Annotated in this window: 85 protein-coding genes and 1 pseudogene (1 of these 86 running past the window's edge); 48 read left to right on the top strand and 38 right to left on the bottom strand. The window is 46.6% G+C overall.

What is annotated here, in order from left to right; translation table 11 throughout:
* Positions 1 to 135: 135 nt before the first annotated feature.
* Both ACXAH6_RS07580 and ACXAH6_RS07575 read right to left on the bottom strand, forming a co-directional pair.
* Positions 136 to 2,205: a S9 family peptidase gene (locus ACXAH6_RS07580; protein ID WP_474876039.1), complete on the bottom strand. Its 2,070-nt coding sequence runs from the start codon at positions 2,203 to 2,205 to the stop codon at positions 136 to 138.
* 24 nt (positions 2,206 to 2,229) lie between these two features.
* Positions 2,230 to 2,550, bottom strand: a complete 321-nt coding sequence (locus tag ACXAH6_RS07575; protein WP_474876038.1) for an Mpo1-like protein — start codon at positions 2,548 to 2,550, stop codon at positions 2,230 to 2,232.
* Positions 2,551 to 2,728: 178 nt separating this feature from the next.
* Here ACXAH6_RS07575 and trxA point away from each other — a divergent pair, with 178 nt between their 5' ends.
* Positions 2,729 to 3,589, top strand: coding sequence for a thioredoxin (trxA, locus tag ACXAH6_RS07570; RefSeq protein ID WP_474876037.1), 861 nt, complete (start codon positions 2,729 to 2,731; stop codon positions 3,587 to 3,589).
* A 69-nt stretch (positions 3,590 to 3,658) separates the two neighbouring features.
* Here trxA and ACXAH6_RS07565 read toward each other — a convergent pair whose 3' ends face one another.
* Positions 3,659 to 5,461 (bottom strand): HEAT repeat domain-containing protein, encoded by a 1,803-nt coding sequence (locus ACXAH6_RS07565; RefSeq protein WP_474876036.1) that lies wholly within the window; start codon positions 5,459 to 5,461, stop codon positions 3,659 to 3,661.
* 91 nt (positions 5,462 to 5,552) lie between these two features.
* On the opposite strand from ACXAH6_RS07565, the gene ACXAH6_RS07560 reads away from it, so the two are divergent.
* The 5 genes from ACXAH6_RS07560 (at position 5,553) to ACXAH6_RS07540 (ending at position 9,465) form a co-directional block, all read left to right on the top strand.
* On the top strand, positions 5,553 to 5,735 hold the full coding sequence (locus ACXAH6_RS07560) for a DUF2065 domain-containing protein (RefSeq protein ID WP_474876035.1): 183 nt from the start codon (positions 5,553 to 5,555) through the stop codon (positions 5,733 to 5,735).
* A gap of 88 nt (positions 5,736 to 5,823) precedes the next feature.
* The gene (locus tag ACXAH6_RS07555) at positions 5,824 to 7,122 is read left to right on the top strand and encodes an adenylosuccinate synthase (RefSeq protein WP_474876034.1); all 1,299 of its coding nucleotides are present in this window, start codon (positions 5,824 to 5,826) and stop codon (positions 7,120 to 7,122) included.
* Positions 7,123 to 7,260: 138 nt separating this feature from the next.
* Complete coding sequence (locus tag ACXAH6_RS07550; RefSeq protein WP_474876033.1) at positions 7,261 to 7,608, top strand: DUF3566 domain-containing protein; 348 nt, start codon at positions 7,261 to 7,263, stop codon at positions 7,606 to 7,608.
* Positions 7,609 to 7,643: 35 nt separating this feature from the next.
* A complete protein-coding gene (locus tag ACXAH6_RS07545; protein ID WP_474876032.1) occupies positions 7,644 to 9,017 on the top strand; it encodes an aldehyde dehydrogenase family protein in 1,374 nt (457 codons plus the stop codon).
* 28 nt (positions 9,018 to 9,045) lie between these two features.
* Positions 9,046 to 9,465 carry a VOC family protein gene (locus tag ACXAH6_RS07540; RefSeq protein ID WP_474876031.1) on the top strand — a complete coding sequence of 140 codons (420 nt, stop codon included), beginning with the start codon at positions 9,046 to 9,048 and terminating at the stop codon, positions 9,463 to 9,465.
* Between the two features lie 90 nt (positions 9,466 to 9,555).
* On the opposite strand, the gene ggt is transcribed toward ACXAH6_RS07540, so the two are convergent.
* From ggt to ACXAH6_RS07525, 3 genes are all read right to left on the bottom strand, one after another.
* Complete coding sequence (ggt, locus tag ACXAH6_RS07535; protein ID WP_474876030.1) at positions 9,556 to 11,232, bottom strand: gamma-glutamyltransferase; 1,677 nt, start codon at positions 11,230 to 11,232, stop codon at positions 9,556 to 9,558.
* Between the two features lie 19 nt (positions 11,233 to 11,251).
* Positions 11,252 to 12,622: a Na+/H+ antiporter NhaC family protein gene (locus ACXAH6_RS07530; protein WP_474876029.1), complete on the bottom strand. Its 1,371-nt coding sequence runs from the start codon at positions 12,620 to 12,622 to the stop codon at positions 11,252 to 11,254.
* 208 nt (positions 12,623 to 12,830) lie between these two features.
* Positions 12,831 to 13,823, bottom strand: coding sequence for an N-acetylmuramoyl-L-alanine amidase (locus ACXAH6_RS07525; RefSeq protein WP_474876028.1), 993 nt, complete (start codon positions 13,821 to 13,823; stop codon positions 12,831 to 12,833).
* 145 nt (positions 13,824 to 13,968) lie between these two features.
* Here ACXAH6_RS07525 and ACXAH6_RS07520 point away from each other — a divergent pair, with 145 nt between their 5' ends.
* Together ACXAH6_RS07520 and ACXAH6_RS07515 are read left to right on the top strand one after the other, a co-directional pair.
* Positions 13,969 to 15,819, top strand: a complete 1,851-nt coding sequence (locus ACXAH6_RS07520; RefSeq protein WP_474876027.1) for a glycoside hydrolase family 3 protein — start codon at positions 13,969 to 13,971, stop codon at positions 15,817 to 15,819.
* A gap of 114 nt (positions 15,820 to 15,933) precedes the next feature.
* Positions 15,934 to 16,929: a dioxygenase family protein gene (locus ACXAH6_RS07515; protein ID WP_474876026.1), complete on the top strand. Its 996-nt coding sequence runs from the start codon at positions 15,934 to 15,936 to the stop codon at positions 16,927 to 16,929.
* 20 nt (positions 16,930 to 16,949) lie between these two features.
* On the opposite strand, the gene ACXAH6_RS07510 is transcribed toward ACXAH6_RS07515, so the two are convergent.
* Positions 16,950 to 18,308 (bottom strand): M14 family zinc carboxypeptidase, encoded by a 1,359-nt coding sequence (locus ACXAH6_RS07510; RefSeq protein ID WP_474876025.1) that lies wholly within the window; start codon positions 18,306 to 18,308, stop codon positions 16,950 to 16,952.
* A 182-nt stretch (positions 18,309 to 18,490) separates the two neighbouring features.
* Here ACXAH6_RS07510 and lepB point away from each other — a divergent pair, with 182 nt between their 5' ends.
* The 9 genes and pseudogenes from lepB (at position 18,491) to ACXAH6_RS07465 (ending at position 24,403) form a co-directional block, all read left to right on the top strand.
* Complete coding sequence (gene lepB / locus ACXAH6_RS07505) at positions 18,491 to 19,429, top strand: signal peptidase I (RefSeq protein WP_474876024.1); 939 nt, start codon at positions 18,491 to 18,493, stop codon at positions 19,427 to 19,429.
* Between the two features lie 176 nt (positions 19,430 to 19,605).
* A pseudogene (locus ACXAH6_RS07500) lies at positions 19,606 to 19,842 on the top strand (DUF1294 domain-containing protein); the annotation flags it as partial.
* 31 nt (positions 19,843 to 19,873) lie between these two features.
* Entirely contained in the window at positions 19,874 to 20,338 is a 465-nt protein-coding gene (locus ACXAH6_RS07495; RefSeq protein ID WP_474876023.1) for a DUF6882 domain-containing protein, read from the top strand.
* An 18-nt stretch (positions 20,339 to 20,356) separates the two neighbouring features.
* Positions 20,357 to 20,806, top strand: a complete 450-nt coding sequence (locus ACXAH6_RS07490) for a hypothetical protein (protein WP_474876022.1) — start codon at positions 20,357 to 20,359, stop codon at positions 20,804 to 20,806.
* A complete protein-coding gene (locus ACXAH6_RS07485) occupies positions 20,803 to 21,186 on the top strand; it encodes a VOC family protein (protein ID WP_474876021.1) in 384 nt (127 codons plus the stop codon). Before ACXAH6_RS07490 ends, ACXAH6_RS07485 begins: the two co-directional genes overlap by 4 nt.
* Positions 21,187 to 21,271: 85 nt before the next feature.
* Complete coding sequence (locus ACXAH6_RS07480) at positions 21,272 to 21,682, top strand: VOC family protein (RefSeq protein WP_474876020.1); 411 nt, start codon at positions 21,272 to 21,274, stop codon at positions 21,680 to 21,682.
* A 13-nt stretch (positions 21,683 to 21,695) separates the two neighbouring features.
* Positions 21,696 to 22,529 (top strand): hypothetical protein, encoded by an 834-nt coding sequence (locus ACXAH6_RS07475; protein ID WP_474876019.1) that lies wholly within the window; start codon positions 21,696 to 21,698, stop codon positions 22,527 to 22,529.
* A 215-nt stretch (positions 22,530 to 22,744) separates the two neighbouring features.
* Entirely contained in the window at positions 22,745 to 23,359 is a 615-nt protein-coding gene (locus ACXAH6_RS07470) for a MarC family protein (RefSeq protein WP_474876018.1), read from the top strand.
* A 195-nt stretch (positions 23,360 to 23,554) separates the two neighbouring features.
* Positions 23,555 to 24,403: a MurR/RpiR family transcriptional regulator gene (locus ACXAH6_RS07465; RefSeq protein WP_474876017.1), complete on the top strand. Its 849-nt coding sequence runs from the start codon at positions 23,555 to 23,557 to the stop codon at positions 24,401 to 24,403.
* Here ACXAH6_RS07465 and ACXAH6_RS07460 read toward each other — a convergent pair.
* From ACXAH6_RS07460 to ACXAH6_RS07450, 3 genes are read right to left on the bottom strand one after another with little or no spacing between them, the layout of a single operon-like run.
* Complete coding sequence (locus tag ACXAH6_RS07460; protein WP_474876052.1) at positions 24,393 to 25,565, bottom strand: exo-beta-N-acetylmuramidase NamZ family protein; 1,173 nt, start codon at positions 25,563 to 25,565, stop codon at positions 24,393 to 24,395. The two genes, ACXAH6_RS07465 and ACXAH6_RS07460, sit on opposite strands and share 11 nt — an antisense overlap.
* Positions 25,558 to 26,478: an N-acetylmuramic acid 6-phosphate etherase gene (murQ, locus tag ACXAH6_RS07455; protein ID WP_474876016.1), complete on the bottom strand. Its 921-nt coding sequence runs from the start codon at positions 26,476 to 26,478 to the stop codon at positions 25,558 to 25,560. The genes ACXAH6_RS07460 and murQ overlap by 8 nt, the downstream gene beginning before the upstream one ends.
* A gap of 18 nt (positions 26,479 to 26,496) precedes the next feature.
* Complete coding sequence (locus ACXAH6_RS07450) at positions 26,497 to 28,080, bottom strand: sodium:solute symporter (protein WP_474876015.1); 1,584 nt, start codon at positions 28,078 to 28,080, stop codon at positions 26,497 to 26,499.
* A 122-nt stretch (positions 28,081 to 28,202) separates the two neighbouring features.
* On the opposite strand from ACXAH6_RS07450, the gene alr reads away from it, so the two are divergent.
* The 4 genes from alr (at position 28,203) to cynS (ending at position 32,765) form a co-directional block, all read left to right on the top strand.
* Positions 28,203 to 29,279, top strand: a complete 1,077-nt coding sequence (gene alr, locus ACXAH6_RS07445; protein WP_474876014.1) for an alanine racemase — start codon at positions 28,203 to 28,205, stop codon at positions 29,277 to 29,279.
* A gap of 377 nt (positions 29,280 to 29,656) precedes the next feature.
* Entirely contained in the window at positions 29,657 to 30,511 is an 855-nt protein-coding gene (locus tag ACXAH6_RS07440; protein ID WP_474876013.1) for a formate/nitrite transporter family protein, read from the top strand.
* Positions 30,512 to 30,560: 49 nt separating this feature from the next.
* Positions 30,561 to 32,297: a bifunctional protein-serine/threonine kinase/phosphatase gene (locus ACXAH6_RS07435; protein ID WP_474876012.1), complete on the top strand. Its 1,737-nt coding sequence runs from the start codon at positions 30,561 to 30,563 to the stop codon at positions 32,295 to 32,297.
* Between the two features lie 18 nt (positions 32,298 to 32,315).
* Positions 32,316 to 32,765 carry a cyanase gene (gene cynS / locus ACXAH6_RS07430; RefSeq protein WP_474876011.1) on the top strand — a complete coding sequence of 150 codons (450 nt, stop codon included), beginning with the start codon at positions 32,316 to 32,318 and terminating at the stop codon, positions 32,763 to 32,765.
* A 77-nt stretch (positions 32,766 to 32,842) separates the two neighbouring features.
* Here cynS and ACXAH6_RS07425 read toward each other — a convergent pair whose 3' ends face one another.
* Entirely contained in the window at positions 32,843 to 33,877 is a 1,035-nt protein-coding gene (locus ACXAH6_RS07425; protein ID WP_474876010.1) for a LacI family DNA-binding transcriptional regulator, read from the bottom strand.
* Positions 33,878 to 34,244: 367 nt separating this feature from the next.
* On the opposite strand from ACXAH6_RS07425, the gene ACXAH6_RS07420 reads away from it, so the two are divergent.
* Genes ACXAH6_RS07420 through ACXAH6_RS07400 form a run of 5 tightly spaced genes read left to right on the top strand, consistent with a single transcriptional unit; the run spans position 34,245 to position 41,186 of the window.
* The gene (locus ACXAH6_RS07420; RefSeq protein ID WP_474876009.1) at positions 34,245 to 36,830 is read left to right on the top strand and encodes a family 20 glycosylhydrolase; all 2,586 of its coding nucleotides are present in this window, start codon (positions 34,245 to 34,247) and stop codon (positions 36,828 to 36,830) included.
* An 18-nt stretch (positions 36,831 to 36,848) separates the two neighbouring features.
* On the top strand, positions 36,849 to 37,736 hold the full coding sequence (locus ACXAH6_RS07415) for a glucosamine kinase nucleotide-binding domain-containing protein (protein ID WP_474876008.1): 888 nt from the start codon (positions 36,849 to 36,851) through the stop codon (positions 37,734 to 37,736).
* Between the two features lie 11 nt (positions 37,737 to 37,747).
* Positions 37,748 to 38,746 carry a glucosamine-6-phosphate deaminase NagB-II gene (nagB-II, locus tag ACXAH6_RS07410; RefSeq protein WP_474876007.1) on the top strand — a complete coding sequence of 333 codons (999 nt, stop codon included), beginning with the start codon at positions 37,748 to 37,750 and terminating at the stop codon, positions 38,744 to 38,746.
* On the top strand, positions 38,743 to 39,870 hold the full coding sequence (gene nagA / locus ACXAH6_RS07405) for an N-acetylglucosamine-6-phosphate deacetylase (RefSeq protein ID WP_474876006.1): 1,128 nt from the start codon (positions 38,743 to 38,745) through the stop codon (positions 39,868 to 39,870). Before nagB-II ends, nagA begins: the two co-directional genes overlap by 4 nt.
* Before the next feature lie 2 nt (positions 39,871 to 39,872).
* Positions 39,873 to 41,186: a sugar MFS transporter gene (locus ACXAH6_RS07400; RefSeq protein ID WP_474876005.1), complete on the top strand. Its 1,314-nt coding sequence runs from the start codon at positions 39,873 to 39,875 to the stop codon at positions 41,184 to 41,186.
* A 51-nt stretch (positions 41,187 to 41,237) separates the two neighbouring features.
* On the opposite strand, the gene ACXAH6_RS07395 is transcribed toward ACXAH6_RS07400, so the two are convergent.
* From ACXAH6_RS07395 to ACXAH6_RS07380, 4 genes are all read right to left on the bottom strand, one after another.
* Positions 41,238 to 41,918 carry a YitT family protein gene (locus ACXAH6_RS07395; RefSeq protein ID WP_474876004.1) on the bottom strand — a complete coding sequence of 227 codons (681 nt, stop codon included), beginning with the start codon at positions 41,916 to 41,918 and terminating at the stop codon, positions 41,238 to 41,240.
* Between the two features lie 218 nt (positions 41,919 to 42,136).
* Positions 42,137 to 42,790: a CPBP family intramembrane glutamic endopeptidase gene (locus ACXAH6_RS07390; RefSeq protein WP_474876003.1), complete on the bottom strand. Its 654-nt coding sequence runs from the start codon at positions 42,788 to 42,790 to the stop codon at positions 42,137 to 42,139.
* Positions 42,791 to 42,932: 142 nt separating this feature from the next.
* Positions 42,933 to 44,486 carry a putative bifunctional diguanylate cyclase/phosphodiesterase gene (locus ACXAH6_RS07385; protein WP_474876002.1) on the bottom strand — a complete coding sequence of 518 codons (1,554 nt, stop codon included), beginning with the start codon at positions 44,484 to 44,486 and terminating at the stop codon, positions 42,933 to 42,935.
* Between the two features lie 211 nt (positions 44,487 to 44,697).
* A complete protein-coding gene (locus ACXAH6_RS07380; protein WP_474876001.1) occupies positions 44,698 to 45,636 on the bottom strand; it encodes a DMT family transporter in 939 nt (312 codons plus the stop codon).
* 116 nt (positions 45,637 to 45,752) lie between these two features.
* Here ACXAH6_RS07380 and ACXAH6_RS07375 point away from each other — a divergent pair, with 116 nt between their 5' ends.
* Together ACXAH6_RS07375 and ACXAH6_RS07370 are read left to right on the top strand one after the other, a co-directional pair.
* Positions 45,753 to 47,186, top strand: a complete 1,434-nt coding sequence (locus ACXAH6_RS07375) for an aminotransferase-like domain-containing protein (protein ID WP_474876000.1) — start codon at positions 45,753 to 45,755, stop codon at positions 47,184 to 47,186.
* Positions 47,187 to 47,315: 129 nt separating this feature from the next.
* Positions 47,316 to 48,719 (top strand): M20/M25/M40 family metallo-hydrolase, encoded by a 1,404-nt coding sequence (locus ACXAH6_RS07370; RefSeq protein ID WP_474875999.1) that lies wholly within the window; start codon positions 47,316 to 47,318, stop codon positions 48,717 to 48,719.
* A 52-nt stretch (positions 48,720 to 48,771) separates the two neighbouring features.
* Here the strand turns inward: ACXAH6_RS07370 and ACXAH6_RS07365 are convergent, their stop codons facing one another.
* Positions 48,772 to 49,944, bottom strand: coding sequence for a hypothetical protein (locus tag ACXAH6_RS07365; RefSeq protein WP_474875998.1), 1,173 nt, complete (start codon positions 49,942 to 49,944; stop codon positions 48,772 to 48,774).
* A gap of 397 nt (positions 49,945 to 50,341) precedes the next feature.
* Here ACXAH6_RS07365 and ACXAH6_RS07360 point away from each other — a divergent pair, with 397 nt between their 5' ends.
* A complete protein-coding gene (locus ACXAH6_RS07360; protein ID WP_474875997.1) occupies positions 50,342 to 51,079 on the top strand; it encodes a DUF1194 domain-containing protein in 738 nt (245 codons plus the stop codon).
* A 40-nt stretch (positions 51,080 to 51,119) separates the two neighbouring features.
* On the opposite strand, the gene ACXAH6_RS07355 is transcribed toward ACXAH6_RS07360, so the two are convergent.
* From ACXAH6_RS07355 to ACXAH6_RS07345, 3 genes are read right to left on the bottom strand one after another with little or no spacing between them, the layout of a single operon-like run.
* Entirely contained in the window at positions 51,120 to 51,470 is a 351-nt protein-coding gene (locus tag ACXAH6_RS07355; protein WP_474875996.1) for a hypothetical protein, read from the bottom strand.
* A gap of 9 nt (positions 51,471 to 51,479) precedes the next feature.
* Positions 51,480 to 51,983 (bottom strand): LURP-one-related/scramblase family protein, encoded by a 504-nt coding sequence (locus ACXAH6_RS07350; protein ID WP_474875995.1) that lies wholly within the window; start codon positions 51,981 to 51,983, stop codon positions 51,480 to 51,482.
* A gap of 31 nt (positions 51,984 to 52,014) precedes the next feature.
* Positions 52,015 to 52,389: a VOC family protein gene (locus tag ACXAH6_RS07345; protein ID WP_474875994.1), complete on the bottom strand. Its 375-nt coding sequence runs from the start codon at positions 52,387 to 52,389 to the stop codon at positions 52,015 to 52,017.
* Between the two features lie 256 nt (positions 52,390 to 52,645).
* Here ACXAH6_RS07345 and ACXAH6_RS07340 point away from each other — a divergent pair, with 256 nt between their 5' ends.
* Both ACXAH6_RS07340 and ACXAH6_RS07335 read left to right on the top strand, forming a co-directional pair.
* On the top strand, positions 52,646 to 53,401 hold the full coding sequence (locus tag ACXAH6_RS07340; protein WP_474875993.1) for a 5'-methylthioadenosine/S-adenosylhomocysteine nucleosidase: 756 nt from the start codon (positions 52,646 to 52,648) through the stop codon (positions 53,399 to 53,401).
* Between the two features lie 80 nt (positions 53,402 to 53,481).
* Positions 53,482 to 54,465 (top strand): integron integrase, encoded by a 984-nt coding sequence (locus ACXAH6_RS07335; protein WP_474876051.1) that lies wholly within the window; start codon positions 53,482 to 53,484, stop codon positions 54,463 to 54,465.
* Positions 54,466 to 54,521: 56 nt separating this feature from the next.
* On the opposite strand, the gene ACXAH6_RS07330 is transcribed toward ACXAH6_RS07335, so the two are convergent.
* Positions 54,522 to 56,162 (bottom strand): CocE/NonD family hydrolase, encoded by a 1,641-nt coding sequence (locus ACXAH6_RS07330; RefSeq protein ID WP_474875992.1) that lies wholly within the window; start codon positions 56,160 to 56,162, stop codon positions 54,522 to 54,524.
* A 628-nt stretch (positions 56,163 to 56,790) separates the two neighbouring features.
* Here ACXAH6_RS07330 and gmd point away from each other — a divergent pair.
* Both gmd and ACXAH6_RS07320 read left to right on the top strand, forming a co-directional pair.
* Positions 56,791 to 57,849: a GDP-mannose 4,6-dehydratase gene (gene gmd / locus ACXAH6_RS07325; protein ID WP_474875991.1), complete on the top strand. Its 1,059-nt coding sequence runs from the start codon at positions 56,791 to 56,793 to the stop codon at positions 57,847 to 57,849.
* A 1-nt stretch (position 57,850) separates the two neighbouring features.
* Positions 57,851 to 58,696, top strand: a complete 846-nt coding sequence (locus ACXAH6_RS07320; RefSeq protein WP_474875990.1) for a GDP-mannose 4,6-dehydratase — start codon at positions 57,851 to 57,853, stop codon at positions 58,694 to 58,696.
* Positions 58,697 to 58,790: 94 nt separating this feature from the next.
* Here ACXAH6_RS07320 and fadA read toward each other — a convergent pair whose 3' ends face one another.
* Both fadA and fadB read right to left on the bottom strand, forming a co-directional pair.
* Positions 58,791 to 59,954: an acetyl-CoA C-acyltransferase FadA gene (gene fadA / locus ACXAH6_RS07315; RefSeq protein WP_474875989.1), complete on the bottom strand. Its 1,164-nt coding sequence runs from the start codon at positions 59,952 to 59,954 to the stop codon at positions 58,791 to 58,793.
* A gap of 20 nt (positions 59,955 to 59,974) precedes the next feature.
* Positions 59,975 to 62,122 (bottom strand): fatty acid oxidation complex subunit alpha FadB, encoded by a 2,148-nt coding sequence (fadB, locus tag ACXAH6_RS07310; protein WP_474875988.1) that lies wholly within the window; start codon positions 62,120 to 62,122, stop codon positions 59,975 to 59,977.
* A gap of 419 nt (positions 62,123 to 62,541) precedes the next feature.
* Between fadB and ACXAH6_RS07305 the strand changes: the two genes are divergently transcribed.
* The 3 genes from ACXAH6_RS07305 to ACXAH6_RS07295 are packed head-to-tail and all read left to right on the top strand — an operon-like array spanning position 62,542 to position 66,612.
* Positions 62,542 to 64,488, top strand: coding sequence for a transglycosylase SLT domain-containing protein (locus tag ACXAH6_RS07305; RefSeq protein ID WP_474875987.1), 1,947 nt, complete (start codon positions 62,542 to 62,544; stop codon positions 64,486 to 64,488).
* Positions 64,489 to 64,542: 54 nt separating this feature from the next.
* Entirely contained in the window at positions 64,543 to 65,862 is a 1,320-nt protein-coding gene (pepQ, locus tag ACXAH6_RS07300; protein WP_474875986.1) for a Xaa-Pro dipeptidase, read from the top strand.
* Between the two features lie 21 nt (positions 65,863 to 65,883).
* Positions 65,884 to 66,612 carry a ZIP family metal transporter gene (locus ACXAH6_RS07295; protein WP_474875985.1) on the top strand — a complete coding sequence of 243 codons (729 nt, stop codon included), beginning with the start codon at positions 65,884 to 65,886 and terminating at the stop codon, positions 66,610 to 66,612.
* On the opposite strand, the gene ACXAH6_RS07290 is transcribed toward ACXAH6_RS07295, so the two are convergent.
* On the bottom strand, positions 66,609 to 67,583 hold the full coding sequence (locus ACXAH6_RS07290; protein ID WP_474875984.1) for a ChaN family lipoprotein: 975 nt from the start codon (positions 67,581 to 67,583) through the stop codon (positions 66,609 to 66,611). The genes ACXAH6_RS07295 and ACXAH6_RS07290 overlap by 4 nt on opposite strands.
* Before the next feature lie 71 nt (positions 67,584 to 67,654).
* Positions 67,655 to 69,259 carry an L-lactate permease gene (locus tag ACXAH6_RS07285; RefSeq protein WP_474875983.1) on the bottom strand — a complete coding sequence of 535 codons (1,605 nt, stop codon included), beginning with the start codon at positions 69,257 to 69,259 and terminating at the stop codon, positions 67,655 to 67,657.
* A gap of 238 nt (positions 69,260 to 69,497) precedes the next feature.
* On the opposite strand from ACXAH6_RS07285, the gene ACXAH6_RS07280 reads away from it, so the two are divergent.
* A complete protein-coding gene (locus ACXAH6_RS07280; RefSeq protein WP_474875982.1) occupies positions 69,498 to 71,507 on the top strand; it encodes a PAS domain-containing protein in 2,010 nt (669 codons plus the stop codon).
* A 98-nt stretch (positions 71,508 to 71,605) separates the two neighbouring features.
* On the opposite strand, the gene ispB is transcribed toward ACXAH6_RS07280, so the two are convergent.
* Complete coding sequence (ispB, locus tag ACXAH6_RS07275) at positions 71,606 to 72,577, bottom strand: octaprenyl diphosphate synthase (RefSeq protein WP_474875981.1); 972 nt, start codon at positions 72,575 to 72,577, stop codon at positions 71,606 to 71,608.
* Positions 72,578 to 72,936: 359 nt separating this feature from the next.
* On the opposite strand from ispB, the gene rplU reads away from it, so the two are divergent.
* The 8 genes from rplU to ACXAH6_RS07235 all read left to right on the top strand — a co-directional run bounded on the left by rplU (position 72,937) and on the right by ACXAH6_RS07235 (position 82,267).
* The gene (gene rplU / locus ACXAH6_RS07270) at positions 72,937 to 73,248 is read left to right on the top strand and encodes a 50S ribosomal protein L21 (protein WP_474875980.1); all 312 of its coding nucleotides are present in this window, start codon (positions 72,937 to 72,939) and stop codon (positions 73,246 to 73,248) included.
* A gap of 15 nt (positions 73,249 to 73,263) precedes the next feature.
* On the top strand, positions 73,264 to 73,521 hold the full coding sequence (gene rpmA / locus ACXAH6_RS07265) for a 50S ribosomal protein L27 (RefSeq protein WP_474875979.1): 258 nt from the start codon (positions 73,264 to 73,266) through the stop codon (positions 73,519 to 73,521).
* Between the two features lie 162 nt (positions 73,522 to 73,683).
* Positions 73,684 to 74,847, top strand: coding sequence for an Obg family GTPase CgtA (cgtA, locus tag ACXAH6_RS07260; protein WP_474875978.1), 1,164 nt, complete (start codon positions 73,684 to 73,686; stop codon positions 74,845 to 74,847).
* Positions 74,848 to 75,092: 245 nt separating this feature from the next.
* Entirely contained in the window at positions 75,093 to 76,340 is a 1,248-nt protein-coding gene (locus tag ACXAH6_RS07255; protein WP_474875977.1) for an efflux RND transporter periplasmic adaptor subunit, read from the top strand.
* 3 nt (positions 76,341 to 76,343) lie between these two features.
* On the top strand, positions 76,344 to 77,060 hold the full coding sequence (locus ACXAH6_RS07250; protein ID WP_474875976.1) for an ABC transporter ATP-binding protein: 717 nt from the start codon (positions 76,344 to 76,346) through the stop codon (positions 77,058 to 77,060).
* Positions 77,057 to 79,525 carry an FtsX-like permease family protein gene (locus ACXAH6_RS07245; RefSeq protein WP_474875975.1) on the top strand — a complete coding sequence of 823 codons (2,469 nt, stop codon included), beginning with the start codon at positions 77,057 to 77,059 and terminating at the stop codon, positions 79,523 to 79,525. The genes ACXAH6_RS07250 and ACXAH6_RS07245 overlap by 4 nt, the downstream gene beginning before the upstream one ends.
* 83 nt (positions 79,526 to 79,608) lie before the next feature.
* Positions 79,609 to 80,991, top strand: a complete 1,383-nt coding sequence (locus ACXAH6_RS07240; protein ID WP_474875974.1) for a sigma-54-dependent transcriptional regulator — start codon at positions 79,609 to 79,611, stop codon at positions 80,989 to 80,991.
* Positions 80,978 to 82,267: a sensor histidine kinase gene (locus ACXAH6_RS07235; protein ID WP_474875973.1), complete on the top strand. Its 1,290-nt coding sequence runs from the start codon at positions 80,978 to 80,980 to the stop codon at positions 82,265 to 82,267. The genes ACXAH6_RS07240 and ACXAH6_RS07235 overlap by 14 nt, the downstream gene beginning before the upstream one ends.
* Before the next feature lie 291 nt (positions 82,268 to 82,558).
* Here the strand turns inward: ACXAH6_RS07235 and ACXAH6_RS07230 are convergent, their stop codons facing one another.
* Entirely contained in the window at positions 82,559 to 83,188 is a 630-nt protein-coding gene (locus ACXAH6_RS07230; protein ID WP_474875972.1) for an IS5 family transposase, read from the bottom strand.
* Positions 83,189 to 83,392: 204 nt separating this feature from the next.
* Here ACXAH6_RS07230 and folA point away from each other — a divergent pair, with 204 nt between their 5' ends.
* On the top strand, positions 83,393 to 83,890 hold the full coding sequence (gene folA / locus ACXAH6_RS07225) for a type 3 dihydrofolate reductase (protein WP_474875971.1): 498 nt from the start codon (positions 83,393 to 83,395) through the stop codon (positions 83,888 to 83,890).
* 66 nt (positions 83,891 to 83,956) lie between these two features.
* On the opposite strand, the gene rpoS is transcribed toward folA, so the two are convergent.
* The 11 genes from rpoS to ACXAH6_RS07170 form a co-directional block, all read right to left on the bottom strand.
* Entirely contained in the window at positions 83,957 to 84,943 is a 987-nt protein-coding gene (rpoS, locus tag ACXAH6_RS07220; RefSeq protein ID WP_474875970.1) for an RNA polymerase sigma factor RpoS, read from the bottom strand.
* 67 nt (positions 84,944 to 85,010) lie between these two features.
* Positions 85,011 to 85,859, bottom strand: coding sequence for a peptidoglycan DD-metalloendopeptidase family protein (locus ACXAH6_RS07215; protein WP_474876050.1), 849 nt, complete (start codon positions 85,857 to 85,859; stop codon positions 85,011 to 85,013).
* Positions 85,860 to 85,871: 12 nt separating this feature from the next.
* On the bottom strand, positions 85,872 to 86,450 hold the full coding sequence (locus tag ACXAH6_RS07210; protein ID WP_474875969.1) for a YqaA family protein: 579 nt from the start codon (positions 86,448 to 86,450) through the stop codon (positions 85,872 to 85,874).
* Positions 86,447 to 87,085 carry a protein-L-isoaspartate(D-aspartate) O-methyltransferase gene (locus ACXAH6_RS07205; RefSeq protein WP_474875968.1) on the bottom strand — a complete coding sequence of 213 codons (639 nt, stop codon included), beginning with the start codon at positions 87,083 to 87,085 and terminating at the stop codon, positions 86,447 to 86,449. The genes ACXAH6_RS07210 and ACXAH6_RS07205 overlap by 4 nt, the downstream gene beginning before the upstream one ends.
* Positions 87,086 to 87,120: 35 nt before the next feature.
* Positions 87,121 to 87,864, bottom strand: a complete 744-nt coding sequence (surE, locus tag ACXAH6_RS07200; RefSeq protein WP_474875967.1) for a 5'/3'-nucleotidase SurE — start codon at positions 87,862 to 87,864, stop codon at positions 87,121 to 87,123.
* A 16-nt stretch (positions 87,865 to 87,880) separates the two neighbouring features.
* Positions 87,881 to 88,942: a tRNA pseudouridine(13) synthase TruD gene (truD, locus tag ACXAH6_RS07195; protein ID WP_474875966.1), complete on the bottom strand. Its 1,062-nt coding sequence runs from the start codon at positions 88,940 to 88,942 to the stop codon at positions 87,881 to 87,883.
* On the bottom strand, positions 88,939 to 89,412 hold the full coding sequence (gene ispF, locus ACXAH6_RS07190; protein ID WP_474875965.1) for a 2-C-methyl-D-erythritol 2,4-cyclodiphosphate synthase: 474 nt from the start codon (positions 89,410 to 89,412) through the stop codon (positions 88,939 to 88,941). The genes truD and ispF overlap by 4 nt, the downstream gene beginning before the upstream one ends.
* Positions 89,413 to 89,415: 3 nt before the next feature.
* Positions 89,416 to 90,108: a 2-C-methyl-D-erythritol 4-phosphate cytidylyltransferase gene (ispD, locus tag ACXAH6_RS07185; RefSeq protein ID WP_474875964.1), complete on the bottom strand. Its 693-nt coding sequence runs from the start codon at positions 90,106 to 90,108 to the stop codon at positions 89,416 to 89,418.
* A 2-nt stretch (positions 90,109 to 90,110) separates the two neighbouring features.
* Entirely contained in the window at positions 90,111 to 90,401 is a 291-nt protein-coding gene (gene ftsB, locus ACXAH6_RS07180; protein ID WP_474875963.1) for a cell division protein FtsB, read from the bottom strand.
* A gap of 87 nt (positions 90,402 to 90,488) precedes the next feature.
* Complete coding sequence (locus ACXAH6_RS07175) at positions 90,489 to 92,225, bottom strand: TIGR03545 family protein (RefSeq protein ID WP_474875962.1); 1,737 nt, start codon at positions 92,223 to 92,225, stop codon at positions 90,489 to 90,491.
* Between the two features lie 240 nt (positions 92,226 to 92,465).
* Positions 92,466 to 94,100: a methyl-accepting chemotaxis protein gene (locus tag ACXAH6_RS07170; RefSeq protein ID WP_474875961.1), complete on the bottom strand. Its 1,635-nt coding sequence runs from the start codon at positions 94,098 to 94,100 to the stop codon at positions 92,466 to 92,468.
* Positions 94,101 to 94,429: 329 nt separating this feature from the next.
* Between ACXAH6_RS07170 and putA the strand changes: the two genes are divergently transcribed.
* Positions 94,430 to 98,230: a bifunctional proline dehydrogenase/L-glutamate gamma-semialdehyde dehydrogenase PutA gene (gene putA / locus ACXAH6_RS07165; RefSeq protein WP_474875960.1), complete on the top strand. Its 3,801-nt coding sequence runs from the start codon at positions 94,430 to 94,432 to the stop codon at positions 98,228 to 98,230.
* A 90-nt stretch (positions 98,231 to 98,320) separates the two neighbouring features.
* On the opposite strand, the gene ACXAH6_RS07160 is transcribed toward putA, so the two are convergent.
* Positions 98,321 to 98,920 carry a TIGR04211 family SH3 domain-containing protein gene (locus ACXAH6_RS07160; protein WP_474875959.1) on the bottom strand — a complete coding sequence of 200 codons (600 nt, stop codon included), beginning with the start codon at positions 98,918 to 98,920 and terminating at the stop codon, positions 98,321 to 98,323.
* Between the two features lie 190 nt (positions 98,921 to 99,110).
* On the opposite strand from ACXAH6_RS07160, the gene ACXAH6_RS07155 reads away from it, so the two are divergent.
* Positions 99,111 to 99,801, top strand: the 5' end (the start) of a protein-coding gene (locus ACXAH6_RS07155) for a CYTH domain-containing protein (protein WP_474875958.1). The gene runs 815 nt beyond the window's last position; only the first 691 of its 1,506 coding nucleotides appear in the window; its start codon is at positions 99,111 to 99,113; the stop codon falls past the right edge of the window.

Raw genomic sequence — 99,801 nt, 5'->3', positions numbered from 1 at the left:
AGACGAGCACACAATACGGAACTACGTTGAGCATCAAGGTCGGAAGGATTCAGATCAGCTCCGAATGGAGCTGTAACCGATAGAACCCCGGGCATGCCCGGGGGAATCTATGTCGTATTAGCGCTTAGTGCGGCGTTATTTTGTATGCTCGGGTTGAGTTTTATAACGCTCGAACCAAGCGAGAATATTACCTACCTTTTGCACTAAACGAGACGGACGTGACGCAATACCATGTGATGCGCCCGGTAAGCGTACCATCGCAGCATCTACCCCATTGAGTTTCAAGGCTTGATAGAACTGCTCACTTTCGCTGATTGGCGTACGGTAATCTGATTCACCAGTAAGCAACAAGGTGGGGGTGGTCACATTGCCTACTAACGACAACGGTGAACGCTGCCATAGCTTGTCTGCGATTTCCCAAGGTTTGCCTTCCATCCAATACTGGGTAAAGAAGGGGTAGGCGTCGGCTGTTAACGCAAAGCTTACCCAGTTGATCACGGGCTTGGCCACCACAGCAGCGGCAAAGCGGTCGGTTTTCCCCACCGACCAAGCAGTGAGCACTCCACCACCTGAACCACCGGTGATAAACAGGTTGTCTTTGTCGACATTGCCTTTGGCGATCACTGCATCAACGGCATCCATTAGATCATTGTAATCTTGTGACGGGTAGTTGTGGTGGATCAGGTTGCCAAAGTCTTCGCCGTAGGATGACGACCCGCGAGGGTTAGACCATACAACAATATAGCCTTTGGCCGCCATCAACTGAATTTCCATGCTGAAGTGTGGGCCATAAGCGGCATGCGGTCCACCGTGAATTTCTAAAATCAGCGGGTATTGTTTGTTGGCGTCAAAGTTTGGCGGTAGCATCATCCACGCATCAATGTCTCGACCATCAACACTGGATTTCACAGCAACGTGACTGACTTGCCCCAACGTGAGGTGGCCAAGTACATCGTCGTTCAGGTGAGTGACCTGGGTGACTTTGCCTCGTTTACTTCTCAAAGCAAGGTCGGCGGGTTTCTGTGTGGAGGCTTGGGTGAACGCAACTGTGCCGTTATTACTCAGTGCAAATTGTCCTGAGGTGTAAGGGCGACCAAGAGATTGCCCGCCGAGGGCGATATCATAGTTTTCAATATCGCCGTCTAGTTCTACTTCGGCTAATTTGGTTTCGCCTTGATCATCATAAGCAAAGACCAAGCTGTCACTGTCGTTTTGCCAATACATGCTGCCGATAGCACGAGGGAAGTCTTCAGTGAGGTTATTGATTTCTCCCGAGCGTAAATCCATCACTAAAATATCATCGTTTTGATAAGCCAGTTTGCGATCATTCACATGGGTAAACGCCAGATATCGGCCATTCGGGCTGACCAACGGAGAAGATTCTGGGCCAGCAAGTGTGGTCACGGGTTTTACTTCAGTCGTACGAATATCGACAGAATAAATATCGGTAGACATAGGGTGCATATCGGCGTTGTCGTCGCGATTCGCCGAGAAGTAAATAGCACTGCTGTCTTTACTCCAGCTCAAATGGCCGCCATTAGAAAATTGACCTTGAGTGAGTTGTCGAGGCGTGCCCCCTTCAACTGGCAATAGGTAAATTTGAGTATGTCCGTCGGGTAAAAAGCCCGCGCCATCTGAACGGTACTGCACAGCATTAATATATCGTGCTGTGGGCGCCCAATCTGCACCAGTGGGCTTGGCTGGCATATCGGTAAATAACGATTCGCCTTTAACGGGCGTAAACTGAGTAAAAGCAATATATTTACCGTCGGGAGAAAAGCTGAGATTGCTAGGACCGTGTTGCAAGTTGCTGATACGGGCTTGTTGCCCGGTTTTCAAATAGTAGAGGTAAATTTGGCTGCTACCACTGCGGTCTGAAACAAATGCCACTTTACTGCCATCGGGTGAATAAATGGCCTGACGTACGTTGTCGTCACCGGCGATAAAAGGCATGTGTTCACCACTATTTACATTCACTTGCCACAAGGCAATATGCATGCGATCACGCATGATATCCATCGACCTGCGCTCGTAAATCAGTTGTTCGCCATTAGGCGAAAACTGTGGTGCGGCAGCATATTCCAAATTAAAAACATCGGCGTAATCGAGAGTGGAAGGAAAAGATTGTTGTTCTGCAAAGCTTGAGGTAGAAACCGCGAGTAAGCCCAGTGCGAGGGTTCGCTTGAAAGTGTGCGTTACTGTCATTGTTATTCCTAATTAAAAGGGAATTTAGTTATTTATCGTTATTCGACCAATCAAAATGTCTTTGAACATTACCCAGTCTCCCATCAGACTGTATAAGGGGTAACGAAAAGTTGCCGGTTTATTGCGTTCAAAGAAAAAGTGCCCCACCCAAGCAAATCCGTAGCCAATAATTGGGAGCAGCCATAACAGCATCCACACCTGTAAAATGATAGCAATAGCGGTTACGGCCAAAACCAGTGTAGAGCCGATGAAGTGGAGCAAGCGGCATGCAGGGTCGCTATGCTCGTTTAAGTAATAGGGATAGAAGTCGCTAAATCGTTTGAATTTCTCTTCTTTAACCGTCATAAACATCATCTTGGTAAGTAGTAACCCTCGTTACTTTATCAGTGTTTACAAATAATTCACAATTGTGAGGTATTATAGGTAACTGATGTGGCATCGAGCAGTTGGCAGGCGCTTGTTTTTCCCCGATACTTCCCCATATTAAATTGCAAACAGAATAGAATTAAACAGGTTTAGAACTATGGATAATCTGGCGGCCTCAAATAGCATTGAGTTAACCCTCGAAAACTTCCAACAAGTCATACTTGAGCTGTCACGCGAAAAGCTCATCATGGTCGACTTTTGGGCTGACTGGTGCGAGCCATGTAAAGACCTTATGCCAATTTTGGATAAATTGGCAGGCGAATATCGTGAGCATTTGGTGCTGGCAAAAGTAGATTGTGATGCACAGCAAGAAATTGCTGGGCAGTTTGGTATTCGCAGTTTGCCTACTGTTATGCTCGTAAAAGATGGTCAGCCGATTGATGGATTTGCGGGTGTACAAACCGAAAGTCAAATCCGCGAATTATTAGCGAAGCATTTGCCTAATCCAGAAGATGAATATATTCAGCAAGCGGCTGAGTTTGTCGGACAAGGTGATTATCAAGCGGCTTTCCCATTGGCGAAACAAGCTTACGACATCAACCCAGACAACATTGATGTAAAATACCTTTATATCGATTGTGCGATTGAGTGTGGCTCAGTGGAACAGGCAAAAGCCCTGCTCGCCACTATTACAATGGTGGATCAAGACAGCCGATACCAAGCTTTACAAGGTAAGATTGAACTGGCTGAACAGGCCGCTGAATCGCCAGAAATTAAAGCGCTGCAAGCACAGCTTGAAGCCAACCCTGATGATCTACAGTTAAAAATTGATTTGGCCGTGCAACTTCATCAGGCCAACAAAGCCGAAGACGCGCTTGAATTACTGTTATCAGTACTGCAAAAAGACCTAAATTTTGGCGATGGCAAAAAAATGATGTTAGATATCATCAATGCGCTGCCAGACGGCGAACCATTAAAGTCAACTTATCGCCGCAAAGTGTATAGCTTGTTGTATTAATATTTAGTGCAATACCACAATAGAACAGCGCAGCTCTCTAGCTGCGCTTTTTTGTATGATGCTGCCGGTTTAAGGGCAGTCAGGTATGTAGGCCGTGCCGCTCTCGGTTTGATAAATAAGAGGCCCCTGATTCGTGTTGATCAGAATGTCCTTATCATTGATAAGCCAAGACGAACTGGGCGAACCGGGTAATCGGAATACCGATGTTGGAGTTAGGTCATCAGTGCTATCAATTTGGTATACAACGCCATTGTTCCACGTTAAGTGGGCCAGCCCTGCTGTAATAAATAGGGCGCCATTAAGCAGATAGATATCTTCGATATTTTCTTTCATTAAGAGCGAATGGTCACCATTTTGGGTAAAACGCATCAATTCGCCGCCCCATTCGCCACGATCACTACCGGTAAACCATACGTTTTGCCATTCCACCGCAACAAATGGCTGTCGCAGACTGCGCTCTGATGCGCAATAGTCGCGGAAGTATTCACTGTCGTCGTTTGGGTTGTCGCAGGTAGGGTCGCGATAACTAAACTTTTCCGGCTCGTCCATATCCACCCGATAGACTCGGCTATTTGCTTGGGGAATATATTTGGGGAAATGGGCCATGCTGCACACTACCGGATTCTGAATCGGTTCTGGGAAGTCGTCTAATAGACGTCTGGCATTTGTTGCGGGCACATCGCCTTTCCACGTTACGGCCTGCTGTGCGTAGGTAGCGACGGGGGGATACCAATAATGTTCGGCAATTTCACGCAGGCGAATGGCCGCGATTGGTGAATATAAACGGGCTAAACCATGTACGGCGGCGTAAACCACTTTCCAATCTGTTTGGTGATGAGTGAGCTTGATTAGCGCTTCGGTCGCCGGCGTGTAATGAATATACCCAAGAGTCATTGCGGCATTAATGCGCGTATTGGGGTCATGGCTATTGAGCCGTTTTATGAGTTCTGGGCCCACTTCGTAGGCTCGCGGCCCCATTTCAGCAAGCCTGTTATAGGCATCGCTGCTGACATAACTATGAGGCGAGTCTAATTGTGCCATTAATGGCGGAAGCGCTCGAAGACTGCCCATCGTTTTAAATGCGTTGTTAGCGTCTTCTTGTAATTCAGGATATTGCACTGCGATTAGTGCGATTTGATCAGCGGTCGCTTCGTTACTGGCACACATCCCTGCAAACTCCAAGGCGCGGCCGCGAATGAGCGTGGGGAGCGAATCAGTTGATGCAATAGCAATGAGCTCAGGCGCTAAGTTTGACAAGTCTAATGCTAATCTATTAGCCATTCGATCGAAGTATGTATGGTACACCCATAATAGCTTTTTTTGTTCATCATGGGGCAAGGAGGCAAGTTCGGGAAGATGCGCGATCATTGCCGGCGCAGCGTCGGCGCCAAGTTTAGATAGTGCTGTACCCAATTGGTTGTCAATGGAGCCTTCTAGGTGTAGGTATTTGATGATCAACGGCATAACGGTGCTCGCATCAAATCGGCCCAATGCGCCGTAGCTCCAGCCACCGTCTCCATCTAATCGCGTATTGTTATCGATTGCTTTGACGATGAGTTGCCAATCGTCAGTGTCAAAGTGTGCAATGCGTGAAATCGCATAATCGGCCACAAGACGCTTGTTTTGATTTTTATCGCTGGTGGCCTGAACCAGAGCGGGAAGTGCATTGCGACCCAATTCACGTAATCGCTCACGGAGTGATTCATCCGCTTGGCCTGTTCCATAAGTTTTTTCTGCAGGAGTAGGGATCGCATCCACACAGGCTTTGGGTGTCTCACATACATTGGCAAATGAGGCGCTGCTGATAAAAAGGTAGCTTAACAATCCTAACAGTGGGTGCCGACTGAGTAATTTGTCCATTCTAAAATTCATTTCTTTACATCCTTAAATCAGTCAATGCCAGTATTGCTGACGGCTTCGATTATGATATAACGCAGGAAATTTGAAAATGAGGTGATAAAAAATGGATTGGATCTGGCCAGCATTAGCCTTGGTTTTAGTGATTGAAGGAATAGGGCCTTTGCTTTTCCCCACTCGGTGGCGTTTGTATCTTTTGGAGATAAGTCAAATGCCTAGCAGTAAAATTCGCCAGTATGGCGGTAGCCTCGTCGTAATTGGACTTGTCAGTCTGTTTTACCTAGTTTGAAGCGCTGGAATTTTGTTCGTAAAAGGGGTGCCCAGCGCGCTCAATTTTTGTTAGAATCCCCGCCTAATTTTTTTACGTTATTTGAACCATGGCTAAAAACGTAGTGGTACTTGGCACCCAATGGGGTGACGAAGGCAAAGGCAAAGTTGTTGATCTTCTAACTGACCGTGCAAAATATGTTGTCCGTTATCAAGGCGGGCACAACGCAGGTCATACTCTGGTAATCGACGGTGAAAAAACCGTTCTTCATTTGATTCCATCTGGCATTCTTCGTGACAATGTTACTTGTATTATTGGTAACGGCGTAGTGTTAAGCCCAGACGCATTAATGGCAGAAGTGACTATGCTCGAAGAGCGTGGTGTTCCTGTGCGCGAGCGCCTAAAAATTAGTGAGGCGTGCCCACTTATTCTGCCTTATCACATTGCGTTAGACGTAGCGCGTGAAAAAGCACGTGGCTCAAAAGCAATTGGTACTACCGGTCGTGGTATTGGCCCTGCTTATGAAGACAAAGTTGCACGTCGCGGTTTGCGTGTGGGCGACTTGTTCAATGCGGAAGATTTTGCCGCGAAATTGAAAGAAGTGCTCGACGTGCACAACTTCACGCTAACCCAGTATTATGGCGCAGAGCCAGTTAGCTACGAAGAAACCTTAAAAGGCGCAATGGCCGTTGCTGATATCTTAAAAGCAATGGTAGTTGACGTGACTGACGAACTCGATAAGGCCCATAAAGCAGGCTTGCCGATTATGTTTGAAGGTGCGCAAGGTACATTGTTGGATATCGACCACGGTACTTACCCTTACGTAACATCGTCAAACACCACAGTAGGTGGCGTAGCGACGGGAGCTGGTTTTGGTCCGCTTAAACTAGATTATGTGCTTGGTATCGTTAAAGCTTACACTACGCGTGTTGGCTCTGGCCCATTCCCCACTGAGCTTGATTGTAATGTGGGTGAGCACCTAGGTGTGAAAGGTCACGAGTTTGGCGCAACAACAGGCCGTAAACGCCGTACAGGTTGGTTTGATGCCGTTGCCATGAAGCGTGCAGTGCAAATTAACTCAATTACTGGGTTCTGCCTCACCAAGCTAGATGTATTGGACGGTTTGGAAACCCTGCAAATTTGTGTGGGTTACAAAGATGCCCAAGGTAACGTAAAAGACGTACCACCCATGGCGGCAGACGGCTATGACTTGGTTACGCCTGTGTATGAAGAAATGCCGGGTTGGTCAGACAATACCTTTGGTGTGACAGAGTACGACAAGTTGCCACAAGCAGCCCGTAACTACATCAGTCGCCTTGAAGCGATTACAGGTGTTCCTGTTGATATTATTTCTACAGGCCCTGACCGTAATGAAACCATCATTATGCGTCACCCTTACGACGCATAAGTTAGCGTTTATCCTTGAAAAGCCCGAACTTGTTTCGGGCTTTTTTGTATCTTGACCACCGATATACTCTCAGTCACACTGCGCGTCGGTAATTTTGCCAAAACAATAATAACTCAGTGAAAAAACAAGGATATCACGATGATCAGAATTAAACGCGTTGGCGCCCATTCATTTGCTTTAACTATGGGCATTATTAGCGCTTTAGGTTCATTGGTGTTTGTTATACCTATGTTCTTTATGTTTTCGCTAATGTCGAAGATGCAACACGATGCCGCTATGCCTATGATGATGCCTTTCTCTTTTGGTATGGTATTTTTTATGCCTGTGATCTACTTCATTTTGGGCTATATTTTTTCAGGTATCTTTGCTTTGGTGTACAACCTAATCGCTAAAATGACGGGCGGAATCAAAGTAGAATTCGAAGACGATTCACACAACTCAGAATCTGTGTCTTCAACGAATACTGAATCGCCAATGATGGAATAAAAAACCGTTATCGTAATTCAACAATCAGCCGGAGTGTGAATGTGTTTAACGAACAGTTTAACAAGCTAAAGCAGACGTATTCTCAGGAAGTAACGCGCGCTTTGTGTTGGCGCAAAGAACAGTTACTGGCACTAAAACGCTGTCTTGTAGAGCGTGAAAACGAGTTTGCTGAGGCACTCAACAAAGACCTAGGTAAGTCTTATGCAGAAGCCTATACCACTGAAATCGGCTTCTTATTGGCTGAAATTAGGCATACGCTCAAGCATCTCTCCGGCTGGTTAAAAGTAAAACGCGTATCAACTCCACTCGCCGCGTGGCCGGCCAAGAGCTTTATTCAGCCTGAACCACTGGGTACAGTGCTGATTATGGGAGCTTGGAATTACCCGCTGCAACTCACGGTTGGCCCTTATATTGCGGCGTTGGCTGCGGGTAACTGCGCCATTTTGAAACCTTCTGAATTGTCACCTCATACGTCAGCTGCGATGGCGAAGTATTTGCCCCAATACCTCGACAACGACGCTTTGGCAGTGATTGAGGGCGACAAAGAGGTGGCGTCAGCATTACTTGATTTACCATTTGACCATATCTTTTACACAGGAGGAGAGTTGGTTGGTAAGGTGGTGATGGCCGCGGCAGCTAAGCATCTTACGCCCGTAACCCTTGAACTGGGTGGGAAAAGCCCGTGTATTGTTGGTGAAGATACCAATATTGAAGTGACCGCAAGGCGAATAGTGTGGGGCAAGTGGCTCAATGCAGGGCAAACTTGTGTTGCGCCAGATTACGTACTGGTGAGTCACGCAAATGCGCAAGCACTTAAAACCGCATTAATAACAGAAATTAAGCAGCAGTTTGGTGATAACCCGCTAATGAGCCCAGATTTGGGCACTATAGTTAATGAACGCCATTTTCAACGCTTACGTCAGTACCTTATTGGAGAAGACGTGATTTGCGGGGGGGATGCCGATACTGAGGCTCTGAAACTGGCGCCAACGATTGTCTGGAACCCTTCTATTGATAGTCCAGTCATGACCGAAGAGATTTTTGGGCCTATTTTACCCATTATTGTGCGGGATGATTTAGATACCCAATTGCAGTTAGTTAAACGGCGAGCCAAACCCTTGGCATTGTATTTATTTAGTCATTCACAAGATATTGTCGATAAGGTTGTTCAGCACACCTCGTCAGGCAGTGTATGCGTGAACGATGTGATGATGTTTATGACCAATCCCGAGTTACCCTTTGGCGGCGTGGGAAATAGCGGAATGGGCCGATACCACGGTAAAGCAGGCTTTGATACCTTTAGTCATCACAAGCCAGTCATGCACCGCAGATTCGCTTTTGATGTGCCGTTTCGCTATGCCCCGATGAAAAAGTGGAAATTCTCGTTACTCAAACGGCTTCTAAAATAGTATTTTGCTGAAACCTAAAAGGACAAGTATGTTAAGACCTTTTCACCTCGCCATTCCCGTGCACGACCTTGCTGCCGCTGAGCATTTTTATGGCACAGTAATGGGCTTTAGCAAAGGCCGCCAAGATACACGCTGGATAGACTGGAACATGTATGGTCATCAAGTTGTGACACATTGGGTAGATACCATGCCCTCAGCGCCAGAGTTTAACAATGTGGATGCTCACGCTGTGCCTGTGCCGCATTTTGGCGTAGTGTTAACCATGGACGATTGGCAGGCGCTAGCTGACCGGTTAACCGCAGCAGATATTGAGTTTGTGATAGCGCCCTACATACGTTTTAAGGGCGAGCCGGGTGAGCAGGCAACACTCTTTTTTATGGACCCAAGCGGGAATGCATTAGAGTTTAAGGCATTTCGCTCGCTAGAAAGCTTATTCGCCACAGCCTAATCAACAACAGCGATACCCCTAAAAAAAAACGGCGGCACCAGATTGGTACCGCCGTTTTTTGTGTGAGGTATTAAGTTATAAAAACGCGTGCTAGTTCACTTTTTCCACAACGGCTTTTCCTCGGCCTCGGCTCTCAGAGCCAGCTTGTAGTACGCCATTTTGGTTGGTAATGATCTGCAAGTCGCCAAAGTTACTTTGTTTGATGATATAACCCATTGCTTCAAGCGCATCGCGGGTTTGCTGTGGTACTCCGTCGTGTACACTAATGGTATTTTCGGGCCACAATTGATGATGCACTCTAGGTGCGTCTGCCGCCTCTTGGGCTGTCATGCCATATAATTGGGTTTGAATTATTGACTCCAGCACCGAAGATATAATGGTAGTGCCGCCCGGTGACCCTGTAACTAACACGGCATTGGCGTCTTTAAACAAAATGGTGGGAGTCATCGACGAAAGCATACGCTTATAAGGCGCGATTGCATTGGCTTCTCCGCCTATTGCTCCAAAGAAGTTAGGTACGCCCGGTTTAGCACTAAAGTCGTCCATTTCATCATTGAGTAAGAACCCAGCGCCATCTACTACCACGCCGCTGCCAAAAGACAAGTTGATCGTAGTGGTGTTTGCGACCGCGTTACCCCATCTATCCATGATTGAAAAATGGGTGGTGTCGGGGCTTTCATAAAGTCCGGGTTTGACGTTATCGGTTGGTGAAATTGCCGTGAGATTTACTTCGCTGGCACGTTGGGCAATGTAATCGTCGTCGAGTAGCGCTTCAATAGGTACGTCGATTACATCAGGATCACCCAAGTACTCTGCGCGGTCGGCAAATATGCGCTTGCTCACTTCTGCCAACAAGTGCACATATTCAGGGCTGTTAAAGGCTGGTTTAGGTTTGCCTTTGAGAATGTCATCTATCATGCCGATAGCCTGTGCAACGGCGATACCTCCTGAGCTAGGCGGAGGCGGCGTAACAAGAATATAATCGCCCCAATAGGTTACGATAGGCGCGCGCCATTTTGCTTTGTATAGCGACAAATCTTTAAAGGTAATGACGCCATCATTTTGCGCGAAAAAGCTCACGATAGAACGGGCAACTTCACCTCGGTAAAATCCATCACGGCCATTGTCTCGAATGCGCTTTAACGTTTCAGCAAGCTCGGGTTGCACAAACTTTTCGCCCGTATAAGCCTGACCAAAGTAGTGACTGAAATTGGTTTCTATCCCTTTGCTGAGTAATTTATTTTGAAAACGTTGAATGCGTTGGTAGAGGTGTTCAGGCATGATGAACCCCTCTTCTGCGAGCGTAACTGCGGGTTGAACTAAGCGCTCCCATGGCAGCGAACCATAAGCTTTGTGGGCCTCCCACATACCTGCGACAGTACCGGGAACTCCCGCGGCCAAAGGTCCGTAAAGTGATTTGGTGGGGTGTACTTCGCCGTCTTCCGTCAGGTACATATCGCGATGTGCGCGGCCCGGTGCCATTTCTCGATAATCGATAATGTTGGCTTCGTTGTCGGCAAAGATGGTCATAAAACCGCCGCCGCCAATGTTACCGGCTTCGGGGTAGGTGACGGCAAGCGCAAATTGAGCGGCCACGGCAGCATCAACGGCATTACCGCCGTCATTCAATACGTCTAATGCTACCTGCGCGCTAAAACTATCAGGCATAGCAACGGCTTGTTGGCCGGTGTCTTCTCGCTCTGTTAGGTTTAAGTTGGCACAACCCTGCAGTAAACTGATCCCTAAAATTAAACCAATAACGCGCATGTGATTTTCCTATCAATCGTTAAATCAATACCAGGCTAGCAATAAAGTATGCCACTAAGGTTAAGCCGCCAGCAAACAAGGCATACGGCAACTGAGTTTTCACGTGTGTGAGCAAGTCACATCCTGAGGCAATCGACGAGACCGCCGAGGTATCTGAGATTGGTGAGCAGTGGTCACCGAATATCCCGCCGCCCAAAATAGCACCAAGTACCAACGACGGTGGTAAGCCTAATGTTTGAATAAGTGGCACACCAATGGGGATTAAAATGGCAAATGTGCCCCAACTGGTTCCAGTGGTAAACGACATGATCGCTCCCGCAACAAACAGCATGGGTACAATGAAAACTACAGGTAAATATTCGCCCACAATGCCCGCCACAAACACACCGGTTCCCAATACTTTTAAACTGCTGCCCAAGGTTAGCGAAAGCAACACAATCGTGACCAAGGGAAGGAGTTCGCCCATGCCTTTAAACCCGATGGTAACGGCTTGGTGGTGAGTGAATTGTTTGTGAATGAGCAACAAACCATAGGCGACAGCGGTAGCTAACACGGTGGCGTAAAGCACTGACTTACTACCAGAACCATCGGCAAGTACACCGTTACCTGTCCACAACATAAAGCCCACCATGCTGGCAACCATAGTTACTAACGGCACAATCATAAAGCGCGCTTTGGTGGCAGGGGCTGCCTCTAGCGTAGACGTGGTCTCGGAACGTTTTTGTTCCTCCACTGCCATTGGACCGTGTACTTTGTCTTTTACTATGGTGTAAGCGACAATAAGCAACGTAATGATGGCATAGAAATTAAATGGCACACTGCCCCACAAAATACTGGCGGCAGATTGTTCTAATTCGTAGCTTTGCAGCAAGCCAAGAATGAAAGCACCCCAACCATTCAACAAAATAAGAATGCAAACTGGTGCACTGGTGCTGTCGATGATGTAAGCCAATCGAGCGCGACTCATACCAAACTTGTCAAACAAACCACGCGCAAAAATACCTGCGGTGAGTACACTCAAGTTCGATTCAATAAATACCGCTACCCCGGTGAACATAGTAATACCGCCCACTTGGCGCTTGCTCTTGGCAACACCCTTGGCCGTTAGCCAATCGACGGTCGCGGTTACTCCGCCAGAATCACGAATGTAGGCAAGTAATGCTCCCACCAACACACTAAACAATAAAATGCGGGTGTTACCGGGGCTAGATGCGACATCAATCACACGCTCCATCGACGTGATAGGAGCCATGAATACACTGCCAGCGCCTTGTAAGAGTAATAAGGCTTCGGCACTTAATACGGCCAGCAATAGGGCCATAATGACTTCTTTTTTCCAGAATACGACAAAGATCGCGATAAGTGGCGGGATGACTGACAACCAGTCCATAAAATTCTTCCTGCATTTATTGTTGTTATCGTAACGGTATCGAGCATGCCTATGGCATGGGAAACATACCGTTTGGCAACCTAAAACAAGCGGGCCTCGTGAAACCAGCTTGGGCTGCGTGACGTCGATGGTTAGCCTACCTATTTTACGTGCAATTTACGAGTGTTGATTACTGCACTTTACGTGGCATTTTCTCATAGTCGCAGGATTACTCTGCGTCTATAACATCGCACATACACGGTGAGGCAGGAGTAAATAAATCTGGGTCGTTGAGATGACGATAGTAATCTGTGAGTAACGCGTTCGCTTGAGTGGGGAAGTAGCGTATTAACAACGCGAGTAACGTACCTTGTGTTTCTCCATCAGGTTGCGACAGTGCTACCGGCTTGTGCGGGAGAAAATGCAGGTTAAATGCACGAGCCGCGCGCAAGGTTTGTTCATCCCATTGTCCGGTGAGCTGAACACCATAGCCGTAGCCTTGTAACCCTTGCTGAAACAAGTAAGCAGGAAGTGGCGATGCATTAAATTGTAGCCAGTATTTTTGCTTTATATGCGGTTCAAACCAAGCGCCAATACCGGCTTGGTACAAACGAAACCAAGGGAATTTTGGGCCGGGGTCGGTTTTGCGCATAAACGCAATATCAGCATGACCCACAATAGCGGTGGGGGGAATATCGGGATAGCGTTGAGTGATGTCGCTAAGCAAGCCGATTAACAACGTGATTTGCGTGTTATCAAACGCTGGGAAGTCACACAATTGCACGCTATTGGGCTCTTGTACATACAAAGGCATATCGGGTTGCCAATGACATGTGGGTACGTTGACCAGTTCAATGCCAATCGATTGATCATTGAGGTTTTCTCGCCCTTGCCAGAAACTGCGCCCCGCGTGCCATGCTCGTTGGTGTTCACTTACTAACTGTAATACTTCTGGTGTGCCTGAGTATGTTGGGTCGGCAGATTCTGGAATGAGGTAATGTGAGCTGAGCCCGTCAGGTTCAACTAACACCTGTGTAGACTCTGCATAGTCGATCGCGGTGTAATGAATAACCACGGCTTTCACGCGTTCGCCAAAATTAGCTGAGGGTAATTGTTTGTAAGTAGTGTGCCGTGTTGAATAAGACGCAGAAGAGTGGCAGCCCATTAACAGCGCTAACACTAAACCGGAGAGTACCGACATGCGGCGGGTAATGGCTAGCATGATATTCTCTCCGTGAATGTGGTGATGGGAAGTTATCGCATATTTATACCAACCTTGTAGGTAAATGAACAATGATTTATCGGAGTGACTTGGTTATGCTAACCGCCTGATCTTTCGATTATTCAAAACCGAGTGACTATTTTTTATGGCGATAAAACGGGGCTTGTTGAGTGTATTTTTTGCGTGGTGTTTTAGTACCGCGGCCTTTTCTTCAGAGGATATCGCACAGGCCGTTGGGCAGAAGATTATGTTGGATCTTCGTTATTATTGCCAAGACGGTACGCCCGGTAATCGATGCCGCACCCCTGTTACGGCACTAACACCAGCAATAAAGTCGGTATTGGTAAAAGGCCACATTGGCGGCGTAGTGTTGTTTGCGGAGAATCTCGAGAATGTCGAGCAAATAGTGAGTCTGAATTACGAGTTACAGGCCCTTGCTAAGAATAACGGATTACCGCCTTTTTTCATCGCGATAGATCAAGAGGGAGGGCGTGTGGCGAGGCTTCCGGCCAGTATTGCTACGCGTTTTGTCGGTAATATGGCGATTGGGGCAACGTATCAGCAACATAAAACGCGCTATGCCACTGAAGTGAATACGTACATCGCCCAGCGCATCAAGCAATTAGGTTTTAACGTTAATTTCGCCCCCGTGCTTGATGTGAATAATAACCCCGATAACCCTGTGATTAATGTGCGCGCTTATTCTGAATCTCCACAAGTGGTCGCTGAACTCGGCGTTGCCGCGGTAAAAGCAACACAAGCACAAGGGGTGTTGAGTGCGGTAAAACACTTTCCAGGCCACGGTGATACTCACACCGACTCTCATACCGGATTACCCCGTGTTGAACATGACCTAGCCGATGTCACTCAAACCGAGTTAGTGCCCTTTATGGCCGCTATTGAAAGTGACTCTCCACCAGCAATGGTGATGACGGCCCATATCCAATACCCAGCACTTGATAGTGCAACTCGCATTGGTGTAGATGGAAAAGCGCGAATTCTCCCCGCTACTTTGTCTCACCGTATTTTAACCGGGCTATTGCGAGGCAAGTTAGGCTATCAAGGGCTTATAGTGACAGACGCTATGGATATGGCCGGGATCGCCCATTACTTTGATGCAACCACAGCAACCATTGAAGCGTTCAAAGCTGGAGTGGATATTGTGTTGATGCCCTACCGCATTCGCAACCCCGAAGAAATCCAAGGCTTTTGGCAGTGGCACGGGGAAGTAATTAAAGCGGTAGAGCAAGGGGCCATTTCTCGTGATCAGCTTCAGGCTTCGGCGTCGCGAATAGCCAGTGCAAAGGTGTCTTATCAACTCGCAGACTTTATTGCCAAGCCCATGGCGGTAAGACTCAGTGAAATTAACGGCGCCATAATGACGGATAACAGTAAAACAGTAGAGCTGCAATTAGCCCGTGATGCGCTCACAGTGGTGAAAGGGAAGAATACTTTGCCATTGGCACTGGGCAATTGGCGACTCGTGATGCCAGATCAGGCGCGTTGTGACGCCATGATACGTGCACTCAACAATGTGCAACGTGAGTTATCTAACATCTCGTCACGTGATTTTTCGCTCAATACACATTGCCTTTCATTGGCGACCGTTCCCACAAAGGTAGATTGGCAGGCTTGGCAACAAGCCGACGTGGTGGTGGTGGGTGACATTTCCCCTCAATACAGTGCTGTTGAAATGGGAGGGATGGACGATTTAGCCGTAATGCGCCATCGCGCTGATAAGAACGCGCAATATCAATTTATACGTACGATGCTGGCCAAACTCACTAAATCAAAAACCACAACAGTAACTGTGGCGCTTCGAGCACCCTATGTACTGGATAAGTTTTTGGCAGACACCAAAGTGGCTATTGCCACTCTTGGCTACAATGTAGAAGTGGAAAATGGCGAAGCAAAAGGGGCGGTTTATCAAGGGTTGGCTGAGGTGCTTTTAGGTCGCCAAAAAGCCCAAGGTCAGTTACCCGTCAGCATTCAATAATAGTTAGGCAAGCCAGCTAATAAGAGACATTTTTATTAGTTGACCGTGTATTGTATACAATGAAATCGTTTACTCTTTCAGCAAAGCGTTTGCCTGTGTAAAGATCGTTCAAAGGTGAGAACCCTTTCGGCGAATTATGCGTCAATAGCGGCATTGTTAACCCCCATTATTTACATGGGAAATAATGCTGGAGACGCAGTAATGAAAGACCAAGACACCCCACTTAATCATCGTAGAAAAGCGATGAAATCACTGGCTGCGTTTGCCGCTGCCGCCCCAGTACTTACCCTCATTGGCTGTGGTGGTACTAGCAGTAATTCGGTTACACCAACGACAAGCGATACGACGGGAAGTAGTTCGTCAGGTTCGGGCAGTAGCGGGAGCAGTTCCAGTGGCTCTAGCAGCTCTGGTTCGTCGGTAACCACTACCACAGATTGGGCTTCTGGTGGAACCTCGTCCATTACCGATAATTTCCCTGATGATAGCTTGTTTGAGACTGATTCAACGTGCAGTGTGGAACTGACGGAGGCGTTGACAGAAGGCCCGTGTTATTTTCAAACTGAAACCTTAGATGATATTTCCGAAGGGCAAACTGGCCTGCCCATGATGCTCTGTTTGCAGTTAGTTGATAGCGATTGTAATCCGCTTTCCGGCTACGAAATTGAAGTATGGCATTGTGATGTCGAAGGTATCTATTCAGGCGATACCAGTGACAGTGCAGACAGCAGCGGATTTAATTCTTCTTTCTGTACCGGCAATGATCAAACGGCGTTGCAAGCGAAGTGGTTTAGAGGCATTCAGGTGACCGATAGCAATGGACGGGTAAACTTTTACTCATGCTTTCCCGGCTGGTACTCAAGCCGCGTGATTCATATTCACATGCGTGTGAAGAACAACAATAACGATGAACTGATCACTCAGTTCGCTTTTCCTGATGACTTCTGTGAGGAGATTTGTACTTCGCATGAAGACTATGTCGACAACGGTGAGCCGGATACCTACCTAAACAGCGATACTGTATTTAGTAGTGACGATGACGAGTACGTATTTAATATTGAACAAAACAGCGATGGTTCACTATTGGCGTGGAAGCGTTTAGTGATCAGCTAATTTGGCTTTAGCAGCGTACTTTATTCACCACGTAAATCGATAACACGGCCATTTAAAATGGCCAATGCCGCGCTTTCGGGCGCTGCATTTTTTTCAGCTAGTAAGAAAAACGCATCGCCGTTAGGAAGGGGTAGTAAACCATCGTAAAACTGCGTGTCGACTTTAACGGGTAAAGACGTGGTTAACTCTGCGTTGTCAGGGTTGAGTACGTAATTGTAGCCCTGACGAAGCAGAGCAAAGTAATGAGCGTCGTCCAGCACATCTGCATGAGAGAGGGCGTAGCCTTTCGATGGCATGACGATGTATGCAGCGCCAGCAATTTCCTCAAAGCCTGCCACTACAGACAAATCACCCATTTGGTCAACCGACGCAATACCTGTTTTCCTATCAATATTAATGGCAATGTCAGCCACAAATTCAGTGGATGTGACGCCGAGTGTGACCTGATTAATTTTTAATTGAACAAGCCCATCTTCTTGATTGTCCGGAATGGCATAGTAGTCGGCCAGTGAACGCTGCCGGTATGTGCCAGAGAGTAGGCTTTCAAGCGCAGCTTGTAGAGCAACTACATTCATCACGCGGGCTGTTTGGCGGTGAGGATCACCTAGTGCCGCGCCTGACTCTATCAATATGGTACTGGCTCCTGAGGCCGCAATATTGTCGCCAAAAGAACGATACGAATAGGTATCGTCATAACGGCCTATTTGCTTAGGTAACCATGGGCGTAGCTGATGAGCCATTTCAGCAATGAGCTGTTTGGCGCGTAATCTAGCTCCATCCACGTGTTTGTCTTGGTGAAACGCAGGCGCTAGAAACGCAATAGTGGCTGGATGAGGAGTGCGGCCTGCCGTGTAATAATCGTTTTGATCATGAAGGTTAAATGCCACATCTGGGTTTAGCTCACGTACTTGAGCTTCCAGCAGACGGCCCTCGGGAGATTGTAAAACCTGTGCATCTCGATTTATATCAATACCTTGACCATTGACTCTGGTTCGCACTGTAGCACCGTCGGGGTTAAGCATAGGGATGATATGCACCGTAACCGAATTCAGCCAGTCGTGAGGCAAAGCCGGCAGTGCGCTTTCAGTCAGTAGGTATAGCCAATCTAATACGGCGGCGGTAGCGGTTGGCTCATCACCGTGCATTTGCGTCCAAGCGAGTATGGTGAGAGGGCCAGTGCCTAAAGACAATCGGTCTATAGGGCGGCCAAAGTATGAATGGCCAATGCGTGCCCGCGTGATATTAGAGTGAGTGGCGAGCTTATCCATCACTGGGCTGATGTCATCGTGAACTAAGTGGGCTTTATTCAGCGCTTCCCAGTGAGATTGTTGCCAACATTGATAGGTGTGTTGTGCGGGGAAATGCGCTGAAGTTGTCATATGTTCATCCTAAAACAGCGAGTACTGAATAAGCATACTGTGAATTGAACCGATTGAATATAGTTGAGTTTGTCACCGTTCAATTGCATTTATAATCTTTGGACAATGTATTATCAATACTGTAGTTTTTGCTTCAAATGGCAGTTAGCCGTATCGATTGAATGACTATTAAGGGACAGAGCGTGGAACAGTCATGGAAGCCGAAAGGGTGGTTGAGTATTGTGTTTGGTCTAGTCATTCAGCCTTTTGTATTTTTGTATGTGAATAAAGCGAAATGGTTTTGGTTTTATTCGGCGCTAGTCTTTCTCTTTGCATTTATTGACTTAAATAATCAAGTTGGTGTCGACAATTCTGCTTGGTATCAAAACATTCCGCTCTCTTGGCTCCCCACCCTGATATGTCCTGTTCATGCATATTGGCTCTCACGATATTACGACAGTACCCAAAAGAGAAAATGGTACGCCAGTGGGTGGGTAACAATAGGCTGTTGTATTGGGTTCTTAGCGATAGTATTTGCTAGTCGAACCTTTGTGTATGATTTGTTCTCTATTCCTGCATCATCCATGAGCCCAACGTTAAAACCCGGTGATCATGTTTTGGTGAGCAAATTAGGATTTGGGAACTACCGCTTTTTAGGGCAGCAAGTTATTAAATCTTCTAGAGTTGCAGAGGTTCACCGAGGCGATATCATCGTGTTTCAGTATCCAGAAAAACCTCAAATAGATTATGTGAAGCGAGTCATTGGTTTACCGGGCGATACTGTGATCTATCAGGATAAGCAGCTTTCGGTGAAGCGTCTTTGTGGCATGAATGCACCAACATGTGGTGAGTTGGAAAGCGCTAAACTCAGCGCTGAGCCTAAACAAAGTACCAGCGATACGCGATTTGAATATTATCGAGAGTCTTTGTTTGAGCGCAGTTACGACATTCAACTGGACCCAAGTAGAAAAGATATGAATGCCTTCTACTTCTTCCAACCAAAGCAAGAGCGAGGAGAGTGGGTTGTTCCTGAAGGGCATTATTTTGTACTCGGCGATAATCGAGATAACAGTCGAGATAGCCGCTATTGGGGCTTTGTTCCCGATGAACATTTAGTCGGCAAGGTGGTGTTTGTTTGGTAGGTCAGGTTAAAAAGCCGAAAAAGTCGGGGCGGTTTGGTTTGCTCGTCGCGACATTATTTTTACTGCTAGTGGTCGCTGCTGTATTTGTAGCCGAAGACGTCACGTATGTTTTTCTCTACGTTTATCTAGGGTTAAGCGCAATAACCTTCGTTCTGTACGCCTAGGACAAGTCAGCGGCGAAAAAGTCTCGTCGCCGAGTGCCTGAAAAACACCTGCATTTTTTTGCGTTGTGTGGTGGCTGGCCCGGCGCGCTTTACGCCCAATATTGGTTGCGGCATAAGTCGATAAAAACTTCATTTAAATGGCGGTGTTGGCTGACAGTAATACTCAACGTTGCTATGTTAGCGCTCATTCGTACGGTTTATCTTGCAGATTATGCCGACACAACCTTTTGGGCCGCAGTGACAACTTAGCTAGCTCGATGAAATTTGGATACTCCAACTTATGAACGATGAAGCGTTTCAAGACTTTCTCGATTCAACCTATGATGAATTAGAGAGCAAACAAAACAGGCTAGAGGAAGAGTTTGGCCTCGGGCATTTCGACCGATACGATTTAGACCCAGAAGCTGAATTGATCACTTTTAGTGCTGAAGGGCGCGACACGGTTACCGCTCGGTTTGTTCCCATTGGCACATTTGTACCGTCAACCGGTTCTTGGATGTGGGGCTGGCACAACCAAGCGTTTTCAGACTCACTGCGAGAGCAAGCTGCGAAGTTATTAACGCTGGCCGAAATCACAGATATTGCTATGTTCGAAGAGCCTACGTCAGAGGTTGATGAAGAAATGGCGTGGGAAATGACGGCAATGTCACTGCATGTACTGGAAGGGCTGGGGGTTTATCGTGTGCCAGCAGATGACCTTTGGTATTTCTATGCGTTGTTTGACCTCAGTGTTGCCAAACATTAGTCCATTCTATAAGGCGGTATGATGCTGAAGGTACTATTTGCATGTTTGTTTTTCGCAGGCGCTTGCGTAGCCAATGATTTCGGTCAGTTAGCCACGCTCAATGCCCAGCAGATTGCAAAACAAAGTCAGGAATACATCGCACTACACTTGCCAAATGCCGACCCTGAACAACTGGTTTTGTTTGATATCCAGTTACATTATTCTCCGTTGATTGAGGGTGGGGCATTATTGCAAGCAACCTATATTAATTTGGGCCATGAACATACCGGTGACGCAGTGGCAAAACGTTTCCCGTCGTTTGATGAACCCAGTGAAACGTCTGAAGTGATGTTTACCGAATATTATAAAATCGAGTTGAGCTTTGACCATGAAGGCAACGTGGTGAATGCCACAGAACACAAAGACTTCTTCCCTGAACCACCAGAGGGTTTCTGGAACCTGATAAAAGTATTGAAGGCAAAACAATGAGGCTCAATCAAGTAACGCTTCCCGTACAAAATATGTCGGAAGCGGTGCAGTTTTATCTTACTCTTGGCTTTACTCAAATTGTGGATACACCCCATTACGCTCGGTTCTCTTGCCCTGAGGGTGACGCCACGTTTTCGCTGTCATTGGAGAGTGATGCAACGCTCAACCCAACGGTAATTTATTTTGAACATGAAGCGCTGGATGAGTTATGTGACACATTGAGCCAAAAAGGCATTGAGTTTGAGCAAATGCCTACAGACCAGCGCTATTTGTGGAAAGAAGCTGTGGTGAAAGACCCATCAGGCAACAAAATTAAACTGTATTGGGCAGGAGAAAATAGGCTTAATCCACCATGGAAAGTCTCTATTAAAGCTGAGTAATACGGATACTCGTTTTCTAGTCAATACTGTGGCATGTCGCGCAAGGTCACAGATTACCATTCATTTTTTGTATTTGGATTTTTGAATGTCTTCACCTGTTAAACAACACATTGGCAGTATTGCCCTACTCGTCAAAGAGTACGATGAGGCCATCGCGTTTTACACTCAACAATTGGGTTTTGATTTGGTCACAAACACTGACCTTGGCAATGATCAACGCTGGGTGGTTGTTGCGCCGCCTAACTCTACGGGTACTCAGTTATTGTTGATGAAAGCTACCAATGAAGAACAATTAAATGCTGTAGGGAATCAAGCGGGTGGTCAGGTGTTATTGATATTACACACCAACGACTTCTGGCGCGATTACCGTGTAATGCAAAAAAATGGTGTGGTATTCAATGAAGCTCCGCGCGAAGAAGTGTACGGCACCGTAGTGGTATTCCAAGATTTGTATGGCAACAAATGGGATTTAATTCAGCCCAGTGTGGCGGGATAAGAGGAGTTTTTCAGTGCGTATTAAGATGATGTTAGGTGTGTTTTTTATTTTTCTTTTGTCTGGTCAAGCTGGCGCTAACGAGTATGTAGAATGCAACTATTGCAGTCCCGCAATGCAAAGCACAGCGGCGAATACATGGGTAAGCAAACACACACAACCAGGAGCTTCTGACCTGTACACGGTCAATGTTGTCGACTTAGGAAGGTATCAAATATCGACGTATTCGGTCAGTTGGAAACACATATTTTTGAACGATGAGGCAGATTCCTCGGCAGCGTGGGCAACCTATAATCAACAAATGCCAACGAGTAGCGAAGATCAAAAATACATGGATAATCTAAAAAAGGCATCCGATGATTATCTATCGTCGCTTAAGAAAGTCGAAATCCCCAAAAAGCTGATCGGAGAACCATGGGAAGTGGTTAACTGTGCGTACTGCCAAAACAGAGTGCAATTGTTTTTAACCGAAACGCTTGAAGAGCAAACAACGGCTGTCGCAAAAGCGTTAGGGCAATTAGTTAGTGCTTTTGGTCTATCTGATAGATTGAAAATCACAAATACCTACAGAGTAACGATGGAAGCTAGGGGATATATGGAAATTGAGATTGATGTACCAACTCAGTCATTGATGCGAGCGACCATCAAAAAAGTTATCGATTCTGACGGGAACGATATTCCGTTCAACGCTAAGGACTTAAAATACTTAAAAATAGCGGTATCGGATCTTGTTAGAAACGCCGCTATTAATGAACAAATTAATCCGCTTATGTATCAAATTCCTCCCGCGCAGACTGGGGTGGTAGTGATAACTGAGAGTGGCGTTGACACACCAACAGGCACAAGGTAGTGCGCTATTGATAATAGGGATTACCCGTCGAGCTAAAGGCTAACAATATCACAAAGGGCTGTACCTCAGCATCGACCGAGTATTTTTAGTCACTTGGCGAATTGCCGTTGGCGATACGCTATATTTCCAGTAGTTTACTTGGTATCACGAAACAGCCTCTGCTTTGTATTGGCTACTTCGCATCTCATTTTTTCATCTCAATATTAAGGTTGTTTGTGCTAGATAAAATCATTCATGACTTTTTGGTTATTTGGGCCACTATCGATCCTATCGGATCAATGGCGCTATTTGCGGGCATGACGGCGTCGATGTCGGCCAAGGCTCGCCGCATTACCGCACTGAAAACGATTTTATACGCTACCTTAATTTTGGTTGGCGCATTGGTTGTCGGGCAAATATTGTTAACTGCAATGGGGATCAGCCTCATTTCATTCCAAGTAGCTGGTGGCATCATCCTGTTTCTGTTCGGTTTACAAATGATTTTTGCAGAACCGACAGCCGACAACAAAGGCGAGCCGCAACACGATATTGCTATGTTCCCCCTCGCCATACCGGCTACGGCTTCTCCCGGGGCTATTTTAGCGATTATTTTGATCACCGATAACAATGTGTATTCGATTCAGGAGCAAATGATAACCGGCGCTACCATGATTGGCGTGTTACTCATTACACTCATTTTATTATTGTTGTCTGGTGGGATTATTCGCTTAATCGGGAATGGGGGAGCCTCAATGTTAACCCGCATTATGGGGATGATCCTAGCTGCGCTGTCTATCGAGTTGATCATGGAAGCCTTAGGAATTGAGAAGTGGGTAAATGTCGTTTCTTAATAAAGTGTAAACCCATTGCTTGAGGGCCTGTGCGCTGATTGTACCTGTGGCCTCTGTTAATTGAGTGCTTATTATTCTATAGTCATACAAATGAAAGACTGATATTCAGTATTCATTGAAGCTTTGGCAGGTAGTTAGCGGGATTGCTAATGATACCTAGCCATAGCGACACTTATCAGATTAAGGCGAAGGAATATGTCTCTATTTGTGCGGATTAAAGCGCTAAAGCACTCGTTGTCGAGAAACGAACAGAAGCTAGCTAACTTTACTCTTGAATCCCCCAGTGCAATCCGGGATTTATCTTCACCTGCACTTGCCGATGTTGTCGGTATTAGCCAGTCCTCAGTGGTTAAATTCGCGCAAAAGCTCGGTTTTCGCGGCTATCCTGCTTTCAAATTAGCGGTTATCGAAGCCTTTAGTGCTGAACAGGTAAATGCGCCTATACATGGTCAAATTAGCCTACATGACAGCTTCGATTCAATGGCCGATAAACTCCTTTTTAGTAAGCACAATGTACTTCAAGAAACACGTCATCTAAACGATGTAGTGCAAATTGAGCGTGCCGTAAAATTACTAAAAAGTGCCAGCCGTATCGTGTTGTGTGGGTTAGGTGGGTCTGGGTTGGTGTGCAAAGATTTTGGCTATAAGCTGCAAAAGCTGGGAATGAGCGCGTTTGCAGAGTCAGACAGCCATGTACAAATGGCCTTGGCTGCCGCTTGTGACGACCGCGATGTGATTATTGCTATTAGCGAGTCTGGCAGCACGTCGGAAGTGCTAAAAGTGGCTGAACGAGGGAAGGCAACTGGCACCCCAGTGATTACGATCACGCGATATGGGGTAAACCCCTTGTCTCGGCTAGCTGAGGTGACGTTGTTTTCTGGCACAGATGAAACCACTGCGCGCCTTTCTTCTATGTTGTCTCGGCTAGCTCAAGAACACGTGGTAGATATGCTGTTTATTGCTTTAACCCAAGCCTACCCTCAAGGGCGTCAGCGCTTAGCAACCACTAACGAAGTGGTGAACGCGTTTAAAGCTAACGCATAGTTACTGGCGAGCTTGGATAAAGCAAATATGGCGCCCGCTTTTGTTTAAAGCTATTGAGGTCATCTTGCCAGCTTTGTCTTATTTCATCTTCACTAAGCCCCGACTCGATAGCTAGGCGCAATGCATCAGTGCCGCTGAGTTTGTCGAAAAAGTCGGGACGATTAATTAACGTGAGGCCCGCTTGTTTAAACGCTGCATGTGCTCTTACTAGCCAAGTGAGTTGTAAACCCCGTACTTGAGATGTTCGCAGATCTAAGCCCAGAAGCGCGGTATCTTGTAGTTTTGGTGAGGGCGCGCTCGTAGGCATACTGATTGGCGTGAAAGCAAAGTCCCCAAGTTGCACTTTGTTATGCCCTAATACTTGAAAAGGGTAGGGAGTTCCACGGCCAACGCTCATGACCGTTGCTTCAAACAGGCATAATGAAGGGTATAACTGCACAGCCTGATCATTAGGTAAATTCGGGCTGGGAGGCACAGGCAAAGAATAGCGCATTGTTTTGTTGTAATGGAGAACGGGGATCACGGTAAGCGCGAGCTTGTCGGCCTGATTTATCCATGCTTCACCTTTGATCATCAGCGCTAATTCGCCTACTGTCATGCCGTGCAGTAATGGGACGGGATCTAGCCCAACAAACGATGCAAAGCCCGGTTGCCGCAAGGGACCATCGACAAAGGCTCCATTGGGGTTTGGGCGGTCTAACACTACAACCGGTATGCCCTGTTCCGCAGCGGCTTCTAAAACATAATGTAAGGTCGAAATATACGTGTAAAAGCGGGTGCCTACGTCCTGAATATCAAATAGCAATACATCCACATTGGCCAGCATTGGCGGGCTGGGCTTTTTGTTTTTGCCATAAATTGAATAAACGTGAATGCCTTTGGTTTTATCGTCTTTTACGACTGCGCCAGCACCGTGGTCACCGCGAAAACCATGTTCTGGTGCGAATACAGCCTCTACTTTTACGTTATCGGCGAGTAACTTATCAACCAGATGTTGATGGTCAACCACGCTGGTTTGGTTTACTACCAAACCTACTCGTTTATTGTTGAGCAATGGCATGTATTGCTGAGGTTGCGCTGCACTGGGCAATGGTGTTGGTACGTTAGCTAATGCAAAAACACTGTAGCTAATAGCAATAATACAGATGAACCATTTAAGCATGGGCGGCGGCTCGTAAATATCCGCTATTTTGGTCGAGAAGCGCTTTTGCTTCATCGGCGGGTTTGCCTGTTAACACCATTAAAATTGCCAGTTTTGCATGGTTGTTTGCGGCTAAAAGCGCATCGGCGGCAAGTGTTTCATCACAATGGGTTGCTTGCATCACAATGCGAATAGCACGAGCGTGTAGCTTCTTATTGGTTGCATTCACATCGACCATGAGGTTTTCGTATGTTTTGCCCAAGCGAATCATGGTTGCGGTGCTGATCATATTTAAGATGAGTTTTTGTGAGGTGCCTGATTTCATGCGTGTTGAGCCAGTTAAACATTCAGGACCAACGGCGGCACAAATAGGAATGTCTGCCGCTGCCAGCATGGGAGCCCCCGGGTTGTTGGTGATCGACGCGGTGGTTGCACCCACTTCTTTTGCGTAGGCTAATGCGCCGAGTACATAGGGGGTGCGCCCGCTGGCCGAAATACCTACCAGCACATCTTGTTTTGTAAACCCTCTTTCCTGTAGATCGAGTTTACCTTGCAATGCATTATCTTCCGCCCCTTCAACGGCGTGTTGAATCGCTGTTTCGCCGCCAGCGATAATCCCTTGCACCAATTCGTCGGGTACACTGAAAGTCGGGCGACATTCCACCGCATCTAAAATACCTAGCCGACCGCTTGTACCAGCACCAATGTAAAACAATCGCCCTTTCGCTTTAATGGCGTCGGTTGCTGCATTTACCACTTTAGCGATATAAGGAATGGCTTGGGCGACGGCATGGGCGACTTTTGCATCTTCTTTATTTATTGCCGCCAACAGTGCGTGCGTATCCAACTGGTCCATGTTCATGGTATCTGGGTTGCGGCTTTCTGAAGTGAGTTGGTTGAGTGTTGACAGTAAGCTGTCTTGAGTCGAAGTCATCAAAAATCTCGTATTACATTAAGCTGTTATTGTAGATGAAGAGTGGGGTTGGCGACCAATTTGGCAAACGAAAAACGCACATACGGTGCCAATAATGAGTTGCCACGTAAAGCCAAGAGAAAAATGCCACTGCACGGGTAAGTAATACTGCATGACATAGGGCTGGCATAATAAGGGCACGATAAACCCGACAACCAATGCGTAAGCGACAGAGCGGGCATTACCTCGTTGAGTGAACAGTGCACTAAAATAAACGCCAAGTAACCCACTGTATGAAAATACCATTACGCCAAGCGCAAATTGTAGCAAAGGTAAGTCGGAATACTGTTGCCAGTAAAAGCACAAACAGGCCATTGCCCCGAGTGCGGTAGCAACAAAAAACATGGCAACCTTTCCGGCAAAAACAGGCGTTATTGCTGAAGCATTAGCGGTTGGTGCGGTGTGTTTTTCGCTCCAAGGCTGATAAAAATCTTTTACCAACACGCTCGCCATAGAGTTGAGGCCTGAATTGAGTGTCGACAATGCCGCCGCAACAATACCAATGGTCACCAACCCTTTGACGCCAGCCGGTAATGTGGTTAATACGTAAAACATAAACACGGTGACCGGCGCACCAGAAAAGGTGGGCGAAGGGCTATTCACATGGGATTGCATGAGAGATGGTTGCTGATAGTACACATACAGCAATAAGCCGATCACAATAAACAGTAGCATCACCGGTAAGGTCATCCACACCGACAAATACATCGCCCGGCTTCCTGCTTTCGCATTTTTACAGGTTAGCATGCGTTGTGTCATATCTTGGTCTAGGCCAAAGGCGGCAATATTAAGAAGAACGAAGCCCGTTAATATCGACCAAATGGAAAAAACGCCCGAAGGAGAAAAATCCAATTCAGTGTTTAACCAGCGCAGCTTGTTCACTTGCTCTTGTTGCCCACCACCGTGTAGTGCGTTCACTATGTCGTGCCAGTCAGCGGGTATCGTTATGAGCAAGGCGATAATCACTGCTATGGCTGCTGAAATATAAATAATCGCTTGTAGCACATCGCTAAAAATTACCGTACGGATACCGCCGACGATTGTGTACAGTAAGCCTGTTACAGTAATCAGCACCACGGCTAATATCAACTGCATTGCTTGTATGTCGCCAAACAGAATCATGCTAACGGCGATGGCGGCCATGTATAGTCTGGCGCCACTAGCAAACACACGACCGAGTATATAGACAGCGCCTGCCATTTGGGCAGTGTTGCCACCATATCGGTGAGACAACAAACCATATACAGTAAACACACGGTATTGATAAAATTTAGGGATAAAATATCGAGCGACAAAAAATGCCGCAAGCAAAGCGCCTAATGTCGTAGTAATATAGGTCAGGTCGTTACGGTACCCCTGATCAGGGCCGCCGATAAATGTAGCGGCAGATTGAGAGGTGGCCAATACAGAAACAGCCACGGCCCAAACGGGCATAGCATGACCACCGAGAAAGTAGTCGCCAGCATTTCCCGTGCGTCGATTGAAATACCAGCCACTTACGACCAATAAAAAGCCATAGGCGATAAAGACGACTAGGTCGGGCAGTGAGTAGTGGCTTAACATAGCGACTCTGGTGAAACTCAAAAATTAAGAATAGAAAATTCTGTAACCAGTGTAAATCGCGAATACTAATTTGGTATCAGCGAGTTAACATATCTTTTCACGATTAATCAGCGAGCGTTTGGGTGAGTAGAAAAACCACAGCTTTTATCGATGCCAGTGCACTCGTGCACAATTTTACCCAATTACAGACTTTGGCCCCACACAGCCAGCACTTAGCGGTTATTAAAGCAGATGCCTACGGACACGGTGCGGTGGAAGTGGCGCGAGCGTTAAAAGACGTTTGCCCCAGGTTTGCTGTGGCGATAATTGAAGAGGCCGTTGCGTTACGAGAGGCAGGCATCACGTCGCCTATCGTTATTCTTGAAGGGCCTCATGAGTCTGATGAGTGTGTGCTTGCTGCTGAAAACGGTTTTATTTTGGTGGTGCACGACCGCGACCATTTAAGCTGGCTTCAGGCTTTGCCTGCGTCACAGCGGCCAGCGATTTGGTTAAAAGTAGACAGCGGTATGCATCGACTAGGTTTTGATTACGATGACATTCCAGCGCTAGTTGAGCAACATCGTGAGTTACTGAGCGACGAAACCCATCTAATGACACACATGGCCTGCGCCGATGAACTCGACAGTGATGTGACAAGTGTGCAACTTGAACGATTTCTTCCGGTAGCCAAGGCCACACAACTCCCGGTGAGTATTGCCAACTCTCCAGCCGCAATCGGTTGGGAAAAAGCCCGTGGAAATTGGAATCGATTGGGCGTTGCCTTGTATGGCGCCTCTCCCTTTGGTTTAAACAAGGCCTCATTGCCAACGCTTCGTCCGGTCATGACCTTACAGGCAGCTGTAATTTCAGTGAAAACCATAGCGAAAGGCGAACATGTCGGCTACGGCTTTAAGTGGCAAGCAGAACAAGATAGTCGCATTGCGGTTGTGGGCATAGGCTACGCCGACGGCTACCCGCGCCATTGTCGTAATGGTACGCCAGTCGCGGTAAATGGCTGTAGAGCTGAACTAGTGGGGCGTGTGTCTATGGATATGATCACCATAGATGTCACACACCTACCCAATGTGAAAGTGGGAGATACGGTTGAGTTGTGGGGAAACACCATCAGCATTGATGAAGTGGCGGCCTGTGCGCAAACGATATCCTATGAACTCATGACGCGTGTATCTGTGCGAGTACCACGACAAATACGCGTGTAAAAGTGCCTATTTTGTATGCACAATTAGAGTGCTCAACTGCACTGCATTGATCTTTTTTATTTAGGTTTTGTTTTATTAGTTAGCGCCAGATTGAGTTAACTTGTTGATATTTTTGTATTTAATTTTTTTGGCACGTACATTGTAAGCTTTAGTTCATCATCTGGATCATATTGGTCCTGACAATTTAAGCAACACGACAAAGACGTCCTATCAGTTTTCTGAAATAAGAAAGCTGGGGGCGTTTTTTTTTGCCTGAATATTGTCATTGACCACAGGTGGTGTTCGGAACTTTTGTGGGTATGCATGTTAATCGCTGGTTGGCATACCCAGAGAAGTTTTGGCGTTAGCTCATGACTATTACTTAAAGGAAACACAAGATGGCGTACTTACTCCCTTCAGAGTTTGCCACCAAAATGGTAGACGCTGGTGAATCAAAAGTGTTCATGTCAACACGTGACACAGTTATCCGTGCATATATGGCTGGCGCAATTTTGGCGTTGGCAGCTGTATTTGCTGTAACAATTGCAACAAAAACAGGTATTTTCCTGTTGGGCGCAGTGCTGTTCCCAGTGGGCTTCTGCATGCTTTATCTTATGGGCTTTGACCTATTAACTGGTGTGTTTGTATTGGCACCGCTAGCTTGGCTCGACCGTCGGCCCGGTGTCACAATTAAATCGATATTGCGAAATTGGGGGCTGGTGTTTATCGGCAACTTTGCCGGTGCACTCACGGTGGCCTTTATGATGGCCTTTGTTTTTACCTACGGCTTCAATACCGATGGTGGTGCCATTGCAACGAAAGTGGCGGCAATTGGTGAGTCTCGTACCTTGGGTTATGCCGAATACGGGAGTGCTGGTTGGTTTACTATTTTTATCCGCGGTATGTTGTGTAACTGGATGGTTTCACTAGGTGTAGTTGGCGCAATGATTTCAACCACTGTTAGCGGTAAAGTACTGGCGATGTGGATGCCTATCATGCTGTTCTTCTTCATGGGCTTTGAGCACTCAGTGGTGAACATGTTCTTGTTCCCATTTGGTCTGATTATGGGTGGCGATTTCTCTATTATGGATTACTTCATCTGGAATGAGATCCCAACCGCACTGGGTAACTTGGTAGGTGGTTTAGCGTTCACAGGGTTGACCTTGTACAGCACTCACGTGCGCACAGCGCCTAAGCGTCCTCAACCGGTTGCCGCGCCGACTGACGCGCAGCCTGTGCCCGGCGCACTGTAAGTTTTAAGGACACCACCTCAGTGCCCCCAACCAAGCTGAGGTGTGCTTTATGACAACTACCCTTGCTACTGCCCTCTCTGTGGATGTGGGACAAGCCTCTGATAAAGGGCGCAAAGCAGAGAATCAGGACCATTGTGCAGTTAACCTTGCCAAAGGGCAGGAACGGCATAGTAAGGGTATCTCCCTGGCTATGGCCGACGGTATCAGTACCAGTCAGGTCAGCCAAATGGCCAGCGTCAGCGCAGTTAACACTTTTCTGAATGACTACTATTGCACAAGCGATGCACTCACGGTGGAAACCGCAGGAAAACAAGTCATTCGCGCAATCAACGCCTGGTTATTTGCCCAATCTCGTCAGAGCGAATATCGCTTTGAACGAGAGAAGGGGTATGTGTGTACGTTCGCGGCACTAATTATAAAAGGTCGCACCGCGCATTTGTTTTCAGTTGGCGATACGCGTATTTATCGAGTTAAACCCCAAGGATTAGAAGCACTCACCGCCGATCATCGAGTATGGGTTAGCCAGCATGAAAGTGTGCTGAGTCGCGCTTTGGGGGTGAATGAAGTAGTTGATGTCGATTACCAACGGCTGCAGGTTCAAGCTAATGACATGTTTTTGCTGGCAACCGATGGGGTCTATGAACACATTGATGGGAAGACAACAGCGGAACAATTGCTTCAAAGCCAAGATTTACCGGCGATGGCAAAAGCGCTGATCCGCCAAGCGTGGCAAAACGGCAGTGATGACAATTTGTCGGCCCAAATCGTGCGTGTTAATGCCATTGAAGAGCAGCTTCACAGTCCGGTTGAAAAAGAACTCGCCAATTTAACTCTGCCACCGGTGTTACAAGTTCGAGATACCATCGACGATTATGTGATTGAACGACAAATTTACGCCAGTTCACGCAGCCATGTGTACCTTGCCAAGCACCGCTTGTCTGAGCAATTTGCGGCGTTAAAAATTCCCTCCATCGATTTGCGTCATGACAATGATTACTTAGAGCGATTTTTGCTAGAAGAATGGATTGCCAGGCGTATTAATAGCCCTTATGTGCTAAAAGCGTTTCACGGTAGTGCAAACAAAACCAGTGTCTATACTGTGTGTGAGTACTTACAAGGCCAGTCGTTAAGTCAGTGGCTGGTGGACAACCCTAAACCTTCAATTGCGCAAGTCAGAGATATTATTACGCAAGTTGCAGCGGGGTTACGTGCGTTTCATAGACTCGAAATGGTGCATCAAGATTTGCGACCAGAGAACATCATGATTGACCAACAAGGGTCGGTGAAAATCATTGATTTTGGCTCAACCCGAGTCGCAGGGCTGATCGAATACTCACCCGCAATGCAACAAGAAGCCATTCTTGGTACCGCCCTATATACCGCACCTGAATATTTTGTTGGTGAAATTGGGACCAGCGCATCAGATCAGTTTTCATTGGGGGTGTTGGCCTATTACTTGTTAAGCGGGCGATTCCCTTATGGCAACGCGGTGTCTCAGCAGCGTACGTTGTCGCAGCAGCGCAAGCTTAAGTATCAACCGCTCAGCGGTGAAGAGTCGATAATCCCTGTGTGGATTGATATGGCGGTTGAGCGTGCAGTAAAAATTAGTCCTCACAAACGTTACGAAGCCATCTCTGAGTTCATTTTCGATTTACATCAACCCAATAAAACTTATTTAAAACAAACTAAAGCGCCGTTAGTTGAGCGGCATCCAGTGCGTTTTTGGCAAGGCATTAGTGCGTTACTTGCATTGGTTATTTTATTTTTATTGGCCTTTAAACCTTAATATCCTCATGGAGAAATTATGATTTCAAGTAGAGAGCAAGTCACCGAAATGATTGTCGCGGCCAAAGTGCAAAAAGGCATTACGTGGGCGCAGGTTGCTGAGGTCATTGGCCATTCAAAAGAATGGGTTACTGCCGCCTGCTTAGGGCAGATGACATTTGATAAGGCACAAGCAGAAAAAGTCGGAGAGCTGTTTTCGCTGCCGGATGAAGCTGTGGCTTGGTTACAAATAGTGCCTTATAAAGGCTCACTTCCAACGGCTGTGCCCACTGATCCTCTGATTTATCGTTGGTATGAAGTAGTCAATGTGTATGGCACGACAATAAAAGAGTTAATTCATGAAGAATTTGGTGACGGCATCATGAGTGCGATTGATTTCTCGATGGATATTCAGCGCGAAGCTGACCCTAAAGGGGATCGAGTCAATATTGTATTGTCTGGTAAGTTCTTACCGTATAAAACCTATTAGTGCGGGCGATTGGGCCACGGTATGCGCAACAGCATAAAACGCGGCCCTGTTTATCGTATTATTGCCTCAACACGACGTTAGTCGGGGAGGTAGGTCGATTCGCGGATGACAAGCTCAGGATGAAAGTGCACGTGTTGCACGCCCTCTTGGGCATATTTCTCGTTTCTTCCTGATTGGATCATGGTGATCAAAGTATCGGTGGCCCGACGCGCAATTTGATCCGTTGGCTGGGCCGCGGTTGTCAGTTTAGGCCAAGTTTGGCGTGAAAAAGGGCTGTTCTCAAAACCGGCGATGGCAATGTCACGAGGCACGTCTTTACCGTTTAACCGGGCAGCAAATAATGCCCCCGACGCGATTTCGTCGTTACAGGCGAAAATAGCCGTGGGCGGTGCGTCTAGCGACAACAACGCCTTGAGACCTTTTACGCCTGATTCAAAGTCGTATTTTCCGTCTATTTCTAACTCGGTGTCGAGCGAGAGATCGTGTTCTAGCAGGGCTTCGCGATAGCCGAGTAAACGTTCTTCTGTAGAGCGGTGGCCTTTGTCACCAGAGATAAACGCAATGCGTTTATGCCCTTGTTCAATCATGTGTTCAACAATATCTTTCGATGCGTCTCTGTCGTGTATAAATACACAAGGTCGCTGATTTCTTTTTGTTACGCTGCCCGACACAATTCGCACGTATGGCATGTCAATGTCGTCGAGCATGTCCATAAAAGGAGCCATTTCAGACAAGGGTGGAGAGAGCACCAGACCTGCTAGTTGAGAGCGTTTGATCATTTGTGCAATTTCTTCGATCACCGTTGGGCTATTGGCATTACAAGGGTGAATAAGCAGTTCGTACCCTCGTTCGCGGCATTCGTTCAATATGCCGTTCTGCATGTTAATCACATAATAAGCATTCGGGTTGTCGTAAACATAACCGATGGCGTAGGCTTTTGTGCCAGCGAGGTTGCGGGCTGCGGCATTGGGTTGGTAATTTAACTGGGCAATGGCCTGTTTTACCTTTTCAATCGTATCTGGTTTTACCGAGGGTTCGCTGTTGAGCACGCGCGATACGGTTTTAAACGAGACTCCAGCGAGTTTAGCGACATCTTTAATGGTTGTTTTCACACCACACAATCCTGCTTTGGCCAGTTTCCTGGCGGAATTAATCACGTTGAACTTGGCTTATTATCTCAGCTTTTTACGTCGAAAAGATAGTTTTTGTTAGTCGTTGAAATACCGAGTGATCAACCACTTAGCGTGGTTGGATGAGCCTAATTGAACAATTGATGTACTTTGTTGTTAATAAAAGTTTGCATGAAGAATAGACATGTTGTAAAGTTGATTTTAATGACAGCGTTGTCAAAATTATCAAAGGTTGAAAGGCTCGCATTGCAAACTTCTCATAATTTATAAGGTAATAGCGTTTGCTTTACTATAATGACAGCGTTATCAATTATTGAGCGCCCAGCAAGAATAAAAAAGAGAGCGGTGAATGATAAAACTATGTAGTGGAACTAAGCCCATGTTAACGCAGGGAATTCGTAATGTACTCTTGGTCTTGCTGGTTGCAGTGGGCGTGGGTTGCCAGTCTCAGCAAGAGACTTCGCAAGCTGAATTGAAAGAGTTTGCCCGTACACTTGGTGTGAAATATCAAGTGATCGAAAACGGAAGTGCAAACGCGTGCGTGACAGCCGGCATCGAAGCACCCTGCTTTACTTCTCGTATCACTTTAGACTTACCTGAAACCCTACCTGATACAGACTGGGCTATTTATTTTAGTCATATTACTCCACTGCTTGCGCTGACAGAGCACACCTTCACACTCACGCATATTAATGGCGATTTGCACAAGCTAACACCGGCTAAATCCTTGAAGGCGGGTCAGCGAATTACGTTAAATGTACACGGGCGATTTTGGCAAGCCGCGCGGTCTGATGTCATGCCTAACTGGTATGTAGATGCACAAGGATTAAGCCCTGAGTTGTTGCTTGCTACCGTTGATGTAAACGACCCCAATACCGGTGTTAATTATGCAGCCCATGTGGGGAATTATGATCAGCCCAGTCAATATCAACGCTCGCCAGAAGAAGCCATGCCGTTGGCCGATGGCGCGTGGTTCTACACACATTATCAGCAGTTTGAAACGGCGCAAAATGCTTTACTGATGGCGTCAGCCAACCTTCCCCGACGCGTGATTCCGGCAGTAACACAAGTTACCGGTGCATCACCCAATAGCATAGTAGACGTTCGGCACGGTTTAGCGATTCAAGAGGCGGTTCCAGAGTCAATCCGTTCACTTTACGAACTTGTGGGCATACCACTTTCAACCTCGGGTATGCCTGTCGTTTTTCAACACGACGCAACACTTCAGCCAGCGCATTACCAACTCAACATAGATATGGGGCGAGTCGTGATTATCGCCAGTGATCTCGCCGGTCGAGATTACGCGCTACTGACATTGTCGCAGCTCTTTGAAGACACCAATAAACAGCTACCCGTGGTGCAAATAACCGATGGTCCCGCGTATGACTATCGCGGTATGCATATTGATATAGCGAGAAACTTCCCGGGCAAACAGGCCTTGGCCACTCTCATCGACCAAATGTTCCGCGTTAAGCTGAACAAGTTACACTTACACTTGGCAGACGACGAAGCGTGGCGTTTGGCGTTACCTTCAATGAGTTCGCTCACTGAGATTGGCGCGAAACGTTGCCACGATTTAGCCGAAGACACGTGCTTATTGCCGCAATTGGGCAGTGGCCCCTTTGCCGACAGTAAAGCCAATGGTTTTTTGACCGCAGAAGATTACGAGTGGCTACTTAAGTATGCACAGCAACGCCATATTGAGGTGATTCCGTCTTTTGACATGCCGGGTCATTCGCGTGCGGCAATAAAGAGTATTGCCGCAGGGGTTAAGCATGCAATGGAAAGTGAAGTGGTTGCCAATCTAGTCGAGCCGGACGATACCACTCGTTACCATTCTATTCAGTATTATAACGACAATACATTAAACCCTTGCCTTGCTTCGACCTATGCTTTTGTGGAGCAGGTTTTAGCAGATATTAAGCAACTTCACGACGAAGCTGGTGTTCCACTGCATGTTTTTCACATGGGCGCAGATGAAACCGGAGGGGCGTGGCGTCAGTCACCGGCGTGCATGGCAAAGTTCGGTAGAGAGTTAACCGACAATGACGCTCATATTTTACTGGGTGAGTTTGTTGCGAAAGTTAAGCGCATCGCGGGAAAATTTGATTTAGTGCTGGGAGGCTGGAGCGACGGTATGAGTACCTTGCCTGCGGCACAGCGAGATGAAAACACGTTAATTACGTTGTGGCACACATTGGCAAGCGGCGGAGAAAAAGCAGCAGCGACCTGGTTGAACAGCAAAAGCCAATTGGTGTATTCATTCCCTGATGTGCTTTATTTCGATTTCCCTTATGCAAATCACCCGCTTGAGCCGGGTTATTACTGGGCATCTAAAAACACCGATACCTTTAAAGTTTTTCAATTCACCCCTCAGGTTTTACCATTGCATCAATATTTGTGGACAGACCGAATGGGTCAGCCTTTTACCCAACAATGGGTGGCCCCTAAAAGTGAAGCTGTGGGTATTCAAGGGCAAGTGTGGACCGAAGCGATTCGCACGCCAGATACGCTCAACTATATGTTGTACCCAAGAGTATTCGCACTTGGAGAGCGCGCGTGGCACAAGCCCGAATGGTTGGATGACGTAAAACAAGATTCCCTAGACATAAACACAATTAAAACCCTGCAACAACAAGCATATACCGGCTTTGCGAAACAATTGGTTGATTATGCCTTACCATTGTTGGCGAAAGAAAAGGTGAACTTTCGTCTTCCACCGCCGGGGTTACACAATGATCACGGCGTTGTAACGGTAAACAGTTTATATCCAGGTTTAGTGATTGAGTATTCCGACGATGGTAAGCGTTGGACACAAGCCGAATCGGGCCAGTTACTCGAACCACACTATCAGTTTAGAACCCGTTTGGATGGAACGGGCAAAGTCAGCCGAGTACTCACACTGGCTGATATTCAATCTTCTCCCAGTTATTAAACATTGAGGACACCGAGTTTGTATTCACACACCCCTTATTTCGCCGGTGTAGATGGCGGTGGCACAAAGTGTCGTGCTGTTTTGTTTGACCAAGATGGCAATGCATTAGGAGCGGGCTTAGCCGGGCCAGGTAACGTGTCGACAGGCAATCAACGCGCGTTATTAGCGATAGTTGAAGCCGTTTCTCAGGCGATTGAAAATGCGGGCCTCAGTGCATCATTGCCGTTAAAAGACGTGAGCGTTGGTGCCGGTCTAGCCGGTGGTCATTTACCTAGCGCGGTGGCGATATTAAACGATTGGCAGCACCCATTTGGCCAATTCGCGTTTACCTCGGATTTACATGCCGCCATGTTAGGCGCGCATGGCGGCGGCGATGGCGCTGTTTTAGTAGTGGGGACTGGGTCGTGTGCAGCTGCGATCAATCAAGGCCATATTGAACAGTTTGGTGGGCATGGTTTTTTGTTAGGCGATAAAGGGAGTGGCGCTTGGTTAGGACGGCAAGCCGTGAAGTACACATTAGAAGCCTTAGACGGCGTGAAACCAAATACTCCATTGGTAGAAGCGGTATGTAATTATTATCAATGTGATAAGCCCTTAGCGTTAGTTGATGCGCTTATTCAGGCCCCTCCAGCCAAATTTGCAGAGTTTTCTCCACAAATCGTGTCGTTAGCTACGCAAAAAGACAGCGTGGCCTTGGGGATTGTTGAAGAGGGGTCTCAATATCTCTCGCAAATTGCCCAACGAGCACTAGAAAAAACAGCACAACGCTTGGTGTTGGTCGGCGGCGTTGCCGACGTCATCCAGCCCTGGCTCGACAAAGACATTCAGCAAGCCGTTGTGTCTTCACAACACGGCCCTGAATGGGGAGCCGTTTACTTCTATCAACAAACTCAAACCTCGAATTAAAGGACAGATGTATGTCATCCCCCAGTATTATGTCTCAAGAAGCGGCATCTAGCGCATCGGTGATTGAGCAGCAGTTAACCCTTAATCAAGGTGTTTGCGAGCGCATTGCAGCAAGGTTTCAGCAGCAAGCTCCTCGCGCCATTATGATGATTGGTCGTGGTACTTCGGACCACGCCGGTGTGTTTGGTAAATATCTATTTGAGGTAGGGTGCAAAGTGCCTGTATTTGCTGCCGCGCCTTCTGTGGCTGGTGTATTTGATACCACATTACAGTTAGACGGCTGTGTTGTGTTGGCTATATCGCAATCCGGTAAGAGCCCCGATATTCTGCATCAAATGAAGTTGGCAAAAGCAGGGGGAGCATTTTGTTTAGCGTTAGTTAACGATACAGCTTCACCTCTGGCTCAATTGGCCGATGAAGTTGTCCCTTTGTGTGCTGGCCCTGAAAAAGCGGTTGCCGCCACAAAGAGTTATATGTGTACCTTGAGCGCGTTGTGCCAACTAATGGGGTATTGGCAAAAAGACACGCAATTACTCAACGCACTTAAGGCGTTACCCGATGCCTTGCGAACGGTACAAGCCTTGCCTGCCAAACTGACCGCGACAGCGTTAGCCGACGTACAACATTGCGTAGTACTTGGACGCGGTTTTGGTTATGCCATTGCACGTGAAATTGCGCTTAAGTTAAAAGAGGTGTTGGGGGTACATGCTGAGTCGTTTTCCAGCGCTGAGTTTTTGCACGGGCCCGTCACCTTGGTGGAAAAAAAGCTCGCTGTAATTAACGTTTCTATTGCCGATGCGAGTGAAAGCGTGCACAACGAGCAAGTTGCAGACGTTGGCGTACGCGGAGGCCAAGTAATTGATATAACGGTGCCCAGTACCCTGCATCCGCGCTTACACGCGTTAGAAATTATGCAGCGCTTTTACCTCGATATAGAGCAAGTGGCTGTGACGCGCGGATTAAACCCCGATACCCCGCCGGGCCTGAAAAAGGTAACGGAAACACGATGATTATTTGTGATCAAATACTCACCGAAAAGGGGTGGTTACAGCAGCAGGCAATTGAAATAGAAAACGGCCTGATTAGCGCTATTCGGCCCGCACATTCTCACGAATTAGCGCAAAGCTTATCGGGCAGATTGCTTCCGGGTTTGATTGATGTACAGGTTAATGGAGGGGGTGGGGCATTATTCAATGCAACGCCAACAGTAGAAGCCTTGTACACAATGATGAAAGCACATCGACAGTACGGCACCACAGCCATGATGCCGACATTAATCACCGATACCGTCGACGTGATGATTGAGGCGGCCCACGCAATTGAAGACGCTCGCGCCCAAGGTGTTCCTGGGATTGTGGGGGTACATTTTGAAGGGCCTTGGCTCAGTACGGCACGTAAAGGTGTTCATAGCGAGCAATATATTCGTCCCCCCACCGATGAAGAAATCGCAATTTTAACCCGCCCTGCGCTAGGGCAGGTGATGGTTACACTTGCGCCTGAGACGGTAGACGTTTCAACAATTCAGCGTTTAGCTAACGCCGGTATTCATGTTTTCTTAGGTCACTCTAATGCGACAGCAGAGCAAGTTAATAAGGCCTTGGCGGCTGGCGCAAAAGGGTTTACGCATTTGTATAACGCGATGTCACCGTTAACTTCTCGTGCGCCCGGTATGGTCGGCGTGGCAATGGCTGATGAAGCCAGTTACGCCGGGCTAATTGTCGATGGCTATCACGTTGATCCTCAGAGCTGTCGAGTTGCGATTCGAGCGAAAGGACGTGACAAAGTGATGTTGGTTACCGATGCGATGGCAATTGCCGCAACCTCGTTAGATCGCGTGCCTTTTTTCGATACTGAGATCCTGCGACAAGGCAATAAACTCACCACGCCAGACGGGACTTTGGCAGGGTCGTGTTTAACGATGATCGAGGCAGTACAAAATGCCGTGTCGATGTGCCGAGTGAGCCTGGAAGATGCGGTAGAAATGGCGGCGCTTACGCCTGCGAAAATGCTGGGCCTTAACGAGAGTTTGGGTACGATTACAGTAGGAAAAGAAGCGAGTTTTATGTGTGTTGATGAGGCGTTGTCGATCACACATTTATGGCAACGAGGTCAACCTGTGGCACTAGGAGAATAACAATGACAAGTGTGGCAACCACTCAGGAACAATCAAATAGCAGTGTGCTGGTACCGATATTAACCATAGGCTTGCTGTTCTTTTTATTCGGGTTCATCACCTGGTTAAATGGGGCGCTGGTTCCGTTTCTGCAAATCATTTGTGACCTCAACGAAATAGAGGCGCTGTTGGTTGCTTCGTGTTTCTATATTGCTCCAGCGATCATGGCAATACCCATGTCGTGGATACTCGACAAAACCGGATACCAAAAAGGCATGGTGGTTGGTTTATGCATTGTTGCTGTTGGGCTTTTGTTATTTGTGCCTGCGGCGCAATCACGCTTGTTTGGTTTTTTCTTGCTAGCGCAGTTTGTGGTTGGCTCAGGGCTGACTATTTTACAAACCGCCTCTAACCCTTTTATTGTGTTGGTCGGGCCAACCGATTCTGCTGCTGTACGCATTGCCATTATGGGCTTGCTGAACAAAGCGGCAGGGGTACTTGCACCACTGTCTTTTACTCATCTTGTGCTGTCTAACTTCCCAGATGTGAGTAAAGCGAGCGTGGCACTATTGTCAGACGCAGAGCGCGAGACCTTGATCAGTGGCATGTCGAATGAGTTGATCACACCTTACGTAGGAATGGCTGTCGCGATGGTTGTTCTGGCATTTGGATTACTCAAAGCTCCTCTGCCAACTATACAGGCAGAGGCCTCGCCGTCTGATGACAAGCAAACCAGCATTCTCCAGTTCCCTCATCTAGTCTTGGGAGCCATTGCTTTGTTCTTCTATGTGGGAGTTGAAGTGATTGCGGGTGACACCATTGGTTTATACGGGTCTAAGTTGGGGTTAAGTAATGTCACGTCTCTCACGGCGTACACGATGAGTGCAATGGTATTGGGCTATGTACTAGGGCTTGTTTTGATCCCTCGTTGGATAAACCAAGCACAAGCCTTGGCGGGGTCGGCGATACTCGGAGTAACGTTAACTCTGTGTTTGGTCTTTAGCAGTGACACCAGTGAGGTGATTAGCACACTACTTTGGGGCTGGAGTGGAGTCGCAACACTACCTGATTCTGTCACGCTTATTGCGTTACTTGGTTTAGCCAATGCGCTGTGTTGGCCTGCCATTTGGCCACTGGCGTTAGCTGATTTAGGTCGGTTCACGCCAAGAGGATCTGCGCTGCTAATTATGGGGATCGCAGGTGGAGCAATATTCCCGCTTATTTATGGGGCACTGGCTGAACACTATGATAGCAAGCAAGCGTACGCCTTGATGCTGGTGGGTTATATTCTGATTGGGTGGTATGCGCTCATTGGGCACAAAAAGCGTACTTGGTAGTATTCGCATATCGAGAAAGCCGCTTGTAACAGCGGCTTTCTTAACAGTGGACTAGTTTTGCGTTTGCATGTCGCTGTGGTTAACGTCGACGGGTTCGGGTTCGGGTTCGCTTTCGGCTTGTTGCTGTTTTTTGGCGGTCAGCATATAGCGTTCTGGTCGATGATTAAGCGAAATGACCATGTTCAAACAAAACGCCGCTAAAATAGAAATAAGCACCAAATGCCACTCAATAAAGGCAAATGCTGAGCTGAGTATCACGGTATCAACAGCAAGTTGGAATGTACCGGCTCTAATGCCAAAACGCGATTGTAAGTAAAAGGCTAAAATGCCCAAACCACCTAAGCTTGATGTATGGCGGAACATGATCAACATACCCACGCCAATTAAAATACCGCCAAAAACGGCTGCAAAAAATGGGTTAATGTGGCTGATATCGACAAAGCGAGGCACTTGCTCTGTAAGCACTGACACTGTGGTAACAGAGATAAAGCTATTGAGCGTAAAGCGAGGGCCAATTTGTGTCCACGCTAGAATATAAAAAGGCGCATTGATTAAGAAAAAGTTGATGCCAAAGTCTAAACCAAACGCATAGTTCCCCAACAAAGCCAATCCGGCTACGCCACCGACCATCAAGTCTTGCGATTGAAACAAAAATACACCGAACGCAACAAACAAACCTGCGCTGACAAGGGCGAAGAGATCTTCGATAACACTGTGTTTTGCTTTTTGCATGTTTAAGAAATACGGGTTGCTGAAGACCCGCGTATTATACGCACTGACAAATTAGCGAATAGGTGGTGGTTAAATACTGAGCAGCTGTGTTTTAGCTAAGCTGGTAGCAGGAGTTTACGCCTTGTTGGTGAGGTGTGTTTTTGGTGTATTTATTATGTTAAAAGTGATGGCTTTTAATACATTTCACCCCGTCTTTTTCGCAAATACGGGGTTATCGCTTAGTTGGCAGGAACATGCCCGCTTAAGAAAAATACGCCTACGCCCAAGGTAAAAAGGTACATTCCCCAGATACTGTGCTCTAAAACAACAATTAAGGTTGACCGCGTTTGAATGTATCTATATCCAAACAGTAGTCCTCCTACTAGGCTCACCACAACAGCAATCCAGTTGCCATAAATTGCATGGGCAAGGGCAAAACTGGCAGCACTTAACCCTAGGCGGTAATGTTTACCCGGTATAATTTGTTTGTAGCGATGGAAAAAATAAGTACGAAAAATTAGCTCTTGAGGCAGTACAGAGATAATAGGGTAAATTAACAAAGTGACCAGCCAGAGCTCGGTATTGTGACTGGGCAGCATAAACCACAGGTCGCGCCTGAGATAAAAAAACAAGACAGAAATAAACAGTGCGGCAGGTAAAAACCATAAAAAACACGCTTTGAGATGAGCTGAAAACGCTTGGGTATGCCAAAGCCTAAATCGTTTGAAACTTGGGTCTTGCAGTAACAAATACAAACAAACCCCGCCCCAGAATACCAACAAGGGCATTAACCAGGTTTCAGGATCATCGATAACAAAAACGGTAATGACGGGCATCACCGCAAATAGGGTGACAAGTTCCAGCCATCGAAAAACAGCGTGATTGACCGGCAAAGTGCAACTCCAAACCAACCCTTCTTCGCGCGAAGCCGACACGTAAGCGATAAATAGGGCGACAAATCGAAAGACAGAATATGTGATTAATAATAGCACAGTTCATAAAATCGTCATCGAATTGTCATGTTAATGTGATGGCTTATCGGTCGACTTTCGTTAAGTCAGCGGCTGAAATGGGGCGGCTAAGGAAATAGCCTTGAATATGTTGGCAGCCCAATGTTTGCAGCATAGAAAGCTGTTCTTGGTTTTCTACTCCTTCTGCCACGACTTCAAGCGACAAATATCTCGCGAGGTCTAAAATGGCAACCACTAAGTTTTTGTCGATTTCGGATTGCATCAGCCGGTCTATAAAAACACGGTCAATTTTCAATCGTGTGATGGGGAGTTCGCGTAAGCGATTAAGGCTAGAATAACCCGTGCCAAAATCGTCAATGGCGACTTTGATGCCTTGTTTTCTCAACTGCTTCAATACACTGCACGGTTGGTATTTTTCGTTAGCAAGTGCAGATTCGGTAATTTCCAATTCGAGCCGAGAAGACGGGATTTGAGAGCCTGCTAACAAGGCCTCAATTTGCGCGGCAAACTGGGCGTGACCAAATTGACGAGGAGAAATATTCACCGACAGCAGTTGGCCCGGTTTGAGAAACGACTCACTCTCTTTGAGCGCGGTACTCAATACCCATTCACCAATGGCATTAATTTGTCCGGATTCTTCTGCAACGGAAATAAACTCCGCAGGGGAAATGTATTTGCCATCTTTTTGCCATCGAATTAGTGCTTCATAGCCGGTTACCGACGTGGACTTTGCATCGTATTGCGGTTGATACACCAACGAAAACTCTCCATTAGTGCGAGCGTTTTTAATGGCTAACTCAAAGTGATAGCGTTCAGTGAGCGCCGCGCCCATATCTGGCGTGTAGAAATGATATTGACCTTTGCCGTTTTCTTTCGACCGGTACATCGCAGTGTCGGCCGCTTTGAGCAAATCGTCTGGCGATTTTCCATCTCTGGGGTAAATGGCAATACCAACACTTAAATTAACAAAAATCTCGTGCTGATTTATTGAGTGTGGGGCATGTTGCGTTGCCATAATCCGCGTTAAAATTGGCACCAGTTGAGCCGAGTCTTTGTCTATCTGAAGCAGTACCACAAATTCATCACCGCCTAAGCGCCCAACAGTGTCGCCTCGTCGAACAACCGAGTTAATTCTGTCGCCAACACTGCGGATAAGTGCGTCGCCCTGATGATGACCATAGGTGTCGTTGACCATTTTAAAATTGTCAAAATCGATAAACATCACTGCGATTTGTTTATCGAGGCGATCGGCGCGGGCAATTTTTCGTTCGAGTTTCTCTAAAGCTAACGCCCGGTTGGGAAGCTGGGTAATACCGTCAATATATGCGTGGGAGGCGAGTTCAGCGTTGAGCTGCTGTATATCCTTTACGCGTCGCCAAGCGTAAGCAACACTCGCTAATACAAACCAAAGTAAAGCGATGATGAGTTCGTCTAGCTCCCATAGCTCTGCTTTTTGACTCCAGTGAAATAATCGTTCAGAAAAATCGAGGTCGAGAATAGCGCCCAACAGTGTCATGCCGACTACGAAACTAATCGCGATCAATAAATCGCTTTTTGCACGTGAGCGCAAAGCCATTGATAGTCGGGTTTCAATAAATTGGCGTCGATACTTCGTCATGATTACCGTACTGGGGGCGTAAAGCGTTTTCTTTACTCGGCCTCAATCAAATTAATACATTTGGCTAGCATTTCAGCTTAGCAGTTATTTGTTTGATTTTAATTCAAGTTAAGCGGATATGACAGGTGAAAGGCGGTTTATGCTAGGCAGGTTTGTCAAGACGGTGGGGCGGTGCAGAATACCAGCCGACAGTATTCTGCACTGTGTTTCGTTATAGTGTAGATTGCGCTTGTGTTTCTGAAGGGCGTTTGAACAACTGGCGCAAGATTTGTTGAATTCTTGCTCCGGGGGTTAACACAACTACATTGCCGAACATGACTAACGCAAAACCTAGCACCGTATTGTCGTGCCATACAAAATCTTCAAAGAAGGTACTCAGTAACACAGCAACAACGGGAAACAGCACATTGGCATAACTGGTTTTTTCTGCGCCAATTCGGTTAAACAGGGCAAAATAACACGCAAAAGCAATCACGGTTCCCGCCACCGCTAAATGTAGCAACGACAAAACATAGGGCATGCTGGTGTCAAACGACCAAGTAGCGCCACTGATTAAGGCGTACCCGGCGAGTAAAATCATGCCGTAGGTCATACCCCAACTGTTACTCGAAAATAAACTGATTTTTCGACGCCCATTTCTTATTGACGCCATGTTGCCCAACGACGCAATAAAGGTTCCCGTCAGCGCCAAACCTAGTCCAACCATAGCGTCAGAATTGAAGTCGAGATCTTTTACATCGTGCCAAAACAGTGTAACGATACCTGTAATACCCAGCCCTGCCCCGAGGTAAATTCTCGGCATTATCAGCTGTTTGAAAAACAGACGTGCATTCACAATGTTCATTAACATTAAGGTGGAGAAAGCAATACATGCCATTGCTGACGTTAAATAGTGTTGAGACCAGTACAACAACAAGTAATTTAAGCTAAATATACATACGCCTTGTAACAGGAAAAACGCGTGATCTTTTACCGCAAACTTCACTTTTGCACCTTTTGCCAAACACAATACCCACATGAGTACCGCCGCAATAGCGAAGCGATAAAAAATTGATATTTGTGGTTCGACACTACCAAGTTGATATTCAATGGCGAGCCAGGTTGAGCCCCAAATCAACACGGTAAGTACATATAAAAATCCAGTTTGCATGTTTGCTCCCAAGTGTGACGTTATCTCGATGAGACAGATTTGGAGAATAACTCGCTAAGTGTATATAAAACATATACAGTTATTTAAAAATAATACCTATACAGATTGGTGGGGAAATGTCGCTAAAAGCAAAACAGTTTTTGTATCGCCAAGTGATCGAAATGGTCCATCAGATGCGTGACCAAGGCATTGTGAGAGCGGGTGACAAACTGCCATCGTTGCGACAACTCGCCACGCAATTAAACGTAAGTGTGCCTACGGTTAAACAAGGTTACATGGAATTGGAGCGCCAAGGCGTTATTGAAGCACGCGAAAAATCCGGCTATTACCTCAAGGCCAGATCACATGGCCAGAATAAATTACAACGCCCACGAATTGCGTCTAAACCCACTGTGGTGTCACGACAAGATCTGATTGAGCAGGTGTATCAAGGCATTCATCAACCCAGTAATTTGGCCTTGGGCGTAGCTAACCCTACCGCCGCTATTCCTACGCATAAAACGTTGGGTCGCATAACCAAGCGTATTATGAGTCATGGTTCAACAGAGCCATTCACTTATGGCCCTGTTAAAGGGTATTTGGCTTTACGGGTGCAAATAGCACAGCGTTACCTCTCGTTGGGCATGCATGTGAATCCTGACGACATAGTGATTACCAACGGTGCACAAGAAGCATTGAGTTTGGCCTTGAGTACGGTTGCTGCTCCCGGCGATGTGGTGATCGTTGAATCTCCAGGGTACTTCGGCATTTTAGAAACCATCGAAAGTTTGGGTATGTTGGCACTAGAGCTGCCCATGTGTGCTGAAGATGGGTTATTGGTTAAAGACATTCAACGGGCGCTGAATAAACATCCGGTTAAAGCCATTGTGATGTCGAGTACAGTGTCGAACCCCATTGGTAGTTGTATTCCTGAGTCGAGCAAAGCTGAAATTGTTGGAATCGCTGAAAGTGCCGGAGTACCTATTATCGAAGATGATGTGTATGGTGATTTGTATTTTGGCGCAGAACGAGGAAAGCCCTTGCAGCATTTCAGCCAACAAGGGGGCGTATTAACATGCAGTTCATTCTCAAAAACCGCAGCGCCGAGTTTGCGGGTGGGGTGGCTGTACGCGCCAAATTTCACATCAAGGGTTCAGCAGTTGAAACGCGCCTACTCACAATCTTCATCCATGATTGGACAATCGGTGGTGTCTGAATTTTTACGCGGCGGTGATTACGACCGCTATTTACGGCAATTAAGGCAAGTTCTACAAACGAATAAAGAACGTATGATCAGCCAGTTGCAGCGCACCTTGGGAGATGAAGTGCGGATATCTGACCCGCAAGGTGGTTGCGTATTGTGGTTAGAGTTTCCAAAGCACATTGACTGCAGCAGACTATTTCAACTTGCTCTAGCGCAGCAAGTGTCGGTTACACCGGGCGTGTTGTTTTCTCCTACCGACAGGTTTCGCCATTGTTTGCGTTTGAGTTTTGGGCAGCGTTGGGACGAAACTGTGGAGAAAGGGTTAGATATTATCGCCATGTTATATCATACGCTTAAAGCGGGTTAGCCGATTTATCCGACGTTTATCGAATTGTACTTTACCCCAATTAACGGCCATTGAATGATGGTTCATTCGGGCCGCAATACTAGTGCGGCTTAAATCATAATAACAACGAACAACAAGGAGTTATTCTACATGCTTTCTTTTCGTCCCATGCGCGCTTTAAGTGTTTGCGTCGCGCTTTCCTTCAGCTTAGCCGCGAATGCTGGCGCACTCATTGCGCAACAACAAGCCACCTTAGACAAGCTAAAAGCGCAAGCCTTATCTTCTTCGCTTTCCTATGATGTGATCGAATCACTCACCACTGAGGTGGGCGCGCGCATGGTCGGCACACCGGCAAGTCAGCAGTCGGTGCAATGGGCTGTGGCTAAAATGAAAGCGTTGGGTTTCGACAAAGTGTGGGTGGAAGAGTCGCAAGCGACCAACTGGCAACGAGGTGACATGTCTGCAGCGATTAGCGCGCCTTTTCAGCATGATATCGTGGCCCTAGCACTGGGCAACAGTGTTGGGACTGATGGTAAGCCTTTGTCTGCAGAAGTGGTCGAGTTTAAAGATTTAGCCGCGCTAAAAGCGGCGCCAGCGGGAAGTTTAACCGGCAAAATTGCATTTATCTCCTATCGTATGGAGCGTCATATTGACGGTGCAGGCTATGGTCCAGCCGTGGGCGCGCGGGTGGTTGGCGCGTCTATTGCCGCTGAAAAAGGCGCAGTAGCTTACATCATGCGCTCAGTTGGCACAGATACCAACCGATTTGCTCATACCGGAGTGTCACGTTACACCGACGGCGTTAAGAAGATCCCTGCGGTAGCCATTTCTAATCCAGATGCTGATTTACTGGTAAACACGCTCAAACGTGACAAGCCGGTGACGTTTACACTAAACATGAGTGCGAGTGGCCCAACAGGTGAAACCACCACCATCGCTAATGTGATTGGCGAGATTACTGGCAGTGAGTCGCCAGAAAAAGTGGTGACACTCGGCGCTCACCTAGACAGCTGGGACGTAGGCACCGGCGCGATAGATGACGGTATTGGTGTGGGTATTACGTTAGCCGCAGCGCATTTTATTGGCCAACTGAAGGAAGCGCCTAAACGTACTGTGCGTGTTATTTTGTTTGGAGCAGAAGAAGTGGGCTTATTTGGTGCGAAAGACTATGTCGAAAAGCACAAGGCTGAAATGGACAATCATGTCATTGGCGCAGAGTGGGACTTTGGTAATGGAGATATTTACCGACTAGAACCCGGTGTTGGGCCGTCTTCGCTCAATGCGATTAGAGAATTGGCAGAGTATCTCGCACCAATGAATGTGGCTCTGGCGCCGACCAATACTGCGAAAGGCCAATCAGATATGAGCGCCCTTGGTGAAGTAGGTCAGCCCGCAGTGAATTTTGACCCTGACGGTAATGATTACTTTGATTATCACCACACTGAAAATGATACATTGGATAAAGTGAATCAAGCGGCGTTGAAGAAAAACACCGCAATTTATGCAATTTTCGCTTATTTCGCAGCGCAATCTGACGTAGATTTTCGTCAGTAAATACTGTTGTTAAAAGCAGGCTTAGCCTGCTTTTAACCTTGTACGGCCGAGTTTAGTTGATTTGTTTTTCCCGACTCTGCTGACGTAACCTAGCCATAAATAACGACTCATCTGGCACGCTTATTTGTGTCAGGGCTTGCGCCACATGATCAGACAAAAATTGTTCGGGAAAAGTGGCTCTAAATTTCACAAACTTGTCTTTGTACGCAAACAAAAATACTGAGGTGAATACTTCTTCCTGCAACTCATTTTTATAGCTGCCTGAAAAGTAAAGCCCGTCAATTTGCGCTCCTTCCACGCTTTGTTGCATGGTTTTCACGTCGGTAAACGTTAAGTCTGTCCAGGCTTGCTCTCGTATCACTAACTCAATCTCTTTGCGAATATTGGCCGACTCTTCAGCCAGTGCCGTTTGGTGATCAGCAAAATCAATTTTTCTGATCGGATACACAAACAAGTCGATTTTATCATTGAGGTAATCGGGGTTCATGTAAGTGATCATGGTTCCGAAGAAAGGATCGCGAAAGGTATATTGCTCAACGCGTTGAAAATCGGCGATGGTTACAGGTACATTCAGGCTTGCCGTGTAGTCGCTAGACTGAAGAACTTGAGCGAGGTATTCACTAGAAAAAAGGTTGTCTTTTTGCGCATCAGCGATGAAATGTGAGGCCAGATTTTGAGAGAAACGCTTGTCAGCTTCATCGAGCTGAGTAAACAATGAGGTTTTAGACACATAAGGCAATTGGTAGTCATATTGCTTTATTTTGACATTGCGCCAATACACAGACACTTCGGCTCGCACTTCTTGCTCTGATGTCATGGGGATCAAAAACAACGACGCACTCGACAACGCAATATTAGATAATTCAGCAGCCTTTTCCGAATGCAAATTAACAGTGGAGAATGCGACTTTGTATTCGGCTTCTTTGTCGGCAAACATCACGTCTTGAAACATTTTTGAGTCTGCCAAGCTTTGATAGTAATACTGAGGCTCGACAACATTGACATGGCAATATTGAAATGCCGACTCATCGTTGAAGCTTTTACATGCTTTGCTTAACTCTTCGCTTGGCGAATCATAAAAAACGGCCAATGGGGGCAAGGTGTTTTCGTTATTTTTATCGTATTGCGCATCCACCATTTTATCCGTGCTTGCACAACCCGAAGCTAAAACAAGTACGCCCGTAATGGCGAACCAATGGCGTAAAAGGTTATGTCGTAAATCCATACACATATTGTACTGCGTGACTAGAGTATGCTTAATAGTGGCTTATGTATGGATAAAATAAAAGGGCCGATTGGGTTTAATAGCGCGATTTTTCTAACGGGTTCTGTTGGTAGGAGAATATTACGCGCATTTATAATAAATTTATAGTTTTATATATTTGTGTTGGTTTTTTCAGTGTGGCAATTAAAATTTATTATTGTGTCGATTAAAAATAAATAAAAACAGTGATTTAAATATGTTGTTTTTATGCTTTTTGTGTCGCATTTTTTTACACATGGCGGTGAGTTTAGTTGATTAAATGGTGTGTTGCTTGGCTTTGCGGTTTTGGCTTGCGTTTTGCATTTCTACGGTGAGGCTTGGTAGCAGTCTTCGCTACCTATCATTTCTAGGAAAAACCATGTTGAAATTGTTGAAACAAAAAGTACTTATTGCGATAGGTGCGTTTTTGTTATTTTTACCATTGAGCGGAGCAAAAGCGGCGGTTATTGAGCTGGCTTTGGTCATAGACGGCTCAACGGCGTTAGGCTCGTCTAACTTCGCATTGCAGCGCGATGCCTATGCGTCAATTTTTTCAGATGATTTTTACACCAACTATGTATCTTCAGCTGACACCTTGTATGTGTCGGTTTACCAGTTTTCAAATCAGGTGTCTGAGGTTGCTACCAGTGTACTCATTGATTCTGATACTGCTGCGGAAGGTTTAGCGGCGACAATCGCTGCTATGACTTATCTGACCGGTGGATCTACACGTGTTGGTAACGCTGTAAACTACGCTGTGGAAGATTTGATCACCAACAGCATTACAAGTGATCGCATGGTGATTGATGTGTCAATTGGCACCACGCCTTACTACAATGCATCGGCTATTTCTGCCGCGAGTAATGCTGTAGACGAGGGCGTAACAGTTAATGCGATTGGTGTAGGAACTGCTGTAAGCGAAACTTTCTTGCAGAATTTCACAACAGCGGGAAATGGGTTTTATATGACAGCAGCAAACTTTCAAACTTTTGAAGATGCTTTGTCACAAAAACTCTACAAAGAGGTGTATTTACCTTCTGTAAATGCGCCAACTAGTATGTATGGTTTGTTTATACTTGCTGCCTTTGGTTTTATGGGGCGTCGTATAGCTCGCTAAGCAATACATTGCGAATTCATTAGAGCGCCGTTAGTTTTCACTAACGGCGTTTTTGTATGCCGTGTTCAGTGTTTAATGAAGTGGCTAAGTGCGATATCAGCGCGGTATGTAATCGTTTTGTGTACGTCTCTTTTATAATCACTCTCGCGAGTAATAGGCCAACAGCGCCTGCGGGTATCAATACGTAAGCCGCAGTGCCAATTAACCATGCGGCGAGGCTCACACAGATAGCAATCATCACTATGGGAGTAAATGTATGTACTAAGGACATAGGGTTAAAAAAGCCGCCTTGGTACACTTGCTCATGGGCTTGCTCTAGTAAAACAAACTGCTGTTCTCTCGGCAGCTCGTTAATCTCTTTAAAACCGTCAATATATTCTTTGAATTGCATATGCGATTGTTATCCATCACTGTTTGCGCTGGTTTCTGCGCTTTTATCCAGCCTTGCGGCCACTATAGCGATACAGGTAAAAATAACCCCGTCTGGGCGATCATCATGCACGGTAATTTGTGCTTTATCTCGCAAGCTAAAAACCTTGTCTGCGATCGCAGCTATTTGCTGTCCCTGATGAGAAATGTCAAATTTTAGGTCCCAAAGATTACCTTTAATTTCAGCGCCGTCATAAGGGCCGTCAATTACATGGTATTTGCGTGTCCACGACCAGATTTTCCGTTTCAACGTAAAGCTGCCAATGTGTCCGGTGATTAGCCAAGTGGGTGACCATGAAAAGAGTTTCTTTTCGATATGTGCAACCTGTTGCTCTCCTTGGAACAACCCCCATTTAGTGCGGAAAAACGTCCATTCTCCACGGGCCGTAAACAGGGGGGAGTCTTGCTCATCAGTGATGTTCATTTGGCCTTTTAGGCTCAGTATTTTATTTGCAATATTCAGGGTGGTACTCATAACCGCTTCCTTTATGTGAGTACGTAGTTACTTAGGCATTAGGAGATACTGGCTCCCACAATTCAATGGGGGTACCTTCTGGGTCATATAAGCGCGCAAAACGACCATTGGGATAAACTTCGTCATTCACCTCAACATCAATGCCGGCATCACGCAGCTGACCGACCATGGCATCTAAGTTTGATACCGTGAAGTTAATCATCCATTGTTTACTGGCATCACCAAAATAGTCGGTGTCTGCTGAGAAGGGAGCAAATACGGTGTCGCCGCCCACTTGTTGCCATGGTTGGGCTTCATAAGTTGTGGGTACTTGAGTAACACCTAAGTGTGTTTCATACCATTCAGCTAACGCTTTGGGGTCGGCTGCACGAAAAAAGACACCGCCAATACCTGTTACTTTTTCCATGCCCCTTTCCTTATATGCTCGGCGTTGTTAAACCGTGTTTGTAAATGACCGGCAACTTCATTATGTTGAGTGCTGGCGTGGCGTGCAAATTACCGCACTGGCGCCCGTTGCTAACACTACTATGGATCATGACGTGATAAAAATAAAACCCCTTTTTGTAACAATCTTATTCGTATTTTTCTGCTTACCTACCTACGCAACATCTGATTTTCGTTCGGTGTCTGTAGCGGGAGCCAGCGTAAGACAGCAGCCAATTATGATCCAAGGCCCTATGCCAATTGAGGCCGAGTATTTTGCTGGCCTTTTGACAGACGTGCGATTGGAAGTGTCGGGCAAAACCAAATTTTATGTGGGTACGTTAGACGGCTATCCTGTTGTGGTTGCGCAAACAGGTAAAGGGTTAGAAAACACCGCTGCGGCCACGGCAATCGGTATAGAAAAATACCATCCGCGTTTGATTATCAATCAAGGCACGTCTGGTGGGCATGATCCGTCACTAAACGTTGGTGATATAGTACTAGGTGAGCGTTCTGCCAACATCGGTAATTTTAAAACCCCTAAATTACCTGCTGGTGCGGGTTCACAACCATTAAACTGGAAACCTATGGATTTGTTGGCATCACAAGGTAGCGCAGGCGAAGGGAAGTCGGCGGCCGATTCTGAGCAAATCCGCTTTTATTTGGGTGATACAAACGCCATGGATATCGCGCTATCGTTGGCGGAATCGTATAGCCATGGAAAAGTGGTGAAAGGCACAATCGGTAGCGGCAATTTCTGGAATAATGAATTGGACCGTATTGCGTGGCTACACAAAAACTTTGGTACCAGTGTGGAGGAAATGGAAACCGCATCTGCCGCTCAAATTGCCTTTAACTATGGTGTACCGTTTTTGGGTATTCGCGTGTTGTCGAACAACATAACCAATGGTGGTCATTACAATCCTCAAACCGCTGAATACTGCCAGGAATATGTGAAAAGCTTCGTTAAAGCGTATATCAAACAACGACACTAAACATAAGAACTGGCGACTGGGCCAGTTGTCTAGCGGGCCTCGGCTTCGTAGCCTAATACGTATGAACTATTGACTACGTAATTACTGTGAAGTCGCCCTTTATCAACCATGTGCATGATTTCATGCTGTTCAGACGTTACTCCAAACGCACGATTAAGGCCTACTTAATCTGGATTGCTGACTATGTGCGTTTTCATCAATACCAACACCCTAAATCAATGGGAGATCATGAGGTTGAGACCTACCTTACTCATTTAGCGGTAAAGCGAAATCTATCAGCAAGTACACAGGCTAGCGCACTAAATGCATTGGTTTTTTTGTACGAGAAATACTTCAATACACCCATTAACAAAGAGCTGGGTTTTGTTCGTAGCCACCGCGATAAAAAGCTGCCAGTCGTGTTGACGTTTGAAGAAGCAAACCGACTCTTGGCTCATGTTGCACCGGCGCAGTTTTTACCCGTTGCGCTGCTGTATGGTAGCGGATTGCGTTTAATGGAATGCGTACGCTTGCGTGTGAAAGACATCGATTTTGATTTTCGCTGTGTACGTGTATGGAACGGTAAAGGAGGCAAACACCGTGTCACAACAGTGTCTGATTCTTTGCTGCCAGCGTTGAAAACCCAGGTTGAGAAAGTAAGCCAAGTACTGAGACAAGATCAGCAGGTAACGGAATATGAGGGGGTATGGATGCCCCATCAATTAGCGAAGAAGTTTCCAACAGAATCAAAATCATTGGGCTGGCAGTATTTATTCCCAGCCAAAAAGCTGAGTATTGACCCAGAGTCAGGTTGTTGTCGACGCCACCATATTGATGAAAAACAACTTCAACGAGCCATTCGGCAAGCGACCACCGCTGCAGGTATCGACAACAAACATGTTACCCCCCATACATTACGCCACTCCTTCGCTACCCACTTGTTACTGCGCGGGGCAGATATTCGCACAGTGCAAGATCAACTCGGCCATACGGATGTGAAAACCACGCAAATATACACTCATGTACTCCAACGAGGTGGTAACAGTGTAATTAGCCCGCTGGTGGATGTTACTTTACCTAAATAATCAACATTAGATAATAGTGCGGCTTACCAGAATAGTTAGCCGCATCAGTGTGTTAATTACAATTGTGGAATTGTAAGCACAGATTGCTCGCTGCTGCTGTATTCGATATCAACTGCGAAAACACCATCAGGTTTGGCGTAAAGCAAGTCTTTGGTGTCGATAACGAGTGTTAATTTGTGCCCCGCGGGTACATTGTATGCGGTGGTCGAGAGTGGCAACTCTATTCTCACGGGTACACCAGGTACTGCATCATGTAAGGTGACAGGTTTATGTGTAATAAGGTTGTCTAACCCCCATGGGTTTTGGTCATAGAGGTATGCGACAAGTTGAACGGTTTCACTTTTGGGGGCAAGCATGATGCTTAAATGTGGCGTACCGCGAATTTCCATGGTGTCATCTAAGCTTGGCGTTTCAAATAAAATGCTATTGGGGCGACTTAAAAGAAATAGATCTGTACTTACAGGAACACTGGCTTGTTCAAAAATTTGCGACGCGATTGGAATTTGGGTACTGGCAACGGTGTCGACCAATGAATTAACCGTATTGTCGCTCGTATACCAACGTTGATAGGGCGTTGTAGTCAAATCACCGTTACTGAAAACTCCACGAGGTTGCAAATAATAGGTTGAGTCGGTTGCTTCAGGAACCGGAAAGTCGTCGAATTGTTCATATCCAGATGTCAGTTTTACCTTCATATTGACAGGCTTTTGCCCTTCCATTGCATCTAGCTCACCTTTTAAATGTTGCGCAAACCATCGATGCAAGTTATTGAACACATGAATATTACCGTCACCGAGCAAACCGCCAATCTCGGTCCCTGCATGGGTACCTGGTTGCAGGTCAATGTGCTTCGGAACAGTGAGTGCGCTGAATAGTTCAACGACACTGTTTGGTTGAAACAGATTGTCGCCCCAGTTTTGAGCAATATACACAGCAGTGCCGTTTGCGTTAATGGTGTCGACCACTGAAAGCGGAGAACGAGGCTCGGTAAAAGCATAGATATCCGCTAAATTTTCACGGTTGAGCACATATTGCCATGTTTGTTCAATTTCAGGATCTGGGTTACCGGTAAGAACAGAAGTTAACGTTAGTAGTTCTCCCCAGATAAGACGCGGTGTGTCTTGTCCGTATAGTGATTCGAGTAGGCTTCCCCACGTACTCATGGCTCCGACTGCTTTAATGCGAGGGTCATGGGCAGCTCCTAAAAGACTGATCCCAGAACCGTAGGATATACCGGCAACGCCTATTGCATCTTCATTGATGTCGTAGTGTGCAATTAAGAAGTCGATCACATTGCTTAGGTCTGCCATATCTAAAGGCCCAGCAGTGTTGATCACGCCCCCCGATGTGCCAAACCCTCGTGTTGAGTAACTGAGTACAACATATCCCTCTTCGGCAAAGCGTGCAGCTTCAGAGAGATATTCATATTCGTTTAGTGCCCAACTATTGATAAATATCACAACGGGGTAATTACCTGTACCAAAGGTGGGGACAAAAACATTCGCCGCGAGTGTTACCCCGTCATCTGCAACGATAATAATGTCATCATCTGTGGTATACAGGTCAGATTCAGGAAATACCCCAATATTGAGCACGCCAGCCAATAAACTCACGATGTTTTCAAATAGGGTGTTTGCGTGTGGTTTCACACTCACTAAAGATAGAGTAATGGCAATAGCCAGTAGTATTTTTTTCATTTGTTGTCCCTCGCTTTGTATGAGATACCGAAACACTTCCAATCGGCATAGTGCTGAGCTTGTTTTTAACAAAATTCAAACAAGTGTTTAACAATAATAATCAAATGAAATTAAAATTCATTATTTTCATTGATAAGGGAGGGATGTGTTGTGAATTTGTCGCTAAAATCAGTAAATATGTTTAGAGGTTGACCACTTGCTTGTACTGGATGTTCTACCCCATGTGAGTTTGCAAAATGAACGATAACATGCTGCTTTTTATCTCTTTTATGGTTTTTTTGATGACACTTTTTGCAACTGAATTACATGAGAGTGAAACGTGTTAGCTATCACTAGTATGAATGATAAAAATAGAGATGTGCTATCTGAAATTGCCGACAAAGAGTGATGAGAAAAGGCCGTGAGTAACTAATGATACTTGTGACCGTGTTGAAAGTTTTAGCCTGATTTTATAAAAAACCGTGTGATAACAAAGGGTAGTAAAAACGGGGCTTTATACTTATACTGGGTCTATTGTCAATTGCCTCTAGCGCAGTTGGCGTGCGGGCTTCAGGCCTTATAAGTTGCCTGCCAAATACCTGCACCCAAATATTCCACTAACAACAATTTAGACAGTTGAGAACGTTACATGGTGATGCGATCGGAAAAGGCTGCGAAAACTGCAATTATAACTGGAGCCACAGGTCAAGATGGCGCTTACCTTGCCAAGCTTTTATTGGGTAAAGGGTACAATGTGATAGCAACGTATCGCCGCACGAGTTCAGTCAATTTTTGGCGAATGGAAGAGCTGGGCATTACTGATCATGAGCGATTACATCTGGCCGAATACGATCTAACCGACCCCGGCGCAAATTTCAGGTTGCTCAGTCAAAATAACATTGACGAAATATATAACCTTGCTGCACAGAGCTATGTTGGTGTGTCATTTGATCAGCCTCATACCACAGCCCAAGCTACTGGGTTTGGGCCTGTGAATATCTTGGAGTGTATTCGTCAGATAAACCCGGAAATTCGTTTTTACCAAGCGTCGACATCTGAAATGTTCGGAAAGGTTGTGGAAGTCCCTCAAAATGAAAACACTCCTTTTTATCCCCGAAGTCCTTATGGCGCAGCAAAACTCTACGCGCATTGGATGACGGTTAATTATCGAGAAGCGTTTAATATTTTTGCGACGTCAGGGATTTTATTCAATCATGAAAGCCCTCTAAGGGGTCAGGAGTTTGTGACGCGAAAAATCAGTGCAAGTATCGCGCGCATCCAAGCTGGTCAGCAGGACATATTGAAACTCGGTAACCTTGATGCAAAAAGGGATTGGGGTTATGCCGAGGATTATGTTGAAGGGATGTGGCGTATTTTACAGCACGACACCCCTGATACATGGGTGTTATCTACCGGACGCGCAATTTCTGTACGCGACTTTACTCAGTTGGCCTTCGAAGCTGCTGGAGTCACGTTAGCCTGGAGTGGCCAAGGAAAACAAGAACAAGGGCATTGCGTTAAAACAGGTCGATTACTGGTAAGTGTTGATCCTGACTATTATCGCCCTGCAGAGGTTGATTCTTTATTAGGTGATGCTAGCGCCGCGAGAACACAACTCGGATGGGAGCCGAAGGTTCAGGTTGAAGAGTTAGTACGCATGATGGTTGAGGCTGATATTGCTCGCTTGAAGGTTGGGAGATTAAACTAACATGCGAGTTCTGGTGACTGGTTTAAGCGGGTTTACAGGTCGTTATCTAGCGTCAGAATTAACCGGCCGTGGGCATCAAGTCATAGGACTAGATTGTGACTTACGCAATGCCGACGCAGTTCGAAAAAACATAAGAATTGTGTGTCCTGAAGCTGTTATTCATTTGGCTGCTCGTACTTTTGTTGCAGACGATGACATCCAGGGGTTTTATGACGTTAATCTCATGGGAACGCGTAACCTACTCTCGGCATTATGCGATATAGAAGGGGTTAACGCCGTCATAGTAGCAAGTAGCGCTAACATCTATGGTAATCAAGAAGGTATGGTTAATGAGACCATTCAGCCGCAGCCAGCTAATGACTATGCGGTTAGCAAGTTAGCGTCAGAGCACGTTGCTGGCCTTTTCGCTCATCGATTACCACTTATGATAACTCGACCGTTTAATTATACTGGGGTTGGGCAATCGACACACTTTCTGATCCCAAAGATCCTTTCACATATTCAGATGCAAGCCAAGGAAATCCGACTTGGTAACATTGATGTGAAACGAGACTTTGGCGATGTTCGCGCAGTGGTTGCCGCGTATGCTGGGCTAATTGAACAGCCTTCGCCTGGAGCCGTAGTTAATGTGTCTACAGGTGTTTTATGGTCTCTTTCCGACGTATTGGAAATCGTTCAATCGACTGCCGGTCATCGTTTGCAAGTTGAGGTCGATCCACAATTCATTCGCGCGAATGAAGTTCGTCAACTTTGCGGTGATAACACTCGGTTGCGTCAGCTTTTACCGGACTGGACACCTATTCCATTTGAAGACACGTTGCGTTGGATGTTGGAATCTTTCCATTAATTAACACCAGAACATTTGTCATTTTTGTCACAACAAAAAAGAGCGCCGAAGCGCTCTTTTAAATATGTGAAAGGTATCTCTAATTTAGCGGGTATTACACGCGTTCAAACACGGTAGCAATACCTTGGCCTAGGCCGATACACATGGTGGCCAAGCCAACTGATTTGTCGTTCGCTTCCATCAGGTTGATAAGCGTTGTGCTGATACGTGAGCCTGAGCACCCTAATGGGTGACCCAAAGCAATTGCACCACCATTCAGGTTAACGCATTCGTCGTACTTCTCTAACCAACCCAACTGCTTGATACAAGACAAGGCTTGCGCTGCGAAAGCTTCGTTAAATTCAGCAAGCTCGATATCGTCCATGGTCATGCCAGCGCGTTTCAGCGCTTTTTGCGTGGCGGGCACAGGGCCAAAGCCCATGATCGCTGCATCACAACCAGCAACGCCCATTGAACGGATTTTCGCACGCGGCGTTAAGCCTAGTTCTTTCGCACGGTCAGCCGACATCAGTAACATGGCTGATGCACCATCAGAAATGGCTGATGATGTACCTGCGGTAACGCTACCGTTAACAGGGTCGAATACGGGGCGCAATGCACCTAGTGTTTCTACCGTGCTTTCCGGGCGAATAACTTCATCAAAATCGATAAGTTTAAGTACGCCATCAGCATCGTGACCTTCTACTGGCACAATCTCGTTAGCCCAACGGCCTTCTAGGTGTGCTTGATGTGCGCGTTGATGTGAACGTGCACCAAAGGCATCTTGCATTTCACGGGTGATACCATTTTGGCGACCAAGTAGCTCAGCGGTCATACCCATGTTACCTGATGCTTTAGCCGTGTATTTCGCTAGGCCAGGATGGAAATCTACGTTGAACGTCATAGGTACGTGACCCATGTGCTCAACACCACCAATCATAAACACATCGCCTTGACCGGTCATGATGCCTCTTGCGGCATCGTGTAATGCCTGCATCGATGAACCACACAAACGGTTAACCGTTACTGCACCGGTTGAGCGAGGAATATTAGTAAGTAACTGGGCATTACGAGCAATGTTAAAGCCCTGTTCTTTGGTTTGCTGCACACAACCCCAAATGATGTCTTCAATCTCAGTAGGATCAACACCTGGGTTACGTGTTAACAGTGCACTCATCAAGTGTGCAGATAGGGTTTCTGCACGAGCGTTTCTGAATACGCCTCCCTTGGAACGACCCATGGGAGTTCGAATACAATCGATGACTACGACTTCTTTCATTTTTAATCTCCTTGGGATGCTTAAGCGAAGTAAGATTTGCCTTCGGCTGCCAATTGGCGAACACCGTCAGAAATCTGGTAAATCGGACCTAATTCAGCGTACTTGTCAGCCAATGCAACAAAGTTCGCTAATCCCATGGTTTCGATGTAACGGAAGATACCACCGCGGAACGGAGGGAAGCCTAGGCCGTAAAGTAGCGCCATATCTGCTTCGGCTGCACTATCAACAATCCCTTCTTCCAAGCAACGAATCGCTTCGTTCGCCATGGGGATCATTAAGCGTGCAATGATGTCTTCTTTGTCGAAATCTTTGCGTTCGGCAGACACGTCAGCAAGTAACGTGTAAGCTTCTTCTGCTGGGGTTTTTTGAGGCTTGCCACGCTTGTCGACACCGTGGTTGTAGAAGCCCTTGCTGTTTTTCTGGCCTAGACGTTCGTTTTTGTACATCAAGGTTACAGGGTCGTTATCCAATCGCGCCATACGCTCTGGAATACCCGCAGCCATTACGTCAGCGGCGTGATCGCCTGTGTCGATACCCACTACGTCCATCAAGTAAGCAGGGCCCATGGGCCAGCCAAAGATTTTCTCCATCACTTTATCAACGGCAACAAAGTCAGCGCCATCAAGTAAGAGCTGGCTGAAACCAGCAAAGTAAGGGAACAATACACGGTTAACCAAGAAGCCTGGGCAGTCGTTTACAACGATAGGCGTTTTACCCATTTGTAGGGTAGCAGCCACAACAGCGTTAATCGTGTCTTCTGACGTCTTTTCGCCACGAATAATTTCAACTAATGGCATGCGGTGTACAGGGTTGAAGAAGTGCATACCGCAGAAACGCTCGGGCTTATCCATGTTCTCAGCAAGCTGATTGATAGAAATTGTCGAGGTGTTTGAACAGATGATCGCATCATCAGCCACATACCCTTCCACTTCTTTCAATACAATGCCTTTCACTTTTGGATTTTCAACCACCGCTTCAATGACAATATCTGCATCTTTCAGCGTGCTGTATTCAAGAGTTGGCGTAATAGCGTTCAATGTGGTTGCCATTTTTGCAGCATCTACTTTACCGCGCTGCATGCCTTTGCCGAGAATTTTCGCGGCTTCTTTCAAACCAAGATCAAGCGCGCCTTGGTTGATATCTTTCATGACAACCGGTGTGCCTTTAACCGCACTTTGGTAGGCAATACCGCCACCCATGATGCCAGCACCCAGTACCGCTGTTTGCTTAATCGCTTTGGTTGAAGCTTTTGCTTGTTTTTTGCCTTTGCCTTTTACTAACTGATCCGCAAGGAAAATACCAATTTGCGCTTGGGCTTCGTTGGTTTTTGCTAGTTTTACAAAACCTTCGTTTTCAAGCTTCAAAGCACCGTCGCGGTCTAGCGTTGAGGCTTTCTTAACGGTTTCTACCATCATATGTGGCGCAGGGTAGTGTTTACCCGCTTGCGCGGCAACGAAAGCGGCAGCGGTAGAGAAGCTCATCATGGCTTCATTGATGTTCAGCTGTAGCGGTGCTTTCTTCTGCGCACGGCGGCCAGCCCAATCGAACTTGCCTTCGCTGGCATCTTTCAACATAGATACAGCAGCGTCTTTTAACTTTTCAGGTGCAACAACAGCATCAACGGCGCCTTCGGCTAGCGCTTTTGCGCCTTTGCGATCACGACCTGTGGTCATCCACTCAAGGGCGTTGTCAGAACCAATCAAACGCGGTAGACGAACCGTACCACCGAAACCAGGCATAAGGCCCAACTTCACTTCAGGAAGGCCAATCGATGCGGTGGTATCAGCAATACGCATGTCACAGGCTAAAGCCATTTCACAACCGCCACCTAGTGCAAAACCGTTTACTGCAGCAATAGTAGGGAAAGGAAGATCTTCAAAACGATCGAAAACTTGTGACGTTTTAGCAACCCAGGCTAAAACTTCTTCTTCTGGCTGGTCGAAAAGTGCAGTAAATTCAGTGATGTCAGCGCCAACAATGAATGCAGATTTGGCGCTGCGTACAACTAACCCTTTTACATCGCTGTCTTTCAATGCAACGGTGGCTTCATCCAGTTCGCCCACCGTTTGGCGGTCAAACTTGTTTACAGAACCGGCAGCGTCGAACACCAGTTCGGCAAAACCGTCGTCCAACAGTGACACTGTTAGACTCTTGCCTTCGTATATCATTCTCTTCTCCTTCGGCATATGGCCTGGGTGAAATTACGTCGAACCGGACGACTCAACTGGCCCGACAAGTGTAGGTGGCTTGATTCTTCACAAACCCAGCAGAAATTTCAACAAAAATTCAAACAAGTGTTTCAATTTTATTATCAAAATGGCGCTCAAAGCCCAATATTCAAGTTGTTATCACATTATTTTTGTTATTAATGTCCATCATAGGCGCTTATCTAACGCGCAATATCCGTCAGACAATGAATGGGAGCAATCATTCGATGAGTAACATCACTTGTCTGATCTTTCACTCGTTTTTGTGTTGTATAATGATAGTCGATAGACGCAAAGAGATGGATTTTTCTAAGCCGATGTATCCGCAACAATCAGTGAGTATCACGACAGGGGGAGTTATGCGGTGTCTAAGGAGGGTAATGTTGGCATGTGGGTTGAGCGTCTTCTCAATATCCGCACTGGCCAATTTATCCACCGATAGCGAACAAGAGAACGCGAGTGAACAACGTCAGGCCTTTACTGAGCTTGAGGAAAAGCTACGCGCGACTGCGCGCAGTAAACTCGATACGCTTGAGCCAGAGCTCGCAGCCCTAGCTGATTACCCCTTGTATCCTTATCTCCAACGGTTGAAATTACAACGTCAAATCTCATTGCGAAACGAAGCCTCAATTGGCATGTTTTTACATCAATATGGTGACACTTCGTTAAGCCGCCCATTGCGTAAAGACTGGCTAACATATTTAGCCAAAAACCGAGAAAAAACACGTTTTATTAATGACTACGCACCCCATTTAGGTGCCGAGTTAGAATGCTATTATCTCAGCTTTCAAATTGAGTTGAGTGGAGAGCCAGACAAATATCTTCAGCAGGTTTTACCTTTGTGGCTAAGCGGGCGATCGCAACCTAAGTCTTGCGATCCGGTATTTCGTCAATGGCAGCAGGCAGGTATGTTAGATATCGATGCCACGCTTGATCGCATTAAGCTGGTCGTTAACGGTGGCGATCGCGGATTACTGCCCTACCTCACCCGTAAACTTCCTGCCTCGCATCAGTATTTGGCGCGATTGTGGAGCGATATCAAGCGCCAGCCATCAATCGTGATGAAAAAATCAAAGTTTCCGTTGAAGTACAAAGATTACGAGTCTGAATTACTGACCACAGGCTTAATCAAACTCGCCTGGCAACAGCCCAAAAATGCCATCAAAGCGTATTACCTGTGGCAACCCAAAGGTTTATTTTCCCAGCGCCAACTCAATGGTATTCATCGAGCCATTGCCTTGAGTTTAACCCTCGCCAATGAAGATGCGGCGGGAGAGTGGCTGGCCAGAGCAAATACGCCGAGTGCTGATGATGATGTGCGCCATTGGCATTTGGCCTATATGCTGCGTCAACGTGATTGGCAAGGCGTGATGGCTGTCATCGACAGTGCGCCAGATGATGAAAAGTCTCAAAATGCCTTTCGCTATTGGTTAGGGCGGGGCTTAGGTGCGTTAGATGCTGAAGCGCAAGGTAACGCAGAGTTGCAAGCGCTAGCGAATGAGCGCCACTACTACGGGTTTATGGCAAGCGCCAAGTTAGCTAAAGCGCCCCATGTGGTGAACCAGCCCGCTCAGGTGTCGCTGCAATCCTTACTCGAAATTTCAGCCCATCCGTCGGCTCGGCGTGCCCGTGAGCTATTTTTATTGGGGCGTTTTCTCGATGCAAGACGAGAATGGCGTGATTTACAGTTGTCGTTATCTCAAGAGAAAAAGCTGATAGCCGCCGTACTGGCTAGTGAGTGGGGGTGGTATGATCAAGCGATATTTGGCTTCGCCCAAAGTGGTTATCTCGATGATATCGCGCGCCGTTTTCCCATGGCTTTTAAAACTGAAATAGAAACCAAAGCTAAATCGATGGCCATTGACCCCGCCATGGCAATGGCGATTGCTCGGCGAGAAAGCTCGTTCATGGTCGATGCCGTTTCACCAGCGGGTGCGCGAGGATTAATGCAAGTGATGCCGAATACCGCGAGTTATTTGGCGTCGACGAAAGTGTCGAGTCGCACCTTATTTGAACCGGAACAGAACCTAGACTACGGGATTCAATACTTAAAATACCTGTCGGATAAACTAGGCGATAATCCCGTGCTGATATCGGCATCGTACAACGCGGGCTGGCGCAAGGTAAAAGATTGGTTACCGGATACCGGCAGTGTTCCCGTTGACGTGTGGATAGAGAACATTCCTTATCGAGAAACACGTCATTACGTAAAAGCTATTTTGGCGTACCGGTATATTTACCAGTGGCAAATGGGGCAGCCTCCGTCGTTATTTGACTCGTTAAGCCGTATGCAAATTACGCCTGACAGTCTGACTTTAGTGCCCTGACATGATAATCTGAGAGTCTAAAATACATAAATAAAGTACAACGACAGAGGGCTTATGACGCCATTCGCTGAAACTTACCAACAGCATATCGATGAACTCCAGCGCCGCACCCGTGAAGCCTTACAACGGGAAGGGCTAGATGGCTTAGTTATTCATTCGGGGCAGAGCAAACGCCTCTTTCTAGACGACAATCATTATCCGTTTAAAGTAAACCCTCAGTTTAAAGCTTGGGTACCTGTGGTAGACAACCCTAACTGTTGGTTGGTAGTTAACGGTGTAGACAAGCCTAAGTTGATTTTTTATCGCCCTGTTGATTTTTGGCACAAAGTTCCCCCTGAACCTAATGATTTTTGGACCGACGCGGTCGATGTTGTGCTGTTAAAGCAGCCTGATATGGTAGAAAAACACCTGCCTTACGATAAAAAAGGTTATGCCTATATCGGGGAGTACATTGAAGTCGCGAGTGCCTTAGGGTTTGACAATGTGAACCCCGACCGCGTGTTGCATTATCTGCATTATCAACGCGCCTACAAAACAGATTATGAATTGGCTTGCATGCGAGAGTCGAATCGCATTGCGGTAGCCGCCCATCAGGCTGCTGAAAAAGCATTTTGGGCGGGGGCTAGTGAGTTTGATATTAACCTTGCCTATAACACTGCAGCACGTCAGGGCGACAATGATGTGCCTTACACGGGAATTATGGCGTTAAATGAACACGCTGCTATTTTGCATTACATGCAATGTGACACGGTAGCGCCTAATACTTCTCGTTCATTTTTGATCGATGCAGGTGCTAACTTCCACGGTTATGCGTCGGATATCACGCGTACTTATTGCAGTGATGATCACGCATTTAAAGATCTAATTCGCTCGGTAGATGGGTTAACTCTGTCGTTGGCTGGGTTACTTAAACCTGGTGTGAATTATGCCGACATTCACTTAGCTGCTCACGCTGGCATTGCGCAGATCCTGCACGATTTTGAAATTGTTAATCTCAACCCTCAAGACATTGTCGAAACGGGAATTTCACGCACCTTCTTCCCTCACGGTATCGGCCATTTCTTGGGGCTTCAAGTGCATGATGTGGGCGGTCTGGTTGCAGATGACAGAGGCACACCTTGCCCGGCGCCAGAGGCCCATCCGTTCTTGCGCTGTACGCGTGATGTAGAGGCCCGCCAAGTGTTCACGATAGAACCAGGTTTGTATTTTATCGATAGTTTATTGGCGGAATTAAAAGCCACGCCAGATTCGAAGTTTATCAACTGGAATACGGTTGAAAACTTCCGTCCTTACGGTGGTATTCGTATTGAAGACAATATCATTGTGCATCGTGATAAAAACGAAAACATGACTCGAGACCTAGGTCTGGCGTAAGTCATAAACCAAGGATGGACAATGAGCCAAGCGTTAATTGAAGCAGTTGTGATCGCGCTCGTGGCCGGGCTTGCCATGCCTGCGGGTGGGCTACTTGCACGAGTGAAGGGCTTTCAACCAGATTGGTTAGAGGAAGAGTTACGCCACAGTATTCTGGCACTGGGTGCAGGAGCTTTAATTTCTGCTGTTGCTTTGGTATTGGTACCTGAAAGTTTGCCGGACATATCGGGCTGGATGGCATGCTTATGCTTTTTTGCGGGAGCATTGGCGTTTATGGGGCTAGACATTTATCTGGCTCGACAGCGCTCCCAAGCCAGCCAGTTGGCGGCTATGCTAAGTGACTTCATTCCCGAATCAATAGCGCTTGGGACAACCGCCGCCTTAGGGGGCAGTACTTTATTACTCGGTGTGTTAATCGCAGTTCAAAACTTACCTGAAGGGTTTAATGCGTATCGTGAGTTAGAAGCGTCTAAGCGAGATGCGAAGCGCGTAAAACCTTCTTTAAAACTCGTGTTTATTTTTACGCTCATGGCATTACTAGGCCCGTTGGCCACGTTAGTGGGGTATCACTGGCTATCAGTATATCCTGCTTGGGTTGCGGGAATCATGTTATTTGCCGCGGGTGGAATACTGTATTCCGTGTTTCAGGATATTGCGCCCAATATTCGGATGGAAAAACATTGGGCGCCACCACTGGGGGCCGTTATCGGTTTCCTCATTGGCATGTTGGGTTTGATATTGGTGGATTAATTACAATCCACCTGACTCATTGAATGCTCCCCCATTAATGCCATGCGCTCTTCTTTACTTACCCACATTGGGGGGAGTGCCTCAACAACAAGTTGATAGTCAGATGCTGTGGTGTCTTCATCTGCTGTGATGGCAGAAATATAAACAATACGTAAATCAGGGTTGAGTTTGAGTAACTCAGCACCAGTTCCAAGACCGCCAATAACATGGAAGCGCCCAGCAACATGCAATACCTTGCGTTCAGGATGCGCGGCCAAGTGAGTTGCTATTGATTCTGCCATGGTGGCATCCCAAGTCATTTGAGCGCCGAACATTTTCACAATGCGCGATTCTGGTAAGGCCATACCGTGCATATTGCCAAGAAACTTTTGACGATAGGGTGAGTCGCTAACGTCGATATTTTTCGCTACGAGGGCTTTGCGTTCATCGTCCAATGCTTGTATGTATTCAGGGCCTTGGCGGCCGACACACTTAACAATATTTCGCGGCGCATTTGCCGCAATAACCGGTAATTGGTTTTGACGGGCTATTTCGACCAACGGGCGGTAATCGCTTTTGTAATTATCCCACGCTTGGGTGTTTTTCAATAAGCTAGACTCGCCAATTTCGCCAGCTAAGTAGCGATCTAGTTCTGCTTGGTCAGCACGTGTAAATTGTTCCATCGACAGGGTAAGTGGCTGAGCTTGAGCCGCAAGCTGTGCCATTAGTTTCGCCTGAAAAAGATGAACGGCAGGGTGAGCATGCCATTCGCCAACCATTACCACATCAGCATCTTCAATGTCATTCAGCAACGTCGCCATCGATATGGGTTCTCCCGCTTTATTACGCAATTGGTAGTCATAAAGCGAAGGAACGGAATCAGAAGCTTTCGGAGTTTGAGAAAGGGGAGCTTGAGTGGTTTGGCATGCGGACAACATGAGTACACTCAAACAAAGAGGGAGTAGCGACAGTGGAGCACGTAGTAGCGTCATTTTATATACTAGTGATGTGAATTTGGGCTCTATTATATGGCAGGCTCCTCAATTCGCAATGATAATGATTTTCAATTCATTATTGTGGTTAGCCACAAACCAGCTATACCAGCGATGCCAGCATAGAGTAACAATACCATGGCGGTGCGCTTGAGAATGTCGCCGTCGGCTTTGCTCAAGCCCAATATAGACGTAACGGCCACAATATTGTTGATACAAACCATATTTCCCATCGCTGCTCCAACTGATTGCAGTGCTAAAACGGTTGTGGGGGAGATGTTCAGTTGTTCGGCGATTGCGAGTTGAATGCCACCGAATGTCAGGTTGGAAATCGTGGCAGATCCAGAAAAAAATGTTCCTAAAGCCCCTAATAAAGGCGCAAACATATCCCATCTTGAGCCAGTGAGTTGTGCCAAATTGTCACCGATCAGTGCCACGGGCGAAGAGGCGTCTCCCAGCATCATTACGTTCACAAATACTAAGGCCCCCATCAAGGCTAGACATGGCTTTGCCATTTTCTCACACGTGTGCAGTGCCACTTGTTTAATCGCCCCCTGCTTGAACCAAAGTAACGTGATAACAGCAATAACAACAAATGGGATAAACGACGGTACGTAAAGCACGCTGTGTGTCCAGCTTTGATCTGTCATCAGCAGGTTATTTAGGCTCACCACCAATGCCGCACTGATTTTTAATACACCGAATTGCCCGAGTTCAACGGTCCAAGAAGGTTCAGCTAATTGCAGCAATGACTTAATACCCAATTGATGAATGCGGGTAACGATTAACACCACAACGGTGCCCCACAGTGGAAAGGTTGCTTTTAATAACGTGGAGAATGTGAAGGAAGTAGCGGACGTTGCATCAGTTTGGGGCGGGCTGGTATGAGGCAAGCCAATGTTAAACTTTGCCAGCATAAGCGTTAAAAATAGGCCGATTAGCCCGCCAATGAGTGAAGGAAACTCTGTACTGACAAGGCTGAGAAACAAATAAGGCAGCACACAGCTGAAAACCGATAACAAAACAAAGCCAAAGCTCTGTTTAATCTGAGTCAGGTTACCAAGCATAAAATACAACGCAGCAATGACGATAAAAGGCGCAGCGAAGGTGTTGATCAACGCAGCTTGCCATGCGATATCTGCAAGCGCGGCATCGCTGAGATTCAGTACCGACAAGCCAAACCAGATTGGAGTACCAACTGCGCCGAATGTAACCGGGATGGTGTTGAGTACCAGACAAAATATGGCAACGCGTACTGCGTTAAATCCCAAACTGTACAAAATGGGCGCTGCAATTGCGGCTGGAGTACCAAAGCCACTAGCTCCTTCGATAAGAAATGCAAATGCCCAACCTATTATCATTAATTGAGCAACAGGGTGGGTGCTGATGGTATTGAGCCAAAGACGAATGATATCAAGTGCTCCTGATACTTCCATTGCTCGAAAGAGAAAAATCGCGCCAGCGATAATGCAAATAGGGGTGAGGGCCATTAGTAGGCCATTGAGTACTGTTGCATGAAGGGCAACGATGTCGTGCTGATAAACAGTAACAGCAACGATATACACAACCACCGCACACAGAGGAAGCGCTCGATTAGAAGCCATGCTGTTTTTCTTACTCATTAAGTAGATGAGCAAGACAATGGGGAAGTAGGCGAAAAATAGTGACAGCATCATGCATAAGAGTCTGAAACGTCCTGTTTAATTAGTATACAGAAGGAAACAAGCCTGTGAAGTTTTCTCTGTTGTAGCATCTTACACGCATCGTTTTGATGCACTTCACTGGATATTTCACGTGGCTTTGCTAGTTTTTTTAAACGTCTTTCGGGAAAACAGATAGCTGATTCGCCAGCGCCTATGCGTGGTGAGTAGGCTAATTAATCTGGCAAATCGTTATTTGAGGCCATCGAAATATATGCAAACGATCTCTATACACAACAGTGGTTTTGAAACTGTATACCGAGATTCAAAGGACGGTCTAGGTATTTTTAAAGATGATGTCTTTATCGACTGTAATCAAGCAATGTTGGATTTATTGGGGTGTGATAGCAAAGCGCAATTTATTGGTAAAACGCCCTTCGATTTTTCGCCAGAATTCCAACCGGATGGTCGGCGTTCAGACGAAAAAGGGCTAGCCCTGATCAACCAGTGCATTGAAGAGGGCAGTTTACGTTTCGAATGGGTACATAAAAAAATTGATAATTCAGATTTTTGGGTCGAAGTCATCATTACAAAAATGATGCTCAATGGCGAAGTGGTAGTACATGCAAACTGGCGTGATATTTCAGAAAAGAAAAAGCTCGAATTAGAAACCCAAGCGCAAAAAGACACGTTTGAAACCTTATTCAATGAGTCTGTTGATGGCCTTTGTTTATTAACCAGCGAATGTTATCTCGATTGCAATAAAGCGTTTTTGCACTTACTTGGCTTTTCTCGAAAAGAAGAAATCATTGGCCTTACACCTATGGATATTTCTCCCGAATATCAACGAGACGGCAGGGCATCAGCAGAAGCGGCAAAGGAAATTATAGACACCGCGTTTAGCAAGGGCAGCATTCGGTTTGAGTGGGTGCACAAAAAGGCCGATGACTCGGAGTTTTGGTGCGAAATTATCGTATTTAAAATAACGCTAGGTGGTGAAGAAGTACTGTATGCCATCACCCGAGATATTTCTGAAAAGAAAGCGTTAGAACTTGAAATTGCCGCCCAGAAAGCCACGTTTGAGACCTTGTTTAATGAATCGGTCGACGGTTTGTGTTTACTGACGAGCAAGCATTACCTCGATTGTAACAAAGCGTTTTTGGCCCTCTTAGGCTTCACTCACAAAGAGCAGGTAGTGGGGTTAACTCCCATCGATATTTCCCCCGAATATCAACACGATGGGCGCGCATCTGCCGACGCGGCGAAAGAAATTATCGGCCATGCTTTCACCACGGGCAGTGTGCGATTTGAATGGGTACACAAAAAAGCGGATGGGACCGAATTTTGGTGTGAAATCATCGTGACCAAAATTAATTTGAATGGTGAAGATGTTTTGTATGCCATTACCCGTGATATCTCTGAAAAGAAAAAGTTGGAGTTTCAAATTATTGAGCGAAACGCCGCGCTTAAGTCGTCGAACGACAATTTAGAGTCAATGATTATTGACCTGAAACAAACACAAGAAAAGTTGGTTGAGTCGGAAAAAATGGCGAGTTTGGGGTCGTTAGTGGCAGGCGTCGCCCATGAGATTAATACCCCAGTAGGGATTGGGCTAACCGGTGTCACACAACTTATGGAGGAGTGTACTGATATTCGCCAACGCTATGAACAGGGCGGGCTCACTCCCGATGACTTTGAAGAGTTTCTGAGTAGTGCTAATGAAATCTCCGATATTGTGAAGAAGAATTTAGTTCGCACAGCCCACCTTGTTAGAAGCTTTAAGCAAGTTGCGGTAGACCAAACCAGCGATGAAGACCGAGAGGTTAATCTTAAATTTTACATTGATGAAGTTGTATTCAGTCTCGCGTCTGTTTTGCGCAAAGCCAATGTTGAGGTATCGGTCGACTGTGCGGATGATATTACGGTGATTACAAACCCTGGTTACATTTCGCAGGTGTTAACCAATTTAATAGTGAACTCTGTGAATCACGGCTTTTGTGATCGCGGTTCTGGCGCTATCAGTATTGCGCTCACAGAGCGAAAACCCACCGAGTTTCTCTTGGTTTACAAAGATGATGGAAAGGGCATCAGTGAACAGCATGCGCCGAAAATTTTTGACCCATTTTTTACCACGCGACGCGGTACAGGCGGTACCGGATTGGGCTTAAATATTACCTACAATATTATTACCAATGCGTTAGGTGGCTCAATTGTATGTGAGTCGAAAGAAGGGGAAGGCGTAACCTTTACTATTGTGTTCTCGGTGGCTGACCGCATCGCCTAAACGACATCAATTGAGTAATAATAATGCTTTATATTGTGTGCGGCCGAGGCGTTCAGGCCGCAGCGACACACAATAAGAGATAGGGTCAACAACAAGGGTTATGACTGACGGTCAACAGCAATATGAGCCAATGCAATTAAGGCTTGTTTGTAATCAGAATCAGGAATAACCGCTAATGCTTCTATGGCCATATCGGCCTCGGCTTCGGCTTTTTCACGAGTGTAGTCGAGCGAACCGGTTTGCTTCATTACGTCAACAATACGGGCTAAGTGCGGCAGACCATTGGCGTTTTCTATTGCATCGCGAATAAGTGCGGCATCTTCAGGGGCGGCATTCCACATGGCGTGTAGCAGTGGTAGTGTGGGTTTTCCTTCTGCTAAATCGTCGCCGGCATTTTTACCCATCTCTTCACTGCTCGCAGCGTAATCGAGCATGTCGTCTGCGAGTTGAAACGCGGTGCCTAAGTGCTTGCCGTAAGCGAGCATGGCTTGCTCTACCTCATCGCTTTGGTTAGTGATAACCGCAGCAAGTTGGGTAGCCGCTTCAAACAAACGAGCGGTTTTGCCGTAGATAACGGCGAAATAGCTTTCTTCGGTGGTGTCGGGGTCGTTACAGTTCATCAACTGCTGAACTTCGCCCTGTGCGATCATGTTGGTGCCGTCGGATAATATCTCCATTACACGCATACTGTGCAGGCTCACCATCATTTGGAATGATCGGGTGTATAAAAAGTCACCTACCAGCACGCTGGCTTGGTTACCAAATACCGCGTTTGCCGTTTCTCTTCCTCGGCGCATTGTCGACTCGTCAACCACATCGTCATGGAGCAATGTTGCGGTATGAATAAATTCGATAATGGCGGCCAATGTGTGATGTTTGGTGGTGTCAACGCCAAGTGCGCGAGCAGCCAACACAGTTAACAACGGGCGCAAACGCTTGCCGCCACTGTTCACAACGTAGAAGCCTAACTGATTAATGAGTGCAACATCTGAATCTACCTGGTCTTGAATCAGTTTGTTAACAGCTTGCATATCGGCTTCAGCAAGGGCACGAATTTGATTTATATCCATGAATCGGTCTGAGTAGGGCACCAAGTTTCGAATGGGGCTGATTGTACCTGATTCATTTAGGGTATCCACCCACATACTCAAAATAATGAGAAAACTAACGTATTTATTGATTTATTTGTCGAATTATAACTTTTCTGTGCGATAATTGGGGCCTTTAACGGCAGTGAAGTGACTGACTTTTGCGATTATTTCGGTTAGCAAAACCCTATTTTTAAAGGCTTTGTCATCGAAATGGTTAATTAGTGCGAAAAATAATCGAATTTTGTGTAATTTGGCCTTGAGATCGCAGGATGTTTCACGTACAATTCGCGCCCTGTTTTTTGAATTGAAGCGTCATAGGACGCAGAGCGGAGTTTAATATGTACGCGGTTTTCCAAAGTGGTGGTAAACAACACCGTGTGGCCGAAGGCCAGACCGTTCGTCTCGAGAAGATCGAGGTCGCCCAAGGCGATACTGTAGAGTTTGATAACATTTTGATGGTTAGCAACGGTGAAGACGTAAAAATCGGCACACCTTTCGTTGCTGGCGGCAAAGTGACTGCAGAAGTAGTTGCGCACGGACGTGGCGAGAAAATTAAGATCGTCAAGTTCCGTCGTCGTAAGCATCATCGTAAGCAAATGGGTCATCGTCAGTGGTTCACTGAAGTGAAGATCACTGGTATCACTGCATAAGAGGAGCACGAACACATGGCACACAAAAAGGCTGGTGGTAGCACCAAAAACGGTCGTGATTCAGAAAGTAAACGTCTAGGCGTTAAGCGTTTCGGCGGTGAATCTGTACTTGCTGGTAACATCATTGTTCGTCAACGTGGTACGCGTTTCCACGCAGGCGACAACATGGGTATCGGTAAAGACCACACTCTTTTTGCTCTTTCAGACGGTAAAGTTAAGTTCGAAGTTAAAGGACCTAAAAACCGTAAGTTTGTGAGCATCGTTGCTGAGTAAGCACGAGTGTAAAGAACGATGAAAAAACCCCGCATCTGCGGGGTTTTTTGTTTATGCGTAGAGGGACTGCGGTTATCTGCGTTATAATTAACGAAAGCAATAGGTAATCTCGGTCGCGAAAAGCAGTATTGATACGCGGGTCGATAGTTTTTTGAGGTAAACATGAAATTTGTAGATGAAGCAGAAATTCGAGTTGAAGCCGGTGATGGCGGCAACGGCGTTATCGGCTTCCGTCGTGAAAAGTACGTCCCTAGAGGCGGCCCTGATGGCGGCGACGGTGGCGATGGCGGCAGCGTGTTTCTCGTTGCTGATGAGAATTTAAATACCTTAATCGACTATCGATTCGAGCGCTTTCACCGTGCTGAGCGTGGCCAAAATGGTCAGGGCAGCAACTGTAACGGTCGTGGCGGTAAAGATTTAGACGTAAGCGTACCGGTAGGTACTCGCGCCACCGATGCTGACACCGGCGAAGTGCTGGGCGATTTAACCAAGCACGGACAAAGATTAAAAGTAGCTCAAGGCGGCTATCACGGTTTGGGTAATGCGCGATTTAAAAGCAGTACTAACCGCGCGCCACGTCAGAAGACCAATGGCTCACCGGGTGAGATCCGCAACCTAACACTAGAGTTGATGTTGCTTGCTGATGTTGGCTTATTAGGTTTGCCAAATGCGGGTAAATCAACTTTTATTCGCTCTGTTTCTGCTGCTAAGCCTAAGGTTGCCGATTACCCTTTTACTACCTTGGTGCCTAACCTAGGCGTTGTACGTCAGGATTCAATGCGCAGCTTTGTGATCGCCGATATTCCAGGGTTGATCGAAGGCGCGGCAGAAGGCGCAGGCTTAGGTATTCGCTTTCTAAAACACCTAGAGCGCTGCCGTATCTTATTGCATCTAATAGATTTGATGCCGGCCGATGGCTCAGACCCTGTTGAAAACGCAAAAACTATTATCAACGAACTAGAGAAATACAGCCCTAAACTGGCTGAAAAACCGCGTTGGTTGGTATTCAACAAGGTGGATCTGCTACTTGAAGAAGAAGCCGATGAGCTGTGTCAGAAGATCAAAGAAGAGTTGGAATGGGAAGGTGAAACTTACCAGATCTCTGCGTTCCAACGTTTGAATCTCGACCCACTTTGTAAAAATATCATGGATTTTATCGAGTCGTTGCCAGATGACATGCTGGAAGAAGCAAGCAAAGAAGACACTGAATTTAAGTGGGACACCTACCACAAAAATACATTAGATGACTTCGACGACGAACTCGATGATGATGATGACTGGGATGAAGACGACGATCATCCGAATGTGGTTTACACCAACGAGTAAACACACCTCAATAAAAATACCTAAGCCCGAGTTTTACTCGGGCTTTTTTTTGGGCCTTATCGCTTGTAAATCAGTCTGCGCGAAAAAATCTAAACTGAAAGTCATTATCGAACAGTATTGTTCGATATCGAACTTACCGATGCTTTAACAAAGCGCTTTATTTTCCTATCTTGTTGTTATTATTCTATTTTTTGTTTTGGCATGACTTTTCCATTATCTAGTGTAAATGGATATGGCAGAGCAATATGAAAATAGAAATAGCACAGAAAAAGTCACTTAAACACAGGTATGCAATAGGCTTAAGTGTTGTTGCATTATTGAGTGTTGCCTTCTTCCTTAATGGTAAAGATACACTGACTGTTTCAGCGGAAGATGTAGCGATATTGGAAGTTAAAAAAGGGAACCTCGACTTATTTAGTCAGGCATTTGGCGAGCTGTTTTCAGAACAAGAGCGACTGCTAACATCACAAGCGTCGGGAAAAGTGGCGGAAATCTATTTACGGCCCGGCACTGAAGTTAAGCCCGATACGGTGATATTGTCACTGACTAACCCAGAGTTGAATCAGTCTTATCAGTCAGCCTTAGGTGACTACAACGCACGAAAAGTAAAGTTAGAATCATTTGAACTCGAGCAACAAAACGAGCGGCTGGACTATCAAAGTCGCATGGCCGACATTGAAGCGGCTTTAGAACGAGCACAGCTTGATTTAAGCGTTAATACCCAGCTTTCTGAGCGCGGCGTGTCTGCAAAGCTTGAAATTCAGCGTGCTGAACTGGCAGTTAAACAAGAAAACAAGCGACTTGAGTTTGAAAAGCAAAAATATCAACACTTCCTTAAGGTACAAGCATTTCAGCTCAAACAGCGTCAAATAGAGCTTGAACAGCTAAATCAGCAGGTGGCATTACTGCAACATCAACTTGATGATATGCAAGTTAAGGCTGGTATACATGGCACATTGCAAAGTTTAGATGTGGAAATAGGCCAAGCACTGCCACAGGGCACCGTGTTAGGTCGGGTAGGCTCAGCAGATAAGCTATTGGCTCGATTGCGCGTGCCTCAGCATCAAGCCGACCAAATAACCGTGGGCGCACCGGTCGAGCTGACAACGCGCAAAGGGCAAATCACTGGCGAGGTGAACCTTATTGAATCGGTGGTGAATAATGGTGTTGTTATCGCAGAGGTGCGATTAACTAGCCCACTTCCCGCAGATGCGAGACCATTTGCGCCAGTCACTGGGCAAATCTTTATAAAAACGCAATATGACGCCTTGTACGTCACTCAGCTCGCTGGATTGCGGCCTATGTCGCAACTGGACAGGTTTGTGATAGAAAAAGATCAAACCCAAGCGGTCAAACGACACATTCAGTTGGGTGACCTCACTAAAGGCAAACTCATCATTCAATCCGGTTTAGCTGCTAATGAATCTTTTATTTCACAAATGCAAGATGCGTGGGCGGAATACGACACGATGACAATCAGACAAAAGGGATAAACAATGGGTAATCAAACCGTAGTGAGTATGGACAATATTCACAAGAAATACGTAGGTTCAGAGATAGAAACTCATGCTTTACAAGGTATTTCACTGAAAATTCATAGTGGTGAATTTGTTGCTATTACAGGGCCGTCTGGTTGTGGAAAATCGACGTTGCTCACGATCATGGGGTTACTTGATAGCGCCACCCAGGGCAATTTTAACATTAGCGGTATAGACACTAGTGGCTTGACTATCGACCAGAGAACGCAAGTGCGTAATCAGCACATAGGCTATGTTTTTCAGTCGTTTAATCTTATCGACAGCATGACAGTATTTGAAAATGTGGCGCTTCCGTTGGAACACAGAGGCGAGAAATCTGAAATTGTTAAAGCGGCTGTTATCGACGCGCTAGAGAAGGTGGGTATGCAGCACCGGATAAACTATAAGCCGAATCAACTCTCTGGAGGGCAGCAGCAGCGTGTGGCAATCGCAAGAGCGCTGGTCGGCAACCCTGATTTAATGTTGGTTGACGAACCGACCGGTAACCTTGATACCAAAAATGGCGATGCTGTGATGAAACTGCTCATGGAACTCAATCAACAAGGTTCCACCATCGTTATGGTGACTCATGACAGCCGTTACAGCGGATTGGTCGGCCGCCAAATACAATTGCTTGACGGTAAAATTGTGGGTGAAAAAAAGCTGCAACTCAGGCCTGAACAGGGGGTTGCATGAAGCTCTATCTCAATGCGTTTAAGCAGGGTATAGCCCGCCTGTTTACGCTTCCTCGTTTGAGTTTACCGCTCATTTCAACATTAGGGTTAACGTTGGCGGCGGTCCTCACCGTTGCCGCTGTAGCCAATACTCTGTTATTTAAGCCGTTACCGGATGTTGATGAGGTTGATTTACACCAAGTCGACTTACGTTTGGAGTTTAACGAAGGCTTGGTTGTGCCTTTTTTCAGCGACATTAGACGAGTTGCATCCGCCAAAGCATTTTGGACAGAGCAACTCGAATGGGCATATATATCGCCTGACAATACAACTGTGAGTGTGAACGGTAGTGATATCAATGTGACAAACTTTCACGCGTCTACCGGCGCTCCCGAAGTATTGGGGCTTGCTTTGATAAGCGGTAAGAGTAGCACGATTGAGAATGCTGCTGAGGGCGTATGGATTTCCAAAAGTTTGTGGCAATCAACTTTTGCTGGCACCACAGATTTAACCCACATGACCATTCGCCTTGAAGGCACGGACTACCCAATATTTGGTGTATACGACAACTTTACCAGCCTTAATACCGCGAGCTTAAGTGGCGATGCGCCACAACAGATTTGGCGATTTCAAGAACTGGCCCCGAGTTTGGCGTCGCCAGATACCATTAGGCTTAATCTCGGTCCCTTAGCTGTAGTTAGAGGACCTAAAAACTTGCTGCCGACTCAAGATGAGTTGCAGCAATGGTTTGTCAAATACGTCAACGATGAGATCACTATTGAGCGAGCAAAAGAGTTTTTACTGAATAAGAAGACGACGACAGCCGTCACCTCTTATCGCGATGCATTTATTGGTGATAGCGAACAGTTGGTTTTCGTTTTAGTTATTGCGATGGTGAGTTTGCTGATTATGGCGTGCTTGAATTTGCTCAATATATTTATTGCGCATTATCAAAGTCGCAACAAAGAATTTGCTATCCAAATTTGTATGGGGGCGTCAATCGGTAAACTTCGCGCTCTCATATTTGTAGAAAATTTACCTATGTTCCTAGTCGCAACCTTGCTAGGTTTAATTGCAGCGGGCTGGTTAATAGAAGTGTTACCGATTTTGTCTGGTGATAATCTGCCTTTACTCGACCAGATTTCTATAGACTCAACCAGTATTGTTATCGCGCTGGCTTTCATCATACTGATTAACATTGTCTTTGCGGCAATTGCTCTGATTCACGTTGATAAAACGGCACTTACTGAAAGTCTAAATTCGAGTGGTAAGGGCACGCCTGCGCAGCAAAAGCAAACCGTGAGTAAGCTGTTAATGGTGGTTCAACTCTCACTGGCAAGCGTTTTACTGGTAGCCGCCAGTATTTCGGTGAAAGACAGTTATAACAATACCTACCAAAACCTTGGCTACAAGATGCCCAATGCTTATGAAGTGAGTATGCCGGTTAGCGATGAGGCGTGGCAGGCGTCAATGGAAGAGTATGAGGCTTATCAAGGCAGCGAATGGCAGCAATTAAGACAAACCTTTGTTGAGCGTTTATCTCTGCTAGACGGCGATGTTTACGATATGAATGCGCTTCCCCTTACCGCTGATGTTTCAATGAGTGCTTATCCAGACCCAGAAACCGGGAACTCGGTGATGATCCGCCCCATGATGTGGGCTGAGGGTATGTTAGACGCGTTTGATATTAAATTATTGGCAGGGCGTGACTTAACTCAGGATGACATAGGGTTGTCTAACGTATTGGTATCTCAGTCGTTCGCGATGGAACGAACCAATGAAACCGATTGGGCGTCGATGGTGGGGCGTGAAATCAAAACGGGGGATGATGACGACGATATTTATAACGTCGTTGGTATTGTTGAAGATGTTGACCCCATGCCGTCAGCCACGTTGAATGTCAGCGCGCCTGAAATCTATTTTAGTACCCCAGCAAGAATGAGCTTTAACAGACTTTCGGCAGTGGTTATTATGCCTGAAGGAAAAGTGCTTAATGTTGAGCAGGTTACGAGTTTACTTAACGGAATTGACCCTCGACTCGGCGAGGTTACCGTGGAGTCTATGGAGAGACGTTGGGAGTTGGTCACACAAGCTACGCGTCTTAATATGATTGTGATTGCTGGTTTAGCGGTACTTACGCTGATGCTGGCTATTATCGGTGTGTCTGGGTTGAGCCAGATAACAGCTGGCCAACGAAGCTATGAACTGGCAGTCAGAATGGCCACGGGAGCAAAGCAAATGAGGTTGATGCAGTTGCTGTTGAAAGATTCGCTGTGGATGCTTGTGATTGGGCTAAGCCTTGGTGCCATTGCCAGTGTTTTTGCTTACGACTCAATGCGTGATTTGTTTGAAAGCGCTCCTTCATTTGACTGGCCTGCCGCGGTAATGATGAATATCGTACTCGCTATTGCTATGTTGGTGTCGGTGGCAATTCCGGGGTGGCGGGTTATTCGCAAAGACCCAATGCGCGCATTGCGAGAGTTATAAGCCAACGTGTTACCAATAAGTTTCTGATGTTGAACTGCCCCGAGGTAATGACAGCTTGGGGCTATTTATTTTTAAGGGGTGATATGCCAGTTACAAAAGGGCTCGTCGTGGTGGTAGATGATGATGAGGACATCCGCCTGGCATTGTCTATGCTGTTGAGCAATGAAGGTTATCAGGTTTTGGAAGCGTGCGATCCAAAAGCGTTAGCGCGCACGGTTGCTCAACAAAAACCGAATCTGGTGTTGCTTGATATGAACTTCACTAGAGATACCACGAGTGGTGGCGAAGGTTTAGAAGTACTCACATTATTGACTCAACAGCGTATTACTACCGTATTAATGACGGCATGGGGCAACATCGAACTTGCGGTAAAAGGCATGCAGTTGGGCGCTGCCGATTTTATCGAGAAGCCGTGGGATAATCGCAAGCTCGTTGAGCTTGTAGAAAAACACATTTACGCACGCCCTCAGCCAGCGACTAAATTACCCCAGCACAACTCATCAAGCTCAAACGCGACAGTTAGTGGGTGGGTTGCGCAATCGCCAAGCATGCTTGCGTTAGAAGAAATGATAGAGCAGGTGGCTGATACCCAAGCAAGCGTGCTGATCCTTGGGGAAAATGGCACCGGTAAGTCATTGCTCGCTCAACGACTACATCAATTGTCACGTCGACGACATGCGCCCTTTGTGTCAGTGAACATGGGCGCAATTCCTGAAAATCTCTTTGAAAGCGAACTTTTTGGGCACGTAAAAGGTGCGTTCACTGATGCAAAAGAGGCTCGCACTGGACGCTTTGCCCTCGCGCAGCACGGTACACTTTTCTTTGACGAGATTGGCGCGCTTCCTAGCGGCGTACAACCTAAGCTACTTCGTGTGTTAGAAAGCAATGAGTTTGAAGCGGTCGGCTCTAGCACAACCCAGAAAGCCGACGTGAGAATTATAAGTGCAACTAATGCGAATCTGAATGAGATGGTCGATAACGGCGCATTTAGGCGTGACCTAGTGTTTCGTTTAAACACCTTTATTTTATCACTCCCTCCACTGCGCAAACGAGAGCAAGACATTGCAGCCCTTGCACAGTGCTTTGTGGATAAATTTGCTGACAAATATCAAAAAAACACGTTGGTAATCAGTGAGGATGTTATTCAAAAACTTCATGATTATTGGTGGCCCGGCAATGTAAGAGAGCTTAGTCATGTCATGGAAAGGGCTGTGATATTGTGTCGAGAGGACGCCATATTGCCGTCTCATATTATGTTACCCGACAGCGAGGCACCGCCTTCTGTCAGTGAATTGAACACATTGCGAGCATTAGACGACGTGGAGTTTGATATGATCACCCAAGCACTTAAAAAGTATCATGGTCATGTGAGTAAATCTGCCAGTGCGCTGGGTATTTCGCGTAATGCACTTTATCGCAGACTAGAAAAATACCAGTTGAGGAAAGAAGATTTTGAAATTGAATAAGCGCTTTTATTCAACAGAGTTCAAAATCAAACTTATTCTCAGCGTGCTAGTAACAAGTTTTTTGTGCTTGGCGGCGGTGATCGGCATATTGTTAAATTGGTCGTTACTCGCTGTTTTAACGCTGTTATTCTTTCTGGCTTACCCGCTTTGCTGGGGAGCGTGGAAATCTTGGCAATATTGGCGCAGCTCAATAATGCGTGTGACGGCTTATGTGCAGAGTATCAATATGGGAGAGTCGGGTATTGCTTTGGCAAACAACAGCCGCTCAACGCTAATTGATGAACTGGTACATGAAATAGAGCAGTTGCAATTAAAGTCGGACACCACCGCTGCTGCTAACCCGCTACTGTCTATTTTATTTACTCAACTGTTTGAGGATACGCCCTTAGCGGTTATTGCATTTGACGACAATTTCACACTGATATATGCAAACCGTGAAGCCTACGCCATTAGTGAAATGAGCTTGTTACAGGGGATGCAGGCTACGCAACTTGGCTTCGTGATTAACAAATCGCAAATTTATCACCCTGCACTTGCAAAGAACTGGCGTTGCCAGTCGAGTACGATGAATTATCGGCAGCGAGCCGCGTATTTGTTTACCGCCGTAAACATTGCTTATGAACTAAAGCAAAGTGAGCAAGCGGTACAGAAGAATCTTGTCAGGGTGTTAAGCCATGAATTGCGCAATACACTCACCCCCATGTCATCAATGGCCGACACGCTGCTTTCGATGACGCAATGGAACACTGATCAGGTTCGCAATGTGTTAACGAGAGTTAAAACTCGCTCCGACGGATTACTTAACTTTGTGGAGCGTTTCGCCGAAGTTGCCAAAATTCCCGAGCCACATGTTGAGCGTTTTTCCTTAGACGGGCTTCTAGAGCAAGTGAAAGGATTGTTGAATGAACGCGACACATTGCATTTTGTGGGGCAGAACAGTTGCAGTGGTGATCCTCAGTTGTTTGCACAGGTACTTATCAATCTTGTGAAAAATGCAGTGGAATCAGTAGAATCTGGGCACGCTGAGATAGAAATTCAATGCTATTTGAAAGGGACGCAACAACACCTCATTGTCTCTGACAATGGTGCTGGCTTTTCCAATATCGATAATGCCGTCACGCCTCTTTTCACAACAAAACATCAAGGTGCTGGTATCGGTCTCACATTTGTTGAGTCGGTCATTAGCAAACACGGCGGAAAACTCAAACTGTCAAATAAACCTGACAAAGGTGCAGAGGTAGAGTTGGTTTGGCCGCTCTATCCCACTGAGCAATAAACACTCCTTCCCAACTAAAGCGCAGTATATACATTGCTGAACACTTTGATTTGTTCAGGCTTTTTTGTATCCGCGGCAGAATATTAATGAGCAAAATTCATCTTTGTTAGCGATTTAATTCAATAGTATGAAAAGTGTACGTTGATATAGTGTTAACAACACTGATACGTGGCAAATCGATTGCGTGAGGCTCACGGTAATAATGTGCACTACGCTGTAACTTAACTTTTGCCTGTCAACTGGAGCACAAATATGCCTAGGGCCTGTTGATCTTTGCTGCATATATTTCAATCAGCAGTACATGGGTAGCCACATCATCGAAAATGCCAGTGATACCATGCTGGCATAATTCCTTGCTAACTTTTCATACCTCGTTGATATTGAAAGATAATGCTTTATTCGAGCAAAAGCGTTTTCAACGAGGTGGCGATATTTATAGAGGCACCAATCAACACTGTCTTTGTCTTTATCCTGACCATAGTTTCGTTTGGGTATGACGGAGATACCGCCTCTAGCTTCAATATATTCTCTTAGTACATCACTATCGTAGCCTTTGTCACCCACGAAAATATTCACTTCCCGTAAATGGTCAACCAAACTTTGAGCCCGAGCGATGTCATTTCTCTGACCTTCTGATAGTTCAAAATAAATGGGAAGCCCGCCACTATCCACGGCTAAATGGATTTTTGTAGAGTTACCACCTCGGCTCTTTCCAATACACTCATTATCCGCAGTCGCTGCACCGGCACTCCATCTACCAAATTCTACTGGTAAATCACGCCATGGAACACCGGTTCTCAGTCGGTACAGTATTCCTTCAAAAGTCATTCTGTGTTCTGATTTATTATAAATGCGGTCTGTACTCTTCATTACTTGAAGTAGCTTTTGCCACCGCTGATCAGTTAGCATTAGTCTTGGCATGGTATTGGGTTTTAGTTTATTTTTGGCGAAACGAATTATAACGCTTTACCATGCCGCTCAAAAACTACTCACGAAAGATCAACAGGCCCTAGCCAGACACGCTATAAATGCTAAGGCAATTCCTTTACCATTGGGCTCAAATCATTATGGTAAAGAACGGAGCGGCGAAGCCGTCAGTTCGTGATAGAAGAAGGTTTCCCCCACATGCAAATAGCAATGATCGCCGCGATGGCTGAAAACCGAGTGATTGGCGCTGACAACGATATGCCTTGGCATTTACCTGCCGACCTGAAACACTTTAAACAGGCCACGTTAGGCAAACCAGTAATCATGGGGAGAAAAACCTATGAGTCTATTGGTAAAGCGCTGCCTGGACGTTTGAATATCGTGATTTCAACACGCGCTGACTATGAACTAGACGACGCTGTCGTGGTATCTACCCCTGAAGCCGCTTTGCAGCGCGCTAAGCAGGAAACAGTAGAGGAAATTATGGTCATTGGCGGCGGTACCATTTACGCATTGTTTCTCCCTTTAGCAACGCGCCTGTACTTAACTGAAATCGACTTATGCGTTGAAGGAGATACACAGTTCCCAGATTATCAGGCAGATGCAAAGTGGTCTGTGGTTGACTCACAGCAACACGAGCCCGATGAAAAAAACCGACATGCCTACCGCTTTATTACGCTTGAGCGTGTTCAGTAATAGGTGATGATGTGCTGTCAGTCGAAGCCTGCAAAATGCAGGCTTCTTTCTGAGCAGGTGAGGGGGTTAGCTTAAACGGTCAAACAAGTTTTCTAAATTTAAACCTTGATGACCCAGCATATCACGGAGGCGACGTAAGGCTTCGACTTGGATTTGGCGTACACGCTCTCGTGTAAGACCAATCTCAGCGCCTACATCTTCCAGCGTCGATGGTTCGTAACCTAACAAGCCAAAACGACGAGCTAACACTTCGCGTTGCTTAGGGTTGAGATCTTCAAGCCATTTCACAATATTTTGCTTAATGTCACTGTCTTGAAGATTGTCTTCTGGCCCGTAGTCTTTTTCGTCTGCCAGAATGTCTAGTAAGGCTTTGTCGTTCTCGCTACCAATAGGCGTGTCGACCGAAGTAATACGCTCATTGAGGCGAAGCATTTTACTTACTTCGTCAACGGGCTTATCTAGGGAAGCTGCAATTTCTTCTGCGGTGGGCTCATGATCCAGTTTTTGAGACAGTTCACGGGCGGCACGCAAATAAACATTAAGCTCTTTAACGACATGAATCGGCAAGCGGATCGTACGTGTTTGATTCATGATCGCACGTTCGATTGTTTGACGGATCCACCATGTTGCATAAGTTGAAAAGCGGAATCCGCGTTCGGGATCAAATTTTTCAACTGCGCGGATCAAACCTAAGTTGCCTTCTTCGACAAGGTCTAATAGCGCTAAACCACGGTTGTTATAACGACGAGCGATTTTAACCACTAAACGCAAATTACTCACAATCATGCGTTTGCGCGAAGCTTCACAGCCTTTCAATGCGCGACGGGCAAAATACACTTCTTCTTCTGCTGATAGTAAGGGGGAGTATCCTATTTCACCGAGATACAACTGTGTTGCATCCAGATTTTTATGGTTTGATTCTTGGGCAAACAAAGCCTCGTCTTTGTCTTCCACATCATTGTCAACGTCTTCAGTTTTTAACGACTCCGGCATATCGATGTCGTCATAGCTGTCTTGGGTTGTTTCGATAACAGTGTTTTTTACTTGACCCACAACTGTATCTCCTGCTCAGTAGATTACCTAATAACGTTCTCCATTCTCTTATTATTATTTATTGTTATTATGGTTTTTTTGGCAGATATCTAAGCGGGTCCAACGACTTACCCCGATATCTCACTTCAAAATGAAGCCTTACCGAATCAGTTCCACTATTCCCCATGGAGGCAATTTGCTGTCCTGCTTCAACCCATTGCTGTTCCTTTACCGAAATCGCATCGTTATGTGCGTAAGCGCTCAAAAAGGTGTCGGAGTGCTTAATTATCACTAAATTCCCGTAACCTCTTAGCGCGCTACCTGAATAGACAACTTTACCCGCGGCTGCAGCGTAAATCGGTGTGCCGCGTGGGGCTTTTATATCTATCCCCTTATTGCCAGATTCAGATCGGCTGAACGTGTCAACCAAATCTCCATTTGCAGGCCAGACCCAGCGAGTAACTTTATCTGGAAACGCAGGTTTCGATTTTCGTTTCGCAACACTGCTTTTTTGGTCGTTAACATTTCGTTCACTTTCACCATACGCCCGCTCAGATTTCGGGTCAAGCGCCTTTTTCTTAATCGATAATCTGGTCTGACCAGGTGGTGCTTTTGGCGTAATACTTTCGGCTAAGTGCTTACTACTTTTGACTAATTTTGGTGCCGTCAGCCGCAGTTTTTGACCGGGATAAATGACATAAGGTGGCTTGAGGTTATTGTACTTTGCGATATCCCTGTAATCGTTACCACTGAACCACGCAATGGCAAACAATGTATCCCCTTTTTCTACAGTGTAGGTCTTTTTTTGTACAATGTCATGGTCTATTTCAGATTGACTGTTTAACAAGGTCACGGGAGCAGGCACAGAGCGGGAGCTACAGCTCGTCTGACCAATAAGTACAAAAAGAATAAAGATTAGTCCGTTAACCTTGTTCATCGTCATAAGTGCTTATTTCAATGTGAGGTAGGCAGCTATCGCGAGCAATACTACACCCCAACCTAAGATTTCAATGTACTGCCTAAGTTGGGCTTCCATTTTGGCTCCGCCCCATCGCATTAATCCTGCGACAAGGTAAAACCTCGCTCCTCTGCCAATGGCTGAAGCAATCAGAAATGGAAAAAACGCCATGTTTAAGAAGCCTGCGCTAATTGTGAATATTTTGTAAGGGATAGGCGAGAAACCGGCGAGAAAAATTACCCAAACGCCGTATTGATGAAACCAGTTAATCGCGATTTCTAATTTGTGTGCATACCCAGCCGACTCGATCAATGGCTTTAACCAAACATCGAAGGCAAAGTACCCTAACGCGTATCCGGCAATACCGCCAATGACTGAAGCCAGCGTGGTGATCAAGGCAAACCGCCAAGCTTTGTCTGGCTGAGACAAAGACATAGGGGCGAGCATGACATCAGGGGGAATCGGAAAAAACATCGATTCAGCAAAGCTTAACAAGGCTAAGTAATATTGAGCAAAGCGGTGTTTTGCCCATTTTAGCGCCAGATCGTAGCAAGTTTGGAAGATCTTCATAGTAGATCTCCCGCAACTAAAGGCACAAATCGCACTGATTCTATAGTGTCGGTTTGCAACTCACCTTCGACATTATCAACGCATAATAGTTGTTGTTGTTCATTACCCACTGGAATAATCAGCCTGCCGCCTTGCTTCAATTGCGCGCACAAAGCCTCTGGTAGAGTCGCGGCGGCAGCGGTAACAATAATGGCGTCGTAGGGGCCTTTCGACGCCCACCCTTGCCAGCCGTCACCGTGCTTCATTGACACATTGTGTAAATTGAGCTGATTCATTCGTCTTTTGGCGTGAAATTGCAGTGTTTTGATACGTTCTACTGAGAAAACGTGACCAAAAAGTTGGGCTAGAATAGCCGTTTGATAACCCGACCCAGTGCCTATTTCTAAGACCTTTTCAGGCTTTTTATCTGTCTTTAACAACAATTCGGTCATTTTGGCGACAATATAAGGCTGCGAAATCGTTTGTCCCTGACCTATGGGTAATGCGGTATTTTGATAGGCTTTGTGCCTTAGCGCATCGGGGATAAATATTTCACGGGGTGTAGAGGCTATGGCGCTGAGCACCTCTTCATGTTGAATGCCTTCTTCCTGAAGCACTTGAGCAAGGGTTTGCCCTTTCCTCGTTGATCTAACCATTTTTTATTATTGTCCTTGAGTGCCTTTGCTTGTCATTATTTCTCTAGCCACACTTTCATTTCATCAATACTCTTATACGCAGTCATGTCTACGCTAAGTGGTGTGACCGAGCAGTATTGATTCGCGATGGCGTAAAAATCAGTGCCGGGGCCTGCATCCTGTTCAGCGCCCGATGGCCCATACCAATATATTTCTCGTCCGAATGGGTCGGTGTCTTTGGTCATGCCTTCAGCGCGATGGCGACGACCTTGTCGTGTGATTTGCACCCCTTGTAATGCGTCGTAAGGGACGTCAGGTACATTGACATTGAGTATTTGATTAGCGGGTAGTGGATGGGTTTGTAGCTTTTTAATAATGTCGACAACGACTTGTGCGGCTGTTTCAAAATGCTCGCCGTGATGACTCGTCAGCGATACGGCAATTGCTGGCAACCCCATATATCGACCTTCTGTCGCGGCGGCTACCGTACCTGAGTAAATAACATCGTCACCTAAATTAGCACCGTGGTTGATACCCGATACCACTAAGTCAGGCTCTTCATCTAAAAAGCAGTTTACGCCTAAATGCACACAATCAGAAGGCGTGCCATTGACCGAATAGAAGCCACTGTCCATTTTCTGAATGCGTAGAGGCTGATGAAGGGAAAGGGCATTACTGGCACCGCTACAATTGCGGTCAGGGGCAATTACCGTGACCTCATGATGTTCGCTAAGTGCCTTGTATAACACGGCAATACCCTTAGCAAAGACGCTGTCATCATTGCTCAGTAATATCTTCATTTAGGCTCCATTGAAATTAATATTCGCGCAGTACGACACACTCTCGCAACACACTGGTTGCAAAGCAGCCGGCAGGTAAAGAAAACGATAAGGTTACTGTATCACTGTTATGGTGCCATTCAAGAGACTCAGGCCAGATTCTTATCGCTCTTCGCTCCATTTTTAAGCCTGCTTGAGCGAGAAAATCGCAAACTTCTGGATATTGTTTAGCACAAGCTAATTCCCACGCGCCGCAAATTGCTGTTGTTGCGTTATTACCTTTGCCCCAGAGCGGAGCGGTGGGCGCAATATCCTGTGTTTGATAGCGGGTGTTTAACTCAGGGCTGATGGTGTCTTCAACAAAGAAGCTGTTTGACCCACTGAGGTTAAGTGCATCGCCAGCTAAAAGCGTATCTAAGCCATGCGCTTCGATGCGGGCAGACACAAATTCGTTAAACAACCAACTGCGAAGCGCAGACAATGCCATAGAGCGTTTGTTACGGTTTCGAATGGCTTCGCCTTGCACCATGCGCTCAGCCAATGCCAAGTTGCCGCCTTTTTGTACTTCACCCTCGTCATTTAGACGTTGTTGGCCAAAGCGTTGGGAGCCGTAATAATTTGGTACACCATGAACGCCAATAGCGGTAAGGCGCTGCTCTAACTCTTTGGCATCGGTAACATCGCGCAAGGTAATAATAAAGCGGTTGCCTTTGAGTTGCCCTGTTCTCAACTTTTTGTTGTGCCGAGTGTGAGACAAAATTGTGACACCCTCAAGACTAAACTGAGACCAATCGGGTTCTTCCTTACCGGGCAGATGAACGCCAATCCACTGTTGCGTTTTGGCAAATTTGTCTTTGCGGCCAGCATAAGTGACTTGCCTAAGCGGTACTTGCGCAAACTTCGCCAATGCTTCTGCGACAAATGCGGTATTGTTGTTTACTTTTTCAATGTAGAGAAAAACATGCTCGCCTTCGCCGCAAGGCTCGTAGCCTAAGTTTTCGATAACTTGAAAGTCTTCGGGATCGGCCTTAAAACGCGCTTCGCCTGTTGGCGTGCCGAGCAGGTATTGCCAGTGGTCGGTAGAAAGTGACAAACTCATACTTTGTTGATCAACACGACAGCGTGTGCCGCGATCCCTTCTTTTCGGCCGGTATAGCCTAGTTTTTCTGTAGTGGTCGCTTTTACATTGATCTGGTCGATCTGGGCTTCACAATCGGCAGCAATAACTTCGCGCATTGACGCGATGTGAGGAGCCATTTTAGGTGCCTGAGCCACAATGGTCATATCGGCATTCACTAAGGCATAGCCTTGTGCTTTGAGTAGGCCAATAACATGGCGCAGTAACACTCGACTATCTGCGCCAGCATATGCATCGTCGGTATCGGGAAAGTGCTTGCCAATATCTCCCATGGCAGCCGCTCCGAGTAGCGCGTCACAAAGCGCGTGGATCAGCACGTCACCGTCAGAATGCGCAAGCAAACCTTGTTCATAATCGATTTTGATACCACCAACGGTAATGGGGCCTTCTCCGCCAAATTTGTGTACGTCGAATCCGTGTCCAATTCTCATGGGTTACTGACCTTGTTGTAAATAGAATGCTGCCAGCGGTAAGTCGGCTGGACGGGTAATTTTGATATTAGCAGGGTTGCTGTCGATGAGTGCGACTTCGTACCCTGCATGCTCAATGGCTGACGCTTCATCTGTCACCGCGATATTGTCGTGTAGCGCTTGTTTTAACGCATCGCGTAACATCACGGTAGGAAACAGCTGCGGTGTGAGCGCATGCCACAAATGCTCACGGCTTTCTGTTTTCGCAATCGTGGCAGGAGATGCAAGACTGGCTCGTTTCATTGTGTCTCGTACTGGAGTGGCGAGAATGCCTCCCGCGCTAGCACTGTGCATTACCGACAATAGGGCATCGATATCGTCATGAGAAACACAAGGTCGAGCAGCATCGTGAACGAGTGCCCAACTCTCTGGCGCCAGCGTGGTTAACGCGGCGAGGACAGAATCAACACGCTCGGCACCTCCCTCTACTACCGTAAGCCAATCGGCATTGGCGCAGGGTAGCGTGTGAAAGTATTCGTCGTCAGGACTGATGGCCACCACCACTTGATTGATACTCGGGTGTGAAATAAGTTGCGCGAGAGTGTGTTCTAATATTGTTTTTTCGTGCAGTTTTAAATACTGCTTGGGGCGGTCTGCTTGCATTCTGCTGCCTATACCCGCAGCAGGTACAACCGCAATAACAGGGATTACAGCCATGATTATTCTGGGTCGGAAGGTAAAATTCGGTAAAAGGTTTCGCCATTTTTGATCAAGCCAAGCTCATTTCTCGCCCGCTCTTCGATGGCTTCTAATCCAATTTTTAGGTCGCTAATATCGGCTTTCAACAATACATTGCGCTGCACTAAGTTGGCATTCTGTTGACGCTGTTTCTCAACTTCTTGTTTGCGTTCGACGTAGTCGGGAATACTGTTTTTACCCCACCACAAACGGTACTGCAGTAAACCGAGCAATGTGAGCAAGGCTATCAGTATCCATTTATCGCGTAACACAACACCACCTTAATTTATCAGAGCTAAACTGAGCCAAATTGGATTGGCGTCAAAACGCCAGTAGCCCTCATTATGCAGCGTCTTGCGTTAAAAATCATTCAATTTACCTTTTAACTTATCGATGATGGATTGTTTCTTTTGGTCCAGCACATTAGAAAGTTCTGCTTTTAACAAATTTTGCAGTTGTGCACTGTCTCCTTGCGCAGCAGATAACCAGGTATCGATATTCGCCAATTGCCCATTTAACAGGTTTTGTTCAGTGCCTACTTTGGCTTGCAACTTCTGTTGAAGTTCGTCGAGCTTATCTTGCTGAGACGCGCTAACTTGGGCTAATGCCGCTTGCGCGAGTTGGTTGTCTAAATCTGACTTAATATTAAACCCTGGCGCAGAAATCGACCCATCTAAGTTCACTTGCATCGTTAATGATGTTAAGTCACTCAATACGTTAGCAATGGCTTGGCCAACTTTGTCTTCCCCAGTGGCGCTTAACACGAGTTCTTTTAAGTCCAGTTCACTGCTACCAGAAAGTTGGTTGTCTTCAATAGACAAAGAGCCTGCAAACGACAACAAGGCTTGTTTTAGTGCGGCATCTAATCTGTCTTGTTGAGCTAAGGTTATATTCGACAACGCAAGACCCGCCAGTTGCCAAGTTTGTGAAGCATCTATGCCATTTTCGTCGAGCCAGAATTTACCTTCGGCGGCAAAGTCTTCAATATCGCCACTTAATGCGCTGGCGGTAAAAGTAGTCGCTTCGCCGAGTAGGGCGTGATTGTCAGTAATGTTTTGCCATGCGCTGCTAAAGGTTTCATCGCCCCACTTTATTGACACATCCGCTTTACGCACAATCAGGTTGGGTGCAGTCGCGGCAATCGCGTCGGTGACGACCTCCTCGGCTTCGTCGCTGTTTTCTCCTGTTAACATGGGCAGAAGAAACTGTAAGCCGCCAATTAGGTATTGATTGTACTTGGCTACTTCGTCACCGAAGACCAATTGGGTCACATGGTTCAACGCTGCCTCATCGCCGTTAACGAGGCTTTTCATTAGGGCGTAGTCGTCTTTTCTGGCCTGATTCAAGTTACTCAGGCTTTCTCTGAGTGCGGCCTGCGCGTTTTTCGCATTTTCGGTAAAGTTACTGATCAGTGTTCTGTCTTCACTGATTGCGGTTTTTAACGCTTGTAACGTGTCTTTGGCTTTGAGTAGGGCTGCTGGATCTTTGTAGTCGGTGTCTTGTAGCGACTTTATCTGAGCTTGATAGGTTTTAATTTTTTCTTTGTCTGGCAACGCATTGTATTGCGTTTTAAGTGACTCGGCGTAGGTGTCGTAGTCTTGCTTTGCCTGTTGAGCCGCAGCGGTAGATTTAAGCGGCGAGTTTGCCAATAATTCATCGCTTGAAGGCAATGACGATTTGGCTGAAAGTACGAGCTTTTCCCAACTGAATGCACTGTTTGCATCGGGCTTGCGATAAACTTCGCCGTTTGTTGCTCGTTGTTGGTCAAACGCCACGTTGAGCAGTGACATTTGATTAATGACAATACGGCCTGAAATGAGAGACCCCCATTCGAGGTCGCTTTCGATGGTGCCTACTTCAATCTGATTGTGGCTTGGCTTCGACGGGTTGGTAAATTCAATGTCAGTTATTTCAACACGAAGAGGAAAAAGGCTGTGCTCAAAATCTCCGATGTTGACTTCTGCCCCTTGAGATTGACCCAGTTGGCTCTGCAATATCGATTTAATTACCATATCGGCAAACGCGAAATAGCTACCGAATACAAAAATAAAAAAACCGAGTACCCAATAACGTTTTTTACCGGTTGTCTTTGCCATGTGTTACTCCTTGAAATCCATTCGATGCGACCTGCTAGTGACAGTGTTAAACGCCTAAGCCGATAAAAAAGACCAATGCACAAGGCGAGCCAAAGGTGCAATGAGACTGTCAGAGCTTCACTATAACCAATCCACAATGGCTTGCACACACCTTCGAGGGCAAACTGCGGGCTTCTCGGACAAATCACAAGGGTGAGCATGCGACTCACCCTTGTGTCTTCAAAGAGGGACAGATCGTTATTACAACTTAAACTGATTCACGATATCCCGTAAACGTTCGCTGCTAGCATGCAGTGCATCGCTAGCCGACGATAGAGTTTTTGCTGTCTCCAGTTTGTTGTCGGTCGCGCCAGATAAGTCGGTAATGCGCTGCGCCACTTCTTTTGCTGCTGCGGCTTGTTGCTCTGTAACCCTGGCAATATGGCTATTTTGGCTGGATATGGTTTCCATGAGTTGGTTAACAGCCAATAACGTTTCGCTAGCGCGGTTCGCATTCCCTACCGTTTGTTCAGCAGAAGCTTGCGACACCTGAACCGCTTGCACAGCGTCTTTTACACCGGTTTGCAGTTGGGTAATGGTACTTTGAATTTCGTCTGTGCTATTGCTAGTTCGGCTCGCTAGGGTACGTACTTCGTCGGCAACTACCGCAAACCCTCGGCCTTGTTCTCCCGCGCGAGCTGCTTCAATTGCTGCGTTGAGAGCAAGTAAATTCGTTTGCTCGGCAATACCGCGAATTACATCAAGTACATTGCCAATGCTGGCGCTGTATTGTTCCAGTTGATTAACCACATCATTGACCGAGGTAATGTTGTTGGTGAGATGGTTGATTTCATTCACTGTAGCATTCATGGCTTGGGTGCCATTGCTGGTGTTGGTTTTTACCTGAACGGTGGTACTGTCAGCTTGTTCTGCATGGCGGCTGATTTCTTCAATTTGTGTGCTCATTTCCTCCATGGCCGACGCCACTTGGAACGTTAACTCACTTTGCATTTGTGCATCGCTGGTGCCACTTTGACTCGCGTTCGATACCGATAGAGCATTGTTACTCAGTTGTTCAACCGTGTCGCTGAGTTCCAGCATGGCACCATGTATCTTGTCAATAAACTGATTGAAATACCCCGCCAGATGGGTAATTTCATCTTTGCCGTCTACGTCCAGTTTACGGGTGAGATCGCCGTCTCCCTGGGCAATTTCTCTCATGCGGTCCGAGGTTGCACGAAGCGGCTGGGTAATGCTGTTAACAATGGCATACGTAATGCCAACGACCAGTAAAATACTAAACGCGCAGATCAGGATAATGGTATTGCGGAAACTGGCGAATTGCTCGTCTACCCAGACTAAGTATTCACCGGTACCCACAATGAGTTGCCAAGGTTTAAATAAAGACACGTAGGTGATTTTTGCAGTGGGTTCAGATTGCCCTGGTAATGGCCATTGGTAGCCAACAAAGCCCCCCCCGTTTTTGCGTACCACGTTCACCATTTCAGTAAACAATGCGACGCCGTTTGGGTCTTTAACTTGCGCGAGTGATTGGCCGTTGAGCTTGGTAGAAAGCGGATGCATTACCATCACGTTTTCAGGTGTCATTACCCAATAATAATTGTTTTCTCCGTAGCGAATCGCCGCGATAGCGTTAACAGCAGCCTCTTTGGCGGCTTGCTCTTCCATAACGCCTTTTGTCGACAGTGTGTGGTAGTGCTCTAAAATACTCACTGCCGCCTCGACTAATTGTTTGTTTTCTTCGTATGCCGTTTCTTTCAGTGTTTGATAGTGTTGATAGGCAGCAAAGGAAGACAAGCCAACTAATATGGTCACTATCACAACAACAATAATTGCTAAGCGTTGTAGCAGGCTGAAACTTCTTAACCATCCCATAATAATTCTCCACAAATATTTAACTTTCTAATGTTAGTCGAGGTTGAGATAATTCGCTCGCGGATTTTGATAGTTATCAAGTACCTGCAAATTGTTTGTAAATCCACGTTGCGCCGTCCCCTTGTCGCTACTACAATCGCGCCGTTTACGGGTAGTGACTAAATAAAACAAAATAGTGAGATAAGCAGTCTAAAAGCGCTGTTTAACAACCTGTAGCAGATACACTGGCAATGATACAGTGCCCGAAAAGTGATCTCTTCCTACAATTAATACGATACCAATGGGAGAGGTTTTATTTTTATCATCGTCCAAGACATATAAGGGTTTCAATGCTCACTCAAGACGACTATACATTCGCAACAACACCTACACGACAGATTATTCGCGACTATTATCGCATTCGCGAGACCGAAGCGATTGACCGAATTTTACCTATTGCCGAAGTGAACCCAAGAGCACGTAGCCGAGCTTGGGAGCGCGCGCGCCGCATGGTACTGCAAATTCGCCGCGAGCAAGAGGGCCACGGTGGCGTAGATGCGCTACTTAACGAGTATTCGTTATCGACCGCAGAAGGTGTGGTACTCATGTGTTTGGCAGAAGCCTTATTACGGGTGCCAGACAAAGCGACCCAAGAAGAGCTGATCCGCGACAAATTGTCGAAAGGGCAATGGACACCGCACTTGGGGAACAGCGAATCGATTTTCGTTAACGCGTCGGCTTGGGGTTTGTTGTTTACCGGTAACATGGTGAATTACGCAGACAAGCGTAAGAGTGAGCAGTTTGGACTATTAAAGAAAACGCTTGGTCGATTAGGCGAACCTGTTATTCGCCGCGCCATGACTATTGCGATGAAGGTCATGGGTCGCCAATTTGTAATGGGCGAAACCATTGAAGACGCAGTAAAGCGCGCGGAAGATAAAGAGAAAAAAGGCTACGTATATTCTTACGACATGCTTGGTGAAGGCGCACGTACCATGCATGACGCCGATCGTTACTATCAAGCGTATGTCGACGCTATCAAAGTGATTGGTAAAGCCGCTGCCGGGCGTGGACCTCGTTTGTCACCGGGCATTTCGGTCAAATTATCTGCTATTCATCCGCGTTATGAACTCACGCATCGCGAGCGCGTGATGGAAGAAATTCCGCCGCGTTTGAAAGCGTTGTGTTTGATGGCAAAAGAATACGACATCGGCTTAACCGTGGACGCGGAAGAAGCGGATCGTTTAGATATTTCATTGGACATCATTGAAACCGTATTCCGCGACCCAGAACTTGAAGGGTGGAGCGGTTTTGGTTTAGCGGTCCAAGCTTATCAAAAACGCGCTATTCACGTGATTGAATGGTTGCGAGAGCTGACGCTGGATGTCGGTCGCAAGATGATGGTGCGCTTGGTAAAAGGCGCTTACTGGGATACAGAAATTAAACTGACCCAACAAGCGGGTGTGGATGAGTTCCCCGTTTTTACCCGTAAATCATCGACCGACGTTTCTTATCACGCGTGTGCCAACCGTTTGTTGGAGTATCGCGATACCATTTATCCTCAGTTCGCCACGCACAACGCCTACACGGCGTCAGTGATTGTGGAGTTAGCGGGTGACGACAAAGAAGGGTTCGAATTCCAGTGTCTACACGGCATGGGCGACACTTTGTACGACCAAGTGGTTAGCGAAGAGAAAATTCAATGCCGCGTATATGCGCCAGTGGGCGTGCACGAAGATTTGTTGGCTTACTTGGTGCGTCGTTTGTTGGAAAACGGTGCAAACTCATCGTTTGTAAACGCGATTGTTGACGATACCAAACCCGTTGAAACCCTACTGGAAGACCCAGTAGAAAAAACGCAACGTTTGAAAGTGCGTTACAACAACCTGATTAAACGCCCTATCGATTTATACGCGCCAGAGCGCAATAACTCACGCGGGTTAGATTTGTCGGATATTAATACTCTGTATAACTTGAAATACGAGTTAGACAAGTGGGGCAATATCTACAAAGAATCGAGCGATATCCCTGAAGGGGCGGTAGCAGTGAAAAACCCTGCCAACCACGCCGACATTGTAGGTATTCATTATTACGCTGACGAAGAAAAAATTCGCAATGCATTAGACACCGCCCATCGGGGTTTCACCTCTTGGGCACGTGTACCGGTTAACGAGCGAGCCGACATTCTCCGTCACACCGCAGATGCGCTTGAACGTCATATGTCAGAGCTTATTGCTCTGTGTATTCGCGAAGCCGGTAAGGTCACCCAAGACAGTATTGACGAAGTGCGAGAAGCCGTTGATTTTTGCCGTTATTACGCGGTAAAAGCCGAAGAACTGGCAGAAGATACCCGTTTACAACCCCGTGGTGTGGTGTTGTGTATTAGTCCGTGGAACTTCCCGTTAGCTATTTTCTTGGGGCAAGTTGTTGCTGCATTAGCAACGGGTAACACCGTGGTAGCAAAACCTGCTGAACAAACCAGCATGATTGCGGTACGCGCAATGGAAATTATGCGTTCTGTTGGTCTTCCTGAGAGCGCGCTACAAGTACTCGTAGCACCGGGTGCTGATGTAGGTAAGGTATTGCTGCCAGATGAGCGTGTGAAAGCCGTCATGTTCACCGGTTCTACTCAAACCGGTACATTTATCTCACAAGAGTTAGCCAATCGCGGTGGGGAACAAGTGCCGCTTATCGCTGAAACTGGCGGCCAAAACTGCATGATCGTTGACTCAACCGCATTGCCAGAGCAGGTGATTGACGACGTTATTCACTCGGGCTTCCAAAGTGCGGGGCAACGTTGTTCTGCGCTTCGAGTGCTGTTTGTGCAAGAAGATGTTGCCGACACCATTACGACGATGCTCATTGGTGCTATGAAGCAACTGCATCTAGGTGACCCTGCTTTCTTAAGCACAGACATTGGCCCTGTGATTGATGAAAAGGCGTTAAAGAGCCTGAAGGCACACGAAGCCTTTATGCAAGACAAAGGCAAGTTACTGTATCGTTCTGAACTACCCGCCGGGGCGAGTAATGCTACATTCTTCCCTCCCACGCTTTATGAAATTGAAAATATCAATGTTCTTGAGCGTGAAGTGTTTGGACCCGTAGTACATATCGTGCGCTTTAAAGGCAAAGAGCTGCTAAATGTGATCGAGCAAATCAATGGTACAGGCTTTGGTTTGACCATGGGGATCCACTCTCGTATTGAAGAGCGTGCCAATGAGTTAGCGCGATTGAGCCGAGCGGGTAACGTGTACATTAACCGCAACATGATTGGGGCGATTGTTGGTGTGCAACCATTTGGTGGTCGAGGCTTATCGGGCACAGGTCCGAAAGCTGGTGGGCCAAACTACCTATCGCGTTTGATGATGGAAAAAGCGACACCAAAACCAAGCGAAATTGATACTGAAGAAGCCGTAGACAGCGCATTAACGGGTTCCGATGATCAGGCAAAAGAAGCCGCTAAATTGATGGCTGAGGCCTATGAAGTTGAAGGTAAATGGCGTCACACACCATTGATCGACCGTATTTCAAGTGTACGTCAGCTGTTGGCTAAAATTGCCACCGTTGATATTGTCGATGAATTGGCCGACGACTTAAACCGCACTCTCGCCACTGCGCGTACGCAGCTAACCGCTATTGAACGTAAACTGGCTAAACCAATCACCCTACCAGGGCCAACGGGTGAGTCGAATAAGCTGTATCTTGAGCCGCGCGGAATCTTGGTGTGCTTCGCCGATAAAGAAGTAACCTTCGAGTACTGGGCTTTGTCAATTGTTACCGCATTGGCAACGGGTAATGCGGTTGTGTCTGTGGTGTCAGATTTGTTCTATCAAGAAGCAATGGCATTCAAAGAAAAACTGGAACAGTCAGGTGCACCTAAAGGCGTGTTCCAAGTTGCTCGTTTGAGTCACCTAGATAGCTTGCTAATGGATGAGCGTTTGGCCGGCGTTGTCGTAGATAGCCACACTGAACGTACGGCCCAAATTACGGCAATGTTGTCGAGCCGCGAAGGTGCAATTTTGCCCGTTATCACTGCTGAGTATAACGATAAACTGATCCAGCGCTTGATGACGGAAAAAACCGTGAGTATCGATACTACGGCTTCCGGTGGTAACACATCATTGATGACGATGGTGGAAGACGACGAGTAATCGCGACTTTCTAATCTCTATTAAAAAGCCCCGCTCTCTTGGATGAGGCGGGGCTTTTTGCTATTGATGATTGAAGGCCTCGAGGGCGTGTTACATCCAATTGTCTCTGCGACGACGCTTCGGTAGCGCAATGGTAAGAATAACGCCTAAAATCACACCGCACCCAGCGATAAGCCCGCCACGGGTTAACCAGTTAAATAGTTCACTTTGATCTTGAGATTCGACCAAGGCTTGCGTGTCTTCAAGTTGCTTATTAGCTTCAGCCAACTGGTTTTGCAACGCTTTAATCTGGCTTTGCGCTTGTTCGAATTGTGCTGACATATTATTCGACTGCGACATGGCGGCTTCTAAACTGTCTTGTGTTTGTTGCAGTTGTTGTTCGGCCTGCGGCAACAAAAAACGGCGGGATACGCTGTCAGTAACGTATTCAGACTCTATCCAGCCAGTGCGTTCTTCGCCATCGACAACTTGGGTAAAACTGCCATCTTCGCTCGTGTCTAGAACAGTAATGGGCTCGCCCGCGTTAATGGAACCGAGAATTCGGTAATTTCGACTAGGCCCCGTGTGCATGAAAATGTAGAGCTCGTCAGACACATAATGTTTTGCATCCGGCAGTGAGGCATCGCTTTGTTGGGCCATCACATTTTGAGCAAGCAAACAGGTTAGCAATAAAAGCCAGCGAGAACGCATAAAAATACTCTTGGTAATAAAATCAAATTGATAACGATGGTAGGGGGATGCGCGATTAAACGCAAGTCACAGCAGATTGTTCGCTTAAATCTGCGATAGAGTACTCTGTTGTTGTGTGGTGTTTGCCAAACGTCGATGACACGGGTAATGTGTCGGATTAGCACAATAGTTACTTCACAATATCGACAGCATGTCTGAAATAGAAATTAAGTTTGTAAGCCGAACCCGCGCCCAAAGCGAGTTTGAGCAAGAAGTTTTCCCCTTATTAGTACAGCAAGGCGCATCCGTTTCCAACGCAGAAAAAAAGCGCCTGCAAAACGATTACTTTGACACCCCAGAACAAGATTTTGAGCGCCAAAAAATGGGGATGCGAATTCGTGGATGTAACGGCGAGTATGAACAAACGGTTAAAACAAACGGCAAAGTGAGCGGTGGTTTACACGAGCGGGCTGAATACAATATTCCGCTGTCGAAAGCAGAAGCCGACCTGACGAAGTTTGATCCTAACATCTGGCCAGATGACTGGGATATCGAAGCTATGAATGACGTGCTCGTTAGACAGTTTAGTACGCATTTCGAACGCACTGCTTATCAAGTTCGATACGACGATGCACACATTGAACTTGTGTTTGACCAAGGCGCGGTGATCACCGACAAAGCTGAATCGGACTTGAACGAAATTGAGCTTGAAATTGTAAGTGGGAATACGGCGCGATTGTTCGATTTAGCACAAACACTGATGGAGTTTTTACCGATACGGTTAAGCGATGTGTCGAAAGCCCAGCAAGGCTATCAACTCCTTCATGGTACGCCGTCGCAAATTAAGCCGCTGCCTGCATTTTTAGCGCTTAACGACAACGAAACTACTGAAAATGCGTTTT

The sequence above is a fragment of the Alteromonas sp. ABE4_545 genome, from assembly GCF_056161325.1.
Note: the sequence above shows the minus strand (reverse complement) of the source record. Positions and strands in the feature narration are given on the sequence as shown.

What these genes read in the sequence shown, in the direction of transcription:
- ACXAH6_RS07240 (WP_474875974.1), top strand. Translation starts at nt 79,609, where the DNA reads ATGCCAGTTACAAAAGGGCTCGTCGTGGTGGTAGATGATGATGAGGAC.
- rplU (WP_474875980.1), top strand. Translation starts at nt 72,937, where the DNA reads ATGTACGCGGTTTTCCAAAGTGGTGGTAAACAACACCGTGTGGCCGAA.
- ACXAH6_RS07580 (WP_474876039.1), bottom strand. Translation starts at nt 2,205, where the DNA reads ATGACAGTAACGCACACTTTCAAGCGAACCCTCGCACTGGGCTTACTC.
- surE (WP_474875967.1), bottom strand. Translation starts at nt 87,864, where the DNA reads ATGAAGATATTACTGAGCAATGATGACAGCGTCTTTGCTAAGGGTATT.
- ACXAH6_RS07320 (WP_474875990.1), top strand. Translation starts at nt 57,851, where the DNA reads ATGCGAGTTCTGGTGACTGGTTTAAGCGGGTTTACAGGTCGTTATCTA.
- putA (WP_474875960.1), top strand. Translation starts at nt 94,430, where the DNA reads ATGCTCACTCAAGACGACTATACATTCGCAACAACACCTACACGACAG.
- ACXAH6_RS07460 (WP_474876052.1), bottom strand. Translation starts at nt 25,565, where the DNA reads ATGCTTAAATGGTTCATCTGTATTATTGCTATTAGCTACAGTGTTTTT.
- ggt (WP_474876030.1), bottom strand. Translation starts at nt 11,232, where the DNA reads ATGCGCGTTATTGGTTTAATTTTAGGGATCAGTTTACTGCAGGGTTGT.
- ACXAH6_RS07510 (WP_474876025.1), bottom strand. Translation starts at nt 18,308, where the DNA reads ATGACAACTTCAGCGCATTTCCCCGCACAACACACCTATCAATGTTGG.
- trxA (WP_474876037.1), top strand. Translation starts at nt 2,729, where the DNA reads ATGGATAATCTGGCGGCCTCAAATAGCATTGAGTTAACCCTCGAAAAC.
- ACXAH6_RS07560 (WP_474876035.1), top strand. Translation starts at nt 5,553, where the DNA reads ATGGATTGGATCTGGCCAGCATTAGCCTTGGTTTTAGTGATTGAAGGA.
- ACXAH6_RS07160 (WP_474875959.1), bottom strand. Translation starts at nt 98,920, where the DNA reads ATGCGTTCTCGCTGGCTTTTATTGCTAACCTGTTTGCTTGCTCAAAAT.
- ACXAH6_RS07530 (WP_474876029.1), bottom strand. Translation starts at nt 12,622, where the DNA reads ATGGACTGGTTGTCAGTCATCCCGCCACTTATCGCGATCTTTGTCGTA.
- ACXAH6_RS07450 (WP_474876015.1), bottom strand. Translation starts at nt 28,080, where the DNA reads ATGTTAAGCCACTACTCACTGCCCGACCTAGTCGTCTTTATCGCCTAT.
- ACXAH6_RS07350 (WP_474875995.1), bottom strand. Translation starts at nt 51,983, where the DNA reads ATGAGTACCACCCTGAATATTGCAAATAAAATACTGAGCCTAAAAGGC.
- truD (WP_474875966.1), bottom strand. Translation starts at nt 88,942, where the DNA reads ATGAGTTTGTCACTTTCTACCGACCACTGGCAATACCTGCTCGGCACG.
- ACXAH6_RS07485 (WP_474876021.1), top strand. Translation starts at nt 20,803, where the DNA reads ATGAGGCTCAATCAAGTAACGCTTCCCGTACAAAATATGTCGGAAGCG.
- ACXAH6_RS07540 (WP_474876031.1), top strand. Translation starts at nt 9,046, where the DNA reads ATGTTAAGACCTTTTCACCTCGCCATTCCCGTGCACGACCTTGCTGCC.
- ispD (WP_474875964.1), bottom strand. Translation starts at nt 90,108, where the DNA reads ATGGCTGTAATCCCTGTTATTGCGGTTGTACCTGCTGCGGGTATAGGC.
- ACXAH6_RS07285 (WP_474875983.1), bottom strand. Translation starts at nt 69,259, where the DNA reads ATGATGCTGTCACTATTTTTCGCCTACTTCCCCATTGTCTTGCTCATC.
- ACXAH6_RS07435 (WP_474876012.1), top strand. Translation starts at nt 30,561, where the DNA reads ATGACAACTACCCTTGCTACTGCCCTCTCTGTGGATGTGGGACAAGCC.
- ACXAH6_RS07280 (WP_474875982.1), top strand. Translation starts at nt 69,498, where the DNA reads ATGCAAACGATCTCTATACACAACAGTGGTTTTGAAACTGTATACCGA.
- ACXAH6_RS07550 (WP_474876033.1), top strand. Translation starts at nt 7,261, where the DNA reads ATGATCAGAATTAAACGCGTTGGCGCCCATTCATTTGCTTTAACTATG.
- ACXAH6_RS07205 (WP_474875968.1), bottom strand. Translation starts at nt 87,085, where the DNA reads ATGGTTAGATCAACGAGGAAAGGGCAAACCCTTGCTCAAGTGCTTCAG.
- ACXAH6_RS07245 (WP_474875975.1), top strand. Translation starts at nt 77,057, where the DNA reads ATGAAGCTCTATCTCAATGCGTTTAAGCAGGGTATAGCCCGCCTGTTT.
- ACXAH6_RS07525 (WP_474876028.1), bottom strand. Translation starts at nt 13,823, where the DNA reads ATGCTAGCCATTACCCGCCGCATGTCGGTACTCTCCGGTTTAGTGTTA.
- ACXAH6_RS07175 (WP_474875962.1), bottom strand. Translation starts at nt 92,225, where the DNA reads ATGGCAAAGACAACCGGTAAAAAACGTTATTGGGTACTCGGTTTTTTT.
- ACXAH6_RS07340 (WP_474875993.1), top strand. Translation starts at nt 52,646, where the DNA reads ATGATCCAAGGCCCTATGCCAATTGAGGCCGAGTATTTTGCTGGCCTT.
- ACXAH6_RS07230 (WP_474875972.1), bottom strand. Translation starts at nt 83,188, where the DNA reads ATGCCAAGACTAATGCTAACTGATCAGCGGTGGCAAAAGCTACTTCAA.
- fadA (WP_474875989.1), bottom strand. Translation starts at nt 59,954, where the DNA reads ATGAAAGAAGTCGTAGTCATCGATTGTATTCGAACTCCCATGGGTCGT.
- ACXAH6_RS07380 (WP_474876001.1), bottom strand. Translation starts at nt 45,636, where the DNA reads ATGCAAACTGGATTTTTATATGTACTTACCGTGTTGATTTGGGGCTCA.
- nagB-II (WP_474876007.1), top strand. Translation starts at nt 37,748, where the DNA reads ATGTCATCCCCCAGTATTATGTCTCAAGAAGCGGCATCTAGCGCATCG.
- ACXAH6_RS07365 (WP_474875998.1), bottom strand. Translation starts at nt 49,944, where the DNA reads ATGGATTTACGACATAACCTTTTACGCCATTGGTTCGCCATTACGGGC.
- ACXAH6_RS07420 (WP_474876009.1), top strand. Translation starts at nt 34,245, where the DNA reads ATGATAAAACTATGTAGTGGAACTAAGCCCATGTTAACGCAGGGAATT.
- ACXAH6_RS07255 (WP_474875977.1), top strand. Translation starts at nt 75,093, where the DNA reads ATGAAAATAGAAATAGCACAGAAAAAGTCACTTAAACACAGGTATGCA.
- ACXAH6_RS07330 (WP_474875992.1), bottom strand. Translation starts at nt 56,162, where the DNA reads ATGAAAAAAATACTACTGGCTATTGCCATTACTCTATCTTTAGTGAGT.
- ACXAH6_RS07400 (WP_474876005.1), top strand. Translation starts at nt 39,873, where the DNA reads ATGACAAGTGTGGCAACCACTCAGGAACAATCAAATAGCAGTGTGCTG.
- ACXAH6_RS07360 (WP_474875997.1), top strand. Translation starts at nt 50,342, where the DNA reads ATGTTGAAATTGTTGAAACAAAAAGTACTTATTGCGATAGGTGCGTTT.
- ACXAH6_RS07440 (WP_474876013.1), top strand. Translation starts at nt 29,657, where the DNA reads ATGGCGTACTTACTCCCTTCAGAGTTTGCCACCAAAATGGTAGACGCT.
- ACXAH6_RS07465 (WP_474876017.1), top strand. Translation starts at nt 23,555, where the DNA reads ATGTCTCTATTTGTGCGGATTAAAGCGCTAAAGCACTCGTTGTCGAGA.
- ispB (WP_474875981.1), bottom strand. Translation starts at nt 72,577, where the DNA reads ATGGATATAAATCAAATTCGTGCCCTTGCTGAAGCCGATATGCAAGCT.
- ACXAH6_RS07215 (WP_474876050.1), bottom strand. Translation starts at nt 85,859, where the DNA reads ATGAACAAGGTTAACGGACTAATCTTTATTCTTTTTGTACTTATTGGT.
- ACXAH6_RS07495 (WP_474876023.1), top strand. Translation starts at nt 19,874, where the DNA reads ATGAACGATGAAGCGTTTCAAGACTTTCTCGATTCAACCTATGATGAA.
- ACXAH6_RS07555 (WP_474876034.1), top strand. Translation starts at nt 5,824, where the DNA reads ATGGCTAAAAACGTAGTGGTACTTGGCACCCAATGGGGTGACGAAGGC.
- ACXAH6_RS07305 (WP_474875987.1), top strand. Translation starts at nt 62,542, where the DNA reads ATGTTGGCATGTGGGTTGAGCGTCTTCTCAATATCCGCACTGGCCAAT.
- folA (WP_474875971.1), top strand. Translation starts at nt 83,393, where the DNA reads ATGCAAATAGCAATGATCGCCGCGATGGCTGAAAACCGAGTGATTGGC.
- murQ (WP_474876016.1), bottom strand. Translation starts at nt 26,478, where the DNA reads ATGACTTCGACTCAAGACAGCTTACTGTCAACACTCAACCAACTCACT.
- ACXAH6_RS07355 (WP_474875996.1), bottom strand. Translation starts at nt 51,470, where the DNA reads ATGCAATTCAAAGAATATATTGACGGTTTTAAAGAGATTAACGAGCTG.
- ACXAH6_RS07490 (WP_474876022.1), top strand. Translation starts at nt 20,357, where the DNA reads ATGATGCTGAAGGTACTATTTGCATGTTTGTTTTTCGCAGGCGCTTGC.
- nagA (WP_474876006.1), top strand. Translation starts at nt 38,743, where the DNA reads ATGATTATTTGTGATCAAATACTCACCGAAAAGGGGTGGTTACAGCAG.
- ACXAH6_RS07520 (WP_474876027.1), top strand. Translation starts at nt 13,969, where the DNA reads ATGGCGATAAAACGGGGCTTGTTGAGTGTATTTTTTGCGTGGTGTTTT.
- pepQ (WP_474875986.1), top strand. Translation starts at nt 64,543, where the DNA reads ATGACGCCATTCGCTGAAACTTACCAACAGCATATCGATGAACTCCAG.
- ACXAH6_RS07395 (WP_474876004.1), bottom strand. Translation starts at nt 41,918, where the DNA reads ATGCAAAAAGCAAAACACAGTGTTATCGAAGATCTCTTCGCCCTTGTC.
- cynS (WP_474876011.1), top strand. Translation starts at nt 32,316, where the DNA reads ATGATTTCAAGTAGAGAGCAAGTCACCGAAATGATTGTCGCGGCCAAA.
- ACXAH6_RS07290 (WP_474875984.1), bottom strand. Translation starts at nt 67,583, where the DNA reads ATGACGCTACTACGTGCTCCACTGTCGCTACTCCCTCTTTGTTTGAGT.
- ACXAH6_RS07250 (WP_474875976.1), top strand. Translation starts at nt 76,344, where the DNA reads ATGGGTAATCAAACCGTAGTGAGTATGGACAATATTCACAAGAAATAC.
- cgtA (WP_474875978.1), top strand. Translation starts at nt 73,684, where the DNA reads ATGAAATTTGTAGATGAAGCAGAAATTCGAGTTGAAGCCGGTGATGGC.
- ACXAH6_RS07575 (WP_474876038.1), bottom strand. Translation starts at nt 2,550, where the DNA reads ATGACGGTTAAAGAAGAGAAATTCAAACGATTTAGCGACTTCTATCCC.
- ACXAH6_RS07385 (WP_474876002.1), bottom strand. Translation starts at nt 44,486, where the DNA reads ATGACGAAGTATCGACGCCAATTTATTGAAACCCGACTATCAATGGCT.
- ACXAH6_RS07565 (WP_474876036.1), bottom strand. Translation starts at nt 5,461, where the DNA reads ATGAATTTTAGAATGGACAAATTACTCAGTCGGCACCCACTGTTAGGA.
- ACXAH6_RS07295 (WP_474875985.1), top strand. Translation starts at nt 65,884, where the DNA reads ATGAGCCAAGCGTTAATTGAAGCAGTTGTGATCGCGCTCGTGGCCGGG.
- ACXAH6_RS07345 (WP_474875994.1), bottom strand. Translation starts at nt 52,389, where the DNA reads ATGGAAAAAGTAACAGGTATTGGCGGTGTCTTTTTTCGTGCAGCCGAC.
- fadB (WP_474875988.1), bottom strand. Translation starts at nt 62,122, where the DNA reads ATGATATACGAAGGCAAGAGTCTAACAGTGTCACTGTTGGACGACGGT.
- ACXAH6_RS07375 (WP_474876000.1), top strand. Translation starts at nt 45,753, where the DNA reads ATGTCGCTAAAAGCAAAACAGTTTTTGTATCGCCAAGTGATCGAAATG.
- rpmA (WP_474875979.1), top strand. Translation starts at nt 73,264, where the DNA reads ATGGCACACAAAAAGGCTGGTGGTAGCACCAAAAACGGTCGTGATTCA.
- ACXAH6_RS07480 (WP_474876020.1), top strand. Translation starts at nt 21,272, where the DNA reads ATGTCTTCACCTGTTAAACAACACATTGGCAGTATTGCCCTACTCGTC.
- ACXAH6_RS07210 (WP_474875969.1), bottom strand. Translation starts at nt 86,450, where the DNA reads ATGAAGATCTTCCAAACTTGCTACGATCTGGCGCTAAAATGGGCAAAA.
- ACXAH6_RS07170 (WP_474875961.1), bottom strand. Translation starts at nt 94,100, where the DNA reads ATGGGATGGTTAAGAAGTTTCAGCCTGCTACAACGCTTAGCAATTATT.
- ACXAH6_RS07370 (WP_474875999.1), top strand. Translation starts at nt 47,316, where the DNA reads ATGCTTTCTTTTCGTCCCATGCGCGCTTTAAGTGTTTGCGTCGCGCTT.
- gmd (WP_474875991.1), top strand. Translation starts at nt 56,791, where the DNA reads ATGGTGATGCGATCGGAAAAGGCTGCGAAAACTGCAATTATAACTGGA.
- ispF (WP_474875965.1), bottom strand. Translation starts at nt 89,412, where the DNA reads ATGAGAATTGGACACGGATTCGACGTACACAAATTTGGCGGAGAAGGC.